Source organism: Corynebacterium sp. KPL2838 (genome assembly GCF_040225455.1).
Classification (GTDB): domain Bacteria; phylum Actinomycetota; class Actinomycetes; order Mycobacteriales; family Mycobacteriaceae; genus Corynebacterium; species Corynebacterium rhinophilum.
On record NZ_JBEHFT010000001.1, the window covers coordinates 57,672 to 173,014 of the forward strand.

Sequence of the window (115,343 nt, forward strand, 5' to 3'; positions counted from 1 at the left end):
CGTTCACGGACATGGTCATGGGGACACTAGCCGAGCTCTCCGGCAATCCCTATGTGGATGTCTATGCGGCTGATGTAAAGGAATCATTAAAGGCCGGCCACGGATACCCCGCCGGTGCGGAGATCAAAGGGAGGTAATTGCAATTCCTCAGGCCCGCTTAGCGTGGCCGGATACCGCAAAAGGAATTTCTATCATCGGCGTGGTGCTCCTACACATCACGCTGAAGGTGCCAGGAGCCGAACAAACGTGGCTCGCAACTCTCAATACCTTTCTCGACCCCCTGCGCCTTCCCCTGTTCTTTCTGGTCTCCGGCTACTTCTCTTTTAAAGTCTTTCGTTATAGTTTCGCGGAGTTATTTACCCGCCGGCTCTGGTTTTTCCTCATCCCATATTTGGTGTGGATGTCCGTAGAGCATATGACCAAACAACTGGAATACCAGTGGGTTTTCGGTGACTCTTCCATGGGTATGGCCGAAATGCTGGAAAATCTTTTCCTTGGCCATACGATGGCGTGGTTTATCCACGCGCTCATTTTGTTCAATTTATTTTTGTGGTGTGTGCGTGCTTTACCGGCGTGGGCAGGAATTGGCCTGAGCTTTACTCCCGTGCTTTTTATTGCGTGGCAGGAACAGTTTCAGTTTATTGGCAAGGCCATTATGTTCCTTCCCATCTTTGTAGGCGCCGCCTATCTTCGCGAGCCAATCACGCGTTTTGCCGCTGCGGCAGAAGAGATATTCCGCGGCTCGTGGAGCACGCGCAGTGCTGGAGCGTATGCTTCAGCCATCGGCGCTTATTGTGCAGGCCTGGCCCTGCGCCACGTGTGGGATGGCAACGATGCTGATGTTGCTTTTAACTGGCCCCTGCTGGGCGCGGACTTTTTAGGTTGGGGAGATGTCAACTTATTAGTGCGCCTCGTGGAACAGGCACTGGAGGTGCCGGCGGGCATTATCGGCGCCGTGCTCATTAGCCACATTCCGTGGATTGCAGAAGGCGTGAAGTTTGTCGGGCGGCACACGCTACCGATTTATTTGTCGCACCCTATTGGCTTGACCGTGGGCTACGGGTACTACATGGTGCATCACGATTATGTCGTGTCTTTGGCGGGCGAGTGGCCGCTGGAAAACACGTGGTTCTGGATCGGTATGTGCTTTATCTTTACAGCCATTTCTTCGCTGGCACTGTGGGCGCTGGGGAAGGTCCCTATCCTTGGCTGGACACTGGTTCCGCCGCGGATCGGTAGGCGCCGCCCCGCCGTAGAGCCAATGGTAGCGAACAAGCAACCAACAACACGGTAATGATGACGTAGTCATTGCCAACGATGTGCTGCCACCACGTCCAGTCCAGTTCTTGGTCTTCGGTATGCGGAACTTTCCAGTGGCCGCGGGCAAATAACGCCAGCCAAGTGAGTGCCGCTAGGATCCAGCGGCGGCTGGCAACCAAGTAGACGCCCGCTAATACCAACCAGGTGAAGTGGTGCGACCACGATACGGGGGAGCACAGCAGCGACACAGACGCCGCCAGCAACATAAGCACGACCTGATTGCCGTGGGAAAGGCGCTCCATGGCAAACCACACAATTGCAATGACGACGATAACGCCAATGAGCCACAGAGTTTCAGCGTTATCGGGGCTAAGGCGGGTAAACAAGCCGCGCAAGGACTGGTTGGCGCTATAGGCTAGGCCGCCGATGCGCTCGGAATCCCGCAAGGTGGAGGTCCAATACTCAATCGAGCTATGCGGATTGGCGGCGAAGGCTATGAGGCCAGCGGCTACGAAGGATCCCAGGGTGGTAAAGAAGGCCTTCCATTCGCGGCGGACGAAGAAGACGGCCAAAAAGACGGCGGGAGTGAGCTTGATAGCAATGGCGATGCCGGTCAGGATGCCACGGGCCTTTTTCACCCACAGCAAATCAATGACCACGAGTGCGGTCAGCAGGATATTGATCTGACCAAAACTAAAGGTCTGCGTAATCGGCTCGGCCAGCATGGCGGCAAAAAGCCCCCAAGCCGCCCATTCCTGGCAGTTGAGGGAGCGCAATACCAGCGCAATGCACACCCACAATGCGAGTACGGAGAGGACCGTGACTACCACGGCGGCAGCGGTGAGGGGGACCCACTGCAGCGGGGCGAAGAGCAGGGCCGCAAACGGTGGGTAGGTAAAAGGCAGGGAAAAGTTGCGGTCAGTGCCTACGAAATAGTCACGATCATAAAGATCACTGCCGAAACCTGCCCCGCCTTCGCGGTAAACATCGAGGTCAATGTGGTAAAAGGCACGAAGCTCGCCCGAGAATAACGCAGGAATATCGATAATCCACCACAGCGCCGCGAGCGCAGACAGGATTAGGGGGAGGGCGGTGGTCCACAGGGCTTTATTATCGGTTCTGCTCACCCGCAAAATTTTACAGTGACGCGATCGTGGGGCCAATTTCCCGCGCCCATCGCCGCAGCGCTAGGCTTGGGAAACGTGCGTTACTTCTATGACACCGAATTTATCGAGGATGGCAAGACCATTGAATTGGTCTCCATCGGCATCGTCGGTGAAAACGGAAGTGAATATTATGCCGTATCCACGGATTTTGACCCGTCTAAGGCCAATTCTTGGGTCAAGGAAAACGTGTTGGCTAAGCTGCCCAGCCCCCAGGATTCTGCATGGAAGCCGGCGCGCACCATCCGCACGGAAATCCTGGAGTTTCTCACACGCAGCTCTACGCCCATTGAATTATGGGCTTGGGTCGGCGCGTATGACCACGTGGTCTTGGCGCAGCTGTGGGGCGATATGGCGAGCTTGCCCAAGCGCCTGCCGCGCTATACCCGCGAGTTGAAGCAGCTGTGGGAGTTCGCCGGCCGCCCCAGCTTGCCGGCCGTGCCTAAGGGCAATCACGATGCGCTTGTCGATGCCCGCCATAACCTCGCCAAATTCCGCGCCTGCACCGAGGTCTTGCCCTTGTCCAAGGGGAATAGAATCAATTTCTAGCAGTTAACTACCAATCGACAGGCAGTAAATGGTTAAATGGAAGAGTGAGTTGGACAGTAGATATTCCGCAAAGTGTTCTGCCTGATCTTCCACCATTGCCAGAGGGCATTGAGGAGGTCTTCCAGGACGTCATCAAGCGTGACGCAAAGCAACAGCCTAGTTGGGATCCCACCCAAGCCGATAACGTGCGCAAGATTCTCGAGTCGGTGCCGCCCATCGTGGTTGCCCCGGAGATTGAGAAGCTGAAGCGGCAGCTTGCCGATGTCGCACTAGGAAACGCTTTCCTCCTGCAAGGCGGCGATTGCGCCGAGACCTTTGAATCTAATACCGAACCGCATATTCGCGGCAACGTCAAAACCTTACTGCAGATGGCCGTCGTTTTGACCTATGGTGCTTCCGTTCCAGTGGTGAAGCTGGGACGCATTGCTGGGCAGTATGCGAAGCCGCGTTCTTCGGATACGGACGCGAATGGCTTGTTGAATTACCGTGGGGACATTGTCAATGGCGTGGAACCCACCGATGAGGATCGCCGTCATGACCCGGCACGCATGATCCGCGCCTACGCTAACTCTTCCGCGGCCATGAACTTGGTACGCTCTTTGACCTCCTCCGGCACCGCTGACCTGTACCGCCTGCACGAATGGAACCGGGAGTTCGTCCGTAAATCGCGCGCCGGTGCCCGCTACCAGGATCTGGCCCGCGAGATTGAAAACGGCCTGAAATTCATGAATGCCTGCGGCGTGCAGGATTCCACCTTGCACTCGGCGGATATTTACTGTTCGCACGAGGCGCTGTTGAAGGATTACGAGCGTTCCATGCTGCGCTTGGGCCAAGATGATAATGGTGATACCAAGCTTTATGACCTGTCCGCGCACCAAGTGTGGATTGGTGAGCGCACGCGTGGTCTGGATGACTTCCACGTCAACTTCGCCGCCATGATCGGCAACCCGGTGGGCATTAAGCTCGGACCTGGCGCCACGCCTGAGCAGGCCGTGGAATATGCCGAAAAGTTGGATCCCAACCGCGAGCCCGGCCGCTTGACCATCATCTCCCGTATGGGGCACGACAAGGTCCGCAGCGTGTTGCCACCCATCATCAAGGCCGTCGAAGATTCCGGACATACCGTGGTGTGGCAGTCCGACCCCATGCACGGCAATACCTTTACCTCGTCCAACGGGTACAAGACCCGCCACTTTGACAAAATCGTCGACGAGGTGCAGGGCTTCTTCGAGGTACACCGCGATTTGGGCACCCACCCGGGTGGCGTGCACCTCGAGTTCACCGGCGAAGATGTCACGGAATGTCTCGGCGGCGCCGAGGACATCACCGACCTAGATCTGCCGGGCCGCTATGAATCCGCCGTCGATCCGCGCCTGAACACGCAACAGTCCCTCGAGCTTTCCTTCCTCATCGCAGAGATGCTGCGGAACTAGCTGCCACTAGACCCAGAGGGACGGGGTTCCTTCGTAATAGGAGGAGCCAAACCACCACCCGCTGATAGCGACCGCACCGGTTGCCACCACCACTGCGAGGAGAAAGACCAGCAGTGATGCAGGATGGCGATTGGTTAGCGGCCGCTCAGCGGGTTCTTCTTCTGCCACCTGCGCGGGGGATTGTGCAGGAGAATGCGCTTCCCCCACGCCCGCAGCGGGCGCTGGTGCGGGGACAGGCGCCGAGGCCGGTGCTGGGGCGGGTGGCAGTGGCGGCTCCGAGGAGACCGATGCCTTGGGTACATCGAGGCGCGTTTCAAAGTCCGGCTGCTGCGGATCCGGCTCGGGAGGAATAACCTCGGTGGGCCCGCCGTCCAAGTGCTCGGTGGCGCCCTGCGGGATGGTCCGCGTGGGCTCAAATACATCCGTGGCGCCGATGCCGGAATAGTCAGTGGGTGTTTGTGCGGTGCGCGCGGCAGCGGCGTTGCGGGGGACCGGGATGGTGACCGTGGGCAGATCCAATTCCCGGCAAATATCCTCGAGGGCATCCAAAAATTCCCCGGCATCGGCAAAGCGCTCGCGGGGATCGCGGGCAGTGGCGGTGGCCACGAGGGCATCGACAAGCTTGGGCACGTCCTCACCATGCGTGGATGGGGCGGGAACATCCGCATATAGGCGCGCGGTGGCGTGCGCGATCGGGGTATCCCCGGAGAAGGGCACGGTTCCAGTCAAGAGTTCAAATAGCACAATACCGGCGGAATACACGTCGGTGGCGGGTGTTATATCCTCGCCGGTGACCTGTTCCGGCGCCAAATATGAGACGGTGCCGACGATCATATTCGAGGTTGCCTGCGCATTCCTCGCACGGACTAAGCCAAAATCGCCCAATTTCACCCGGTGATGCGAGGTAATGAGCACGTTATCGGGTTTAATATCGCGGTGGATAAGCCCTGTAGAGTGCACCTCGGTCAAGCCTTGGAGCACGCTGCGCAGGGTCGATAATGCGGCAGGGACGGTCAGCGGGCCGCCTTCGGCAAGCAGCTCGCGCAAGGTGCCGCCATCGATAAGCTCCATGATGAGGTAAATGGGCTCGCCATCGGCGGAAAAATCATGAATGGCCACGAGGTTGGGGTGTTGCAACCGCGCCATCGCGCGGGCCTCGCGGGAAAAGCGCTTGATAAAAACCGGGTCATCGTCATAGCGCTCATCCATGACCTTTGCGGCCACTTGGCGGCCCAAACGCATATCCACGCAGCGATAGACGGTAGACATACCGCCGCGGGCGATGGGGCGATCGATGCGGTAACGGTCTTCCAACACGTCACCAATTTCCAACCTAGTCATACTCCCAGTATGGCCGATCCACTAGGCCGCGTTAAAGTAGGTGGCGTGACTAATGCAGAAAATTCCCTGAATTCCTTATTGGCCGGCGAAGAGCTGCTCAGCATGCAGCAGGTGGCAGACAAGCTAGGTCTTCCCATCACGCGCGCCTATGACCTGCTCCAGGACCGCAAATTCATTGTCTGGGACTCGCCCGAAGGCAAGCGTGTGCCGCTGGCATTCTTCAATGACAAGGGGAGCATCGCCAAGCATGTCACCGGCGTTATTACCGTGCTTACCGATGGCGGCTATGACGACGAGGAAATCCTGCGCCACCTATTTACCGCAGATGACTCCCTGCCTGGCCGGCCCATTGACGCCTTGCACGGGCACCTGGCGCGCGAGGTTATTCGGCGGGCTCAGGCGTCTGCTTTTTAGCCCTGCGTGTGGGCAGTTGAGGGCCTTTGTGCCCAATGCCATCGAACATCCACTGCGTTGCGGACCAGGACACAACGATGAGGCCGATGACCCAGAACCAGTTATAGAGCTGGTGGTTGCCGTCGCCGGAAAAGCTCAAGCTGATAAATAACGCTACGCCAGAGGTAAACTTCAGCAGCCACAGCGGCGGGCGGAAGGTGCCCATGAGCGTGAAGATGGAGGCGTAGTACCACGGCAGGGTCACCGAGTTGAAGACGAAGGCAACCTGGTAGGCCGCCGCGGTTCCCATAATGGCATCGCGGACAGTATGTCGGCTTAGCCACCACACGATGACTAAGCCGATGAGCATGCATACCATCGCGATCGTGCGCAGGACGCCCAAGATGGCGTTATAGGAGGCGTCCGGATCAAAAATGTGGACCGCGGGAACGATGATGTCTGCGGCCAATGTTGGGCCTGCCAAGGGGTTAATCACCTTGGAGTTGCCGCTGACCTGGGAAAGCCACCCCCATGAGGTGCCGGAGCCCCAAGTAATAAGCGCTACCGTGGCGATGATTTCCACGGCCGCGATGACCCCTGAGCAGAAGAAGGCTACCGCCGTGCGCACCACGGTAGAACCCTTAGGCGCGTAGCGGTGCACCATGAGCCAGACGATGAAGGGGGCAGCGAAGATCGCGGTAGCCTTCATTGCCACCGCCGTACCGACTAACAGCAACGCTGCGTGGAAGCGCTGGTGCAGCGCGGCCAATAGCCCTAAGGACACGAGGCCAACCATGAGGGATTCATTGTGCATGCCACCGATAAGGTGCAAGATGATGACCGGGTTGGCAACGCCAATCCACAGCGCGACCGCCGGATCCGCGCCGAGCTTTCGGGCGATGCGCGGCACCGTCCACGCAATGAGGACAAAGCCTGATAGTGAAAGCAGCTTATAGATGATGATCCCGGCGGTGACGTTATCGCCCACGACGGTGGTGACGATTTTGCCAATCCACAGGTGCAGTGGCCCGTACGGGGTGGTGGTATTGCGCCAATCTTGCGAGACCTCCAGCAGGAAGGGCCCGGGGTTGATGGCGGCGCCCTCGGTATATGGGTCGAACCCGTCGCGCACCATGGCGCCCTGCATGAGGTAGGAATACACGTCCCTGGAAGCCATGGGACCGGCGAAAAGAAGCGGGGTGACCCATGCGATAAGGATGCGCTGTAACTCGCGTACCCCTCCCTCCGGGCGCGGGTGCTTAAGCTGCCGGCGAATAATCATGCGCCCGGCAAGCACCCAGGCGGCGGCGAGGAGGAAAATGCCCACCCAATACAGCACCAACCCGAGGTTGCGCCCGTGACCATACGATAAGAAGCCGATATTGAGCGCTTCGAGCACGCCGCCGCGATTGCGGGTCGAGCCGCCAGAAAAAGACGAAAAAAGAAGTATGCACGAGGCCACGAGGCCCAGCGGGAGCGCGCGGGGGACTGGCAAGGAGTAGGTTTTGGCCACAGTGATACCTACTTTTGTCGCGTCGTCGCCTGAATGGCTAGGTGCTCTAGTGTTTCCGTAATCTGCGGATCCACATGTGCCGCACGCAGATGAGCCAACCCGGATTCCGTCAACGCGGTAATGCGGCGCTCAATCTCATCGGGGGCGCCGGAATCCGCAATGATTTGGGATAGGCGCAGCAAGTCCTGCGGATCGGAGGTGCGGCCGATGAATTTCCGCAGGGTAGCGGCGGCGCTGGGATCGCGTTCATCGGCGCGCTGTAGCGCTAGGGCGAGAAGCTCCGTGCGCTTGCCTTCCCGTAGATCGTCCCCAGCGGGCTTGCCGGTGATCGCAGGATCCCCAAAAACTCCCAGTTGGTCATCGCGCAGCTGATAAGCAATGCCGATATCGTGCCCATAGCCGCGGAAAGCCGAGATTAACTCTTCGCTCGCGCCCGCGATGGCAGCGCCCAAATGCAGGGGCCGCTCGATGGTATAGGCGGCGGTTTTATAGCGATTGACGGAATTGCTCAGCGCCACGGATTCGGAACCGGCTGCCTCGAGGGAAATATCGAGCAACTGGCCGCCCAAAACCTCGGTGCGCATTCCACGCCAAGGCTCGCGTGCACGTTGCAACGCCTGCGGGCTAAGCCCGGAATCCTGAAACATATCCTCGGCATAGACCAGCGCAAAATCACCCACCAAGATGGCGACCGACGTGCCAAAGAATTCCGGGTCCCCTAAGAAATCAGATTCCCGGTGGAGGCGCTCTGCTTCCCGATGCACCGTTGGTTTCCCACGCCGGGTATTCGACGCGTCAATGATGTCATCGTGGATAAGTGCGCAGGCCTGGATAAACTCCAGCGAGGACGCCGCGCGCAGCATGGCCTCAGGGGATTCCGAGCCGCGGCCTGCGGCGAGGTAACCCGCCCACGCATACATGGGGCGCACCCTTTTTCCGCCATCGAGGACGAATGATTCCAAGAAGCTCATGGCGGTACTGACCGGGGCGCCGATCTCTGCCACGTGATCCCGGCGCTGATCCAAGAAGATGGCCAGTTTTTCGCGCACCGCGCCGGGGATATCCGCAAGCTCAGGAATATTCGTCATAGTCACACCTCCACACGATACCGCCTAGAGCCGAGAAGAAATAACGCAGGTTTATAGCGGCAGGCTCACTCCCAAAATGGCGAAGGGCCGGGGATCCGCGGGGTAGCGATGGTGACGCACGACATCAAAGAAGCCCACAGACCGGTAGAGGCGAAACGCCCCGTTGGCTTCCTGTGGCGCCTCCGGCGTTGATAATAAAGCATATTGGGCAGGGATATTCCACAGCAGCCCTTCTAGTAGCTGCCTGCCTAAACCGTGTCCTTGAAAGGCCGGTAGCACGTGTACTTCGGCCACTTCAAAGTAATTGCGCAGCATGCGCCATTCGGACTCCGTTGGGCCGCCATTGCGGCGCAGGGCTCGGCGCAGCTCGGAATCCCACCAGCTATCCGGTGATCCCAAAAATCCATATGCCACGCCCACGACGCCGTTGTCATGCGTGGCGATAAGCGCTGTAAACCCAGGGCGCATGGAATCCGCCCGCCAATGGTCAACACTGCGCGAAAACGTGACCGGGTCATATCCCATGGCCTCGATGTAAATCTCCACGAGCTGAGGAGACAACATTGAGAACTCTTGCGGGGTTAAGCGGCGGATTTCGAAACTCACGGTATCTATCTCACCAGATACGTGCGGCTACCGGCGGACGAGGGTGGGGTGGGGTTATTCCATCGAACATTAAAAACTATCGAACAATGTTCGATATGCAGGGAGATATGGCTGGTAAAACTCTTGAGTAATTCGAACATGTGACCTAGAATAGAAACTAGATGTCCAGTCGGCTGCTTAAAGTCAACGGCAGTCGAACACGGTTAGTTATTGGCGCACTACAGGAGAAAAACAATGGCACAGATTATTTCGGCAACGCAGTCCCGCACTACCGGTCGCTTCACTGGCAAGCAGGGTGCGAAGCGGGCGCACTTTTTATTTCAAGCCCGCGAGCTTTTAGATCAGGCGAGAAGCTACGCGGCGGAGGGTCGCTTTGATCAGGCGTTAGAGGTGGCCTATCAGTCTGCATTGCGTACGGCTGGCGCGCGGGTAGCGGTATCGGTGGTCTCTCGTCGCCGGCGCCTGCCAACGAGCGCGTGGGATCGCTTGGCTCTAATCGGGGCCGAAGAAAAGCAGTGGGCGGAGGCTTTCAAGTCCTATTCTCGCACTCGCGCCCGGGTTGCATCTGGCCTGGATGCAACTCCGGATGAGGAGTATGTCTACGGATTAATGCAGCAGGCAGCGCAGTTTTTAGATGAGAGTGAAGCCGAGACGATTCTGGGCTCTTTTGCGGCATAACCGCGGCATAATCACTGCTGAGAGGAATAACTACCTTTTGGGGAACATACTGGTTACTCTGGACGTTAGTATTGGTAGAAGATATATCGGCCGAAGCCCAGTCCCTAGTTGGAGGAAAAGTGTCTCTTTCTGAACAGGAGCAACGCACGCTCCGTGAAATAGAGGAATCGTTATTAGCGGACGATCCTAAATTTGGCGCTTCTGTGTCTGAATCTACCTCGATCGGCGGTTCCGGCGGCGCTTTTACCCTGCGTGGGGTTGCGCTCATCGTGGTTGGTCTGTGCATGCTCGTCGGCGGCGTGGCCTTGGCGCAGCAAAACTTGTGGTTTATTGCGCTGTCCATCGCCGGATTCCTTGTCATGTTTGCCTCTGGTGTGTGGATGCTTCGTGGCGACCAGCCCGCTAGCACAGGAAAGAAAAAGTCCACTAATGGGCGGGCAAAGAAGGCAGCGTCATCCCGTAGTAATGGAGTAGGCAGCAAGCTGGAAGAAAACTTCCGTCGGCGCTTTGAGGAGAGCTAACCGCGAACTTTTCATTTCCCCAGTCACCATAAAGGGTGGCTGGGGATTTTTTATGGCTCACCAAAATTTCCCACTTTGCCCCACCTTCTTACCAAAACTGCGGTGCGGTGGGAGATTGTGGGGGCTGGAGGGGGAAATACCTGGGCTCTATGCAGGCAATGCGCTGTAAGTGGCGTATGGGGTGAAGTAATTTTGATGTTGTAGGTGGGATTAAAGGGGTGGATCTCCGGGGTTGTCAAGGTGGGGCGCGGGAAATCTGCCCACCGTAAAAACACCCTTTTAACTGCACATACGGTTTGAGTTATTAAGAATATAGCGATTTAAGTGGGGCATGTGGGGGAAAGTGGGGTAGAGTGGGGCGCAGCGGAGGAATGGGGTTGAAAAACTCTCTTCTGACGTGAGGGAATCCGGAGTTGTCGAGTGAGGAAGGTGGACGCCGGGATGTTTCTCGGAACCTACACTCCGAAACTTGATGACAAAGGGCGCTTAACGCTTCCTGCAAAATTTCGTGATGAACTCGCAGGTGGCCTGATGGTCACTAAGGGGCAAGACCATTCTTTGGCCGTGTACCCGCGCGAAGAGTTCGCCGAACGCGCACGGAAGGCTGCGGCGGTTTCTCGAACCAATCCGGAAGCACGCGCTTTCATTCGTAACTTGGCGGCAAGTGCGGACGAACAGCGGCCCGACGGGCATGGTCGCATCACCTTGTCCGCAGGTCACCGTGAGTACGCGGGCTTGTCCAAAGAGTGCGTGGTGGTTGGCTCGGTAGATTTCCTTGAAATTTGGGATGCAGCCGCGTGGGCTGAGTATCAATCGCAAACTGAAGATGCTTATTCGGCAGCAGATGCCGATGACGTACTTGCGGGCTTGCTGTAGAAGCCCGCATCTCGAGTGCGTGTAAGGACTCTGTCCGAGGCGGATGATTCTGGTGTACTTCCCCGATATCAGAAACCTGCCTCGGACAGGGCCCTATATGCACTCGTCGTGCTTTCCACGATAGGAAGTCCTGCACAGCGGAAATAAGAAAGGGGGACGCGGGGAGACATGGCTACAACTGACCTTAATTACGATGTGGCGGATAACCACGGCCATGTGCCGGTCATGCGCGAGCGCATGGCAGAGCTCCTGCGCCCCGGGGTAGAGGATGCGGGCTCGCAGGCTGTGCTTGTCGATGCCACCTTGGGCGCCGGCGGCCACAGCGAGTACTTCCTCCAGACCTTTCCGCAGGCGCGCGTTATCGGTGTGGATCGCGATGAGCAGGCATTGCGCAATGCTTCGGCCAGGCTAGAGCCCTTTGGCCCGCGTTTTTGCGCGGTTAATGCTCGCTTCGATGAGCTCGGCACCGCCATTGCCCAGGGTGAGGGCGATATCTTTGAAACTGCCCGCGCCCACGGTATTGCGGGAGCCCTCTTTGATTTGGGTGTTTCTTCCATGCAGCTGGATCAGGCAGAGCGCGGCTTTGCCTATAAGACGGATGCGCCGCTGGATATGCGGATGGATCCGAGCCATGGGCTTACCGCCGCTGACGTACTCAATACGTATTCGCACGGGGACTTGGCGCGGATTCTTAAGACCTATGGTGACGAGCGCTTCGCAGGCAAGATTGCCTCCGCCGTGCTCAAGGAGCGCGAGAAGGAACCTTTTAGCACCTCGGGCCGACTAGTTGAGCTTCTTTACTCGACCATTCCGGCGGCAACGCGCCGCACGGGTGGGCATCCCGCAAAGCGCACATTCCAAGCGCTGCGGGTAGAGGTAAACCGCGAGTTGGAGGCCATTGAAAATGTGCTTCCCGTTATTACAAATGCGCTTTCCATTGGGGCGCGCGCGGTCTTTATGAGCTACCAGTCCTTAGAAGACCGCCTCGTAAAAGCGGCATTCAAGGACCTTTCTACGTCCACCACGCCTGCCGGCTTGCCGATGGACCTGCCGGGTACCGCACCGGAATTCGCCACGGTTACCCGTGGGGCCGAAAAGGCATCTCAGGCGGAAGTAGAAGAAAATTCCCGCGCCGCGTCGGTGCGCGTGCGCGCCCTAGAACGGCTTGAAGGCACGCCAGAATTTTTACCCCCGGGAGGCAAGAAATGAGCACCATCCCACGCCGAAACCAGCACTTAACGGATAGCCGCGACAGAGAGGCCACTCGCAGCATGGGCGCCAGCCGAGACTTCACCACCGGAATCGATACGGGAGCGCCCACCGCAGTGCGCGAGCGCACCTCCACCAGGACCACTGGCAAAACGGTGCGCCGCGCGGCCCCCAGCCGTACCCGGGTGCCGCACCGCGGGCCGAACCGGCTTGGTTCGAAGCAGGTCGTCAGCTTCCGCGGCCGGCGGCTGCAACAGCAGACGAAGCAGAATAACGCTTTTGTCCGAGTTGCCGTCTTGGCCGTTACCTTGCTCATTGGCGGGGTAGTGCTGGCCATGTGGCTCTCGGGTTTGTCCACCTCGCAGACGTTTAAAATCCAGCAGCTGACGGTGCAGGAATCGCAGTTGGATAATCAGATTGAATCGCTGAATCGGGACGCCGAAAACTTGAGCTCCTCGGCTGATATTGCCCGCCGCGCGGATGAATTGGGCATGGCAGTGCCCAAGCAACCCGGCGTGACTGAGGTAGGCGGGGATGGAGAGATCATCGCCAAGCGCGAAGGCACCCCGGATACGGAAAAGCTTATCGATGTCAACGGTGAACCCATCCGCCCGGGCCAAGCCTCGAGCGATCCAAAGGATACGGAGGGGATGTCTGATTCTCTCAACGCCGTGCCGCGCGGACAGCAGCAACATGCCCGCGGCAACGATGCGGACGAGAACCGGGATGAGCACCGCGGCAGCGATGACGACGATAACCGCGATAACGCCAGCGATAGTCGCCCCAACCTTCCCGCCCGCGCGCCGTACACCAGCCAGGCCGATTAAACGGACAGAATAAGTGGTGAAATTCTCTGTGCTCGCGCGTGGTAGCGCGGGCACTGCCCATCTTGTAGGGCACAATCGATACACGCAAGAACCTGTGGCGGCGAAGGGAAGGTGACTGAGCACCGTGACTGCACCGAATAATGGTGGCAACCGTGGACACCGTCCGCGGCCGCGCCGCGCTGCTAGCTCTGTTGTGCCCCAAAAAGCGATCATGCGCCAGCGCCTGCGCATCATTTTGACCTGTGTTGTCGTCGCCACCGTCGCTTTGGGCGGCCGCCTTGCTTGGGTGCAATTGGTCTGGGGCCCAGACCTTGCGGCGAAGGCCGTTACCCAGCGCGAACGCGTCTACATCGACCCCGCCCGCAGGGGGGAGATCCTGGACCGGGATGGTCAGCGTTTGGCCTATACGATGAAGTCTCGTTCTTTGACTGTCTCTCCCACGCGCCTGCGCGATGAACTTAAAGAGCAGGCGAAGATGGAAGCCACGTCCGAGGGAAAACTCGAGGGCATGGATGAGAGCAAAAAAGATGAGTACCTCACCAAACAATTGGAGGAGAAGCTCAAGGAGATGGCTGAGGGTATCCCGAAGATGATTGAGGATTCGGGTGCCTCTGCCTCCAAGGTGGATGCGGACGATATTAAAAACAAGCTCAAAGCCGATACGCAGTACGAGGTTTTGGTCCGCAATGTGGATCCGGATGTTGCCGTAGAGATTTCCAATAAGTACCACGGTGTGGCAGCTGACCGGCAGGATATCCGCCAGTACCCGAATGGGGCGATTGCAGAAAACGTCGTGGGCAAGGTCTCGATGGATGGCCACGGTCAATTTGGCTTTGAGGCGGCCCGCGATACCGAGCTGACCGGCATCGATGGGCAGTCAACGGAGGATGTCTCCACCGATGGGCAGGTTATCCCCGGCACGCTGCGCGATGTCGTGGATGCCGTTGACGGCCGCGATGTCACTCTCACCCTCGATTTGGATCTGCAGACTTACGTCCAGCAAAAGCTGGAAAAGGCTAAGGCCAATTCGCAGGCGGAGGGTGCCGAGGCTGTAGTGCTTGATGCCGCGACGGGCCAAGTGCTCGCCATGGCTAATACCGATACGGTGGACCCGAATAAGAATATCGAAGACCAGCTCAAAGAGGGCAAAGACTTTGAGAACCGCAGCATCTCCCACCCCTATGAGCCGGGATCCGTTGCCAAGATAGTGACGGCGGCAGCCGCATTGCAGGAGGGTATCACTACTCCGGATGAGGTGCACCAGGTTCCGGGCTCCATCGACATGGCTGGCGTGACCGTCAACGATGCCTGGACTCACGGCACCGAGCCGTATACCACCACCGGCATCTTTGGTAAGTCCTCCAACGTGGGCACCTTGATGATCGCGGATAAGCTCGGGCCTGAGAAGTATGCGGAGTACCTGAAGAAGTTTGGCTTGGGCGCTAACACGGGCATTGAGCTGCCGAATGAATCCGCCGGCACGGTGCCAGACCAAGAGCAGTGGTCAGGCGGCACCTTTGCCAACTTGCCCATCGGCCAAGGTCAGGCGTGGACGACGCTGCAGATGGCTAGCGTGTACCAAGCGTTGGCCAATGGCGGCGAGCGCATCGAACCGCGCATCATCGACGAGATCAAAGACCCCGATGGCGAAACGGAAAAGCTGCCCGAGCCAAAGAAGACCCAGGTAGTAGACAAGGAAACCGCCAAAACTACGGTGGATATGTTCCGCGCCGTCTTCCAAGATGACGATGCCGGGGTGCAAAACGGTACGGCCGCTAATGCCCAATTGGATGGCTACCAGCTCTCCGGCAAGACCGGCACCGCGCAGAAGGTGGACCCGAATTCCGGGGCGTATTCTAATTCCGCGTACTGGATTACCTTCGCGGGCATTGCGCCTGCCGATGACCCACGTTTCGTCGTCGCAGTCATGCTCGATGAGCCCAAGTCCGGCGTGGAAGACAATGGTGGTGGCGGCCAGTCCGCGGCCCCAATCTTCCGGGATATTTCTTCCTGGCTGCTCAATCGCGACAATATTCCGACCTCGACACCAGCGCCGCGGATGACCCTGCGGGAACAATAGGAGCTTGAAATGTCTGTTTCCTTAGAAAAACTTGCGCAGCTTTCGCACGGACGCGTCATCGGTGATGGCACCGTTGAGGTCAGCGCGTGCGGATTGGATTCCACCAGCCTTCCCGAAGGCGCATTATTTGCCGCCCTTCCGGGCACGCGCGTGCACGGCGCGCAGTTCGTCGGGGATACCAAGGCGGGCGCGGTGCTTACCGATGCCCCCGGGCTCGACCACCTTCGCCAGGCTAACGAGACTCGGCCGATCATCGTGGTAGACGATATTCGCGCCGTCTTAGGCCCCATCGCGGCAGAAATCTATGGGCACCCCACTCGCGATCTCACGGTCTTGGGGATTACCGGCACGTCCGGCAAGACGACGACTAGTTACTTGTTGGAGGCTGGTCTCTTGCAGGCTGGCCACTCCGTAGGCCTTATCGGCACGACCGGCACTCGCATCAATCGCACGCCGGTGCCCACCTCCTTGACCACGCCGGAAGCCCCACGGCTGCAAGAGCTTTTCGCCCGCATGAAGGACGAGGGTGTTACCCACGTAGTCATGGAGGTTTCCTCCCACGCTTTGGAGCTCGGCCGCGTGCGCGGCACCAACTTTGCCGTGGCTGGGTTCAGCAACCTCAGCCAGGACCACCTGGATTTCCATCCCACGATGGAGGAGTACTTTTCGGCCAAGTCCCGGCTATTCCTAGGTGAGCAGGCCGCCGAGCGCGCGGTCATCTGCGTTGATGATGAGTGGGGTGAGCGCCTGCGGGGAATGGTAGAAGACGCGGATACCCCGAGTACGACGGTGGCAACGCGCGCAGGCGATGCCACGATCTCCGCCCAGCAGACGGCCACCGAGGCTACCGGTGCACAGGAGGTTGACCTCAAACTAGACGGCACCGATTTTTCCTTCCGGTTGCCATTGCCAGGTGAGTTCAATATCGCTAATGCCGCGCTTGCACTGGGAATGGCCACTGCCGTGGGCGAAGACCCGCAGGTCTTTTTGACCGGCGTGGAAAACGTCGCCGTTCCGGGGCGCATGGAAAGAATCGACCGCGGTCAGGACTTCGTGGCCGTAGTGGATTATGCCCACAAGCCCGCAGCCATTGCTGCAGTGCTCGATACCCTGCGCCTGCAATTGGAGGGCACCTCCGGGCGAGTGGGTGTCGTCGTCGGCGCCGGCGGTGACCGCGATAGCACCAAGCGCCCGATTATGGGAGAGGCTGCGGCCACCCGGGCGGATCTCACGGTGGTCACCGATGATAACCCGCGCACCGAAGACCCCGCCGCAATCCGCGCGGCGGTTATCCAGGGCGCCCGGGAGGCTGCGCCGGACGCCGATATCCGAGAGCAGGGCTCGCGCGCACGCGCCATTGATGAAGTCGTGGATTGGGCGCAGCCGGGCGATGCCATCATCGTCGTCGGCAAGGGCCACGAGGTAGGCCAGCTTGTGGGCGAGCGCACCCTGCACTTTGATGACCGAGAGGAAATGGCGCGCGCCATTGAGGAAAAGCTGGCGGGAACGGCGCATCGCGATACTCTTAGGGATACGAAGGAGTAGTAATGATTCCACTTTCTATTGGAGATATCGCCGCGATAACCGGCGGTAGCCTGGATAGCGTTGATGATCCCGATGAACGCGTGACCGGTTTCGTGGAGTTTGACTCGCGCAAGGTCACCAGCGGCAGCTTGTTCGTAGCCCTGCCGGGTGCCCGCGTCGATGGCCATGATTTTGCTGAAAAAGCCATAGAACAAGGAGCCGTGGCCGTGCTGGCCGCTCGGCCGGTGGGGGTACCGGCGGTCATCGTCAAGCCCCAAGGCCGCGTGACTGGTGATTCCGCGAATGCGGATATTTATGCCAATGATGAGGATGGATCAGCCGCGGCCGTGATCGGGGCATTATCCGATCTCGCACGCGAGGTGACCTCCCGCCTCGCCGCAGAGCAGGGCCTGGATATCGTCGGCGTTACCGGCTCCGCGGGCAAGACCTCTACCAAGGATTTGCTCGCTACGATCTTCCGCGCCGAGGGCGAAACCGTCGCCCCGCCCGGCTCTTTCAATAACGAGGTGGGCCTTCCCTATACCGCCCTGCGCTGCGATGAGCATACGCGTTTCCTCGTGGCGGAAATGTCTGCGCGCGGGATTGGCCATATTCGCCACTTGACCGAGATCACGGCCCCTACGGTGGGCGTGGTGCTCAACGTGGGCACTGCCCACCTGGGGGAGTTTGGTTCGCGCGAAAATATCGCTCAGGCCAAGGGCGAGCTCATTGAGGCCCTGCCCGCCGCAGCAGATGGCGGGGTAGCGGTGCTGAATGCGGACGATCCCTTCGTGGCTTCTATGGCACCGCGCACGCAGGCCAAGGTGGTATTTTATTCCGCCAATCGCCCGCAGGCCGCGGATGCGCAGTACTATGCCACAGACATTGAGCTTGACGATGTCGCCCGTCCGTCCTTTACCTTCCATGCCCCTGGCGTCGCGCCGATGGAGATTAAGCTGCAGGTCTTTGGAAAGCACCAGGTCTCCAACGCCCTGGCTGCGGCCGCAGCGGCCATCGAATCGGGCGTGGAACCCACGGTTGTCGCGCGTGCGCTCAGCGGACACCAGACGAGTTCGGCGCACCGTATGGACGTGCGCACCCGCCGCGATGGCGTCACCGTCATCGATGACTCCTATAATGCCAACCCGGATTCGATGCACGCGGCGATTGCCGCCTTGGCCTATACCTCCGCGGCCCGTCCCGATGCCCGCTCCATCGCGGTGCTCGGTGAGATGGGCGAGCTTGGAGGCGAAGCCGTCGAAGCCCACCGCATTCTTGGATCGGTGCTCTCGAAGTACCATGTGGATCACCTCGTCGCGGTAGGAGAAGGAGCCCATACCGTAGCCATGGCGGAGGCCGCGCACGCCCACGGCATCCAGACTGAACTTTGCCCCGATATTGAGGCCGCGACGGCGGCCGTGGACAATATCCTGCGGGTAGCCCCTGCTGGGGTGGAGGATTGGTTCGCGCGCATGGCCAAGGACGTCGTCCTCGTGAAATCCTCGAATGCCCAGCGCCTGTGGCGCGTGGCAGAACAGCTCAATCGCCGATAGTCCCTATCTCAAGGAGAAAGATCTCTAGCAATGACTCAGATCATTATCGCGGGCGTCGTTAGTTTCCTCGTCGCGATTTTTACCACCCCAGTTTTGGTTCGGTATTTTTCTGGCGTCGGAAAAGGCCAAGAAATCCGCGAAGACGGCCCGCAGCTCCACCTGCGTAAGCGGGGCACCCCGACGATGGGCGGACTGGCGATCCTGCTGGCCATCACCGTGGCCTACCTCATCGTGGGAATTTATGCCCGCGCGACAGGCAACGGTGGATTTAGCCCCTCGGGGTTATTGGTCTACTTCTTGACTATGGGACTCGGCGGACTGGGTTTTGCCGATGACTTCATCAAGCTGTTTAAAAAGCGCAACCTCGGCCTTAATAAAACAGCGAAGCTGGTAGGACAGCTGGCCATCGCGCTCATCTTCGGCATCCTCGCCCTACAATTCCCGGATGCCAATGGGCTGACCCCGGCCTCGACCAACCTGTCCTTCGTCCGCGATTTCGACACCTTCGATATCGCCGTCGGCGGCGCCGTTATTGGCACGATCATCTTCTTGGTCTTTTTGTACCTGCTCATCGCCGCGTGGTCGAATGCGGTCAACCTGACCGATGGCCTGGACGGCCTCGCCGCCGGTACCACTGCCATGGTGATGGGTGCCTATACGCTGATTAGCTTCTGGCAGTTCCGCAACTCGTGCTCGATTTCCCCGGCCGCCGGCTGCTACGAGGTCCGCGATCCTCTTGACCTCGCGGTTCTCGCGGCCGCGGGCCTAGGCGGTTGCCTCGGCTTCCTGTGGTGGAATGCCGCACCGGCGAAAATCTTCATGGGCGATACCGGTTCGCTCGCGCTCGGTGGCCTCGTCGCCGGCCTTTCTGTGACCACCCGCACCGAGCTGCTGATGATCATCATCGGCGCCATCTTCGTCATCGAGACGGTCTCCGTAGTCATCCAGATCGTGGTCTTCCGCACGACGGGCAAGCGCTTTTTCCGCATGGCGCCCATCCACCACCACTTTGAAAACGGCGGCTGGGCCGAAACCGCGGTTGTCACCCGTTTCTGGCTATTAAGCGCAATGGCCGCAATGGCGGGCATCTGCATCTTCTACGGCGATTGGCTCTCTGCAGTCAGCTTTGGAAACCTGCAATAAAGTTTTGACACTAGATACTTAAGGATTGAGGCACTCATCATGGCTGAGCTACCACCTTTTCTGCGCGGGCGCGTCCTCGTCGCAGGAGCCGGCGTCTCTGGCCGTGGGTGCGTGGCGATGCTCGCGCGCCTAGGCGTAGATACCACCGTTGCCGATTCCAACGCAGCGGCCCTAGCAGCCTTGGCGGAAGAGTTCGGCGTGGCGACGGTATCAACCGACGCCCCGGCACCGGGCGAGTATGACCTGGTGGTGACCTCGCCGGGATGGCGGCCCGATTCCGCCCTCTTAGATTCCTTCCAGGCCGCAGGTGTGGAGGTCATCGGCGATGTCGAGCTGGCCTACCGTCTCGATCGCGCTGAGATCTTCGGCCCACCTCGCACCTGGCTCGTTGTTACCGGCACGAATGGCAAGACCACTACCACGGGAATGCTGACCCAGATTATGCAGGCCGATACCGCCCGCAGCGGGTTGCGTGCCCAAGCCGTGGGCAATATTGGGGTCTCGCTTTTTGATGCCCTGACCGCCACCCCGCGGGTAGACGTGCTGTGCGCCGAGCTTTCGTCCTTCCAATTGCACTGGTCCAGCGAGCTGCGCCCCGATGTCGGCGTGCTGCTCAACGTGGCCGAAGACCACTTGGATTGGCACGGGTCCTTCGATGCCTATGCCCGCGCCAAGGTCAAGGCGCTGCACGGCACCCGCGCCGTGGTGGGCAAGGACGATGCCGCGGCGGGCAGCTACGCCGAAGGAATCGACGGCGTGTACGGCTTTACCGCCGGCGAACCGGTTACCGGTGAGGTAGGGGTGAGCGCCGGGCGCCTGGTCTCCAAGCTGGACGGCGAGGACGCCATAGATCTCGCCTCTGCCGAGGGAATCGAGCCGGCGGGCCTTGCAGGTGTCCTCGACGCGGCGGCGGCCGCGAGTGTGGCGCGGTTGGCGGGTGCCAGCCCCGCCGCCATCAAGGAAGGCCTGGCCGCCTACGCGGTGGCTGGTCACCGCGGCGCCGTGGTACACGAGTACGGCGGGATTTCCTTTATCGATAATTCCAAGGCCACCAACCCGCATGCGGCCGATGCTGCCCTAGAGGGATTCGATTCTGTTGTCTGGGTCGCCGGCGGGCAGCTTAAGGGAGCGGATGTGGATGAGCTCATCGCTACTCACGCCGCGCGGTTGAAGGCGGCGGTGCTGGTGGGCATCGACAAGAGCATTATCGCTAAAGCGCTGGCCCGCCGCGCCCCGCAAACCCCGGTTGAGCTCATCGAGGCTACCGACCCGGAGGCGGCGATGAACGCTGCAGTGCGCGCCGCCGCGCAACACGCCGAGGCGGGCGATACCGTCCTCTTGGCACCGGCTGCGGCATCGTTGGATATGTATACCGGAATGGCCCAACGCGGCGACCTTTTCGCCGCAGCGGCGCGGGATATCGCCCGCGCGCATTAGACCTTTTTAAAAATTAGGAGACTTCATGACGGCCACCTCCCCGCAGCGCCCCCGGGCAAAGAGCCTGCGCGAGCGCATTAGTGATGTGCGCGAACAAGCCCGCCAACAAGCCGGGCTGGATTATCAGCTGCTGCGCCTGATTATCTTCTCGCTCATTGGCATTGGCGTGGTTATGGTCTTTTCCTCGTCCATGGCTACGTCGCTGACAGAAGATGGTGGCGTGTGGAACCAGGCGCTGCGGCAAACCGCCATGGTCATCATTGGTTTGGGCGCATTCTGGCTCGGCCTGAAGGTTTCCCCGCATACGCTGCGCAAATTCATCCCGTGGCTTTTGGCCCTTTCTATTTTGCTGTTGATCGCGGTGCTCATCCCGGGCGTCGGTACGGGCCGCGAGGAGGTCGGCTCCCAGTCGTGGATTTATATCGGCCCGATTTCCCTGCAGCCTTCCGAGCTGGCGCGCATCACGGTAGGAATGTTCGGCGCCTCGGTCTTGGCGGATAAGGAACACCATTCCCTCAAGCTCTCGGACCCGTTCATGATGTACTCGCTCATCGCGGGCTTGATGTTCCTGCTCATTGTGGGACAGGGTGACTTGGGCATGGCCTTGTCCTTTGCCCTCGTGGTGGTTTTCACGCTCTTTTTCGCTGGTGTTAACCGCCGCGTGCCCATCATCATCGGCATTCTCTGTGCGCTGGGCTTGGTCGCCGTCTTCCTCATCGGCGGCTTCCGCTCCCACCGTTTCCACACCTATTTCGATGCACTTTTTGGCAATATTTCCGATACCCAGGGCACGGGCTTTCAGTCTTACCAGGGCTTTCTTTCGCTTGCCGATGGCGGCTTCTGGGGCGTCGGCCTCGGCCAATCCCGCGCCAAGTGGTTCTACCTGCCTGAAGCCAAGAACGACTTCATCTTCGCCATCGTGGGCGAAGAGCTCGGCCTGTGGGGCGGCGCGCTGGTGATCTTCCTCTTCGCCGCCTTGGGCTATGTGGGGCTGCGCACCGCCACCCGCGCGCAGAACCAGTACCAATCCCTGCTGGCCGCGACGCTGACCATCGGCGTGGTGACCCAGGCGTTTATCAATATTGCCTACGTCGTTGGCTTGTTGCCGGTGACCGGTATTCAGCTGCCGATGATTTCCGCGGGTGGTACGGCGGCAATTATCACGATTGGCTCGATGGGCATTTTGTGCAACGTCGCGCGCCACGAACCGATGCAGATTTCTGCCATGCAGAACTTTGGGCGCCCACTGTTTGATCGCCTCTTTTTCATTGGTGAGCCGCAGCCGCCGACGGCGAGGAAGCCGAAAAAGCGGGGCCGGCATGCTCAGCCGCAGGAGCCCCGTCCGCGGGTGCGCGACGAGCGCTACGGCCGGCCGGTGACCGGAAGTGGGCGGAGGTATCCGCGCGCCGAGCACCGCCCGAGGCGGTAGGCGCTGGTAGCCTTTAGGCTATGAATTCCACGCCATTTTCCGTCGTCCTTGCAGGTGGCGGCACTGCAGGACATATTGAGCCCGCACTTGCCGTCGGTGAAGCTTTACGCGAGCGTTACGGCGCTCGGATTACCGCATTAGGGACCGAAAAGGGGCTGGAAAGCGATATTATTCCCGCCCGCGGCGTGGACCTGCGCCTGATTACCCCCGTGCCGATTCCCCGCAAGGTGAGCACCAACCTGGCCAAGCTGCCTGTCAAGCTCGCACGCTCTGTCCGCCAGGCGCGGAAGGTCTTAAAGGATGTGGAGGCCGATGTCGTATTCGGTACTGGCGGTTACGTCTCTGGGCCCGCCTATATAGCGGCGAAGACCTTAGGCATTCCCTTTTACGTCCTCGAGACCAATGCCCTGGCGGGCATGGCCAATAAGCTGGGCGTCAAGCTCGGCGGCATTGGGCTCAACGCCCACGCCAATTCCGGCATGGAGGGCGAAGTCATCGGCATCCCGGTGCGCCCGAGCCTGGCCGCGGCCGCCGCGGATAAGGACGGGAATACCGCCGCGGATGCCCGCACGAAGTGGGATTTGGCGCAGCTGCCCACCATCCTCATTACCGGGGGCTCCCAGGGCGCAGCCAGCATCAACGGAGCTGTGGCGGGCGCAGCGGAGGACCTCACCAAGGACTTCCAGCTCCTGCACGCCTATGGCAAGAAAAACGAACCGCCCAAGCCGCACCCGAACTACGCCGCTCTGCCGTATATCGATGATATGGCCGGCGCGCTGGCTGCAGCGGACCTTGTGGTGTGCCGCTCGGGCGCGATGACGGTGGCTGAGGTTACCGCCGTGGGCCTTCCCGCAATCTACGTCCCGCTGCCGCACGGCAACGGCGAGCAAGCGTTGAACTCGCGCGAAATGGTAGAAGCCGGCGCTGCGGTGCAGATTCCCGATGCCGAGTTGGATCCCGAGCGCCTTATCGAAGAGGTCCGCGCCATCCTTGATAACCCAGAGCGCCTAGAATCCATGACGCGGGCCGCAGACCAGTCCACAGCGGGGGATGCGGCGCATATCATCGCTGATCGCATCGCTACCCGCGTGCAGGACGCAGAACTGCAGGCAGGAAAGAAGGATAAGTAAATGACCGATCCCGCACAGTACGATCTCAGCCGCGTCCACCTCATTGGCATCGGCGGCTCTGGGATGTCGGGTCTGGCCCGCATCCTCGCCGCACGCGGCGCCGTCGTTACCGGTTCCGATGTGAAGGACTCCACCGCAGTGGAGGTATTGCGTTCCATGGGCGCCAAGGTAGCCATCGGCCACGCTGCGGAAAACCTCAAGCTTTCCGGCGAGCTGCCCACCACCGTCGTCACCTCCTTCGCGGCGATTCCGCAGGATAACCCAGAGCTCGTCGCCGCGCGTGAAAATAATATTCCGCTCATCCGCCGCTCGGACCTGCTTGCCGCGCTGATGGAGGGGCACAGCCAGGTGCTGCTGGCGGGCACGCACGGCAAGACCTCAACAACCTCGATGGCCGTGAGCGCCATGCAGCACGCGGGGTTGGATCCCTCCTTTGCCATCGGCGGTCAGCTCAATCGCGCCGGCACCAATGCACACGGTGGCACCGGCGAGGCCTTTGTTGCCGAGGCTGATGAGTCCGATGCCTCGCTCTTGCGCTATAGCCCCGATATCGCCGTCATTACCAACGCGGAGCCGGACCACCTTGACTATTTCCCCTCCGCGGACGCCTATTTCAAGGTTTTTGCGGACTTCGCGGACTTGGTCACCCCGGAAACCGGTTACCTCGTTGTGTGCGCAGAGGACGAGCACGCCGCCGAGATCGGTGAGCAGGCGCTTAACCGCGGCATTAACGTCATCGGCTATGGCGGCGCGGAGACGGCGCGCACCACCTCCGTGCCGCTTGCCGCAACGTTGACCGCGGAGGAGACCACCGCCGCCGGCATGGCGTGCACGGTGCAACTTTCCCTGCCCGGCGTGGAGGAATCCGTGAGCTACCAGCTGCAGATCCCCGGCCACCACATGGTGCTCAACTCCATGGCGGCGCTTATCGCCGGCGTGCTTTCGGGCGGCGAGCCCAGCACCATCGCGGAGGGACTCGCGGATTTCAGCGGCGTGCGCCGCCGCTTTGAGTACCGGGGCAGCGTGGACTGGCAGGGCGGTAGCGTCCGCGTCTTCGACGATTATGCCCACCATCCCACCGAGGTTGCCGCGGTGCTGCGGGCCGCGCGCGCTAAGGTCGCGGCCGAAGGCAATGGGGGTCGCGTCATCGCCTGTTTCCAACCGCACCTGTACTCGCGCACCATGGAATTCGACGCCGAGTTTGCGCAGGCGCTTGCGTTTGCCGATGCCGCCGTTGTACTCGATATCTACGGCGCCCGCGAGCAACCCGTGGAAGGCATTACCTCGCGCATTATTACCAATAAGATGCCGGAAGAGATGGAGGTTATCTTCGAGCCAGACTTTTCCGCCGCGGCCAAGGACGTGGTCTCCATCGCACAGCCGGGCGATATCATCTTGACCATTGGCGCCGGTTCTATCACCCTCGTGGCCGCGGAAATCCTCGATGAATTGCGGGCGCACTAGTGCGGGTGTCGAAGAAACTCATTTTCGGCATCGTCGGTGGCCTGCTCGCCCTCGTGCTGCTGGTGGCCATCGCGGTGTGGGCGCTGCCCATCTTTAAGGTGAAAAATTTTGAGGTAGAAGGCGTGCACCAACTCGATGCCGCCCAGGTGCAGGAGGCCGCAGGCGTGCCCGAGGGCGAAAATCTCTTGCGGGTGGACGCGCACGCGGCCGCCAGTGGAGTCGCCGGCTTGGACTGGGCGGATTCGGTGACGGTCTCGCGTGACCTGCCATCGACCTTGACTATCTCCGTGCAGGAACACAAGCCCGTCGCCTTCGTGAAGCGAGACGACACTACTTTCCTCATCGATGACAAGGGGGAGGAGTTTACCTCCGCAGAGCCTCCCGAAGGTGCGGTGGAACTTGCCGGGGACATCGACAGTGGATCCTCCGAGACCCAAGACGCGGTGGCTGCCATTGCCGCGCTGTCTGATGACGTGCGCCACCAAGTCGCCACCCTCGAAGTCACCGATTCCTATTCCTTGCAGTTCACTACTAAGGATGATCGCCGCATTTTCTGGGGTGCCAGCGATAAAAATAACGATGATAAGGCTCGCGCCTTCGCCACCGTGCTGAAGATGGAGGGCCAAGAATGGAATATCTCTAACCCTGAACTGGTCACTACCCGCGGATAGGGTAGATACCTCGGTGGAGGTTGAGATAGACCCGAAAAATTCCCTGCCGCGCCGCGCCCCCAGCGTATGCGCTGCAGGGTCTTTTATTTTCTCTCTCGGGTGGTGTCAATGGTGCGGAAGTGGCGGACAAAACCGCAGGCCAACAACCCTAAAGTGGTACTTGAGAGTCTCGACACGCGTAAAATGAGCATGAAAATTACAGGTGTGTCGTTAAAGATGGAGGGGAACGCGATTCACTCTGGTGAAGCGCATACAATCCTCGTTTAATGCACGTGCAGACTTAAAGTAGCGAAAGGTGAGACCTGCTCACATGATCTCTTCCAACAACAATCTCGCGGATATCAAGGTCGTCGGCGTCGGCGGCGGCGGCGTCAACGCCGTGAACCGCATGATCGAAGAAGGCCTGAAGGGCGTCCAATTCGTCGCCATCAACACTGACTCCCAGGCGCTGATTTTCTCCGATGCCGATACCAAGCTCGACATCGGCCGCGAAGCCACCCGCGGATTGGGCGCAGGCGCCAACCCTGAGGTGGGCAAGACCTCTGCGGAAGACCACAAGTCCGAAATCGAGGACGCCCTGCAGGGCTCCGATATGGTATTCGTTACCGCCGGCGAGGGCGGCGGCACCGGTACGGGCGCCGCTCCCGTTGTGGCTTCCATTGCGAAGAAGATGGGCGCGCTGACCGTGGGCGTTGTCACCCGCCCCTTCAAGTTCGAGGGCGCGCGCCGTACCCGCCAGGCTATGGCCGGCATCGAGGAGCTGCGCGAGGTCTGCGATACCCTCATTGTCATCCCTAATGACCGCCTGATGCAGCTCGGTGGGGAAGAGCTTTCCATCGTGGAAGCCTTCCGCGCGGCCGATGAGGTCCTCCACAATGGTGTCCAGGGTATTACCAACCTGATCACCATCCCGGGCATGATCAACGTCGACTTTGCTGACGTTCGCTCCGTCATGTCTGATGCCGGCTCCGCGCTGATGGGCATCGGCTCCGCACGGGGCGATAACCGCGCTATGACCGCCGCCGAGCAGGCCATCAACTCGCCGCTATTGGAATCCACGATGGAAGGCGCCAAGGGCGTGCTGCTGTCCATCGCCGGCGGCTCCGACCTGGGCCTGCACGAGGTCAACTCCGCAGCCTCCATGGTCGAAGAGCGCGCGGATGAAGACGTTAACCTCATCTTCGGCACCATCATTGATGACACCTTGGGCGATGAAATCCGCATCACCATCATCGCCACCGGTTTCGATGCAGAGGCTAATGCCGCTCAGGCAGCATCTTCACAGCGCGCTCCCGAGCAGCGCAAGCCCGGTTCGCTCTTTGATAACCGCGACCGCGAGTCCGGCAACTCGGCCACCCCGGCGCCTGCTCAGCCCGCGGCCGATGACTACGCACCGCGCCACTCCTATGAGCCACGCGCCGGCCAGGGTGGCGTGGAGGATCGCCGCGCTGATGAGCGCCGCGTAGACGATCGTCGCTACGACGACCGCCGCGTGGAAGAACGCCGCCCCGAGGAGCGCCGCAGCGAGTCTAGCGGCCTGTTCACCAACTCCGATCGTTTCCGCGAGGAGCGTCGCGAAGACTACCGCCTGTCCCGGCCAAGCCAGCGCCGCGATGATGATGGCGACGACGATCTCGATGTGCCGTCCTTCATGCGCTAAGCGCAAACCGCTACGCTGGTGTGCATGCCAGTAAACGAGGAACATCGCACCAGCCGCCCCGTCCGCATGGTTTTTACCAGCCGTGCAGGCGGGGCGTCTGCATATCCATATGAGTCTTTTAATCTTGGCGGCCACGTCGGCGACGATCCCACCAACGTGGCGGCTAACCGCGAGCGCCTTTTGCGCGTTACCGGGCTCGAAAACATTGTGTGGATGGAACAGCTCCATACAAATACGGTCACCGTCATCGATGGCCCGCAAGAGTCCCCAGTGCCAGCAACGGATGCGATTGTGACCACGCAACGCCGGCTTGGCCTTGGCGTCCTCGTCGCGGATTGCACGCCCGTGCTGCTTGTCGATGTCCCCGCCGGCGTCATCGCCGCTGTGCACGCTGGCCGGCTCGGTGCCCGCAACGGCATCGTGGTCAATACCGTGCGCGAGATGCAGAAACTTGGCGCTCAGCCGGAACGAATCCAGGTGGTCATGGGACCCGCCGCATCCGGGAAAAACTACGAGGTGCCGGAAGAAATGGCCAACGATGTCGAACGGCGCCTTCCCGGCTCGAAATGTAAGACCGCGACAGGGACGTGGGGCATCGACGTACGCGCTGGCCTTATCCGCCAATTGATGGGCCTGGGCATTACCAATATCGATTCTGATCCGCGCTGCACCATTGAGGACACGGATTTCTTTTCTTATCGCCGCGAAGGAACCACTGGCCGCCAGGCCGGTGTGATTTGGTTGGAGGCTAATCATGAGTAACCGGAAACAAGAATTGGCAGATAATCTCGCCGCAACAAAAGAACACATTAGAGCCATTGCCGCCGAGCATGACCGCCCAGCACCGCAGTTATTGGCCGTGACCAAGTTTCACCCCGCAGAGGATATCGCCCTTCTAGCGGAGCTTGGGGTAGAGGATGTAGCGGAAAACCGCGAGCAAGAAGCCCGGGCAAAGGCGCAGGAGCTAGACCAGCTGTGTTTTCACATGATTGGCCAGATTCAAACCAAGAAGGCCAACCACGTCGCGCGGTGGGCCACTAGCGTGCATTCGGTAGATTCGGTGAAACTGGCCAATGCGCTGGACCGTGGTGTGGGCCTCGCGCACGAGCGCGGCGAGCGAGATACTAACCTTCCGGTATTTATTCAGGTCTCCGCGGATGGCGATACCTCCCGCGGGGGAGTAATCCGCGAGGAATTGGATGAGGTGATTGAGGCCGTTGAGGCGGCGGAGCACCTAGAATTCGCAGGACTCATGGTGGTTCCTCCCCTCGATGCCGATGCGAGGGAGGTGTTTACTACAGTGCGCGCAGACGTGGATCGCCTCTCCGAACGCCTTGGTCGGCAGCTCAAACTATCGGCTGGGATGAGCGCGGATATGGATGCGGCGATTGCTGCGGGCACCGATATTGTGCGTGTCGGAACCAGCATCATGGGAAAGCGCCCAGTAGGTTAAAAATATCGCAAAAGCGCATTTCACAGCGTAAATCACATGAGTCACATCATTCACATTTACGCGCTTGAACTTGAACAAATTTAGGTCAGAGGGAGACCCAAAAATGTCATTCATTGATAGGACGAAGAATTTCTTCGGGCTTGGTCCGATGGATTTCGAAGAAGACGACGCCTACTACAACGACGAGCCGCGTTACGCGGGCAACGGAGCGGCCACTTCTGCGGCCTACGCCCCGCGCCGCGCCCCGCAGGCTTATGAGCCAACCCCGGCGCCGGCGCCCGTCGAGGAAAAGTTCGTCCCGACTATCGTGGCAATCTCCCTGACCTCGTTCAACGATGCCGCCAAGGTGGGTGAGCCCTTCCGCGATGGCGATGCAGTGGTTTTTGAACTTACCGATGCCGAGCGCGGCACCGCTAAGCGCTTCATCGACTTCGCAGCGGGTCTCTGCTTTGGCCTAGAAGGCCGCATGCTCAACCTGTCGAAGGGGATGGATACCCAGCGCAAGGTATTCGCCGTCGTGCCGAAGTCCGCCGATATCGCCAAACCTGAATTGGAGCGCGCCGCCGGCCTGCGCTAGGAGCGCGGCCCAAGCACAACGACGCACACCCAATAACCCCCGTACGGAGCGCAATGCGCACGTGCGGGGGACTATTCGATAGGCTGAGTAATCGTGACTGAAATTGGAATTATTCTCATCTTTTTGGTGAGGGTTTATACATGGGTACTGATTGCCCGAATTATTATCGAGATGATCCAATCCTTCTCGCGGCAATTCAACCCCCCGCGCTGGTTCATGATCATCGCTGAACCTCTCTTCGCCATCACGGATCCACCAGTCAAAGCGCTGCGTCGGGTTATTCCTCCGCTGCAGATGGGCGGAATCGCGCTGGATGTTTCCGTCCTAGTGCTGTTTTTCATCCTGTCGTTCCTGACGCTTTTCCTGCAGGTTATTTTCTTGTAGGACAGCCCCGCATCACCCCGTAACCTGTGGTAGACATTGAGAGTCAGCGTTACGTCCATTATTGTGGACTTTCGGTTACAATAAAATGCGATAACCCGTATCATGAACTACATATAACTTTGTGGGGAAGGTTTAAATAAACTGGAACCGCAGCTCCTAAGGCCCTGGAACCTCCGGGGTTGTATCAACTCGAAGGGGAAGACAAGTCATGCCACTGTCACCAGCTGATGTACACAACGTCGCGTTCAGCAAGCCGCCGATTGGCAAGCGTGGCTACAACGAGGATGAGGTAGATCAGTTCCTCGACCTCGTTGAGGATGCCCTTGCCCAATTGCAGGATGAAAATGAAGACCTGCAGGCGCAGGTGAGCGATCTTAGCTCCGGGGCCAAGGCCGGCGGAGCAGGGGCTGGTGCCGCAGCCGCCGCAAACTCTGGTGCAGATGAAGCAGCTCTGCGCAAGGAGATTGAGGCTAAGCTGCGTGCTGAGTATGAAACCAAGTTGGCAGATTCCAAGTCCGAGGTTTCTCGCGCTAAGGAAGAAACCAAAAAGGCCCAGGAGCAGGTCAAGGCCGCCCAGGCTGAGGCCGCAAAGGCAAAGGAAAGCGGTGCCGATGCCCCAGCAGCTGGTGCCACCGCTGCCGCTAATACCGCCGAGCTCAAGGCGGCTCGCGACGAAGCTGCGAAGGCTAAGAAGGAAGCCGAGGAGGCTCGTGCAGAGGCTAAGCAGGCTAAGAAGGAGCTGGAGTCTTCCCAGCGCGAGAACGAGAGCCTGAAGAAGTCCGCGTCTGCCGCTGGCTCCTCGAACTCGGCTGTCTCCAGCGCCGCAGCGGCCGCTGCCGGTGCTGGAGCAGCACAGGGTGCCGACGGCCTGGCTACCCCGGATACGCACATGCAGGCAGCCCGCGTGCTGGGCTTGGCCCAGGAGATGGCGGATCGCCTGACCTCTGAGGCTCGCGCCGAGTCTGAATCCATGCTGTCTGAGGCCCGCACGGCTGCAGAAAAGCAGCTTTCCGATGCCGACTCTCGTTCCAAGGCACAACTTGCCGAGGCGCAGAAGAAGTACGACGCTCAGGTGCAGGATGCAGAAGCCCGCTCCAAGAAGCTGGTTTCTGAGGCAGAGTCGAAGGCTCAGCAGACCGAGTCCGATGCTTCCTCCCGTGCCGAGGCCCAGATTCGCCAGGCAGAGGAGAAAGCCGCATCGCTGCAGGCCGATGCCGAGAAGAAGCACACCGAAGTGATGAACACGGTCAAGCAGCAGCAGACCGCTTTGGAGGCACGCATTTCCGAGCTGCGCACCTTCGAGCGCGAGTACCGCACCCGCTTGAAGACCCTCCTCGAGTCCCAGCTGGAAGAGCTCGAGACCCGCGGAACCGCCGCACCAAACGGCGATGCCGGAAAGAACTAAGAAGCTGGTTGGCAGTAACTAAACCAAATTAGTTACCCGTAGCGCCCACACCTCTAGGGGAGTGGGCGCTATTGTGGTTTTATCCCCGCTATGATTGTTCCCATCGCTTCTTTTTAACCCCTGAGAGGAACTGCCATGCTCGTTGCCGCCCTCGTCCTCGCCCTCGTGGCCTTCGTGGCTTTGGTGACGTATGTCTTAAATACCGCCGATTGGGCGTTGTACCTCGTCTTCATCGCAGCGGGTTCTGGCATCGTTTTGTTTATCATCGACTGGGCGCGCAAGTACCGAACGGATAATAATGCCCTTGAAGAAGACTTGTCCCATGGATGGAAGCAGAACTAAGGCTCTTCACCGCTCACATCTGTCTTGGTCCGCTCACTTTCGGTGCGGCTTGGTTAATTCGATCAAAGTGAGCGGCCAGAAAGAATCTCCACGCAGTTACGGCATGCCAAAGTAGGCGCACGCCGGCGCCTCAACTGGCTGGGACCCGAGCCTCAGTAGCAATCGTGTCACCCACAACTTCTGCGGTTTATTGGATGACGGTTTCCTCCGATCCGGCGTCGAATTCCCAAACGAATCCTCAAACGGATCCTCAGGCGGACTCCCAGGCGGATCCCCAGCCGGGAATGCGCCACGAGCTTTCAGATGCTCCTGCCTAATCCGGAGGTTCCCACCGGATGGTCCCATTCCTGCGGACCAGGTGTCCGCGCAGTGGCGGGGCATTGGGATCATCGTCGTTGACCCCGTTGTGGTAGGCGCAGGCTGTGGATAAGTTACCTATGTTGGTCAATCCACCGTGCAACCACGGTTCCAAATGATGAATCTGGCATTCGTCCGCGGGCCTATTGCATCGCGGCCACGGGCAGATGGGATTCTCTGCGGCGGCCATAAGGCGTTGTTTCGCATTGGCAAAGCGCTCCGTGCGGTACAGATTGACCGCTCCCTCAAAGGGGCTAATGAGGGTAATGAGCCCGCGTTCCTTGAGGGCGCGCTCTAGGTACTCGGCGCCAGTAAGAGTTGCCCCGTTGGTCATCTGCAGCTGGATTTCTTCGCCATCGCCATTGATGATGCGCACGTAGTCATCCAGGTTGACCAAGACATTGGTCATCACCGTGGTCTTTACGGCGGATCCGCCGCCGAAAAAGGTCTGTTCCACCGCCTCCAGCGGCTCTTTTCCGCTCTCTTTTAGCGCGGCATGAAGGTCTGCAATGAGCGAGGAGCGCGCATCGATGGCCAGGGTCCACGGCGCGTTCTTGCGGCGAATGATGCGCACCCCAGGCTTAACCGTCTTCTTTTTCGCAGGTAGCTTGGATTTTGCCAGCTTTTCTAGGTCCGCCGTGCTGGCATTGGTGGTGCAGAGCTGCTCGCGGAGAAGCCAGGCATCGAAAAGCGTGGGCATCTTGCGGGCATACTTTTCGATGATGGACAACGCCACAATGGAATGACCGTTGCGGCGGGCGCCTTCCATAGCTCTCCGGCGCCGGCCGGTGAATTTTGTGTTGCCGCAATAAGCCTCTTTGAGCAGGATAAGCTCCCGCGCCGTATGCTCCGGGGCGCCGTGTGCCCGCAGATCGTCCTCAGACAGGCCAGCGCACCCGGCGACGATATCCATCCCCGGGGCCATAGCTGCTAAGTAATTCTCGAGCGCGGTCATGCTTCATAATCTATGGCCGCGCGCAACCGCGTACAACAGGAAAATTTCTACCTGTGGATAACTTTTGTGCACAGCGTTCCTGTGACGCTATACTGGCGGGCACATGCGATGATCCGGCTATCACCGGGGGAGCAATTCAGAAGAACGGCCAGAAGGCTCAGTAGAACTGAACGGGTGGGACCGTTATCTCCTTCACCGAAACGAAGCGGAGCTTTTAGCTCAAGCAGGGTGGTACCGCGAGCCACTGGCCCGTCCCTGCACCAAGTTAAAGTGTGAAGGAAGATAATGGTGAAAAAGATTTACCCCAAGGTCGATATGACCGGCGGCTCGAGCCGTTTCCCGGATATGGAAGAAGAAGTCCAGAAGTACTGGAAGCAGGACGATACGTTCCAGGCCTCTTTGGAAAAGACCAAGGACTGCCCCGAATACATCTTTTATGATGGCCCTCCCTTTGCCAATGGCCTGCCGCACTACGGCCACCTGTTGACCGGTTACGTTAAGGACATCGTGCCGCGCTACCGCACGATGGCCGGAAATTACGTCCCCCGCGTCTTTGGCTGGGATACCCACGGCCTGCCAGCGGAGCTGGAGGCGGAAAAGCAGCTCGGGATCACCGATAAAGCCCAGATCGAGGACATGGGTCTAGATAAGTTCAACGAGTACTGCGCTAAGTCGGTGCTGGAATACACCGATGAGTGGGAAGATTACGTCAACCGCCAGGCTCGCTGGGTGGACTTTGACAATGGCTACAAGACCATGGATATCAACTTCATGGAATCGGTCATGTGGGCGTTCAAGGAGCTGTATGACAAGGGCCTGATCTACAAGGGCTTCCGCGTGCTGCCTTACTCCTGGGCGGAGCATACTTCTTTGTCCAACCAGGAAACGCGCTTGGATGATTCCTACAAGATGCGCCAGGATCCCACCTTGACGGTGACCTTCCCGGTCGCAGGTGCTCGCGAGGGCACCGCGGCGGAAAAGACGCTGGCGGAAAACCCCGCGCTTGCCGATGCCTCCTTCCTCGCCTGGACCACCACCCCCTGGACCCTGCCGTCCAACGAGGCGCTGGCGGTCCACCCGGAGGTCACTTACGCACTATTTAAGGCCACCGACGGAGAATTCGCCGGCCGCACGTTCATCATGGCCGAAAACCTGCTGGGCACCCTGGAAAAGGAACTGGGTGAGGCCGAGGTACTGGGTACCTTTACCGGCGCACAGCTCGAGGGCTTTAAGTACGAGCCAATCTTCGGCTTCTTCCCAGACCTGCGCAATGCCTACCAGGTGCTGTTGGCAGACTACGTCACCACCGAAGACGGTACGGGTGTTGTCCACCAGTCGCCCGCCTTTGGTGAAGACGATATGAATACCACCAACGAGTACGACATCGAGTTGGTGGTCCCAGTGAATGAGGACGGCAAGTTCACCTCCCAGGTTCCGCCATACGAGGGGCAGCTGGTCTTCGATGCGAATAAGTCCATCATCAAGGACTTGAAGGCCGCTGGGCGAGTGGTGCGCCACGTCACCATCGAGCACTCCTACCCACATTCTTGGCGCTCGGGCGAGCCGCTTATCTACATGGCGCTGCCCGCATGGTTTGTAAAGGTCACCGAATTCCGCGACCGCATGGTGGAGCTCAACCACGACGAGATCGAGTGGCTGCCGGAGCACATCCGCGATGGCCAATTTGGCAAGTGGCTGGAAGGCGCCCGCGACTGGAATATCTCGCGTACCCGCTACTGGGGTGCGCCCATCCCGGTGTGGATGTCCGATAATGACGAGTACCCGCGCATGGACGTCTACGGCTCTTTGGATGAGCTGGAGAGGGACTTCGGCAAGCGCCCGGAGTCGCTGCACCGCCCGCACATCGATGAGCTGACCCGCCCCAACCCGGACGATCCCACCGGTAAGTCCACCATGCGCCGCGTGCCGGACGTGCTGGACTGCTGGTTCGAGTCTGGCTCCATGCCGTTTGCGCAAAAGCACTACCCGTTTGAAAACAAGGAGTGGTTTGAAACCCACTCGCCGGCGGACTTCATCGTGGAGTACTCCGGGCAAACCCGCGGCTGGTTCTACCTGCTGCACGTGCTGTCCACCGCGCTCTTTGATCGCCCGGCGTTCAAGAAGGTCGTGGCCCACGGCATCGTCTTGGGCAATGACGGGCTTAAGATGTCCAAGTCCAAGGGTAACTACCCGGACGTCAACGAGGTCTTTGACCGAGACGGTTCCGATGCCATGCGCTGGTTCCTGATGTCCTCGCCCATCCTGCGCGGCGGCAACCTCATCGTCACCGAGCAGGGCATCCGCGAGGGCGTGCGCCAGGCGCTGCTTCCCATCTGGAATGCGTACACCTTCCTGCAGCTCTACGCCGAGCAGGAAGCTAAGTTCGATACGAGCTCCACGCACGTGCTTGACCGCTACATCCTGGCTAAGACCCACGATCTTGTGGCCAATGTCGATGCTGCGCTGGCGGGGACCGATATCGCTACTGCCACCGAAGAGGTTCGCCTTTTCGCCGATGTGCTGACCAACTGGTACGTCCGCCGCTCCCGCGACCGCTTCTGGGGCGGCGAGGACGCCAACCCAGAGGCCTTCAACACCCTCTACACCGTGCTGGAGACCACTACGCGCGTGGTTGCCCCGCTGTTGCCGCACGTCGCCGAGGTCATCTACCGCGGCCTGACCGGTGAGCGCTCTGTGCACTTGGCGGACTTCCCGAAGGCCGAGGACTACCCCGCGGATGCGGACCTGGTGTCTGCCATGGACGCCACTCGCGCGGTGGCATCGGCTGCATCTTCGGTGCGCAAGGCCAATAAGCTGCGCAACCGTCTGCCACTGCCAAAGCTCACCGTGGCCTTCGCGGGCTCGCAGAGCCTGGCGGACTTCGCGGACATCATCCGCGACGAGGTCAACGTCAAAGAGGTTGAGCTTACTGATGATGTCGATTCCGTCGGCACCTTCCAGGTGGTCTGCAACGCCAAGGTTGCCGGCCCGCGCTTGGGTAAGGATGTCCAGCGCGCCATCAAGAATCTCAAGGCGGGCAACTACGAGCGCCGCGGCGATGAGGTCGTGGTAGACGGTGACATCGTCTTGAGTCCTGAGGAATATACCGAGCGTTTGCAGGCTGCGAACCTAGACTCCACGGCCCGCATCGAGGGCTTGGATGGCCTCGTCGTTCTGGATACCGAGGTCACCGAAGAGCTCGAGGCAGAAGGCTGGGCCGCCGATGTCATCCGCGGCCTGCAGGATGCCCGCAAGAACTCCGGCTTCGACGTATCTGACCGCATCTCCGTGGTCCTTTGCGTTGCCGAAGATAAGAAGGAGTGGGCGCAGCGTCATGCTGACACCATCGCAGGCGAAGTGCTGGCTACGGAGTTCTCCGTGGTCACCGAGCCGCTTGCCGATGCCCACGATATCCTCACCGGAGTCACCGCCACCGTAGCCAAGAACTAAGAGCGCACAAAGCTTAAACGTTAAGCGGCCCTGCCTGATGCTATCTACAGCGTCCGGCCGGGCCGCTTTGCGCTTATCAATCAGTGCGTCCAATATGCGCAAGAATGAAAATAAAACAAGAGATGGGGCTGTGCACTTTGTTTTTAGGGGGCTGGAGAAGCTGAAGTAATCGTGGTCTTAGTTTAGCGAGGACGCCATTGCCAACCTTGACAGCATGCATGAAAGCCGTGTTCATTAAGTGATCTCGCACACTTTTTCGGTTTGCCACTTTTGAGTGAAAAATCAATATGGTTTACTAATCCTGCGTTTAAAAACGTAAATAACACGATAGAGGTCGTGTTATCCCGCTTTCTGCGGTGTCCGCCTCCCATGCTTTGCATTCTTTGAAAGTAAATCGTGGTGTGTATAGGACCCGTAGCTTGTTGTACCCCTTGGAGGGCTCGTATGAAACTCAATAAGCGTGTTCTCGCTTCTGCAGCTATCTCTGCATCTCTCATGGCTACCGCTGTTACTCCAGTCGCCTGGGCTGCTGGTGAGCATCTTAACTGCGTACAGAACTTTCGGGCCGGCGTTGATGCTGATATCAATGCCAACGTTGCGCAACATTTGCGGCGTAGCTGTAATTTGAGCGTGGACCAGATCGTTCGGCTGAATGTTGAAGATATGAAACAGGTCGTTAGGGAGTTTAAGAAGGACGGTGCTCCTCTTTATTCCGAAGAAGAGTTGAACCGTCTGTCGCCTTCTTTCGTCGTCGCTTTAGCAAAGGATATCGACGTTTCTTCCGGTGATACCGGCAAGGGGCCCGCTGATGGCGAGCAGCAGTCCGGGCCTCCTCTTTCGGTGAACGAAGTCAAAGCAGGGGACAGGGAAGTTACTGGCTCGGTGTATTTGCTCCCGGGTCAGCAGAAGACAATTCAGGCACATTTTCCAAGCCGGATCGTTTCGACTAAAGTGCTAAAATCTGACGAAAAGCCTGGTGAAGGGGGCAAAACCGCTGAAGGTAAAGTTGTCACCTTTAAATTCGGTGTTCCTGAAGAAATTCAATTAAACGCCGGAGATGAAATAATGGTTACTCGGTTCCTTGCTGCCGCAGAAGAGGCCACTAACAAGGACTTACCCGTTAAAGTTATTGTTAAGCCTGCAGAAAGTGGTAAGTCTCCGGGCGATGGTGTCCCTGGCTCTGGAGGGGGCAGTTCTAATTTTGGCAATATCTTTGGCGGAATTGGTGGCTTTGCTAGTTTGGCTGCTGTGATGGCAGGGGTTGCTAAAATTTTCAACCAGAACTCAAGTCTCGGTCGTCTCTTGCAGCCACTCCGTGACCTTTTGTCGCAGTTTAATATCAAGTTCTAATCCCGTCTGGATTAGCGGATATACGGATGCTCGATGCCCTGACTAATGCTTCAGGCATTAAATAAAACCGGAGCACCTCTTTGCGGGGTGCTCCGGTTTCTATTTGACGAATAGGGTCAGGAAAGCGGGTTTTGATTGTTTAATTTAAATCTCGTGCTACCTGAACGGCCTTATGTTTTGCAGCGATTATGCGACCCAAGCTGAGTTTGATCCTGCATGTGTCGTAGGAGTCGAAGTAAAAGGTGTCGGCCTCTGTTGAGTAGTGCCCATCTCCTGCGATTGTTTTGTTGCACTAAAGGCGTGGTCATAAAGTGATCTCGCACACTTTTCCGATTGGCCACTTTTGGATGAAAAACCAATATGGTTTACTAATCCTGCGTTTAAAAACGTAAATAGCACGATAAAGATCGTGTTATCCCGCTTTCTGCGGTGTTCGCCCCATGCTTTACCTTCTTTGAAAGCGTAACGAGGCATACAGGACCCGTAGTTCGAAGTACCCCTTGGAAGGTTCGTATGAAACTCAATAAGCGTGTTCTCGCTTCTGCAGCTATCTCTGCATCTCTCATGGCTACCGCTGTTACCCCAGTTGCTTGGGCTGCTGGTGAGCATCTTAACTGCGCACAGAACTTCCGAGCCGGCGTCGATTTTGATGCTCGCATCAATGCCAACGTTGCGGAGCATCTGCAGCGTAACTGCAAGTTGAGTGTGGGGCAGATCACTGAGCTAAGTGTTGGCGAAATGACACAGACAGCTAAGGAGCTCCTGGGGAAGGATAACACTCCTCTTTATTCTGAAGAAGAGTTGAAGCGTTTGTCACATTCTGAGGTTGTCAGGGAAGCGCGGATCAATGGCGCTTCCGACGATGATGGCAAAGGGCCTGCTGAAGGCGGACAGCAGTCTGAGGCTCCTCTAATGGTGAATGATGTGAAGGCAGGGGACAGGGAAATCACTGGCTCGGTGTTTTTGCTCCCAGGTCAACAGAAGAGAGTTCAAATTAATTTCCCAAGCTTCAGGTCTTTAACTACGGACGTAAAGCTTGAGGAAAACTCTGTTGAGGAGGGTGGAGCCTCTAACGGTAAAGCTGTGACCTTTAAATTCGATGTTCCTGAAGAGATTAACTTAAAGGCAGGTGAAACACTACTCTTTAGTTTGCTCTATGATTCCTTGGCTCCAGACGATAGCAAGAGCAAATCCATACCAGTAGTTGTTAAGCCTGCGGATGTGTCTGAGGAAGAGCGTCCAGATTCTGGGGACTCTGAAGGCGAATTCCCGTTTGCTGTTACCGCGGAAGTAAATGACATCAAGGCAGGAGACAAAAAGGTTACCGGTAAGGTTCGTTTGTACCCAGGCCAAGAGGTGGAAATTGAGGCTTCTTTCCCCAGCGGAAAGATTCAGACAACTGTCGTCAAGCTAGAGAAAAAGTCTGCACAGAAGGGCCAAGTTCCTGAAGGTGAGTTTGTCTCGTTCGAAATCGATGTACCTGCGGACGTCAAGCTAATGGCAGGTGACAAGGTAACTGTTTCCCTAGTTCCTCACGTCACGGATCCGAAAACCGGTGAAAGCAACAGCGTAGAGCTCCTCGTGAAGGCTGCTGATAAAGGCAGTGAGTCGCAACCCGAGCAGGCCCCTGGTAACGGTAATGGCAAGGGCAAAGAGGGAGGCCGCGGTTCCACAAAGCCGGCACAGCCATCGGTTCCGGGCGCTGAAGGTACCCCTGGTGCTGGAGAAGGTAGCTCAAAGTTCGGCAAGGTCTTTGAAGTAATTCCTGGTTTGGCTGCTTTGGTTGAAGGTGTTGCCAAGTTCTTCAACAAGAACTCGGGCCTCGCTCGCCTGTTGCAATCACTGCGTAACTTCTTTTCACTGTTCAAGTTCTAATCTTGTTTGAACCAGCAGATGAGCGGATTAGTGCGAGCTTGATGCTCGGACTTGGCTACTGGCAGTGACTAAACCGGAGCCCTCCATGAGGAGGTGCTCCGGTTTCTGCGTTTTCTGGCCGAATGTTGCGGGTCTTGGCTTAGCGCACTGGGCCGGGAAGGTGGGCGCGCCAGCCGTGAATCGCGTTGATGAGGCAGCACATGGCGAGTAGGGAGCCGATGAGGAATAGTGCAGTGAAGCCTATGTAGGGCGCGAGCGCGCTAAAGGCCATGGGGATAAAGAAGCCGGTATAGGACACGGAATAGAACACGGCGGTAAGGCCGGCGAGGTCATCTTTTCCGGCGATACGCTGGACCTCGGAAAGACCGGCGACAAGTGCTAGGCCGTAGCCAGCGCCCATGACGGCGGCGCTGGTGATGCCGAGCGGGAGGGAAAGCGTGCGCGCGGCGATGGCGCCGAAAATGGTGCCGACGGTAATGACGGCCATGGCAACGGCGGAGGCTCGGGCGGAGCGGTGGGTGTCAATGACCTTGCCAAACATTTGGATGCCAACCCCGCAGCCCAGCGTAATGACGGTCATGAGGCCGGAAAAGGCGATGGGGGCATCGCCGGCGGAATCGGAAAGCAGCTGCGGCAAGAGGGCATAGGCCGCACCCGCGCAGCCAAATACCCAGGGCGCGACGGGAAGGACGATGCGGGAAAAGCGGCGGTGCGCAGCGGATGGAATGTGCAGCATGTGCAGCATATCGCGGATGCTTAAATCCAAGAATGTGTCTTTGACCGTCTCGCCGCGGGGTGGACGGGTTTCGGGGGTTTTCAATAGCCAGACCGCGGTGATGACGGTGAGCAGGATGTGCAGGACATAGGCCAGGTGGGTGGGCCACGGGCCCCATTGGGCCAGTACCGAGGCCAAGGCGGCGCCAATGAGGAATCCGACGGTAAGGCACATTGATGCCCGGCGCGGTCCTGCGGCGGGGTCACCGCCGGAGCGGGTGATGAGCTCGGAAATCCAGGTGGAACCGACCGCCATGACGATGCCCAGGGCGAGGCCGCACAGTACGCGGCCGGCAGCAATGATGAGGGGTTCTTCGGGAGCGATGGATAGCAGGAACGACCCGGCCAGGGAGAGCGGTGCCGCGGGCAGCATCGTGGGCCGGCGGCCGATGTAGTCCGAGAGCGGCCCGGAGATGAGCAGTGCGGGCACGATACCGATGACGTAGGCCGCCAAAAGGCCATTGACGGTGACCTGTGAGAAGTGGGATTGCTCGCGGTACATCACGAGCAGGGGAGTAAATTCATTGCCGCCCCAGGCAACGGCGACCATGCTGCCGGCGACGGGTAACCAATCGCGATTGGCGGTGTCTTGACTCATAGTTGATCCTTCGAATCCTTCAGGTGCGAGCGGAGTGCGGAGAGGTAGTCCGGCAGGTTGGCGGTGAGGAGGGCATCGGCAAGCGTGCGGTGCTGATCGACGAACGCGCGGGCCCGTTCCACATTGCGCCCGATGGCGGTGGCGGTAAAGCGCTGCTGACGCTCGCGCAGCTGGTGGCCCACGTTGGCCAGCAAGCTATTGCCGGCGCTATCCATGATGATTTGGTGGAATTGGGCATCTAGGCGCGTGTATTCGCGGAGATCCCCGGCATCCAGTGCGGCGTCTTGGGCCGCGATGTTTTCTTGCAGGCGCTTGGCGATGCCCCCGCGTTCTTCCTCGCCCAGCTCGCAGATCTTTTCGGCACTGTGGGCATCGACAAGCAGGCGCGCCTCATAGACCTCCCGGATTTCTTGGGGGCTAATCGGCACGATCAGCGCGCCGCGCTTGGGATAAAGCTGCAAAAAGCCCTCGAGCTCCAGGCGCAGGAAAGCCTCGTGGGCTGGGGTGCGGCTGACTCCTACCTCAGCTGCGAGTGCGGCTTCTGACAGCATCTGCGAGGAATCGATGGTGCCGTCGATGATCCTTTCTTTGACCAATTCATAAACCCGCTCCGCGGCAGGTTGCATGCTTGTATCGCCCATGCATACATCTTGCATACAAGTTAGTTTAAGCGTCAACCTATTCCCAATTCTGGGGTTGGCGTGACCTAGACTGGAAGGCATGCAGCGTTGGGTCCTACACATCGATATGGATGCGTTTTTTGCCTCCGTCGAGCAATTGACCCGACCGACTTTGCAAGGCCGGCCGGTGCTCGTCGGTGGGGTCGGCGGCCGCGGGGTCGTCGCCGGGGCATCCTATGAGGCGCGCGAATACGGTGCGCACTCGGCGATGCCGATGTATCGCGCCCAGCAATTGGTGGGCCTGCGCGCGGTGGTGGTAAGCCCGCGCCGGGCGGTCTATTTGGCGGCCTCGCGCCGGGTATTTGAGATCATCTCCCAGCACGTGGAGGTGATCGAGCAGCTATCCATCGATGAAGCTTTTATGGAGCCAGAGGCATTGGTGGGTGCGACGGCGGACGAGGTGCAACAGTGGGCGGATGGCCTGCGCGCGCTCATCCGCGAGGAAACGGGCCTGCCGTGTTCCATCGGCGCGGGCTCCGGCAAGCAATTTGCCAAGATCGGCTCCGGTGAAGCCAAGCCCGATGGCACCTATGTCATCCCAGCGGAAAAGCAGCTGGAGATGCTGCATCCGCTCGCGGTGGGAAAGCTGTGGGGTGTGGGGCCGGTCACGGAGGCCAAGCTCAAAGGCATCGGGGTGGAGACCATCGGCGCGCTGGCCGCCATGACCCAAAAGGAGGTGGAAATCTCCATCGGCAGCGTCGTCGGCGTGCAGCTGTGGCAGCTCGCGCAAGGCATCGACGATAGGGAAGTGGCACCGCGCGCGATATCCAAACAGATTTCCACGGAGCACACCTATCCCAAGGACCTGCTCACGGTTGCCGATGTCGATGCGGCAATTACCCGCGCGGCCGAGGGCGCACACCGCCGCCTGCTCAAGGATGGCCGCGGGGTGCGCACGGTGACGGTAAAGCTGCGGATGGCAGACTTCCATATCGAATCGCGCTCGACCACCCTGGCCTATGCCACCGATGACCTGGAGGTATTGACCGCAGCCGCCTTCAAGCTGGCGCGCTACCCGGATGAACTGGGCCCCATCCGCTTGGTGGGGGTGAGCTATTCCGGGCTGGAAGCCGCGCGCCAAGACGTGTTATTTCCAGAGCTCGACCGGGAAATCGTGCGGCCCGTGCTGCCGGATACCGATTATGAAACGGGCGTGAGCGATGACTCCCCGCCAGCGGCGCCGACCACCGTGGTGGTCGAAGACGATGTGGAGGATCAGTGGCACGCCACCCAGGACGTCTACCACCCGGAATTTGGCCACGGTTGGATCCAAGGCACCGGGCACGGGGTGGTCAGCGTGCGTTTTGAAACACGTGCGACCGGACCTGGCCGCACGAAATCCTTTGCCGCCAGCGACCCCGATTTGGTGCCAGCCGATCCGCTCGATTCCTTAGACTGGCACGACTGGCTGGAAACCCAAGATTAGATAGCAACATAGCGCTTGGGGTCAGGGTTTTGCCGGAATACCTCGGCGGGGTCCGTGCCGGTGGCCAGCGCCGCGGCCAACAAGATGCGCGCCTGGCTGGGGCGGAAGGCCCACGCGTTGATCGCGCCCAGGCTATGCAGGTTCGCCCCGCCGCCGTCGCCGCCATAGGACAACGCGGTTTCCCCATACGGGGTGCGGGTGGAAATGACGACGGGGAGGCCGTCGCGGAGGGCATCGGCAACCGCGCGGCCCATGTCCCCACTCATATTGCCCGCGCCCATGGCCTCAATGATGAGGCCGGCGGCGGAAGCGCGGGCGGTATCGACAAGCACGCGCCCCGCACCCGGGTAGGCAGGGATGATTTCTACCGGGTGCGGCGCCAAGGGGCGCGGCCGTAGCCGCGGGGTGGTATCCGGCACGCGCAGGGACTCGAAAGCGCGCAGGTCAGAGGTGTGCTGCTTGCGGGCCCCGCGCGCCGGGATGGTCATGCCGCCAAAGCAGATGAAGACGCCGGGCCGCCCACTGAGGGCGAGCTCACGCGCATCGCGGAGATTGCGCGGGCCATCCGGGTGCGGGTGATCGTAGGAGCGCTGCGCGCCGGTGAGCACGATGGGCGTATTGCTTGCGCAAAAAATTTCTAGCGCCATCGCCGTCTCTTCCATCGAATCAGTGCCATGGGTAATGATGACGCCGTCAATGTCTGCGCGGGCGGTCTGCTCGTTGACCACCGCAATGAGCTCATCGAGGTCTGCGAGCGTAATAGAAGAGGAATCAAGCTGGCGAAATTCCACCACTTCGGCGTCAATATCGGCCGCGAGCTGCGCGCCGGTGACGGTGGGAACGAGGGAACCATCCTGCATCGTGGTGCAGGCAATCGTGCCGCCGGTGGCGATGAGGGCGAGATGAGTCATGCATTCCATAATAAAAGAAGACGCGCCGAGGCGGCAGGCGCGAACCAGAACAGCTGGGGCAAATGTAAACTGATGGGAGTTTATATCCCAGACGTGAGGAGTGAGAAGTGAAATTCCGCAAATTTGGTGCCGCGTGCCTCGCATTGAGCGCGGCGGCCGCCCTGTCCGCCTGCTCTTCTGATGACGAGCAAGAAGATACCACCAAGAACAGCGAATCCAGCGAATCCGCGTCCGCTGACGGCGATTCCGCGGCCCCCGCGCTGCCGTCCGCCGCTGACTTGAACGCCATCCTGGCAAAGGCCACGGACCCGGCGGCATCGCAGGAAGAAAAGACCGCCACGGTAGAAGGCGGCGAATCCGCCCCAGAGATCTTTGACACCATGGCGCGCTCCAAGGAAGAATCCGGCGCGGAATTTGCGGTCGTGGATCCCGTCCTGCCCGGCTATGACCCGCAATCCGTGCTGACCACGGTGAATTTCACCACCGCCGATGGCCAGGAGCAGACCGCGGACCAGGTGGAATTCATTTATCAGGATGGCACCTGGAAGCTGTCGAAGACTTGGGCCTGCACGCTGATTCAAAACACGGTGCCGCCTGAGCAGGTTCCGGAGATGTGTGCCGATACCGGTGCGGGCGCGCTGCCTGCCGATGAAGGCGACGCTGCCCCTGCCCAGGGCGATGCCCCCGCAGCCGGCGCAGAGCAGGCGCCTGCCGAGGCCCCCGTAGAGGCCCCCGCCGAGTAAATCCTGTTACTCAGAAAACGCCAGCTCCGTCAGGCTTGATTGCACGACGCGCAGGTCTGAATCGGCGGTGCCGTAGGTTACCTTCGTATCGAAGGACACGTCACCGCCCACAGGGAGCGGTTTGGTCAGATCCACCGTGACGTTGCCCGAGGAATTGGTGGAAGAATCCAGCACGTCGAGTTCCTTATCCTCCAACTCCGTGCCCGCGGCCTGACCTTCGAAGGATAAAGCGCCCAGGGTGGGGCGTTGTTCCACCTCGACGGATAGCGTGACGCGGTCACCATCGATGGACTTGACCGTATAGCGTGTCGTTTGCAAGAGCGTGGATTCCCCCGTGACGCGCGAATCCACCGTCCACGTCGCGCCGGTGCCCACCTCTTCCTCTGGGAAGACGATGGGCAGCGCGGTCAGCTTCATGATGGCCTGTTCGACGGTGCCGCGCGCCTCATCGCTCGCGTCCTGCGGGGCGGCCAAGCGCAGGGAATTCATCTGGCCATTATCTTGACCGCGCCAGCCGAATTGGAACCCAGACGCAGAAGATATATCAGTATCGCCGGAGTATTCCGGATCCCCTGCGGTGACAAACGCGTTGCGCGAGGCCGGCAATTGATCCTCGACGTCCTCGGTGGCTTTATCTACGGACGCCGAAAGCGGCAGGGTAGTGGTCTCCTTATCCACATCGGCGGCCTGGAAATCGGCGGCGGCGGATTTATTCAGCAAGTCCTGCGAAAATCCCTCCGTGGCGCGGTACGTTACCTCCTGCGAGGAGTCGATGTCGTGATATTCCAGCAGTTTCTTCTCACCAGTTCCGGCATCTTCGACGGTCAGGCGAGGGGCATCGATAGTCAGGCCGACCGGCTGCTCCACTGCAGGGCCGGGGGTCTCATAAGAACAGGCGCTTAGCGCTACGGCGACGGCGGAAAGGGCTGTAAAAACTTTGACTCGAAACACGCTTACCAAAATACCGGACGCTCCGGATTACAATGATGTGGGTGAGCCAAAAACGAAGGAGTAAGACAGGTCTTATCGCCGCGGTGGTCATCGCCGTGGCGGTTGTGGATCAAGCCGTAAAACAACTCATGCTTACCGTCCTGACGGAGGGCGAGCCGCATTATGTCATCGGGGACTGGTTCAGGTTTAACCTGCTCTTTAACCCCGGCGCGGCGTTTTCCATCGGTGGCGAGGGATCGACCTGGCTGTTTACCACCATTCAATTGGCGTTCGTCTTAGGCGTTGCCATCGTCGCCCCGCGCATCCACAATACGGGCCAAGCGCTGGGGCTGGCGCTCATTGCCGGTGGGGCATTGGGCAATTTTGCAGACCGCATCTTCCGCGACCCAGGCTTTTGGGTCGGTCACGTCGTGGACTATATCTCGGTCGGCTCGTTCGCGGTCTTTAATATCGCAGATGCGGCGATTACCTGCGGCGTCGTCATCTTCATCGGCGCCATGCTAATTGCGGAACGGAGGGCGGAAAATGAATAGGCAATTGCGCAGTTTCCCCATTCCAGAAGGCTTGGAGGGCATGCGTGCCGATGCCGCGCTTGCCAAGCTCCTCGGCCTCTCCCGCTCGGCTACTGCCCAGCTGTGCGCCGAGGGCGGGGTCACCGTGGATTCGCAGGAGCTGGGTAAATCCGAGCGCCTGGCATCCGGCCAGGTGGTCTCGGTGCTGCTTCCGGAGCCGGAAAAGCCCCTGCTGCCGCGCGAGGAGCTGGTGGAGGGCATGGACGTTTTATATAGCGATGCCGATATCATCTGCGTGCACAAACCCGTGGGCGTCGCTGCGCACCCGAGCGTGGGCTGGGATGGGCCGACGGTCATCGGCGGGCTGCGCGCGGCAGGGTACAACGTGGCCTCGCTTGGCCCCACCGAGCGGCAGGGCATCGTCCACCGCCTGGACGTGGGCACATCCGGGGTCATGGTGGTGGCTTCCTCAGGGCGCGCCTACTCGGCGCTCAAGCAGGCATTTAAGTCCCGCACCGTGAAAAAGACCTATCACGCGGTGGTCCAGGGCCTGCCCGATCCGATCGAAGGCACCATCGATGCTCCCATCGGCAGGCACCCGAAATCGGGCTGGAAATTCGCCGTGCTGGATGATGGCAAAGCCGCGGTAACCCACTACCGCCTCATCGAGGCCTTTCGCGAGGCCAGCCTCATCGAGGTGCACTTGGAAACCGGCCGCACCCACCAGATCCGCGTCCACATGTCCGCCACCGGGCATCCCTGCGTCGGCGATCCCATGTACGGCTCGAACCCGCAGCTTTCCGCCCGCCTGGGCCTGGAGCGCCAGTGGCTGCATGCGGTGCAGCTAGGCTTTACCCACCCCGGCACCGGGAAGTGGTTCGAGGCCCGCGCGCCCTACCCCGATGACCTGCAGCATGCCCTGGAGCGACTGCAGGGATGAGGAAGTTTTATTGGCGGCGCCGCCTAGCGGCACTGGTGCTGGTGCTGGTGGCGGGCGTGGTGGCTCTGGTGCTTTTTGGCACGCTGGGCACGCAGGCATCCACGCGTGTGCAAGGCGACCAGCTGGGCCCGGACGGGGAATCGCGCGCGGAGTATATTGAGCGCGTTAATTCCATGGACATCGATCCGGATGCCGCCACGTATGCACTGGTCACCTTCGATACCGAGCTGCCCCCTGTCGCCGTCGCCGCCGCGCTGACTGATATTCCGCGCATGGACGCCATCCTGATGGGCTCGACCGCGCCTATCGCGGTGCCGGAGCCTGTTGCCGGCGAGGACCGCGCCGCGGTGATTAACCGCACCTTCGACCGCATCGGTGCCTCCTACGGCCAGCGCCCCAGCGCCGTCAGCGCCGCCGTGGTGTGGGGGACGGGCGCCCAGCTTGCCGATGTCGCCTCCCTTCCCGCCGTCGCTGCCGTCGAGCCCGCGCCTGCCGATGCCGCCTGGGGTAGTTTCGCCGTGCGCCCACCCAGCTAAATTTGCCATCCTGAACGCTTCGCCGCGCGGGGTGCGGGGTGCAGGCTTAGCATCGGGGCATGGAACACATTCGGGCATATATTGCGGCTTTAAACTCGGCGATGGATATCCTCGCCGAGGCCGCTGATATGCCCGCCTCCGAGCTGACCGCCGCCGGCATGCCGGATGCCGCCGCCGCGTCGATAGCCCACCTCTCTCAGATCTATTTCGGGCCGACCAGTTTCACGCGCCGCCAGCGTCGGGCGGTCGAGGGAGCGCGGCGCAATGGGCATTCGCTGCCGACGTTGGAGGTCATCGAAAAGCACGCCCGCCGCGCGCCCACCCAAGCCCGCGCCTGGGCCCTGCGCGCGGAGCTTACCCAGGTATCCGCCGATACCCAGGCGATGGACAAGCTCGCCCGCAAGAAGGTGCGCGCGCTGCGCCCGCCGCGCGAGCCTAAACCAGGGGTGAGGCTGCGCCGCCGCGCCGCGGGCAAACCATGGACGCTAACGATTACAGGTAGCTCCAGCCTCGTCGCGGAGCTGCATAACCAAGCAGGCACGCTTGCCGATGTCGCCGCCCTCTTCCACTCCGGCGCCTCCACCTCCACCGTGCGCACCAACGTGGTAATCCCGCTGGATAAGTTGAGCGCCATCGCGCAGGGCGATAAAGACGTCACGGTCACCATGACCAACGGAGCGCAAATTAGCGGCGCCGAGCTGGCCCAGCGCGCAATGGCGGAGGAAGGCTTTATCACTCTTCTCCACCCCGTGGAGGGGCCGGTGAACCTGTACCGCATGCGGCGCGGGGCAACGTGGAAGCAATTTATGATGGCCGCCGCCGAAAACCCCGTCTGCCCGGCGCGCGGGTGCCACCGCCCAGCCGATGAGTGCCAAGTCCACCACATTTATAGCTGGGCCGGCGGCGGGTGGACCAATGCCAAGAACCTCACCGTCGCGTGCCCGCATCACAACGGCCGCAATGACGACGACCGCGCCGCCCGTCCCCGCAATGGCCGCTTCGAACGCGTGCACAGCGGCGTGCGGTGGATTAAACCCTGGCAGCCGCCACCGCCGGACCTCGTCGATACCGGGCCCAGTTAGCTCACAACGTTGAGCCGGGCCCGGCGACTTTCCTGCCCGCGAATTCCTAAGCGCCGAGCTCATCCACAGCGCATTTCTGCGTGCCGTTTTTCGCGCTGCGCACTCCTGTGTGCAACGCCCCGTTGCCGCGCGCTTTTGCGCACCCCTCTTCCACACCGCTAACTTTTGCGTGCCGTTTTCTCGCGCCGTGCACTACTGCGCGCGGCTCACGCACCGTTTTTCGCGCCGCGAATTTCTGCGCGCGGGTTTACCTGCGCCGCGCACTCTTGCGCGGCGCGTTGTGGCGAACGCGGATGAGATCTGCAATGTAGATGCTGACTGCCACGCCGATGATGCTGAAGCCAATCCACCGGTGTGTGGAGAAGTGTTCTTGGGTGACAAAGAGTGCCCACAGCATCTGCATGATGGGGGTGAGGTATTGGAGCATGCCGATCGTCGACAAGCGCAGCGTCTGCGCGCCCTGGGCAAAGCACAATAGCGGCAGCGCGGTAATAAGGCCGGCACTGATTAAGAGCAGCATGTGTGGCGTGCCTTCCGTGACGAAGGTGCCGTGGCCTGCCTGTTCAATCCACACGATATAGGCAATGGCAACGGGGGAGACCACCAAAGACTCTGCCGCGACCGAGACCGCCGCCGATACCCGCACCTGTTTCTTGATGAGGCCGTAAATGCCAAACGATGCCGCCAACAACAGCGAGATATACGGCGCCTGTCCGGTAAAGAAGGTCAGATACAGCACCGCGATTGCCGCCACGGCGACTGCGGTCGCCTGCCATGGGCGCAGCTGCTCCTTTAAGAAGATCATGCCGAGTGCCACCGATACCAGAGGATTGATGAAATATCCTAAAGCGGCATCGGCTACGTGATCGGTATTAATCGCCAGCACATAGGTCCCCCAATTGACCGTGATGAATACGCCCCCGGCGGCAAGCCAGCCCCACGTGCGCTTGTCCAAGCGCACCAATTCGCGCCAGCCGCCGCTGCAGATTAAAAACGCCGTGACGATAACCGCGGTCCACAACACGCGATGGGCGAGGATTTCCAGCGGTGTCGCCGGTAGCAGGAGCGGGAAGAACGCGGGGAAGAACCCCCACATGATGTATGCGGCGAGCGTGTAGATCATCCCCGCATAATATCGTCATCTTGACCGCCCCGCTAAGATGACCGCATGGCCAAAAATTCCTCCTTCGTCCACCTGCATAACCATACCGAGTTCTCCATGCTGGACGGCATGGCCAAGGTCGATATGTTGGCTGATGAGGTGGTCAAGCAAAACATGCCCGCCGTAGGCATGACAGACCACGGCAATATGTACGGATCCGATGCCTTTTATAAGCGCATGACCAGCGCCGGGGTGAAACCCATCATCGGCATCGAGGCCTACATGGCCCCGGAATCGCGCTTTAATAAAAAGCGCGTGCTGTGGGGGACCCCGGATCAAAAGCGCGATGATGTCTCCGCCTCGGGCGCGTATTTGCACCAGACGATGATCGCGGAAAACGCGACCGGTCTGCGCAACCTGTTCACGCTGTCCTCGCTCGCCTCCTACGAAGGACAGCTGGGCAAGTGGCCGCGCATGGATGCAGAGCTCATTGCTGAGCATGCCGATGGCATCATCGCCACCACCGGCTGTCCATCGGGCGATGTGCAGACCCGCCTGCGCCTCGGTCAATTCAACGAGGCCCTCGAGGCCGCGGCCATGTGGCAAGACATCTATGGCAAGGACAACTTCTTCTTGGAGTTGATGGACCATGGGTTGGACATCGAAAAGCGCACGCGCGATGGGCTGCTCGAAATCGGCCGCAAGCTGGACCTGCCGCCGCTGGTAACCAATGACTGCCACTACGTGCTGGAATCCCAGGCGCCGGCGCACGAGGCCATGCTGTGCGTGCAGACCGGTAAGACGTTCATGGACCCAGACCGCTTCAAGTTCGGCGGTACCGGCTACTACATCAAGTCCGCCGCGCAGATGCGCGATACCTGGGACGACCTGATTCCGGATGGCTGCGATAACACCCTGTGGATTGCCGAGCGCGTGCAGGACTACAGCGAAGTGTGGGAGGAACACACCCACGACCGCATGCCCATTGCCGATGTCCCCGAGGGCCACACGCCCACCTCCTGGCTGACCCACGAGGTGATGGAGGGGCTGCAGCGGCGGTTCCCCGGGCGCGAGGTGCCGGAGGACTACATTGAGCGCGCCAAGTACGAGATCTCCGTGATTGAGATGAAGGGCTACCCCTCCTACTTCCTCATCGTGGCGGAGCTAATTAAGTACGCGCGTTCTGTAGGCATCCGCGTGGGGCCCGGCCGTGGTTCTGCGGCGGGCGCGCTCGTGGCCTACGCGCTGACCATTACCAATATTGATCCGCTGGAACACGACCTGCTCTTCGAGCGCTTTTTGAACCCCGAGCGCCCGTCCGCCCCCGATATCGATATCGACTTCGACGATCGCCGCCGCGGCGAGATGATTACCTACGCCGCCGAGCGCTGGGGAGAGGATAAGGTAGCCCAGGTCATTACCTTCGGCACGGTGAAAACCAAGCAGGCCATTAAGGACTCCGCCAAGGTGCACTTTGGCCAGCCCGGCTTCCAGATGGCCGACCGCATCAATGGTGCGCTGCCGCCGGCGATTATGGCGAAGGATATCCCGCTGCGGGGCATTACCGACCCCGACCACGAGCGCTATTCCGAGGCCGCCGAGGTCCGCCAGATGGTGGAAACCGACCCGGATGTGAAAAAGATTTATGACACCGCGCGCGGTTTGGAAGGCGTCGTCCGCCAGGCCGGCGTGCACGCCTGTGCGGTGATTATGGCCTCCGTGCGGTTGATGGACCACATCCCGATGTGGAAGCGGCCTGCCGATGGCGCCTATATCACCGGCTGGGATTACCCCGCCTGCGAGGCCATTGGCCTGCTGAAGATGGACTTTTTGGGCCTGCGCAACCTCACCGTTATTGGCGATGCCATCGAAAACATTAAGCGCAACCGCGGCGAAGAAGTGCAGCTCGAGCAGCTGCATGCCGATGACCCCAAGGTCTCCAAGGTCTATGACCTGCTCTCGCGCGGGGATACCTTGGGCGTGTTCCAGCTGGACTCCGGCGGTATGCAGGAGCTGCTCAAGCGCATGAAGCCTACCGGCTTCAAGGATATCGTGGCCTCCTTGGCCCTGTACCGCCCCGGCCCGATGGGCGTGAATGCCCACTGGGATTACGCCGACCGCAAGAACGGGCGCAAGGAAATCACCCCGATTCACCCTGAGCTCGAGGAGCCGCTGAAGGAAATCCTGGATGAGACGTATGGTCTTATCGTCTACCAGGAGCAGATCATGCGTATCTCGCAGAAGGTAGCGAACTACACCGCCGGCGAGGCAGACGGCTTCCGTAAGGCGATGGGTAAGAAAAAGCCCGAGGTCCTGGCCCAGCAATACGATAAATTCTGGGGCGGCATGCAAGAAAATGGGTACTCCAAATCCGCCATGGATGCGCTGTGGGGGACCATCGAGCCCTTCGCGTCGTACGCGTTTAACAAGTCTCACGCCGCGGGCTACGGGTTGGTCTCGTTCTGGACGGCCTACCTCAAGGCCTATTACGCACCGGAATACATGGCAGCGCTGTTGACCTCTGTGGGCGATAAGAAGGATAAGTCCGCCATCTACCTGTCGGATTGCCGCCACTTGGGCATTAACGTTTTGCCGCCCTCGGTCAATGAATCCGAAGAGGACTTCCAGGCTGTGGGCGAGGATATTCGCTTCGGCATGGGCGCTATCCGCAATGTGGGCTCGGAAGTCGTCGAATCTATCATTGCTTCGCGCAAGGCAAAGGGGGCGTTTACGTCCTTTAGTGATTACCTTGACAAGATCGATTTGGCAGCGTGTTCCAAACGCGTGACCGAGGCGCTGATTAAGGCCGGTGCCTTTGATGATTTCCAGCAGCCGCGCAAGGGCCTCATGCTGATTCACGAGGACGCCGTCGATGCCGTGCAGACCACCAAGAAGGCGGCGGATAAGGGGCAATTCGACCTCTTTGCCGGCTTTGGCGGTGGCGACGATGCCTCCTCGGAGGGCGCCTTTGCCATTGATGTGCCGGACGATTCATGGGATCGCAAGCACGAGTTGGCGCTAGAACGAGAGATGCTGGGGCTCTACGTCTCTGGCCACCCACTCGACGGGTTCGAAGAGGCCCTGGCTGCACAGACCAATACGCCGTTGACCAAGATCCTCAACGATGAGGTGCACAATGGGCAGGAACTCATCATCGGCGGCATCATTTCCGGTGTGGACCGCCGCTTTTCTAAGCGCGATGGTTCCCCGTGGGCGATTGTCACGGTAGAAGACCACAACGGCGCGCAGGTAGAGATCTTGGTCTTTAACAAGGTCTACTCGCTGGCAGCGCCGCATATTGTGGAAGACAACATCATCTTGGCGCGCGTCAACGTGAAGGTGCGCGATGAGCGCCGGTCGCTGTTTTGTTCCGATATTCGCGTTCCCGAGCTGGGGCCAGGCGGTGGCACGAGCCTGCCACTGCGCCTGACCATGCGTACAGACCAGTGCACGATGGAAAATATCGCCCGACTCAAGCAGGTCTTGGTTAAAAATCACGGTGAGTCCGATGTCTACCTTGAGCTTGTCGAGGGCGACCAATCCACCACCATGGTCCTCGGTGAGCACCTCCGCGTGGAACGATCCGGCAACCTCATGGGAGACCTGAAGGCCACGATGGGCGCAGGTATTTTGGGATAGAAACTCCTCCTGCACCTTTTACATACACTGTTACCGCAGTCCAGGGAAAGCAATATCGCTGCACCTGCGGTGACAGCAGAAAACGCCCGCTTCTGTTTCAGAAGTTGGCGTGCCGTCCATGGGTCGGATTTGTGAAAGCGCACAAGTTCCCGCGCGGTCACCGCTGGCAATGTAGTACAAGAAGAGCAGGCAGGCGGTGGCTGGGGAGCTGATCGCGCGCCCCAAATGCCACCGCTTTAATACCGAAATCTACGGAAGTAGCTGACGGACCGGTTCTGGAAGCATCTTATAGAATTGATCGGCTACCTGCGGCATGAAGTGTAGAACACCGCTCAACATGGCGCCGAGGGCAATGACGCCAGCGATGATTCCAACGCCCTTCGCGATGCTGCTGGAGCCGTCTCCCGGCAGCCATGCCCCGGGGGCATCGTCAGGAACGTCGCCGTCTTCATCGGAGGCGTTGTCGCCTTCGTCCTCGGAGCCGCCTACGAGATCGGCGACAGAGAAGACCGTGGTGGTCCCGGACACCTCGTTGCCGGCGATAAGGAGGGCATCGTCGGTAGGAGAGTCTTCCTTGCTAACGAATGCTAGCCCCTCGGGGCCCAAGTCGCCGGCCAACCTGGTGGCGGCGACATTGTCCTCGTTATAGTCCACGGCGAAATCGCGGTTATTGCTATAGGTGACGAACTCGGCATGAGCGGGGTCGGTGACGTCATGGACAAAGATGCCGCCCACGCGCTCCATACCGATGAAGGCATAGGTTCGGTCACCAACTGTTCCAATCGTCAGAGCTTCCGGTTCGGGGCCTTTATTATTGGAGCGATCGTCAAAGTCGGGATCCTCATTATCGGCATTGAAGTTAAGTCCCTCGATGTCCTTGGTGATTTCCTCGAAGTCGGAGCCGGAATCGAAGACGACGTTGCCCTCGGCATCGTAAATGCTAAAGGAGCGGGACCCGTAGGAATACAGGCCATCGAAGCAGCCCTTTTCCTCGTTCCATCCAGAGGCATTACTCAACTTTAGGTTGCCGGCGTATTTCTTGTCCTCGATGCCTTCTGGCAGGTCGACAGAATCACAGATCTGGCCCTCTTCAACAAGATCTTTCAGCTTGACCTCATCGGTATAGCCGCCCCATTCGCGGGCATCGCCCTCATTAGCGGTGGCGAAGTAGGTCTCGCCGTTGGTCTGGAAGGCGCCAATCGAATCCGGCATGGACAGGCCATGCACAGGGATCGTACGCAGCTTTGCCGCCCCGTCCTTATTGGAGGGATCAATGGGGACATCTGAGTGGTCCGCGATGTGGGCGGGCAACACCTTGTCTAAGGTGGCGGAGGCAATATCGACCACTGCGATAGCGTTATTTTCTTGCAAGGTGACATACGCCTTGCCATCGGCGGAGGAAATATACTCAGGCTCAGAGTCAAGCGAAGGCTTGTTGTGGTGGTTTTCTGGGCCGAAGACGCGAATGGACGGGTCAAGTTCTGCATCTGCGCCATCGAAGGCGCGGAAGTCGGCGGTGCGAACATCCGCAGCGGAGGGGGCTTGGACGCCGTCTGGCAGGGAAATGACGGACACGGTTCCTTCTGGGTCTTTTGTGTATTCGGTACCGTCGGAGTTGAGCTCATCGGAGGGCTCACCCTCATTCGCGGTCAAGGCATAGGCGCCGTCTTTGGTGATGTGCACGTTATCTGGCAGCGCGCCGAGCGGCACGCGGCTAAGCTCTTCGGCGGAAGTAACATCGAAAATCAAGGCTTCGCCGTTTTCGGTCTTGTCTGCCTGCTGCACGGCGGCGACGGCGAGGCCATCGGGACGCACCGCCACGGAGTTGATCTCCTTATCGCCGCCGGCGGAGACCTCAGCAACCTTATTAGGATTGGTGGGGTCGGAGGCGTCCAGTATATCCACCTTGCCCGATTGCGCATTCACCGTGAGAATACGCTGGGAGGCGGCGTGGTAGGCCACGATTTCCGCTGCTGATTTGCCCATCACCCCGGCTTCATACGAGCCGATGGGGCGCAGCATTGTCGGCGGAGTGTTCTACAACATTATCGACGATATGCGCGTTGGCAGCAGGGGTGCAGCTGAGCACAAGGCAGGCGGCCATGCCGATGGAGGTGCGCTTAAACATAGAGAGAGTCCTTTCTTGTGGAGCACTCCATTGTCTCGATCCCACGTAACCGTTTCGCTAAACCGGAATGAAATATAGGTGAATCAGTCGAGCACTAGGTAGGGCGGGTAGACTCTGCAATCATGACTGAATCGACCATCCACGCATCCGATATCCAGCAGGCGCAGGCACGCATCAGCTCCGAAATCGCGCCGACGCCGTTGCAGTATTGCCCCCGGCTTTCTGCGGAAACGGGCTGTGAGGTCTATTTAAAGCGCGAAGATCTCCAGGACGTGCGCTCGTATAAGATTCGCGGTGCGCTCAATAGCATCTCCAGTCTGTCGCAGCAGGAGCGGGAGCGGGGCATCGTGACGGCATCGGCTGGCAACCATGCACAAGGCGTGGCCTATGCCTGCCGCACCATGGGGATTCCGGGCAAGATTTTCGTCCCAGAGCCCACACCCATGCAAAAGCGCGACCGCATCCACGTGCACGGCGGAGACCAGGTGGAACTCGTAGTCGTGGGTGCCAACTTTGACGAGGCCGCGGCCGCCGCGCATGCCGATGCCGCCGAGCGCCACGCCACCTTCATCGAGCCCTTCGATGCCCGCGATACCATCATCGGCCAAGGCACTGTCGCGGCGGAAGTCTTGGCGCAGCTTTCGGCAAAGGGCGCCTCGGTCGACACCATCGTCGTGCCCGTCGGCGGCGGCGGGCTGATTTCTGGCATCACCTCCTATATGGCGGATATGGCACCGCACGCCAAGGTGGTAGGAGTGGAGCCAGAAGGGGCGGCATCGCTAAGAGCAGCCTTCCGCAACGGCGGGCCGGTGGCACTAGACAGCGTGGATCCGTTTGTCGATGGCGCGGCAGTCAAGCGCCTGGGCTCGCTGCCGTATAAGATTTTGGAGGCCAACCAAGAGCGCCTGCACTGGGACACGGTCTCTGAGGGGGCGGTGTGCACGGACCTGCTCAACCTGTACCAAAATGAGGGGATTATCGCCGAGCCCGCGGGTGCACTGTCCGTGGCTGGGCTGCAGCGGGTGCCGCTGGAGCCGGGTTCGACGGTGGTCTGCGTGATTTCTGGGGGCAATAATGACGTGTTGCGCTACGCCGAAATCATGGAGCGCTCGCTGGTGCACCGCGGCCTGAAGCACTACTTCTTGGTCAATTTCCCGCAGGAACCGGGCCAGCTGCGCCACTTCTTGTCTGAAATCCTGGGGCCCAGCGATGACATCACGCTCTTCGAGTACCTCAAGCGCAATAACCGCGAGACCGGTGCCGCGCTGGTGGGCATTCAGCTTAGCCGCGCCGAAGACTTAGCAGGGCTGAAGGAGCGGATGGCCGAGTCCAAGATTTCGGTGCAGCACCTGCAGCCGAATACCCCCGAGTACGATTTCTTGGTTGCCTAATGCGCGATTCGTATCGGCGTCCCACCGGCCAGGTGGAGCACGAAATTGAGATCAAACGCTCGCGATTTATCACCTTGATCGGCCGGGTGACGAATGAGGAAGAAGCACGGGCGTTTATCGATGCCGCCCGACAGCGCTTTCCCGATGCCCGCCACCACTGCTCCGCATATGTCTACCACGTCGACGATGCGAACCCCGTGGAGCGTTCCTCCGATGATGGCGAGCCTTCCGGGACGGCCGGAAAGCCCATGTTGGATGTGGTAAAGGGCTCTGGAATGCTTGATATTTGTGCGGTGGTCGTGCGCTACTTCGGCGGTATCAAGCTGGGCGCGGGCGGCCTCGTGCATGCCTATGGCGGGGCGGTTAGCGAGGCCATGGAGAAGGTCAAATCGGTCGCCCGGGCGCGCCGGGAGCTTTATACGGTCGAATGCCCGCACGCCACGGCCGGGCGTCTCGAAGCGGATTTGCGCGGGCGCGGAATCGATATCACCGATACCGAATACGGTGCCGCCGTGATTTTTACCGTCGCCGTGCGCCCGGGTGGACTCGATGATCTCCAGGCGATGCTCGCCGCGCTTTCCCAAGGCGAAATAAGCGCGCGTGAAGCGGGGTCTGCCTGGGTTGAGGTAGGATCTGAATCATGACTATGCAGCAGCGACCGAATAACCCCATTGCGCAGCGCAAGCAGCAGGTGCGCAAGCATTCCCGCAACGCCGTTATTCCCGTTGCCGGTGGTATCGGCGCAGGAGTCGTTTTAGGTGTGCTTTCTACTAATTTGACCGCTTGGATGGTGTTGGGCCTTATCATCGCCGTGGTTGGCGGCGGATATAACTGGTTGAAGGTCCGCAAAATCGTCAACGAGAACCACAATAATTATTAATGCCTTCCCCGCAGCCAGGCGGCCGCCCTGTCCGTATTGATGCCTGGGTATGGGCGGTGCGCATGTTCAAAACCCGCTCCGCAGCGGCCACTGCGGTGCGCGCCGGGCACGTGAAGATCAATGGTGAAGCGGTAAAACCTGCGCAACAAGTCGTGCCAGGCGATAGGGTGCGCGTATGGCGCAACCACCACGAGCACGATTTGGAGGTGCTGGCTACCGTTGCCAAGCGCGTGGGCGCGCCGGTGGCGCGCACCTGCTATACCGATCACGCGCCGCCGCCACCGCCCAAGGAATTCCAGCCCGCGGTGCCGGTGCGCCCTCGCGGCGCGGGCCGACCGACGAAGAAGGAACGCCGCGATATGGAAAAATTCCGAGGCGGATTCCGCTAAGAGTTAGCGCGCAGCGCCTTCAATCGCGCGTTCAGGCGGCGTCGGCGTCCGGCGCGGTCGCCGGATTCAGCGGTGGCCTCGATGTGCTGCTTGCCAAACTTATTGAGCAGCAGATCATCGATAAGGCGCACTTGGCCGGGCCGAAAGCGATAACGCATGGTGTCGTGGACGTGGGCAATGGCGTCATCGTCAAGCAGCTGCTCGAGCTGGTCCAAGGACCGGATATCGTTTTCCTCCAAGATTTCCGCGAGGAAGCGGTAGTGCTCCGAGCGTGAAAGCGGGAAGCGATTGCCCAAAATGATGGCCAGGACGCCAGGCAGGGTTTCCGGGGTAAGCTCCACGTCCGTATCCGCCTCCGTGCGCGGGGCTTTGAGCGCGGCGATCTCATCGAATTGCTGATCAGCCAATTCGATGAGGCCGGCGGCCAGTGTAAATAGGCGGTCCACCTCCGGCGAGGGCGGGGTAGGGCCTTGCTTATAGCGGATATCGTGCTCGAATTCCGCCCATGCGTGCTGCAGAACGGTGCGAATTTGTACCTCAAAGGTCCAGCCCACGAAATCGGCGAGCTCCTCCATGGCCGCCGCGCTATCGTCCGTCACGGTGAGCACCAGGTGGTGGGAGCCGTACCCAAAGCCGCCGGAAATGCGGGTCTCGGCCGCCTTATCCACAGAGCGCACGACCTTGAAGGACTCGCCCAGCACGTCTAGCGCATTGGGAATGGTGGTGGAGTGGTACAAGGTGACGCGCACGCCCATGACATCGTGGATATCGTCCCACGGGGTGGGGTAGATGAAATCGCCGCCCTCGCCCCGCTTCTTGGCCTTGCGCTTGAGTGAGGACCACGCCTTGACGCGGGTGGATACCCGGTCAAAGATGATGCCGGCGTCATTGAGCAGATCCTCGATGGCGGTGCGAAAATCCTCCGCCGCCGTGGGGTGGCTGCGGGTCCAGGCATGGTACTGATTGCTCAGCCGCGACATCCTGCTTTCCGCCATGGTGCTCCTCTCATAATTCGCGGGGAAATCCGTTAGACCATACTAGCGGGCGCGAATGTAAAACGGTGCGATGGCGGGGAAGTTGTTCGGCGGCGGTGTGGGCGAGGTCGCGGGCATATTCATCGGGTAGGTGGGCGAAGACAAAAACCGTCGCGGAATCCGGCACCAGGTAGGTCAAAGAATGCGAACGCATGAGGCGACGCATGTGTTTATCCAGCACGGTGAAGGTTTCTGGGTGCGCTAACCACGAAGAAATCGGGGCGCCGTGGGAGCGGACTTGCAGGCCGCCATAGGGCGCTGCGGCAGGCAGGGCGCAGTGGGCAGGGCGAGTCCAAAAGCGCAGGCCCTGCGAGTCGAGCGCGGCGCGCTGCAGATTCAGCGAGGCACAGTTCCACGCCTGGCGGGTCGAGACATCCAAGTCCGCGAGGCCGCGGTGGCTGAGCCGGCGAAAAGTGCGCTGCCCGGGAAAGACCAGCGCCATCGATAGGCTGGGGGAGAGCTGGATGGTGGCGAGGGAGTCGCAAAACCCGTCATCGGAAAGCCGCTGGTGCTTAATCCACGACCGCGCGAATAGCGCCGGCAGCAAATTAGTGGTGGTGGGGCGGGGTGCGTCGAGCGTAAGGGTCATGGCGATTTCTCCAGGGTCGTGAGTATCCGCCCTTATTGGACTGGAGAAATGGCCGGGTGGTTCCCTGCGGGTTTAAAAAGGCGGCTCGGCGTCGAGCTCCAGCTCGGAAAAGAGCTGGGCGCCGGTCCACATGGTGATGTCCTGGCCCTTTTCTTGCAGCTCTTCGGCGCGCTTTTCCTTGGAAGTCTTCTTCGCCCATTCGCCGACGACGAGCAGCGTGGTCTTTTTGGTGACGTTTTTGCCCACTTGCCCACCGCGCTTGGCGATGCCCTGCCACAGCAGCCCCTTATCGTATGGCTCGAAATCGCCGGTCAGGGTGACGTGCTGGCCGTAGAGCGCGCCTTGGGGATCGGCGTCGGGGTTGGGATCCGGAATGGTATCCGGGGTGGCAACGGCCTGCCACGGCGCCCGGTTGGGCGAAGCGGGTTTCTTGCTACTTCCCGCGGACCGGGTGGAATCGCGGAAATCGGTGCCGGCGCCCAGATCGTCGCCGGAGGTGGGCGCAGTATGCGCGCGCAGGACCGGCAGGATGGCCGAGGATCCGAGGCGGCCGAGGCGAAACTCGCGGCTGGTAAAGAGATCGGTGATGCTTCCGGTATGCCCGAAGCGTTGGGCCAGCCTGGTGATGATGGTGCCGGCTGCGCGGGCGTCCTCGGTGGCATCGTGGTGGGTAAAAGAGGCACCGCCAAGGTGGTTCACCACGGTGGGAAGCTTGTGGTTGGCCACCGAAATAACACCTTGCTTGGAAGCATCCCGGGACAAAGCGAGCGAGCAGGCCAGCGGGACGGTGGGGACATCGGCCCCGGCTGCCAGCAACCCGGAGCGCAGCGCGGATGAGTCGAATTGGACATTGTGCGCGACGATGACATCGCTGCCGATGAAGTCAAAGAGCTCTGCGGCCGCAGTAGCAAAGGGCATTGCTCCTTCGACATCGGCGGCGGTAATCCCGTGGATGGAGATATTGATTTCGGCAAAGTGCTCCAAACCTGGGGGCGGGGTGCACAGCCACGACTGGGACGCGGTTTCTTGGCCATCGCGGTAACGCACGGCGCCGATCTGGCAGATGGATCCCCAATTATCATTGGCGGTTTCTACATCTACCGCAACGAAATCAAGCCCTGGGTTTTCTTCGCTAGCGGTTGGGGTTGTAGCTGCTGCGGGTTCGGGAGCGGCTGCTGCTTCCGCCGGTGCGTCGCCCTTTTGTGCCGCCTCAATGGCGCGCGCCACGCGGTGGGGATCCTGGTGCGGCGCGAAGGCAATGCTGCCGGCACTGCCTAGGGACAGCGAACCAAAACCGGTGGCGGTGGGTTCGTGGACGCGCAGGTCATCGATGGCATCGAGCGCGATTTCTGCGGTGGCAGGCGCGCCCAAGCTGCGGGAGAGCAGGCTGCGGTGAAGCACGATTTTTTCCGCAGTGACATCGATGAATACGCCATGCGCGGGATACGACACGAAAATGGCCTTTCTTCTGAGGTGACAATCTAAAGAGGGCTGCTGCACAGAGATCGTACTCGCTTGTGCTGATGGGAAATCCGCCGCGGGGGTGAAGAGTTTTAATCCGCCCCGCTGTGCTGCAAACCGGCATTGATAATCTGCACGCCATGCACCAAATCGGCGCGGTAGTCGGCCGCGGTGGTCCCGCCGGTGGTTTCTAGCAGTTGGCGCTGAGATTGCTCGAGCAGCGTGGCGCCTAGGACGAGGTGAACTGCAGAAAGGGCAGCGGCCTTGCGAGCAGTATCATCGAAATCAGGGCAGGTGGCGGAGCTAAACTGCGCGACGAGGTGATCCCATGCCGGGGAATCAGGCTGGGAGAGCCCAGCTATGGCAACCTCCGCTCCATCGCGGCGGGCCAGGAGCAATTCGCGCAGGTGCAGGCTAATCTCTTCCAGCGTGGAGCCGGCGACGGGGGCGATAGTATCTTCGGCAAGAGCGGCAATGAGCGCCTGCTTATTGGCGATGTGCCAATACAATGCGCCTGGAGCAACGCCGAGGGAGGAAGCGACGCGGCGCATGGTGACATCGGCAAGCCCATAAGTATTCAATAGGGTCGTGGCGGCCTCGATGATGCTCTCGCGATGTAGTTGCACAGTGGAAATTGTACGTGTTTCAGCGCGGCAAGGAATAGCTCACAGGTACTTTTAAGACTGCAATAATGTCTCTTGCAAACTTGCATTGTTAGGATTGCGGGGACAACAGAACCCGTCGTGAGGCGGCTTCGCATTCGAAAGATTGATTCAGGAGCTCTCCCTTGTCCTTTTTGACCCCTGCAAAGAAGTCCCTTTTCGCGGTCGCTATGGTTGCCCCGCTTGCCTTAGCTGCATGTAGCTCGGACGATGAGGACGATTCGACGAAGACCACGTCGTCTTCGCCTGCTACCACGTCCTCTGAGACCTCCGCGAAGGAATCGGCGAAAAAGTCTGAGGACAAAGACGCCGATAAGGACAAGAAGGAAGAAAAGGACAAGAAAAAGGCCGCCGAGGACCCTAAGGAGAAGGGTGAAGAAGGCGGCAATGCGGGCGCCAACGCAAACCCCATTGAGAATGGGGACGATCCCTTCGCCAACGCCCAGGACATCAAGCCCATTGAAGGTGGGCACGAAGCAAGCGATGGCGATAAGCAGGCCATTGAGCAGTTGGTGCGCGGACAGCATGAGATTGACAATGTCAAGGACTACTTTGGCTACATGCCAGCACATGCCTGCAAGGCCGTGCGCGAAGGCGAGTCCGGGGATTTTCAGCAGTACCTCAACTACGTCGATAGCCTGCCCAACCAGTCCTTTGCGGAATACGCAAACTCCATGCGCCAGCAAAGCCAGGGCAATGCCAAGATTAACGAGTTTGCCAACCAGCTAGAGGCCATCCCTACCTCCACCAAGCTGGAATCGATCAATGACGTTGTGGTCAATGGCGATGATGCCTCCGCTACCGTGAGCGTGTCGAACCCGGAAGGTACCGATACCTCCACCGTTCGTTTCCGCCGCGAGGACGGTAACTGGACCTTCTGTAACTAAATTGTCTTTCCGCCAAGCTCGCTTGCCCCGCACTCTCGGTTTCGGTGCGGGGCTCCTGGCGTGTTCTCTGTTCGTTTTCGGCATCTGTGGCGCGTTTTGGGGGTTTATGCGCCCTACGATGACCGGGCATGCTGTTGACGGTGGCGGCTACGCCATTGAAGCGGTGGGCAACGCACAATTTGTCGCGTTTATGACCTTTGCACTCGTCACGGGTTTCTTGGGGCTGTGCCTCGGACTGGCCGCATTTTCCCAGCGCCGCGGGCGCGGTCTCTCGATGATGCTGTGGGTAGGGCTATGCGCGCTTACCGGTGCGGCTTCCTTCTACGTCTTTGGTGGCATCACCGCAACGCACCCGCCGGAGAACCCAGGGGACGTCGTGGAATTTGCGCCGAATTTTTCGCCGGCCGTGGCCTGGGCGGTAGCCCCATTTTTGGCCATGTTTTCCTACTGGTGTACCGCGTTTATTAGCTCCGACGCGGACTGGGAAGCTACCGGCAATGAGTCCGCTCAAGAGGCCAGTGCGCAACGTGAAGTAGTTACGCCCACTTAACCGGGGAGCTGCCACAGAATTCTCGCGCGATGTCATCGATTGCGTGCAGGATCGCATCGAGGCTGTGGCTTAAAACCCGCAGCAGTTGGCCTTGGTTAAGGCCCGCCCCGGTCAGGGTCGGCACATCGACATGGATATGGAGGCCGTCGTCGGTGGAGCGGCAGTAGGCCGTGGCGCTGTGGTTCGCTCGGTTCCAGTCATTGCAGATCAAAAACAAACGGGTGAAATCGTCCTCATCCGCATTCAGATCCCACCGGCCTGTGATGATGAGGCTTGGCCCAGAGTCGAGGGTAAAGGTGCAAGCGATGGAATTGACTAGGGCAAATAGGCAGATTTCCCCATCGCTATGGAAGCGGTCGATGCCTATTTGTGGCAGAGCGGCGGCAAGGAGATCCAAAGTGAACGCGGGCTGTGTAGCGGCATCGTCTGGAGCGAGCACAAGTTCTGGTTCTTGGGCCAGGGTGGGAAACTCGCGCGTCGCCACGCTGATGAGTACCTCTGCGCCGGTGAGTGCGGCGGGCACAAAAGCGGCCAATTGATCGTGCGTTGGTGCAGTTCCAGTACTGAAGTGGCTCTGCCCACTCAGCACTAGCGAACCTGCCTCGTCATAGTCCAGCACGGCGGTGGGGTAGAGGCAATCGGCATTCCACGCGGTGATAAATCGGGACAGCGCGGCGGCCTCGCCCAAGTCAACCGCGCCGCGCAGAGTGGTGTGCAGATGGATAACCACATCGTCGGCCTGCGATACAAATACCAGAGTGGACCCCTCCTGCCCATGGGAAATGATGAGTTCCCCAGTAGGTAGCGCCCAATAGGAATAATCAAGCTCGCGGACGATGGCGCGCAGGTGCCGCTCAAGACTGGTGGATTCAAATTCGATCATCATGCACCGCACACTCGCCTTCGCTGAAAGTTGATTTGAGTCTATCGCTCAAGAGGGTGTCCCCGCGGCGCTTTGGGCGATAGTATATTGGTTTGTCTACAGATATAGCCCACGGTGATCAACCAGAAAGTGAGCCAGGAATGCTTCGAACCATCGATCTCCGCGGTCAACAGCTCCGCCCCGCCACGCTGCGCCGCGTCCTTCCGCGCGGTGGCACCGATGTCAATTCCGTTATGGGCACCGTCGTGCCGATGGTGAATAAGGTGCGCGACGAAGGCGTCCAAGCGGCGTTGGATTATGGGGAGCAATTCGATGGGGTGCGCCCGTCGTCCCTGCGCGTGCCCCAGGCGGAACTGGAGCGGGCCGCCGAAGATCTTGATCCCCAGGTGCGCTCGGCCATCGAGGCCTCCATTGCGCGAGGGCGCCGCGTGCATGCTGACCAAAAGCCGGATCCGCACACGACGCAGCTGGCACCCGGCGCCACCGTGACAGAGGTATTCCGCCCCATCGAGCGCGTTGGCCTCTATGTTCCCGGCGGCAAGGCGGTCTACCCGTCTTCAGTCATCATGAATACCGTGCCAGCGCAAGAGGCCGGTGCCTCCAGCTTGGTGGTCGCCTCCCCGCCCCAAAAAGATCACGGAGGATTGCCACACCCTACGGTCTTGGCCACGTGCCACATGCTGGGCGTGGAGGAAGTCTGGGCCGTTGGTGGCGGCCAGGCGGTAGCGCTTTTGGCCTACGGCGATGCGGACGAAGACGTAGAGCCCGTGGACATGATTACCGGGCCGGGCAATATCTTTGTCGCGGCGGCGAAAAGGGCGGTGCGCGGGGTGGTCGGCACCGATGCGGAGGCTGGCCCGACCGAAATCGCCATCTTGGCGGATGAGACCGCGAACCCCGTCTACGTGGCCTACGATCTCATCTCCCAGGCAGAGCATGATCCGATGGCGGCAAGCGTGTTAATTACGGCATCGGAAAGCGTGGCCCAGCAGGTAAATCAGGAGGTTGAGCGCCGCTATACGGCAACGGAGAACTTCGCCCGCGCCGCCGAGGCTTTAACCGGCGAGCAATCCGGCATCGTGCTGGTGGATTCCGTGGACGCGGGCATCGCCGTGGCGAATGCTTATGCCGCCGAACACCTAGAAATCCACACCGCGGAGCCGCACGCGGTGGCAGAGCGCATCAACCACGCCGGCGCCATCTTCGTCGGGGCGTATTCCCCGGTGCCCTTGGGGGACTATTCGGCCGGTTCCAACCACGTGCTGCCTACCTCGGGCACGGCGCGGTTTTCGGCTGGGCTTTCTACCCACACCTTCCTCCGGCCGGTCAATCTCATCGATTATGACCGCGGCGCCCTGGAAGAAATCGCCCCCAACGTCATCGCCTTTGCTAATGCCGAGCGCCTTCCCGCCCATGGGGAGGCCATTCGAGCCCGATTCGAGGAGAAATAAATGGCCCAGCTACATGACCTACCGCTGCGTGAGGAATTGCGCGGCGAGACCGCTTACGGTGCCCCGCAGCTGCGGGTGGCCTACCAACTCAATACTAACGAGAATCCTTTCCCGCCTTCGCCCGCGCTTGTCGATGCCCTCGTGGACGAGGTCCGCCGCTGCGCCAGCTCGCTCAACCGCTACCCAGAGCGCGATGCGGTCGAACTGCGCACCGAGTTAGCGCGCTACGTTTCGCAGCAAACCGGAGTGGATGTCACCTACGAGCAGGTCTGGGCAGCCAACGGTTCCAATGAGATCCTGCAACAGCTTTTGCAGGCCTTCGGCGGACCCGGGCGCAGCGTGCTGGGATTTACGCCGTCATATTCCATGCACCCGATCCTTTCTGCTGGTACCCACGCGCGTTTTATCGAGTGCCCGCGCGATGAGAACTTCACCATCGACATGGACCGTGCCTTGGCGGCGGTGGCCGAGCACCAGCCCGACGTCATCTTTGTTACTACCCCAAATAACCCCACCGGCGGGGTAACCAGCCTGGAGGATATTGCCGCGCTTATCGATGCCGCCCCCGGCATCGTCATCGTCGACGAAGCCTACGCCGAGTTTTCTGACTCGCCGTCTGCGACGAGCCTGTTAGAAAAATACCCCACCAAGCTCGTGGTCTCGCGCACGATGTCGAAGGCCTTCGACTTTGCCGGCGGTCGCTTGGGGTATTTCGTGGCGGACCCGGCCTTTGTGGAGGCCATCATGCTGGTACGCCTGCCGTATCACCTGTCCGTCTTATCCCAGGCAGCGGCCACTGTGGCCCTGCGTCACAGCGCAGATACCCTCGCCACCGTGGCGACCATCGCCGCCGAACGCGACATGGTGGCAGGGCGCCTGCGCGAGATGGGCTATACCGTCATGCCGAGCGAATCGAATTTCCTTTTCTTTGGCAATTTTGCAGACCAACACCGCGTGTGGGAACAGTTCTTGGACGAAGAGGTGCTCATCCGCGATGTAGGGATCGACGGGTACTTGCGTGTGACCATCGGCCTGCCAGAAGAAAATGCGGCCTTTCTGGCTGCGGCGGAAAAACTAGCGACTACAGTAGGAGCGGATACTTCAAAGGAGTGAGATATGACAAACCGTGTGGGGCGTGCCCAAAGAGCAACATCGGAATCGGATATCACCGTTTCCATCGACCTAGACGGCACCGGGAAAAGCGATATTTCCACTGGGCTGCCGTTCTTTGACCATATGCTTACCGCATTTGCCACACACGGTCTATTTGATCTGCAGGTAAAGGCTACTGGTGACGTGGAGGTTGACGCCCACCACACCGTGGAAGATACCGCCATCGTGCTAGGCCAGGCCCTGCGGGAAGCCGTGGGGGACAAGGCCGGGATTCGCCGCTTCGGCTCCCAATTACTACCCATGGATGAAGCGCTGGTAGAGGCGGTAGTGGACTTTTCGGGCCGTGCATACTTCGTGATGAATGGCGAGCCGGAACACCTGCAGTGGCAGATCATCGGCGGGCACTATGCCACGGTGATTAACCGCCACTTCTTCGAATCCCTGGCCACGCACGCAGCCATTACCCTGCACGTCAACGTGCGCTACGGCCGCGATCCGCACCACTTGACCGAGGCGGAATACAAGGCTGTAGCCCGCGCGCTGCGCGCTGCCGTGGACCAAGATCCGCGCCAGACTGGCATCCCTTCGACGAAGGGAGCCCTGTAGCCCGTGCAGTTTATGATCCTCATCCTGTTTTTGGTGGCAGGCCTCTTGGTAGGAGGGGCTTGGTCCGCGTATCAGCAGGACTCGAAGTTTTTTACGGTCGTCGCCGCGCTTTTAGCCGTTATTACCGTGGCCGCGGCCATCGCCTGGATGGTTGGAGGCTTTAGTAAATGAGCGAGTCTCAAGAGACCAATATTTGGAAGGTGCCCGGCTATACGCCGACGATGGTAGCCATCGCAGCCGCCTTTGGCGCCTGGTCCATCCTGCTTCCCGTGGTGCCGCTGGCCGTCATTGATTCTGGCGGTTCCGCGACCTTGGCGGGTGGATCCACCGGTATCTTTATGGCCTTTACCGTAGCCACGCAGATCATGTCCCCGTGGCTTTTGCGCCGCTGGGGTTACCGGCGCGTGATGGCGCTATCCGCCTTTACCCTAGGCGTCCCGGCCTTTGGCCACCTGCTGGGCACCGACGCCTGGATCGTCTTGCTATTTTCCGCCATGCGCGGGGTGGGCTTCGGTGCCCTCACCGTGTCCGAATCCGCGCTGATTGCAGAGCTCTCCCCGGTGCGTCTGCTGGGCAAGGCCACCGGCATGATTGGTGTATTTACAGGCTTGGGGCAGATGATCTTCTTGCCGCTCGGCCTGTTCATGGCGGATTCGCTAGGGTACGCCTCTACCTATATCACCGCCGGTCTCATCGGCTTCTTGGGCTTTGCTATGTGCCTGCGCATTCCCAAGATCAAGGTCACCTTGGCCGAGGATAATGACGAGGAAGTCAATATCATCCGCGTTCCCACCTGGAAGCTGGTATTGGTCCCGGCCCTGGCCTTGACCACTTTCTCCATGAGCTACGGCGTCATTTCCTCTTTCTTGTCCCCCGCAATGCAGGAGCTCGATGCCGCAAAGGGCGCCAGCCTAGCCGGTGTCATGCTTTCCATCGTGGGCGGCGCGGCGATGATCTTCCGGTATTTCGCCGGCGTGGTCGCAGACCGCACGGGGGCCCCAGGTAGCTTGTACATTCCAAGCCAGATCATGGCGATCATCGGCGTCGGGACGATTTCCCTGACCCTGTTTATGGAAAGCTCCATCTGGTGGCTGGTGCTCGGCGCCGTTCTTTTTGGTGGCGCATTCGGTATCGCGCAAAACGAGGCCTTGCTATCCATGTTTGACCGGCTGCCCCGCGAGCGGGTTTCAGAGGCTTCGGCCATTTGGAATATTTTCTACGATAGTGGCACCGGCTTGGGTTCGACCCTGCTCGGTGCCATGGTGGCAGGCTACGGATACGACGGTGCTTTCGGAGCGGGGGTTGCGATCCTCATCGCCGGGTTGCTCTTGACCACGGCGGACTTCATCCTGGGCCGGACTCGCATCAGCGATACCAACGATATCCGCACCCGGTTGCGTCGAATGCGTAAGGTATAGCCCATGACAAAATCAGTGGTGTTATTGGACTACGGCGCGGGCAATATTCGCTCCGCCCAGCGTGCCCTCGAGCGCGTCGGGGCGGAGGTAACCGTCACGGCGGATCCTTATCAGGCCCTCGAGGCGGATGGTCTGCTGGTTCCCGGCGTGGGCGCGTTCGATGCCTGCATGAAAGGGCTTAGGGCAGTGAATGGGCCAAGGGTCATCGGCCAGCGCCTAGCAGGGGAGCGGCCGGTCATGGGCATTTGTGTGGGCATGCAGGTGCTTTTCGATGCCGGCGTCGAGCACGGCATCCACTCCACAGGCTGCGGCGAATGGCCAGGGACAGTCGAGCGCCTGCAGTCCGACGTTTTGCCGCATATGGGCTGGAATACCGTCGAGATGCCGGATGACAGCGCCATGTTTGCTGGACTTAATGCCGACGAGCGATTTTATTTCGTGCATACCTACGGCGTTCGCCGCTGGGAATTAGAAACCGTCATTACCCGCCCGCCGCTGGTGAGCTGGTCCACGCACGCCGGGGATTCTTTCGTGGCGGCGGTGGAAAATGGCGCTCTCTGGGCTACGCAATTCCACCCCGAAAAATCCGGAGATGCGGGCGCGCAGCTATTGGAAAACTGGATGCAGACTCTCTAGGTAGGATGAAACCATGACTTTTACGCTTTTGCCCGCAGTCGATGTCGCCGGCGGAAAAGCCGTGCGCTTGGATCAGGGAGAAGCCGGCACCGAAAAGGTCTACGGCGCCCCGCGGGACGCCGCACTCGAGTGGCAGCGCCAAGGCGCCCAGTGGCTGCACTTTGTTGACCTCGATGCTGCCTTTAATCGCGGTTCCAACCACGAGCAGATGGCGGGGATTACCCAAGAACTCGGCATTAATGTCGAGCTAACCGGCGGCATCCGCGATGATGCCGGGGTAGAGCGCGCGCTGGCCACTGGCGCGAACCGCATCAATATTGGCACCGCCGCCTTAGAAAACCCAGAGTGGATAGAAAAGATCCTGGGGCAGTATGGCGAGAAAGTTGCCGTGGACTTGGCGGTGCGCTTAGAAGATGGCGAGTGGCGCACAAAGGGCAATGGCTGGGTCTCAGATGGCGGGGATCTCTGGGAGGTACTCGAGCGCCTCGATGCCGCTGGGTGTCAACGCTTTGTGGTTACGGACGTGTCAAAGGACGGGACGCTGACTGGGCCCAATGTGGAATTACTGCGCGAGGTAGCTATGGCAACCGATGCCAAGGTGACCGCCTCCGGCGGCATTTCCTCCCTGGCAGATCTTAGCGAGCTGGCCCGGTATGAAAATGAGGGCATCGATTCGGCCATCATTGGCAAGGCGTTATATGAGGGAAACTTCAGCCTGAATGAGGCGCTAGCGGCGGTGGCAGAGGTAGAGCCGCTTCCCGCAGAGGTGCCCATCGATCCTTATGACCCCGAGGAAGAGTAAACAATGATGGATCCGCGCGAGTTGGTGGCCTTCGCGGAGGCGGCCGTTGACCAAGTCGAACCGATCTTTCGATCCGGCATCGGGGCGCCACCGGCCCACTTTAAGAGCCGGGGCGATTTCGCCACAGAGGTGGACTTGGCCATCGAAAAGCAGCTGCGCGAAATCTTGCAGCAGATGACCGGTATCCCGGTCTATGGGGAGGAATCCGGCGGAAGCATCCATGACACCGTGTGGGTGGTCGATCCAATCGATGGGACCGCAAATTATTCCGCGGGCAATCCCATGGCCGGCATCTTGGTTGCCTTAGTTCACGAAGGCCAGCCGGTTGCGGCCATCTCAGATTTTCCTCTTTTAGGCAGGCGCTTGGTTGCCAGCGATGGATCGCCGCTGCGCTCTGCGGGTGGACCATCCGGCGGATTCGGTGGAGGGGAGGAGTCCCCAGAATTCGATGATGCCCGTGGGCACGTGGGGTGTTTTTCCAACCTGCCCACCGCGGCATTCCACGAGCTGCGCGAAACCGGCTTGCGCCCACGCATCACGGGCTCAGTGGGGCTAGATAATGCCTTCGTTGCCCAGGGAGTTTTTGACGGTGCCGTCAATTTCTCGCCACACCCGTGGGATAACGCGGCGGGAGCGCTCCTTATCAAGGCAGCCGGAGGCATCGTCACGGATCCGGAGGGCAATCCGTGGACCGTGAAGTCGCGGGGTATGGTCTCTGGTACCCCGCAGGTGCACGAGACAATCCTGGAAATCCTATCTCACCACACAAATTAATCCCACCCCACCGACCTGTGAAGGAGTAAGCCCCGCATGGCCGTAGCCGTTCGCATAATCCCGTGCCTTGATGTGGATCAAGGCCGCGTAGTCAAGGGCGTGAATTTTGCTCACCTGCGCGATGCAGGAGACCCCGTGGAATTAGCCGCACGCTATGAAGAATTGGGCGCAGACGAACTGACTTTTCTTGATGTCTCCGCCTCCAAGCACGGCCGGTCCACCATGCTCGATGTGGTACGCCGCACCGCCGATCAAGTCTTTATCCCCCTCACCGTGGGTGGGGGAGTGCGCAGCGTTGACGATGTCCGCGAGCTCTTGCGCACTGGCGCGGATAAGGTATCGGTCAATACCGCCGCGATAGGCAATCCCGACCTGCTGCGCGAATTGGCGGAAGTCTTTGGCTCGCAGTGCATCGTCTTATCCGTGGACGCACGGCGCACCGACGCAGCGCACGCACCGTCGGGGTTTGAAGTCACGACGCACGGCGGGACGACATCGGCTGGCATCGATGCAGTGGAATGGGCTCGGACCGGCGCCGAGCTGGGCGTAGGGGAGCTCCTTTTAAACTCCATGGACGCTGATGGCACGAAGGCCGGATTCGACCTCGAACTTTTGCGCGTGGTGCGGGAAACAGTGAATATTCCCGTCATTGCCTCGGGCGGAGCGGGCGCGGCAGCGGATTTTCCGCCCGCCGTTGAAGCGGGTGCCGATGCCGTCCTGGCCGCCAGCATTTTCCACTTTGGGGAGGTAGAAATTGGCGAGGTCAAAAAGGCCCTGGCAGAGTCTGGCTACGAGGTGCGCCGATGAGCAATCCCGCAGACTATGAGCTAGACCCACAGATAGCTGCGCTGCTCAAGCGCAATGAGCAAGGGCTCGTGCCAGCCATTGCCCAGGCCGATTCCGGCGAAGTGCTGATGCTTGCCTGGATGGATGACCACGCGCTGGCCCACACGCTGGCCACACGCAAGGGCACGTACTTCTCGCGCTCGCGCGGCGAGTATTGGATTAAGGGCGAGACCTCAGGACATACGCAGGACGTACTCGGTGTGCGCCTTGATTGCGATGGCGATACCATCTTGCTGACCGTGCGCCAGCGCGGTGCCGCGTGCCACACCGGTGACCGGACCTGCTTCGATGCGACAGTTCTTTTAGGGGATGATTCCTAATGACGAGGCGACTTGGCCCACTCCTTATCGCGGTGGGCACGGCAGTGCTGTGGTATTCTTCCCGCAGCACCTGGGTAAAAGCGGTAAGCGAGGACGATAAATCAGGCTCAGCAACCAATGAGATCGTAGGGTCCGCCTGGTCCCTAGAGCTTATGGCCTTGACGCTGGTCCTCCTCGCCGGTGTACTCGCGGGCCTAGCGTTGCGCCGAACGGGGCGTCGCATCGTGGCCCTCGTGTGCGCCCTCGCCGCCGCAGGCGCCGCGTGGAGTCCTATTAGCCTGCTGACCAGCGGCGCCGATGCCGAGCGCGCGCAAAAAATATTGCAAGGCGCGTCCGCAAATGAAAACGCGGTGGATTCTGCCGCAATTTCTGATTGGGCGACCGTCATTTCCACGGAAATCACCAAGCTCGGCCCCATCGTCGCCATTATCGGGGCCGCACTGGCATTTTTCGGCGCCGTACTCTTGGCCCAGAACCCAGGCAAGGACAAGGTCAAGGCGTCGAGCAAATACGAAACCCCTGCCGCCCGCCAAGAAAAGCTGGCGGAAGATTTGGAGACCTCATCCGATTCCGGCCGTGTGATGTGGGACGCGCTCGATAGCGATATCGACCCGACTGATGTGAGCCGTAAATAGCCCCGTTCGCGCAGCACAATTTCCGGAAACGCCCCGAATAGCGTTAATCTAAGTGTGATTTTAATCGCGCTTGGAGGGAGGTGCTCATGCCCACACCCATTGCCGTCGATCACCTGGTCGCTGGGGTGTTAGAGGATGTCGCCGCGCGCGAAGCCCGCGTTTCTTTCCAAGATATAAAGGCGCGCTCACGGGACATGGAGCCTCCCCGCGATGCCCGCGCAGCCCTTTTAAAACCCGGTTGTTCAGTCATTACTGAACTTAAACGTGCCGTTCCTTATACCGGGGAAATCGCCCACGTGGGCTCGGCCGAGCAGATGGCCGAATGGGCTCGCACCTTTGAGAACTGCGGCGTGCATTTGATGGCCTGCCAGACGGATACGCGGCGTTTTAATGGATCGCTTGAGGATATGGCGGCCGCGCGCGCTGCCATCGATATCCCGATGATGGCGCGCGATCTCATCGTGGATCCGTACCAGATTCACGAGGCCCGCTGCTTTGGTGCCGATGCGATCCCGCTGCAGGTCGAGCTTTTAGAACAAGCTCGATTGGAAGCCCTCTTGGACCGCGCGGAATCGCTGGGGATGACCGCCATCGTGGAGGTGCGAACCTGCGGGGAGGTCAACCGCGCCATCAAGGCCGGCAGCAGTGTCATCGCGATCAATGCGTGGTCCCTTGCCTCGGATGAGATCAACCGAGAGGCCTTCAACGATATTGCCCCGGGGCTACCGGAATCGATCCTGCGCATCGCCGTGGGCGGGGTGAATAATGCCCGCAACCTTTTCCACTATGCCTCCCGCGGAGCGGATGCGGTACTGGTCGGCGAATCCGTCATGGCAGCCCAAGATCCCACCGCCTTGGCACGCTCTTTGGTGGCTGCGGGCCAGCACCCAGCCTGCCCCTCGCGTAAGAGTCCCTAGGAAAAATCACCCCAAACTAGCTCACGGGCACGCTGATAAGGCACACTATCTACGTGCATACTCAGAATCTTGCAAATATTCCCTCTCCGCCGCAGGGCGTGGTGTGGCATCTTGGCTCCATTCCAATCCATGCGTATGCGCTGTGCATCATCGCCGGCATCCTCGTGGGTATGTGGATGACGTTGAAGAGGTACACAGCCCGGGGCGGCAATCCCGATACCGTGTGGGATGCAACCATCGTCGTTATCCCCGCGGGCATCGTGGGCGGGCGGCTCTATCACGTCATCACGGATAACCAGAAGTACTTCTGCGATACCTGCAATCCCGTCGATGCCCTCAAGGTCACCAATGGTGGTCTCGGCATCTGGGGCGCGGTCGCCTTAAGCGCCGTAGCGCTGTGGGTAATGTTTCGGATTAAGAAGATCCCTCTGGCACCGTTTGCGGACGCGGTGGCGCCTGGCCTCATCCTTGCTCAGGGCATTGGCCGGTTGGGCAACTGGTTTAATCAGGAACTCTACGGCCGGCCGACCGACGTTCCGTGGGCGCTGGATATTTACTACCGCGTCGATGAAGCGGGGGAATACGCACCGGTTTCCGGGCACTCTACCGGTGAGGTAATCGCTTCAGTGCACCCAACGTTTTTGTATGAGCTCATCTGGAACGTGCTGGTGTGCTTGTTCCTGTTGTGGGCGCACAAAGCATGGAAGCTGGGCCGCGGACGGGTATTCGCCCTCTACGTCGTGGGCTACACGCTGGGCCGCTTTTTCATCGAAGGCATGCGATCTGACGAAGCCACCGAAATTTTTGGCGTCCGTGTGAACCTCATCGTCTCCGCCGTTGTCTTTATCGCCGGTCTCATCGTCTTCTTCTTGCTGGACAGGCAGCGCAAGGGCCCCGAAACCCCAGCAGAAGTCGACCCGCGTTACCACCGCGAGCAGGCCGAGAGCGCTGCGGAAGATGGCGTCGAAGAAGACGAGAAACGCGTGGGAACAGCGCGTGCTCAAGGCACCTCGGGTACAGCAAGCGGCCGCTAATGACCGGTTATGTGTGATCGTGTCCGATTGCCCTAGTTAAGGCGCCAAAAAATTGTGGCCTGTCGGCGCGCGAGGGAGTAGGTTGGAGGTTGTTCAATTTCCCCGATGGAATAGGCCAATAATGCTGGATAGAAGAACCAAAATTGTCTGTACTCTCGGCCCCGCGGTAGCTAGCGGGGACGGAATTTTGCGCCTTGTAGAAGACGGCATGAACGTCGCGCGCCTTAACATGTCGCACGGCGAGCATGCGGACCACGAAGCCAATTACAAGTGGGTCCGCGAAGCCACCGAAAAGACCGGCCGGAACGTAGGTATCTTGGCCGATCTCCAGGGCCCTAAGATTCGCCTCGGCCGCTTTAAGAACGGCGAAGAGCAATGGGATAACGGTGAAATCGTCCGCATCACTGTAGACGATGTAGAAGGCACCCACGACCGCGTATCCACCACCTACAAGGGCTTGGCACAAGATGCGAAGCCGGGCGACCGCTTGCTTATCGATGACGGCAAGGTCGCCGTCGTCTGCAAGGAAGTAGACGGCAATGACGTGGTGTGCGAGGTCACCGAGGGTGGCCCTGTATCCAATAACAAGGGCGTGTCCCTGCCCGGCATGAGCATTTCGGTGCCGGCATTGTCTGAGAAGGACATTGAGGACTTGCGCTTTGCCCTGCAACTCGGTGTGGACTACATTGCGCTGTCCTTCGTGCGTTCGCCTGCCGATGTCGACAAGGTCCACGAGATCATGGACGAGGAAGGCCGCCGCGTGCCGGTCATCGCCAAGCTGGAAAAGCCCGAGGCCGTCGATGCCCTCGAATCCATCATCTTGGCTTTCGACGCCGTGATGATTGCCCGTGGTGACTTGGGCGTCGAGGTTCCGCTGGAAGAGGTGCCACTCTTCCAGAAGCGAGCTATCCAGATTTCCCGCGAGAACGCGAAGCCGGTCATCGTGGCCACCCAGATGCTGGATTCCATGATTGAGAACTCCCGCCCGACCCGCGCGGAGGCTTCCGACGTGGCCAACGCTGTGCTCGACGGCGCCGACGCGGTGATGCTGTCCGGCGAGACCTCCGTGGGCGCGGATCCGCACAACGTCGTGCGGACCATGTCGCGCATCGTCAAGCGCTCCGAGACCGATGGCCAGGTCCCGCCGCTGGCGCACGTCCCGCGCACCAAGCGCGGCGTGATGTCCTATTCCGCCCGCGATATTGCAGAGCGCCTGAACGCCAAGGCCATCGTTGCCTTTACCTCTTCCGGCGATACCGCAAAGCGTGTTGCCCGCCTGCACTCTGACCTGCCACTGCTGGTATTCACCCCGAATGAAGATGTGCGCTCCCAGCTGGCGCTGACTTGGGGTGCAGAGACCTTCTTGAGCCCTGACGTCAAGTCCACGGATGAGATGATGGAGGCCATCGATAAGTACTTGCTGGACTTGGACGAGTACGACGAGAATGACTTGGTCGTCGTCGTTGCAGGTACCCCTCCGGGAATCTCCGGCAATACCAACATGATTCAGTGCCACATTTTGGGAGAAACTATCAAGGACTAGCGCACTGAAAAAGCCGCCGCGCCCCCAACTCCAGTGAAAAGGGGGACGCGGCGGATTTTTTATGTTGAGTTAAGCGCCCAGGTACGCCAGCACCGCTGCATGGGCGGCCTGGGTGGAGGCCTTGACCGTGGGCTCGTAATCCGGCAGGAAGTTGGCCTGGTGGTTGACCGGGGGATCGGCCAACTCGGCATCTGGGGTGCACCCTACGTGCCAAAAGACGTACGGCACGCCCCATGCCTGCGGGAGGTAACAGAAGTCTTCAGAAGCGGTCGAGGGCGAGGCGGTAACGGATGATTCTCCGAAGGTGGCCCTAAAGGCCTCGTTGATGGGCAAGTAGGCGGCGGCGTCGTTATCGGTGACCTCGCCGTGCGCGTAGTACTCGAAGGTGGGGTCTTTTTCGCAGCCGGAGGCCACGCACTCGGCTTTTACCATGCGCTCTAAGGAGGCATAGACTTTTTCTGCCAGGGCTGGATCATAGAAGCGGGTATTGAGCACGAGCTCGGCGGAATCCGGGATGATGTTGTTTTTATCGCCGGAATGCAGCTCGCCTACAGAGATGACGAAGAACTCGTGCGGGGCTACCTCGCGGCCGACGATGGCCTGGAGCCGAGTGACGATCATCGCCGCAATATAGGTTGGATCGATGGAATTATGCGGCATGGAGGCGTGGGCGGATTTGCCAAAGATGCGGATGCGCAGGGAATCGCAACCGGCCATGATGGGGCCGGCGGTATGGCGCACGGTGCCGGCGCGGCCGGGCATGATGTGTTGGCCCAGGCAGATATCGGGGCGGGGGATGCGCTCGGTGAGGTTATCGGCGATCATGTATTTCGCGCCCATGGATGATTCCTCCGCCGGCTGGAACAGGGCGAGGAAGGTGCCGGACCAAATGTCGCGGGAGGCATCGAGAAGCGCACAGGCACCGAGCAGGGCGGTGGTGTGCATGTCGTGCCCGCAGGCGTGCATGTAGTCATTGGTCGAGGAATACTCCACGCCGGTGGCTTCCTTGACCGGCAGGGCATCGAAATCGGCGCGCATGAGCGCGGTGGGTCCATCGCCGTTGCGGAAAATGGCAACCATGCCGTGCCCGCCGATGTTTTCTTCTACTTCGCAATCAAACGCCGCCAACTTTGCGCGGATGCGCGCCGCGGTGCGTGCCTCCTCGTGGGAGAGCTCGGGGTGGCGGTGCAGATCTTCGTAAAAATCCCGCTGCCACGCCAGGTCAGTATCCGCAGAGTGGACCACGGAAGCGATGTTTGTGGAATAAGACATAGTTTTCATCCCTTTGGTTAGGGTAGGGTCAGCTATATGCCGACTATTCAATTCGATGTATTGGTTCCAGATGAGCAAGCGGACCGCGTGGAGGAAATTTTCACCACTGCCACCGATAAGCTGGTAGCGGGCGGATCGCTTACCTCCGCCGAGGTTACTCGCCCAGCAGATCCCCAATTCCCTGAGGGCTTGGAGGAACAACTGCAGCAAAATTATCGCGATGAACATGAAGAGCGCGATTTAGAAGGCGCGCACGCCCATCGCTATAACATTGCGGTGGAGGGGGCGACCGGATCTGTGAACCAGTTGGCTATGGTGCTGTCGCGCTTGCTCACGCCGCACGCTGTATTGCCCAAGGACCACGTGCTGCTGGAGGATGAATTGGCACATGAGCGCCCGGCCATCTTTCCGTGGACGGTCGAGATTCGCCCTTAGCCCAGCTGCTTAACGATGTCCCGGGCAGCCCTAGCCAGCTGCTCCGGCATCCCACCTTCTTGGTCTAGCTCCGCGGTGAAGTGCTCGGTGTCCTGATTGATGGCCCCGGCAATGATGCCGACCGGGGTAGAGGACTCCGCCGCCAAGTCCGCGACGGTGCCAACGACCTTGCCGGTTAAGGATTGCTCATCAAAGGCGCCTTCCCCGGTGATGACGAGGTCTGCTTGAGAAATGGCATCAGCGAGGCCGAGGGCCTTCGCCACGTGGGCCCCGCCAGAAACGACGCGGGCGTGCTCATCGGTGCCCCATAGGGTGCGAGAAAGCCAGGTAAGCCCGATAGGAATGCCGCCTGCTGCACCGGTAAATTCCGTCTCTGGATCTGTACCGGTGACCTTGCACAATTGGAGGAGGGCACCTGCAAGCAGGGCAATCTGTTCGCCCTCTGCGCCTTTTTGCGGCCCGTACATGGTGGCTGCCTGCATAGCCTTAGCCCGGGTATCGGCCAAGAGCGTGAAATCAACCATGCCCGCTTTGATATTTAATTGCGCGGTATCGATGGAATCGAGCTGCACCAATGGGGCGCCGCCCTTGGGCAGGGCATAGCCGCGTGCGTCGTGGGCGGCGGCGCCGAGGGCCGCAAGGATGCCCATGCCGCCGTCGATGCTGGCCGTGCCGCCAAGGCCGAGCACGATGGAGGTGGCGCCGCGGGATTGGGCATCGGCAAGCAGCACGCCCGTGCCATAAGAATCCGCGTGGAGGGGATCGAGCGCGTCGCGGACCGCGGGCAGCCCAGTGGCTGCGGCGACATCGATGAAAGCCGTGTGCCCAGCGAGGAAATACTGCGCCTCGGTCAAGCGCCCCACCGCATCCGTTGTGGGCAGGGTAATGGTCTGGGTTTCCTGCCCGCCCGCCGCGGCGGCCTGGGCCAGCACTTGGGCGGTGCCTTCCCCGCCATCGGCCATCGGCAAGGTGGTGACAGTGGCGTTGGGGTAGTGCTGGCGGATTCCATTGGCGATTCCGGCTGCGGCTTCCGTGGCAGAAGCGGTACCTTTAAAAGAGTCAGGCGCGACAACAATATGCATGCCCGCGATTATAAAGCCCGCGACCCGCGCGGCGGCTTTTTGCTAGGAATCCGAACGTTCTACAGAAAATATTTAACTTTATTGTCGCAGGTAAAAGCGGGTAAGTGGGGGAGTGAGAAATAATTGTACTTGCATTATCGGTAGATTGATAGGAAACTAGTTCCTGCTAGTCAAACTCCACGAGAATGGGATTTATACACTATGTCTGTTGATAGCCAGATTTCTGAGTACTACGACAAGCTACTCAAGCGCAACGCCGGTGAACCGGAATTCCACCAGGCGGTGTCCGAGGTGCTGGATTCGCTCAAGATCGTCCTGGATAAGGACCCACACTACGCAGACTACGGTCTGGTTGAGCGCCTGTGCGAGCCGGAGCGCCAGCTCATCTTCCGCGTCCCATGGGTTGATGACAACGGCGAGGTGCAGGTCAACCGCGGTTTCCGTGTGCAGTTCAACTCCGCGCTCGGCCCGTACAAGGGTGGCCTGCGTTTCCACCCCTCGGTAAACCTGGGCATCATTAAGTTCTTGGGCTTTGAGCAGATCTTTAAGAACTCCCTGACCGGCCTGCCCATCGGTGGCGGCAAGGGTGGCTCCGACTTTGACCCGAAGGGCAAGTCTGAGCAGGAAGTTATGCGCTTTTGCCAGTCCTTTATGACCGAGCTGCACCGTCACATCGGCGAGTACCGCGACGTTCCTGCCGGCGACATCGGCGTCGGCGGCCGCGAAATCGGCTTCCTCTTCGGCCAGTTCCGCCGCCTGACCACCCAGCACGAGTCCGGCGTCCTGACCGGCAAGGGCCTGACCTGGGGCGGTTCCTTGGTACGTACCGAGGCGACCGGTTTCGGTGCCGTCTACATCACCGAAGAAATGATGAAGACCCACGGCGAGTCCTTCGACGGCGCCAAGGTCATCGTGTCTGGCTCCGGTAACGTTGCCATCTACGCCGCCGCAAAGGCGCAGGAATTGGGCGCTACCGTCGTAGCGATGTCTGACTCCTCCGGCTACATCTCCACCCCGAATGGCGTGGACGTTGATCTGCTTCGCGATGTCAAGGAAGTTCGCCGCGAGCGCATCTCCACCTACGCCAAGGAAGCTGGCAACGGCGTGGAGTTCCACGAAGGTGGCAACATCTGGGACGTCCAGGCAGACGTTGCACTGCCGTGTGCAACCCAGAACGAGCTCGACGGCGAATCCGCTAAGAAGCTCGTCGAGGGCGGCGTCCGCTACGTTGCAGAGGGCGCTAACATGCCGTCTACGCCGGATGCAGTACACGTATTCCAGGACTCCAAGATCAACTTCGCACCCGGCAAGGCTGCCAACGCCGGTGGTGTGGCAACCTCCGCGCTGGAGATGCAGCAGAATGCATCCCGCGACTCCTGGTCCTTCGAGTACACCGATGACCGCCTGCGCGGCATCATGAGCAACATCTTCAAAAACATCGACAACACGGCCAAGGAATACGACCGTGAAGGCGACTACGTGGCTGGCTCCAATATCGCTGGCTTCAAGAAGGTGGCTGACGCCATGCTGGCACAGGGCGTTATCTAAACTCCCTTAACCCACGCTCCCCATTTCTCCGCATCCGCGGGGAGGTGGGGAGTTTCTGCATTGGTATGGCATGTGCCGATCCCTGTTGGTGTCCGCTGCCCAACTGTGCCAGTGCCGCGGGTATGTGGAGGGAAAATGGGTTAATCGCACACGGGATACGAATCGAATTCGGAGAGCTTGAGCCCTCGCTGCACCGGCCTGAGGTTCCAAGGCGCGCCCTCCACACAATGCGGGGTGGCGCGTTGTAGAATTCCCAGCATGTACCGTGTCTTTGAATCCCTTGATGAATTAGTTCAGCATTTGGAGCAGGCGTCTGGCTTTCCCATGACCTCCAATTGCTTGGTCCCCCGCCATGAGATGCTGGCGCTTCTCGATGACCTGCGCAACGCGTTGCCCGTAGAAATCGACGATGCGCAGGACGTTTTAGACAAGCAAGACGAGATTATCCGCGGCGCCGAAGAGCGCGCAGATAACACCATTAATGAGGCGTCTGCGGAGGCCACTGACATGGTGAACCAGGCGCGCCAAGAGGCAGATACCACGGTCGCGCAGGCAGAAGAACATGCCCAACGGCTGGTGGCCGATGCCGAGGCGCGCGCCCAGGCCACGGTTGAGCAAGCCCGCGCAGATGCAGACCGCACCATTGCGCAGGCAAACGAGGAATACGAGCGCTCGGTGGCGGAGGGCCGCCAAGAACAAGAGCGTTTGGTTTCCGAATCTGAAGTCGTTCGCCGCGCCAACGAAGAAGCCAACCGGATCGTGGAAACCGCATACACCGAATCCAACCGGCTGCGCACGGAGTGCGATGACTTTGTAGATAGCAAGCTCAGCGAATTTGAAAGCTCCCTCAGCGGCCTCCTGCGCACCGTAAACTCTGATCGTTCCGCGCTGCGCGGTGGGGCCGGCGTGCGCTCTCGCGGCGGCGACTACCTGCCGTCCACAAACGCTGGCGCACCCCGCGGTGGTGCTACCGGTGGTACCGGTGCTGCACGCTATGGCGGCGACGACGGTTACGAGCGCCGTTATACCGAGCGCTAAAGGCTTAAATTACAAGGCACGACGCTTAAGAAAGTCCTGCTGCACGGGTGATTTGTTCAAATCGCGTCACCGTGTAGCAGGACTTATTGTGCCTGTGGGAGTCTAGACCGAGCTGCGCGAGGTGGAGTAGCGCGGCGTGGGGGATGATGAGGGGGCATCGGCAAGCGTGGCATCAGCAGCATTCGTAGCAGGGTGAGGGCGCTGGTTTTGGACTGCCACGAAGGCCACGATCCCCGCGCTGACCAGGCCGGGGAAGAGGAAGGTGACTAGGGCCGTGGTGAAGTAGGAGGTTAGCGAGGTCATCGAGCCGCTCATAAAGTCTTGGGGGAAGAATATCGCGCTAAGACTAATAACTGCGCCTGCGGTCAGGAACATGGCGCCGACGCTAAGCAGCGCGCAGGCAAGGGCTTCTCGCGAGAGCCAGGTGATGGTGGCGGCGCTGGCGGAAAATACGAGGGCGCCGGTAAGCACCGTGAGGTCGAGGCTGGAGGGGATGACCAAAATCGCGCCGGCAATCAGCCCCGCGCACATGCTGAGGATAAGGGCGGAGGACAGACGCAGGCCCTTGTCGCCGTAGATGCCAGAGTGGTCAGCCTTGGGCAGGCGGTGGAGGACTGCCCCAGAAATGACCAAGAAGGTGGCGGGAAGGCAGCACAACACTCCGAATCTAGGAGCGATGGCGCTCAAATCTCCTGAGGCCGCGGCCAAGTGGTAAGTCATGCTTTCAGGCTAAGGCCGCCGCGGCCTGCGGGAAAGGGAAAACCGGCAAGCCATAGCGCTTTATGCCCAAACCTTCAGTTTCTTGCCAGAAAAAGCGGCCGTGCCAGCAACTACGCGGAGTTTGCGAGGCAGGGTAGACTACCAACTGTTATGACATCTCCATTGAAGTTCGATGTGGGCGAATTATTAAACGCCCAAGGCGCTGACGCAATGCCGGAACAACGCACTCAGACGGGCCCTGCACCGGAAAGGATCGGCGTGGAAATGATCGCCATCCCCAAAGGCGAAGATCTCACCGTTGCCGCGACCCTGACCCCGCTGGGCTCAGGGGTGTTGGTTGATGCGGATATCTCCGGTGTTCTAACCGGCGAGTGTGCGCGCTGCTTAAAAGAGCTCCACCCGCAGCTGGATTTGCACGTGACCCAGGTCTTTGCCGCCGATGAGTCCTTTGTCAGCGGCGATGACGCCGATTCTGACGATGCCGGATCGGGCGATGAAATCCCCGAAATACAAGACGATGAGCTGGATCTACTCCAGGCGGTTATTGATGAAGCAGGCCTGAATCTTCCCTTCGCCCCCGTCTGCGAAGACGGCTGCGATATCCAGACCCCAGAGGGTGTGACCACCGGAATCTCCGGGGAAGAAGAGGAAGAGGAGAAGATAGACCCGCGCTGGGCAGGTCTGGAGAAATTCCTATGAGCCGCAAGAAGAAGCTAACCGGGCAAGAGGCGTGGGAAGCCACCTTTGCGGCGGTCGATCACACTCCGCTCTTGAAATCGCTCGGCGTTGCCCTGGAACCGGACAATCTGCGCTTGGCGCTCACACATCGTTCTTTTGCCAATGAAAACGGGCACCTGCCTAATAACGAGCGCCTTGAGTTCTTGGGCGATGCCGTCTTAGGGCTATCGGTGGCCGCGAAACTATACGTGACGTATCCATCGCGCCCCGAATCCGATATCTCTAAGATGCGTGCGTCCATTGTCTCGCGCTATGGGCTTTCCGATGTCGCGCGTGAAATCAACCTAGGCCCGCATATCCTACTGGGCAAGGGCGAACAGTCCACCGGTGGGCGCGATAAGGATTCCATCCTTGCGGATACCACTGAGGCGATTTTCGGCGCCATTTATCGCGAGCACGGCTTTGAAACCGCCCGCGATGTTATCCTGCGCCTCTTTGCGGAAAAGATCGATAATGCCTCCGTCAGCGGCCGCCACTTGGACTGGAAGACCACCTTGCAAGAGCTGTGTGCTGAGTTGAAAGCACCCATGCCGGTCTATTCGGCTACCGCCACCGGCCCAGAACACGATCAAACCTTCAGCGCGGTTGCCACCGTCGCTGGGCTGACCGTGGGAAATGGGCAGGGCCACAATAAGAAATTAGCGGAGCAGCAGGCCGCGCAAGAGGCATGCCAAACCCTGCGCGAAACCCCGTTGCTGGTGCAAGGGACCGCTCATAAAGAAGGCTAAATAATGCCAGAGTTGCCCGAAGTAGAATCGGTGCGCCGCGGGGTGGAAACCTACGTCGTGGGCCAAGAGATTACGGCGGTAGACATTGCGCACCCGCGGGCGAACCGCGGCCAAGATGCACCGCTCGCGGGTCTTGTAGTGGGCAAGGAAATCGCCGCGGTCGCCCGCCGTGGCAAATTCATGTGGCTGGAATTCGTGGGGGAAGACCCGATGGATAGCCACCGCGACGTGCTTTTTATTCACCTAGGCATGTCGGGGCAGCTGCGCATCGGCCACACCGACTCCCCGCACCGCCGCATCACGGTAGAGCTCAGCGATGGCACCGAGCTGCACTTCGTGGATCAGCGCACCTTTGGCTACTGGCTGTATGCGCCGTGGTCCAAGATTTCGCATATCGGCTTGGATCCATTGGAACCCGATTTTGATATCGCCAGCGCCGCGCGCCGCCTGCGGCAGAAGAAAACCGCGGCAAAAACGGCGCTATTGGATCAAACGCTGGTATCTGGCATTGGCAATATCTACGCAGATGAAGCGCTGTGGGCAGCACGCATTTCACCGCGCAAGAAGGCTTCTGCGCTGCGGCAGAAAGATGCCGTGGCGCTATTGAGCGCGGCGCAGACCGTGATGTCGGCCGCCCTCAAAGCGGGGGGAACCAGCTTTGATTCTTTGTACGTTAACGTCAATGGTGAATCTGGCTATTTCGCGCGCTCGCTTGCCGCCTATGGCCGCGCTGGCCAGCCATGTTCCCGCTGCGGCACGCTCATTGCGCGCTCCGTTATTGGGGGCCGCTCGAGCCATTATTGCCCCCATTGCCAATAGTGCTCTACCAATGAGGTTCACGTTGTAGACCTTCAGGCAGTAAATTAATCCGCATGGAATTTCTCGAAAATGTCGTCACGACATTTAACGATGGCGTGTGGACATACATCCTGCCCTGGCTGCTCATTGGAGCGGGCCTGTTATTCGGTGCGCGCACCGCAGTGGTGCAGATTCGCAAGGTACCCGATATGCTGCGCGCTGTGGTTGAGCGCCCCAAAACCGACGATGAGGATGAGGGCGCAGGAAGCGGGGGAATCTCCGCTTTTAAGGCATTTACCATCTCTGCTGCCTCGCGCGTGGGCACCGGCAACGTGGCCGGCGTCGCGGTGGCCATTTCGCTGGGTGGTCCTGGCGCCGTCTTCTGGATGTGGATCATCGCCCTCCTCGGCGGCGCTACCGCTTTTGTGGAATCCACCCTGGCACAACTGTGGAAAGTCCGCAATGGCGATACGTACCGCGGCGGGCCGGCCTACTACATGAAGCGCGGGCTGGGCTGGGGCCCGCTCGGCGTTCTTTTCTCTATCGCCATCGTCTTTACCTTCGGCTTGGTCTATAACTCCTTCCAGACTAACGCCATCGCTGAGGCTCTGGCCTTTTCCTTCGGCCGCGAAGACGATGCCACCTTTGGCTCCATCATTGGCATCATCATCGCGATTGCCGCGGGCCTCATCATTTTTGGCGGCGTAAAGCGCATTGCCAATATTACCCAGGTGGTCGTTCCGTTTATGGCCCTGGCGTACCTGCTCATCGGCGGCTTCGTGGTCATTACGAACTTTGACAAGGTCCCGGGCATGCTGGGCGATATCATCGGCCACGCGCTCGGCTTTAAGGAAATCGCGGGCGCGGGCATCGGTGCCGCGATGATGAAGGGCATCCAGCGCGGCCTGTTTTCCAATGAGGCCGGCGAGGGTTCTGCACCTAACGCAGCGGCGACCGCCACCGTCTCCCACCCGGTCAAGCAGGGCCTGGTGCAGACCTTAGGCGTGTACTTCGACACCATCGTGGTCTGTACCATTACCGCCTTCCTGATCCTGCTCGGCCCGGAGGTAGCCTACGGCGAAGATGCCGAGGGCGTATCACTGACGCAGGCGGCCTTGTCCGCCGAGGTTGGCCACTGGGGCATTCACTTCGTCAGCTTCATCTTGTTCTTCCTGGCCTTTTCTTCCATCCTGGGCAATTACTACTTGGCAGAGGCCAACCTGGAATATCTCACCACGAATAAGACGGTGCTCAATACCTTCCGTCTCGTGGTGCTGTTCTTCGTCTGGTTTGGTGCCGTCGGTTCCCTGCCATTGGTCTTTGCCCTGGCGGATACCGGTGCGGCGACGATGGTGATCCTGAATATCATCGCCATTGTTCCGCTATCCGGCGTGGCCATTCAATTGTTAAAGAACTTCAACGAGCAGCGCAGTAAGGGAGTCGATCCAGTCTTCCACCGCGATATGCTTCCGGATGTGCCCGGCGTGGAGTGCTGGGACGGCTCCGATCCCGTGACCCGCCGCAGCGATGCTGACCGCAAAATCTTGCGCGATCGCGGCGAGGCCGATCGCTATTAATATCGCTATTAATGAGGAAGGTGCAGTGACATGGAAAGAATGACCGCCTTTGTGCACGGCAACGTGCAAGGAGTGGGCTTTCGCTGGTGGACGCGATCGCGCGCCCTGGAACTAGGCCTTGCTGGGCATGCGACCAACCTGGCAGATGGCCGCGTGCAGGTTGTCGCTGAGGGCCCGCGCGCAGACTGCGAGAAGCTCTTGGAACTGTTGCAAGAGGAACCAAGCACCACCCGCCGTCCCGGCAGCGTCGATCTCGTGGTCGAGCAGTGGGCCGCTGCGAAGGGCGAAAGCGGCTTTGTCGAACGCTAATAGCCAACCCAATGCTTGCTGCAACTCCTGTCTTAAAGGCTTGCTACACTATCCCAAATGCACCTGAAATCGCTGACGCTCAAAGGCTTTAAGTCATTCGCGTCGGCGACGTCTCTCAAATTTGAGCCGGGCATCTGCGCTGTTGTCGGCCCGAACGGTTCCGGCAAATCCAACGTTGTCGATGCCCTTGCCTGGGTCATGGGAGAGGCCAGCGCGAAAACCCTGCGCGGCGGAAAGATGCAAGACGTCATCTTCGCCGGGGCAGGCGACCGCAAGCAATTGGGCAGGGCCGAGGTCACGCTCACCATCGATAATGCCGATGGTGCGCTGCCCATCGAGTACTCCGAGGTATCCGTTACCCGCCGTATGTTCCGCGATGGCGCGAGCGAATACGAAATCAACGGGGCAAAGGCCCGGTTGATGGATATCCAGGAGCTGCTTTCTGATTCCGGCATTGGCCGGGAGATGCACATCATCGTGGGGCAGGGCAAGCTTTCTGAAATCCTGGAGTCGCGCCCCGAGGATCGCCGTTCCTATATCGAGGAAGCCGCAGGCGTCCTCAAACACCGCCGCCGCAAAGAAAAGGCCCAGCGCAAGCTTACGGGCATGCAGGCCAATTTGGACCGCCTGCAGGATTTGACCGATGAGCTGGGAAAACAGCTAAAACCCCTGGCGCGGCAGGCAGAGGCCGCCCAGCGCGCGGCGACGGTGCAGGCGGATGTGCGCGATGCGCGCCTGCGCCTGGCCGGAGACCGCATCGTCGGCCTGCGGCAGAAGCTTTCCGCTGCCGAGCAGACCGCGACGGTCCTATCTACCCAAGTGGAAGAGACCACGGCGCAGCTCGAAGCGGCGACCGAGCACCAAATGGAGCTGGAAACCCAGCTGGAGGAGGTCAACCCGCAGGCAGAGGCTGCCCAAAAACTGTGGTTTGATCTCTCCACCCTGTCCGAGCGCATTGCGGCGACCCAGCGCATCGCAGAGGAGAGGGCGGATAATGCCGGGTCCCAGGTCGCCTATGCCGGCCAGAATCCGGATGATCTTGAGGCCAAGGCGACGCGCGCGGACGAGGAGCACGAGGAGCTCTTGGAAGCGGCAGAAGAAGCTGCGGAGCGGTTGGAAAGCATCCGGGAGGAAGTAGCGGAGCGTCGGCAAGCATTCGAGGCCGCAGAGCACGAACATATGGCGCAGGTGCGCGCTATTGCGGACCGCCGCGAGGGCGTCGTGCGCCTTTTTGCCGCCGAGGAAAAGGCCGCGGGGCAGGTGGCCAGCGCGGAAGAGGAATTGGCGCGGCAAGAAGAGGCCGTGGCCTCGCTGCAGCAACGCACTCAGAACGCGCAGGCAGAAGCCGCTGAGGTAGCGCAGAAGCTGGATAATTATGCTGCGGAGCGCCAGCCTTTGGAGGAAGCGCATACGCGGGCTGCCAGCGAGTCGGGCGCTGCCGATAAGCGCTTGGACCAGCTCCGCGATGCCCAGCGCGAGCGCGAGCGCAGTGTCTATACGCTGCAGTCCCGCATCGATACGCTATCCCAGACTATCCCTGAGCCGGTCGAGGTAGGTGAGGAATTCCAGCCATTGGCCGCATACATTTCTACGACCTACGAGTCAGCGGTTGCGGCCGCCTTGGGCACCTTCGCTGAAGCACAGGCGGGTCAGCTGACCGAAGGGTTGATTGCGGATTTGGAGAAGGGCCCGCGCTCGGCGCTGCTGGATGCGGCAGCGACCGCGCCTGCAAGCTCATGGCGCGTCGATGCCGATCTTCCGCCGCAGACCTCCTGGCTGCTGGATCACATAACGGTCCAACCTGCGGTTTCAACGGCATTGCACCGGCTGCTTGCCGATGTCGTCCTCGTCCCCGATATTGCCCACGGTCGGCGGCTCGTCTCCGATGATCCGCGCCTGCGTGCCGTGACTGCTTCCGGCGTCGTCATCGGCGAAGGGTGGGTCGAGGTCGGTACCGGATCCTCGTCTACCGTGGAGGTTTCCGCTCGCATCGCGGAGGCCGAAGAGGAGCTAGAGCAAGCCAATCAGGCCCTGGACGAGCTCTCCGGCACCCTGGAGGGAGCAAGGATTGCTGCCGAAGATGCCCGCGTGACGGCCGCGTCCGCGAAGGCAGCTTTGCGGGAGCACGATACCGAGGTTGATGCTTGGAAGCGCGATCACCACCGCTTGGAAAAGCAGTACGAGGCCAATAAAGCGGAGCTGGAAAAGTCCGCCCAGCGCGCCACCGAGATTGAGGTGCGGTTGCAGAAAGCCAACCAAGAGCTTGCCGATGCCCGCGATAGGCTCGCCCGCGTCGACGCCGACGATCAACCAGACGAGCCCTCGTCCGCAGATAGGGATGCCGCCTCGGCCGCGCTGGAAGAAGTAAAGTCCATGGAAATAGAGGCCCAAGTTGCCGCCCGCTCGGCGCAAGAGCGCGTGGGCCAAGTTGCCGGCAAGGCCGATAATCTGCGGCGCCAGGCCCAACACGAACGCCAAGCGAAGGCCCGCCATGAACAGGCGATGGCCCGCCGCAAGGCACAGGGCCAATTGGCCGCTACAGTGGCACGACACGCACAGGACTTGGCCGCGCGGGCGAACCAACTCTTAACCCGCGCCACCTCTGAGCGCGATGAGTTTTTGCACGAGCGCAACTCCTTAAATTCCCAATTGCAGCAGGCCAAGCAGGCGGTCTCGGCTGCACGCCAAAATAGCGACCGGCTAACCGCGCGGGCGCATGAAGCAGAACTGGCGCGCTCGCAGGCGCAGGTGCGCCTGGATGAAGCGGAGAAAAAGATTGGCGAACAGCTGGGCATCGCCATCGCTGACCTGCTGCGCGATTTCACCCCGGGCGAAGACTTTGACCGCAGCGCGGAAAAGTCGCGGCTGCAGCAGGCGGAAAAGGATCTGAATTCGCTGGGCAAGGTTAATCCCTTGGCCTTGGAAGAATTTAAGGCGCTGGAAGAGCGATACAGCTACCTGTCCACCCAGCTCGATGACGTCATCCAAGCCCGGAAGGATCTCGCCGGGGTGATTTCGGACGTGGATAAGCAGATCCTGCAGCTGTTTACCGATGCCTGGCGGGATGTGGAAGCAGAGTTTCCCAAGGTATTCAATACCCTCTTTCCGGGTGGAGAGGGCCGGTTGATCCTTACCGAGCCAGAAGACATGCTCACCACCGGCATCGAGGTAGAAGCCCGCCCGCCCGGTAAGAAGGTCAAGCGCCTGTCGCTGCTTTCCGGCGGTGAGAAATCCCTTACCGCACTGGCCATGCTCGTGGCTATCTTCCGCGCACGCCCCAGCCCGTTCTATGTCATGGATGAGGTCGAGGCAGCGCTTGATGATGTCAATCTGCGCCGGCTCATCGCCTTATTCGAGGAGTTGCGGAAGGATTCCCAGCTTATTGTCATCACGCACCAAAAACCCACCATGGATGTGGCCAACGTCCTTTATGGCGTGACCATGCGCGGTGATGGCATCACCCGGGTCATTTCCCAGCGCATGAATCCAGCCGGACTCGCGCCGGGAGCCGAGCAAGCAAGCCAGGATGCAACGCGGCTTGGAGTTGATGCGCCGCAATCAACGGAATAAAAGATTTCGCCTCCCTTATGTGCCGCAAGCCCGAAAGGCTGGCACTATAGAGGCATGAATTCTTTATGGTTATGGATCGGCATAGCAATCGTTGTCATTGTGCTGATTGTCGTCTTTATTGCAATTGGCAAAAAGCGCGGTGAATCCAAGAAGGTTTCTTTCGAGAAACCCAAGGAAGAAGAGCCAAAGCAGCTAACCCAAGAGCAAAAGTCCGGCAATTACCAGGCGAAGTCTGGCTTCAACTTTGCCCCAGCGGGCGCGAAAGAACCCGAGAAGGTAGCGCAGGAGAAGCCACAGCAGGCTAAGCAGGAGCAGCAGCCGGCGCCTTCGGAGAAAGTGGAGCCCACCGCCACCGATATCGCGAATGCCCAGCTCAACGGTGAAGAGCCGCCGGTGGCCAAGCGATCTGCACCGGCTAAGGATAAAGGCACTGCACCCGAAAAGGCAGCCAAGCAGGATAAGGACACAGGAAAAGACAACGGCGCTGGCGATGAAGCTAAGGCCGATTCCGAGTCTACTTCCACTCCGGAAGCCAAGTCCAAGCCTGCCGCGGATAAGACCGAAGATAAGGGTGCTGCCGGTACGGCCGCAGCTGGGGGAGTCGGCGCCGCTGCTGCTGCAGCCTCTGGTGACCGCCAGGAATCCGCCGCAGATGATGCAGATAAGGAACCTGCAGATCAGGCAGAGGATCAATCTGATAAGCCGGCTTCCGCGCAGGCTTCCACACCTGCTTCTGGTGAGAAGGAAGCAGAAGAAAAAGAAGCAAAGGGCAGCGAGCAATCCGCCCCAGCTGCTGCCGAGAAACCTGCGGCAGCGAGCGCAGGCGAACGCGGCGAGCCGGACCATGAAGAAAAAGCCCCAGAAGACGTTGTATCCGTCGAGGCCGCCGAGGTAGAAGATGAATCGCCAGTCTTTGACGCGGTGGTAGATGATAAAGACGCAGACCACATCGAAGAACGCGTCGATAACCACGAGGAAGCCGAAGAAGCCGCAGCTGCAGCCGATGCACAAACGGATGCGGCGGAAGCGGCCAAGGAACAAACGCCTGTACCAGATGGCGAGCCTGCCGCGGCGGGCCAGCCCACCGAGGACATTGCTCCGGCGGGAGGCCGCCTCGGCCGACTGCGCGGCCGCCTCTCTCGTTCCCAGAACGCCATCGGCCAAGGACTGATGGGGATCCTTTCCGCCGGTGATCTGGATGAAGACGCCTGGGAGGAAATCGAAGATACCCTCATCATGGCGGACCTTGGCACCAAGTCCACGATGAAGGTCACCGATTCTTTGCGTGACAAGATCGCTGAGCGTGGCGTGTCGAGCGAAGAAGAAGCACGTGCGATGCTGCGTGAATGCCTCATCGAGGCCTGCCACCCAGAAATGGATCGCTCCATTCGCGCGATGCCTAATGACGGCAAGCCGGCCATCGTGATGGTCGTGGGCGTTAACGGCACCGGTAAGACCACCACCACCGGTAAGCTCGCCCGCGTCCTCGTATCGATGGACCACAGCGTATTGCTGGGTGCGGCAGATACCTTCCGAGCCGCAGCAGCCGATCAGCTAGAAACGTGGGGGCGCCGCGTGGGCGCCGAAACCGTACGCGGCAAGGAAGGCGCAGACCCTGCCTCCGTGGCCTTTGATGCCGTGGCCACCGGTGTGGAGCAGCAGGTCGATGTCGTTTTGGTTGATACGGCCGGCCGCCTGCACACCTCGACCGACCTGATGGATCAGCTGGGCAAGGTCAAGCGCGTTGTAGAAAAGAAGACCGAGGTTGATGAGGTTCTCTTGGTCCTCGATGCCACGGTGGGCCAAAACGGTCTGGCACAGGCACGCATTTTCCGCGAGGTTGTGGATATTTCCGGCGTGGTGCTTACCAAGCTGGATGGCACGGCGAAGGGCGGCATCGTCTTCCAGGTGCAAGAAGAATTGGGTGTTCCAGTCAAGCTTGTGGGCTTGGGTGAGGGTGCCGATGATCTTGCACCATTCGAAGTCGAAGGATTCGTCGATGCCTTGTTAGGCGAGAAATAGGGACTCCTTCAACCGGCTTAGATAACTCCCCAGGACCCCGGCTGCTTACAAAAGCGAGAAAGCCGCGGGCGCTGGGGAGTTTTCTCTCGCCTATGTGCCGTGCATGTATGCCCCGCGAGCATGGGATGCCCTGAATTACTGTGATCTGGATTGGGTTGGTGAGCAATGGTAATCTGGTAGGGCTGTATTTAGTGATTTGGTGCGAAATTCGCACCAATCCAAGACCAAGGTTCGTGAGGCAAGTATTTCGTGACGCTACTTTTTGCTGTCCTCCTTGCGGCATTGGCAGTGATCTTGGCACCGGTGACCGTAAAGGTCATGGACCGACAGGCAGGCTATCCATTAGCTGGCCTTTTTCTCATTGCGGCGGTGCTCATTGCTAAGGATTTTTCTGCCATTGCAGCGGGAGAGGAACTCAGTTTCCAAGCCACCTGGGTACGCGATTTTATTGCACCGGGGGTTGACGTAAGTTTCGCTCTGCGTGGAGATGCATTGAGCATCTTCTTCGCCATGTTGGCTCTTGTCATTGGCGCTGTCGTGTTGACGTACTCGGCAGCCTATCTCCCTAAAAACGAGGGAAATACGAGCTTTTATACACTGATGACGGCATTCACGCTGTCCATCTTGTTACTGGTTCTGGCCAATGACGTTGTTGTCCTATTCCTCGCCTGGGAGCTTGTCTCCTTGGCATCTTTCATGCTCATCGCGCGTTCTGGCTCTGGGGGAGAGGCAGGTTCCCAGCGCACCTTAATTCTGACGTTTATCGGTGGCCTTACGCTATTGACGGCATTAGGCATTGCCGCAGTGACCACTGGTTCGACCACCATTTCTGAGATCCTCGCATCCTCGGTATGGGATGAACGACCAGGTGTGACCGCAAGCGTTGCCGTGCTAATCGCGGCTTCTGCCTTTACCAAGTCCGCTCAATTCCCATTCCACTTCTGGCTGCCAGAAGCCATGGCCGCCGCTACGCCAGTCTCGGCGTTCCTGCATGCCGCGGCCGTGGTCAAGGCGGGCATCTACTTGCTCATTCGCTTCTCCACGATCTTTTACGACGTCGCGGTGTGGAACTGGGTGCTCATCGTCGTCGGTATGGGTACGGCGGTTATGTCCGCGGTATTTGCGGTGCAAAAGACGGACCTGAAGAAGCTGACCGCTTATTCCACCGTGTCCCACTTGGGTTGGATCGTCGCCACTATCGGTGTGGGCACCCCGTTCGCTATCGGTGCGGCACTGGTACACACCTTGGCACACGCGCTCTTCAAGTCCTCGCTGTTCATGCTCATCGGCGTCATTGACCATGAAGCAGGTTCGCGCGATATCCGCCGCCTTGGCCCGCTGTGGAATAAGATGCCGTGGACGTTTGGCTCTGTAGTCATCGGCGCCGCATCCATGGCTGCGGTACCTCCGCTGCTGGGCTTTGTGTCCAAGGAAGGCATGCTCACTGCCTTTGAGGATGCCCCCATTGGCGGCGCAGGCCAAGCAATCTTGCTTGCCGTGGCAGGAATCGGTGCCTTCTTTACCTTCACCTACTCAGCAAAGATCGTCTTCGGCGCATTCTTCGATGGGCCACGGTCCATGGACGATGTCCACGAAGCCCCAGTTTCCCTGTGGCTTCCTGCAGCGCTACCGGGCTTTATGTCCCTGCCGCTCGTCTTCGTCCTGGGCATTTTCGATGAGCCTTTGGAGCATGCCGTTGGCGCCGTGGGCATGGAAACGCATGCTCACCTTGCGGTATGGCATGGAATCAACGTGCCATTTATCATTTCGATCCTCGTGCTGGTAGCCGGAATTGCGGCCATCTTTGTCCGCAAGAAGATGTGGCCGGCTTTCGAGGGACGCAACTTCATGCCGCGCAGCGGCAACGAGCTCCTGCAAAGCCTGCAAGATGGCTGCGCCAAGCTCGGCCAGGTATTGGGCAAAATGTCCGATTCCCACAATCCGTCTCGCCACATTTTGCCGATTGTCATCGTGGTTATTGTTCTTGCTGGTACTACGTTGTTCGGCGAGGGAGTCGACGGCGTACCGCTGCAACCGCGCGTCGATGGGCTAGACAACCCGTGGGACCTGCTGCCATTGGGCATTATTGCGTTGTCCGTATTCGGGCTGGTGCGCACCAAGAACCGCCTTACCGGCGCCGTCATGATCGGCATTGCGGGTACAGGCGTTACCTTGCAGATGTTCCTCTTGGGCGCACCGGATGTGGCACTTACCCAGTTCATGGTGGAAGCACTGTCTGTGGTCGTCATGATGATGGTGCTGCGTTACCTGCCAGAGACCTTCCAGCCGGTTACGGATAAATCTCGCAGGGTGGGCTCCATCGGCATCGCCGTATTGGCCGGTGTTGCGGCCTTCCTCGGAGTCTGGGGCCTGATGGGTCGGCACGAACGCTCGGACCTGGCGCTGTGGTACCTCGACAAGGCACCGGATATCACGGGTGGCGATAACGTCGTGGCCACCATCATCGTGGAATTCCGTGCACTCGATACCTTGGGCGAGCTGTCCGTGCTGGGCATGGCCGCCGTCGTTATTGCAGCCATTACCACCACGCTGCCGCGCTTCCCGTTCAGCTCGGGCACGCGCCCGGCACCATTCGGTCAGTCGCAGCTGAACTCCGTACCGTTGCGTAAGGGAATCAATATTGTCATTCCTTTGCTCATCATCATGTCCGTCATCGTGTTCTTCCGCGGACACAATGCTTCCGGCGGCGGATTCCCCGCTGCGCTCATCATGGGTGCGGCCATTGGTCTGACCTATCTGTCCCGCGGCTCCGATGAGATTGTCTTCGGACGCATGACCCCAGTGCACCTCACCGGCATTGGCATCATTACGGCGCTGTTGGCAGGCTTTATCGGTTACTGGCACGACGGACTTGGCAATGGTGGTTTCCTCACTGCCTTGCACGGTGAGGCCTTTGGCCAGCACTGGACGACATCCCTCATCTTCGACCTCGGTATTTACTTGGCGGTGTTGGGCATGCTCACGATGGCCATCAACGCCTTGGGCGGCTACCTCAGGCCTGGTACCGAGCGGGACTTCCTGCCATGGATCCACGATGATGACTCGGCTCTGCCGGCGACGCCGCGCATTGCCGTTGAGGATGCGGACGATCCGTACCCAGAACCAATCAACCCGTCGACGGATCCGCTTGCTTTGCTCAGCCCTAAAGAGGCAAAGACAAAGACAAAGCAACGTCGCCGTTCTAACGCCAACCGAGGAGGGGAGAAGTAATGATTCTCGCGTTAACTATCGCCATCCTCATCGGTGGCGCCGTCTACCTCATTCAACAACGCGGCTTGGTTCGCATTGTGTTGGGCATGATGGCATTCGGTCACGGTGCCAACCTGACCTTGTTGGCCACTGGCGTGTACTCCTACCGAGGTGAAGCCTTTCCCTCGGAAGTACCCCATGACCAGATGGCCGATCCGCTACCGCAGGCATTCGTTCTGACGGCCGTTGTTATCTCCATGGCAACCTCCACCATCCTGTTGACCATGGCTGCAATGGGCAAAAATGATGACACCGATGTAGTGGAGCCCGTTGATGACAACACCATCGATCACGCATTTTCTACCTTGGGCCGCGATGCCCAGAACCGTGCGATTTTGGAAGAGTCCGCAAACGAGCTCGATCGCATTGGCCGGGTAGACCACGACACCCCCGTGGCTGAGCGCGGGGTAAATAGGAAGAAGGAGGATGACAAATAATGGCTGATGTTGTAGCCCAACTTCTTCCGCTTTTCCCGGCAATTCCGCTTATTGCCGCGGCTCTTGCCCTGTTAGCACCGTGGCGCGCTGTCCGCGATGCAATCATGCTCATCATCCCCGGAATCGGTGCCCTGGCCGGCCTGGGACTGTTGATCTACACCATGAACAATGGGGTAGTGGCGCATACCGTGGGCCTCTACGTAGGCAATGTGGGTATTCCTTTGGTAGCGGATGCCTTCTCCGCGCTAATGATTATCACCACGATGATCGTGGCCTTTGGCGCTAACTGGTTCGCCATCGTGGGCGGGGAGACTAAATCCCGTTACTATCCCTCGCTCACCCTGATCCTTATCACCGGTGTGTGCGGTGCGCTGCTGACCGCTGATCTCTTTAACTTCTTCGTGTTTATTGAGGTCATGCTGCTGCCGTCCTACGGCCTTATCACTATGTCGGGCACGTGGTCGCGCCTGGCAGCAGGACGCGCGTTCGTCCTCGTCAACCTTTTCGCCTCCACGCTGCTGGTAGTTGGTGTCGGTTATATCTATTCCGTCACCGGCTCGGTTAACTTGGCTGCCTTGCAGGGAGCCGCCGCTGGCAATGGTCCGGTTACCGTCGCTGCGGGAATTATTCTCATTGCGATTACCGCCAAGGCCGGCGTGTTCCCAGTGCAGTCCTGGCTGCCGCGTACCTACCCGGGTACCTCGGCCGCGGTGATGGGGCTCTTCTCCGGCCTGCACACGAAGGTCGCCGTCTACATGCTCTACCGGCTGTACGTGCAGCTTTTCGATCTAGACCAGCGGTGGAACGTGCTCATCATCGTCCTCATGCTGATCTCGATGATGATCGGTGCCTTTGGTGGCCTGACCGAAAAGACCATTCGCCGCGTGCTGGGTTACCAGATGCTCAACGGTATGCCGTTCATCTTGGTGATGCTGGCCTTTACCTCGGAAGATCCGAGCCGCGCCTTGGCTGCCGGTATCATGTACACGATTCACCACATGGTGACCGTTGGCTCGTTGATCCTTGCCTCCGGTGCTATTGAAGAGACTTACGGCACGGGTGACTTAACCAAGCTATCCGGCCTCGCACGCCGCGATACCATCATCGCCTGGATTTTTGCCGCCGGTGCCTTCTCCGTTGTAGGCTTCCCGCCATTTTCCGGCATGTGGGGCAAGCTCATGATCGTATTCGAGGTTGCCCGCACTGGCGGTGCTTGGGCTTGGATTGCAATTGCCGCCATCATCGTCGCCTCCTTCGCAGCATTCTTGGCGATGTTGCGCGTCTGGCGCGAAGCCTTCTGGGGGCAGGATTTGCCCTCGGACAAGGTTCCAGATGAGCTCATCATCCGTAAGAAATTGATGGCGCCTTCTGCAGCGCTCATCCTGGTTTCGCTGGGCATGTTTATTTTCTCCGGCGTAGTTATTGAGGCGGTGGAAACCGCAGCCGAGCAGTTGCTGGACACGACGGCTTATACTGACACCATCTTGGGCGATGACTCAGCCGCACTACCTAATATCGATGACATTCAGGAGGGCCGATAAATGCATGCTGTAGCTTATGCACTCTGGCTCATCAAGGAGATTTTCGTTGCTGGGTTCACCCTGGCGATGTCAGCATTTAAGCCCGATAACGAGTACCACCCGGTGATCATCCGGTATCCACTGCGCGTTACTAGCGCCTGGGAGATCTTCTGGTTTACTTCGTCCATCACCGCCACTCCCGGCACGTTGTCTTTGGGACTTCGCGAACCACCGCGGAAGGGTCTGCCTCGTATCGTGCTGGTACAAGCGGTACAGGGCTCTGATCCTGCGTCGATTGTGGCTGATTTGGCCGATATGGAAGAGCACGTGGCCCCGCGCGTTAAGAGCATCGACTATGGCGTTCCTGGGCAAGGGGATACGACGGAGCTCGATGAGGCTTTCTACGAATTCCCGCTGGATACCCTTGGGCGTTATATGCGTTCACCGGATCTCGCGCGGGCGGAGGATACTCCGCTCTCGGAGAGTCAGGCGGACGTTGAAAAGCCCAAGCACCTCGCCCGGAAAATGCAACGCAGGAAGGAGACCGACCGATGATTGATTTTGCAACATTGTCCCCATTCGGTTGGGTTGTACTAGTGTGCGTGTTCATCATGGGCGGTGCCGCATGGGGCGGGGTGTTATTGGCGCTGCGCACCCGCGATGAGCTCACCCGCGCGGTGATGTCAGACATCGTCTTTTACGGCATGATTTGCATGTACCTTGGCTGGTCAATGATCAACAATGCCCCCTTGGCCTATGACATTGCCCTCATTGGCGCCATCGCAGCCGGTATTTTGCCGACCTTGTCTATGGCCCGCATTATTTCGAAAGGGCGGCGGTAAGCCATGGCTGTATACGAGATTATTGCTTCGGTCCTGCTCATTGTGGCCACCATCCTCGTGGTGGCAACCGTGGTTTCCTTGTGGCGCGCACCGGATGCCCTGACCCGAGCCAACCTGATGGGCCCGACCGTGGGGTTGGCTGTGCCGCTTATCATCGTCGCCAAGCTTGTGGTGGATTTTGGTCAGGATGGCTTTTCGCTTGGCCTTCTTATCAAGGGGCTCCTCGCGTGCTTTGGCGTCTGGATTATCGGCTCGGTGGGATCGTTTTATCTGGGGCGTTCCATCTATGGCGTTGCGGTTACTGACGTCAAACACGCTAAACACAATAATGAGAAAATTCAGACCGTCTACGCTGATGAAGACGAAATCTAGGGTTATCTTTCCCTAATCAGTAGCGCGGGTTCGTACCTTCTCCACGGAGGGGGTGCGGCCCGCGTTTCTTATCGGCTGCCGCAGTGCTTACCGCAGCCGATCAAGCCGTAACCTACCGATTGCCACCGTAATTCGGGCACATTCGGAAGTTGGGCGGGGTTAGACTAGAACGCAGCATATCCGCGCCATGCTTGGCCGCCGAATTAGACTTTTCCGTAGGAGGATTAAATGAAATTAATTACCGCCATTGTTAAACCGTTTACCTTGCCGGATATCCGGGAGGCATTAAAACAACAAGATGTGCATGGGCTTACCGTGACCGAAAGCCAGGGCTTTGGGCAGCAGAGCGGGCACAGCGAGGTTTACCGCGGCGCGGAGTACGCCACGGACTTTGTACCCAAGGTGAAGTTGGAAGTTTTGACCGCTGATGACCATGTGGAAGACCTTATTGACGCCATTGTGGATGCCGCTTATACCGGCAAGATTGGCGATGGCAAGATTTGGATTACCCCTGTAGAAGACGTCATCCGCATCCGCACCGGGGAGCGCGGCGAGACCGCCCTCTAAGCAACAATGGTGGCAGCATCCGCTCTTCGCAGCGAAGCCTACGCCGCGGCGGTGCGCGTACTCCAGGATTTGGACCTACCGCCGCACACGGCGCTAGCTGCAACTGGCTCTTTGGCCAGGCAGGAGATGACTCCCTATTCCGATATTGATGTCATCTTGATCGTCTCGCAGGACCACGAGCCGGATCCCAGCCTGGTAGAGGATTTGTGGTACCCGGTGTGGGATGCCAAATATCGGTTGGACTTCGCCTTGCGCACCCCACAGGAGTGCGCTGAAATTGCCCTGCAGGACGCCTCGGCTGGCTTCGCGCAGTTGGATCTGACCTACATCGCAGGCGAGAAGGTGCTTGTCGATGACGCCCGTCAGCGCCTCCTAAGCGCATGGCGGCGGCAACTACAGCGGGGCTTTGATAGCTTTGTCGATATTGCCATTGCGCGGTGGAACCGTTCTGGCGCCGTTGCCACCATGACCAACCCAGACCTGAAGAACGGGCGTGGGGGTTTGCGCGATATTCAGCTCTTGCGCGCTTTAGCTCTAGGAAATCTGTGTGATCTGCCCGCGCTGGAGGAAGAGCGGCGGCTGTTACTCGATGCACGAACCCTTTTGCACGTAAAGGCTCGCCGACACCGCGATATTTTGGACCCGGATTTTGCTGCCGATATTGCTGATGAATTGGGGTTTAGCAGCCGCTATGAGCTAACGGCAGCGTTGGTTACTGCGGCAACCGCTATCGACGATGCGGTAGAGCGTAGCTTGGCCACAGCAAGGGGCGTTTTGGGCAGTCGCGGCGCTGGTCCGGCACAGGGCCGGGATCGCGTGCGGCGGCCCCTCGACGTGGATGTCGTAGCGGACGGGGCAGTTATCTCTCTGGCCCGCACGCCTAATTATGCAGATCCATGGCTGCTGACCCGCGTTGGGGCGGCCGCGGCCCGGACGGGTTATTCCGTTTCGGCAAAGACGTGGCGGGCATTGCAGGAGCTGCCGCCCCCACCGGAGCGGTGGTCACGGGCGGCCGTGGATGACTTTTTCGCTATTTTATCTTCGCCGTCCAATACCCCACGGGTGATTGCGGAGTTGGATCGCTATGGGCTGTGGGAGCGTTTAGTCCCCGAATGGGGCCATGTGCGCGGATTATTGCCCAGGGAACGCAGCCACATGCATTCCGTGGATTATCACTTGGTTGCCACCGTGACGCGCTGCGCCGAGGTGCGCACATCGGTGGCCCGCCCAGATCTCCTCCTCTTGGCTGCGTTGTATCACGATTTGGGAAAGGGCCATGACCGCCCGCACGAGCAAGTAGGAGCAGAGATGGCGGCGCGGCAGGCCGCGCGCATGCGGTTTAACCTTGCAGATATCTCCCGCGTGCAAACCGTGGTGGCAGAGCATACGAGCCTGGCGCGATTGGCGGCGACGATGGATCCGCGCTCGGATGCCGCGCGCGATGCCCTATTAAACGCCTGCCATTATGACCAATTGACCATTTCGCTGCTTGCGACCTTATCCAAGGCGGATGCCTTATCGACGGGCCCTGGCGTGTGGTCTGCTCGCACCGCACAGGCGCAGGCCCTTATCGTCGCTCGCGCTTTAGAAGCGAATAAGCCTCGCATAGTCACCCGCCCTTTAGTTCGCGTTCCGCAGGACGAGCATGGAGTAGGGCTTGCGGTTGATTGGCAGGAGGAAGTGGTCACAGTGACCTGGTCCGGCGCCAATAAGGCAGAGTTTAAGCGCATTTTTGCGTTGATATCTGCCCTGGGGTGGACCATCGTGCGGGCCAATTTCGTGCGCGGTGATGCTGGTGACTATCAGGCGGAATTTGTCATCCGCACCGTGCAAAAGACGCTGAGAGAGGCCGCGGAACCGGACCGGTTTATCCAGTCCTATAATTCGCGGACATATACCGAGCTTCCTGAGATCGCAGGTGAGCCCACGACGGCGGCGTTTAACGTGGGCGGAATCTTAGAGATTCGCACCGTGGAGAGGATAGGCGCGTTGGGCTATCTGGTGGAGGCTTTGCCGGAGTTTATGTGGCTGCGCCATGAGATCCTGGGTGCCACGATGATTGTGCACGTTTTCTTTGGCGCTTCGGTTTCTCGCGCCCAGGTGGTGGGGAATGTGACCAGGGCCCTGGCTAGGGACTAAGATTGAATAATTGAACTTTAGATCGATCTAATTTAAGGGAGCGCATCCGTAGTGTTTGACTCACTATCAGACCGCCTACAGTCAGCCCTGGCGGGCCTGCGCGGCAAGGGCAAATTAACTGAGGCGGATATCAACGCCACGACTCGTGAGATTCGTTTGGCCTTGCTGGAAGCTGACGTTTCTCTAACGGTGGTGCGCGGGTTTATCAAGCGCATCAAGGAACGCGCCCGCGGCGCGGAAGTATCTGAGGCGCTCAACCCCGCCCAACAGGTGGTCAAGATCGTCAATGAGGAGCTCATTGAGATCCTAGGCGGAGAAACCCGCCGGTTGAACTTGGCCAAGAATCCACCGACCGTCATCATGCTGGCCGGTCTGCAGGGTGCTGGTAAAACCACCTTGGCCGGTAAATTGGCCAAGCACCTCACGAAGCAGGGGCACACCCCGATGCTCGTGGCCTGTGACTTGCAGCGCCCAGGAGCCGTGCAGCAGCTGCAGATCGTCGGCGAGCGCGCGGAAGTCCCGACCTTCGCTCCAGACCCAGGTACCTCCCTGGATTCCAATGACCACGAGATGGGTACCTCGCACGGGGACCCGGTGGACGTCGCCAAGCGCGGTATTGCTGAGGCAAAGCAAAAGCAGCACGATGTGGTCATCATCGATACTGCCGGCCGCTTGGGTATTGATGAAACCCTGATGACGCAGGCGCGCAATATCCGCGATGCCGTCAATCCGAATGAAGTCCTGTTCGTCATCGACTCCATGATTGGTCAGGACGCCGTGCAAACGGCGGAGGCCTTCCGCGATGGCGTGGACTTTACCGGTGTGGTTCTCACGAAGCTGGATGGTGACGCCCGCGGTGGTGCAGCGCTGTCCATTCGTGAGGTGACCGGTAAGCCGATTTTGTATGCGTCCACCGGTGAGAAGCTCGATGATTTTGATGTCTTCCACCCAGAGCGCATGTCTAGCCGCATTCTGGGCATGGGTGACCTGCTCTCCCTGATTGAGCAGGCGGAAGCCACCCTGGATCACCAGAAGGCCGAAGAAGCAGCCTCTAAGCTTGGCTCCGGCGAGCTCACGCTGAATGACTTCTTGGACCAGATGCTGATGATCCGCAAGATGGGTCCAATTGGCAACCTGCTGAAGATGATGCCTGGCGGCAAGCAGATGAATGAAATGGCCGCCATGGTGGATGAAAAGCAGCTGGATCGCATCCAGGCCATCATCCGCGGTATGACCCCAGAAGAGCGCGAGAACCCGAAGATCTTGAACGCGTCGCGCCGCAAGCGCATTGCCAATGGTTCCGGTGTGAGCGTTTCTGAGGTCAACCAGCTCATTGAGCGCTTCAACCAGGCCAAGAAGATGATGTCCAAGATGGCCGGCCAATTTGGCATGGGCGGTGGCGGACGTTCTGCCACCAAGAAAAAGCCCAAGGGCCGCAAGGGCAAAAACGGCAAGCGCAAGAAGGGCAAGGGCGGCGGTGGCAACCGCGGCCCCAAGATGCCGGGTGGTATGCCAGGAATGGGCGGTGGTATGCCGTCGATGGAAGAGCTACAGCAGCTGCAGCAGCAAATGGGCGGTGCCGGCGGTGCCGGTGGCCTTGGCGGTGGAAAGATCCCCGGCATGCCCAAGATGCCCAAGGGCATGGAGAATATCGACCTCGATAACCTCAACTTTGGCAAGGGCAAAAAGTAGCCGCGCAGAGACATAAATAGAAGGTGGCCCATGACCTCTCAGGTCATGGGCCACCTTTGTGCGTGCCGTCGCGGGGGAGCGTCTACACCGGATCGTTTTCTGGGGCAGTGGGGTACGGCACTGGGTTGGCGCGCCGCGTGCCACCGGTGGTGGGGGCAGCAGGCGATTCCTCTAGTGCTGCCTCCGCCTCTTCGGGAGAGATTTCTGGCGCCTCTTGCTGGACCTTTTCACCGTTCAAGAAGGGCGTGAGGGCTTCTCGGATCATCGGCATTGCGGAATCCGCAAAGGCGTTGGTGATGTGGTGCATATCGCGGTAGACCATGGTGTTACCGATGATGACCGGGCAATCACCATTAGCGTCGCAGAACCACGGCGCGGTATCGAGGGACAGCATGTTCTCGTACTGCGAAAGGACTACCGCACCTGGATCATACGGTTGGTAGACCTGCTCAAAGCGCATGCCGCAGCCTACAGCGTCTTCGTTGGCAACGTAGCACTCATCGAATTCGCGCGGCTCCCCGTCCTCATCGAATCCCCACGGGTTATCGCGGAAACCCAGGAAGGGGATATTGCGCTTGGATAGCTCTTCCCAAAAGGTTTGGTAACCGGCGGGGACAGCATCGGGGCCATGCCCGAATTCGTTTTGCGGGCGGGTGGTATTGGAGATAACCAACTCTGGCTGGGCTTCGGCAATGCGGTCCATGACCAGTTCACCCCACTCGGCGCATTCGGGGCTGACCGTGACGTCATCGCCAAGCTCGATGGGGCAACCTTGGCGCAAGAGGGGAACCAGCTTGAAACCCATCTCTCGGCCGAGGCGGTCGAGGGCAGACGAGTATTGCTCCGCGTGGGATCCTCCCACCAAATAGACTTCCTTTTCGGCAGTAGTGTCGCCGAAAATGCAGGGGGTCTTGCCGTCCCTGCGCGTTTCAAAGAAGAAATCAGCGGGCTGGCTATCGGGCACGAAGCACCAGTTTGCAGCAACCGGCGGCTGGATTCCTCTAGCCACGATGGGATCAGGTTTGATCTCTACGCCGTCCGGCGGGGTGATGTCATTAATGAACGTGGTGGCGCCGGGATATTGCTGGGGATCGAGTATCTCTGCGTCAGCGATATTTAGGGTGCGCAGCCACAGGGGCTGAATGAGCAGCAGCGCCGCGGCACAGCTGGCGACCACGGCACCGCCAATGGCTCGTCCCGCCCCAGCTCGGGTGGACAGGCTGGAGACGGCCTTGTGGGCTGGAAGATCCTCTGCTAAGGGTCGCTTGCGGTGCTGGCGCAGGGGACGCTCGATGAAGCGATGCGTGATATCTGCAAGCAGCAGGGAGATGGCAATAATAATGATGCCCAGCCACCACGACGGGGTCTGCTGGCCCAAGTACGAGGTGGACAAAATAAGCAGCGGCCAGTGCCATAGATACAGTGGATAGGCGACATCGCCTAGCCAGCGCGCCTTTTTAGAGGCCATGGCCTTGGAGATCTTGCCGCCACCGCCCAAGATGATGAGCACGGCACCGCCCAAAGGCAAAAGCGAGAGCGGTCCTGGGTAGGCGGTGGTCTCTGCGATGATGGCACCAGTAAAGACCAGCATGAAAAGGCCAAGGCCAGTAAACAGATCATAAAAACGCGCAGGAATCTTCCATGCAGAACCGTAGATGGCTAGAACCGCACCAAGGGTCAACTCCCAGGCGCGCGACCACGTGGAGTAGTAGTTTTCTGGAGTTCCGTGTAGCCCATGGCGCGAGGCATAGGCAAAGGAAATGATGGTCACCACGATGAGGATGGGGCCGGCGATTTGGTTGACCGTGGGGAAGCGGCTTGTGCGCAGTGAAGATTGCTGCGGGCGCCATTTCATTATCGCAGCCAGGATGAGGGCAAAGGCAATGCCCATCAGGTAGAACTGGCCCTGCACGGACATCGACCACATATGCTGCAGCGGGGAAGTATCGGCGGCGGCCGCAGTGTAGTCAGCGTGTTGGCGCGCCAGCTCCCAGTTCTGGTAGTACAGCATGGTTGCCGTAATTTGCTGGGTAAATTCAGTGCGCATGAGCTGCGGCGTGAAAAGGCGCACGAAGATATACGTCACACCGATGACCAAAACAAGGCTTGGTACCAAGCGGCGCAACGTGCGCCAGATTGGCCACCATGGGTTCAATGACGCGTTGGGCTTGCCGGCATAGCGCAGCTGTGAGCCTAAAAAGAAGTAACCGGAAAGCAGTAAAAAGACATCCACGCCGCCGGAGACACGACCGACAAAGACGTGGTAGATAACTACGAGGCCAATTGCGATACCGCGCAGACCATCGAGGTCATAGCGGTATCGAAAGTTGCGTGGAGAATCATTTGTCATAAAACGTCATTTCGTGCGCTTGCTCATGGGGAAACAAGCGTGGCGTACTTCTAAGCCTTCTGGGTCAAAGGTTTACGTTCGGCTAATAAGGGTACTCTTTAATGGTCTCGGAGGCATAACGAGGCAAGGTAGAATGCGGGAGACGCGGAGATTTTAAAATACTGCCTGCACACGCTAAAATGGTTCGGGTTATCGCAGTGGTGTGAACTGCTGACGATAATGAGACGTTTCATTCTGCGTAACACCGTTCCCGTCTACGGTCGGCCGGTACGTCACGCGCAGATAAAATCCAAGGGTTGAACCGGCGTGCTAAAAAGCGCGTGTCTGAACTGCCCAGTGACTAGAAAAGGAGCCATCATGGCTGTCAAAATTAAACTGCAGCGCGTAGGTAAGATCCGCGCCGCTGAATACCGCGTAGTTATCGCTGATGCTCGTACCCGCCGCAGCGGCAAGGTCATCGAGAACATTGGCATCTACCACCCGAAGGAAGAGCCTTCCCTCATCAAGATCGACTCCGAGCGCGCACAGCACTGGCTGTCCGTTGGTGCACAGCCTACCGAGCCTGTTTTGGCACTACTGAAGGTCACCGGTGACTGGCAGAAGCACAAGGGCCTGCCGGGCGCAGAAGGCACCTTGAAGGTTGCCGAAGAGAAGAAGTCCAAGCTGGACCTCTTCAACGAGGCACTGGCTGAGGCTAATAACGGCCCAACCATCGAGGCTATCACTGAAAAGAAGAAGGCCAAGGAAGAAGCAAAGAAGAAGAAGGAAGCTGAAGAGGCTGCTGCAGCTGAGACTGCCGCTGCTGCTGCCGGCGAGGCAGACGCTGAAGCAGAAGCTTCTGAGGAGTCCGCAGAGTAATCTGCTCGGTCTCTAGCGCCCTTTACTGATTAGGGCGCTGTGCATAAGCTTCATCCCCCACCTGTCATCGTTGCATTTATGCGCGATAACGAGTGGGGGATTTTGCGCGCTCGGCCAGCGCGCGGCCGACACTGAGGCTAGTGGCTAGCGCTATTCAGAGCGTGGCCGCAATTCGGGGTAATTGGCGTATACATCGCCTGGATCTTTAAAATCCATCCCGCGCAAGCTGCCTGCGACGACGGGTTTGAATAGCTGATAGATTTCCTCCCGTGGCAGTTTAGACAGGGGCCCGTCAATGGCAAGTACGGTAAACCCGTGGACGGCGGACCAAGACAGCAAGCTATTGTGTAGGAAATACTCTTTATTGGGCGTTTGGCCTTGGGCTTGGGCGTGACGGGCCAAGAGATCGAAGTAGCGCTGAATCAGATTCAGGTGCTCGCTTTTTGGATCATCGGGAGTTGAGGGGTCTACGCCGAGCATAAAGCGAAGCGCCTTCCACTCCAACATGCAACGGAAGAAGTTCGTTTCATCCAAGGCAAATTCGAGGTAGGCATACCCAACCTGCACGAGGTGATCGGGGAAGGCGAGGACGCCAGCTTTATCGGTGGTGTGGTGAAGGCGGCGCACGAGCTCGTCGGTGGCTAGTTCGGCTACCTTATCGTGCAGTTCTTCCTGATCCTTAAAGTGCCGGTAGGCCGAGGTGGGGGACACTCCTGCCGCGCGGGTGACGGCGCGGATGGTAATAGCCTCTGGGCCTTTTTCCTTTCCTAATTGCACGGCGATCCGTAGCAGCTCGTCGTGGAGGTTTCCGTGGTGGTAAGGCTTGTTATGAGACTGCGATGTATCCAAAATCTGTCCTAACGGTGTGTGTATTCCAATTAGCCTGTAAGCATCGTTAAAAGCATTAGTGCCGGTTGCCCGTCTGACTGTTCTGTCGGAGAGTCCGAGTTCACATCCGGTAGGGGTGCGGCAACGCTATGCACTATATAGGCGGGTAAGTGCACAATGTTACCTGGGGCTAGTGTGACCGTGTTCTCCCCACAAGTGAAATTCACTTCGCCGCGTATCGCCTGCACGGTGATCGGATGGGCGGCTTTGTGATCTGGCAGGGATTGACCAGGGGCAAAACTGAAAAGGATCAGGTTTGCGCGCTCACCGTTTAAGACTCGCTTAACCCCAGGGCGCTCGCGTTCAGGATCGGTGGGAGGCGCCAAAGCCACCAGATCAAGGTCGGTCAAGGGGGAGTTCGGTGCCTCCTGATGCACACTGCGAGGATCGGAGGACGGGTGGGAAGAGTCGTTCATGCTTCAAGCGTAATGCCTAAGAGCGAGATTGTGGGGAGCGCGGCAGGAAATAAGAGCAGCTGGGTGTATGCGGTAAACTCTGCGCCATGGAATTGATGATTGGGCGCGTCATTAAGTCGCATGGGATCAAGGGAGAAGTGGTGGTAGAGCCCACCACCGATGAGCCTGAGGTGCGCTTTGCGGTAGGAGAAACACTGCGGGGAAGGCAGGGTCGCAAGGAGCACGAGTTGAATATCTCTGCGGTGCGCAGCCACAAGGGCAGGCTTTTGGTGACGTGCAAGGAAATTGCCAATCGCACGCAGGCGGAAAGCCTGCGCGGCACCCAATTTTTCGCTGCCCCATTAGAGGATGACGACGAGGGCTTTTATGACCACGAGCTCGAAGGCCTGCGCGTTATCCACGAGGGGGAAGACATCGGCTCTGTGACCTCCGTCGTGCACGGGCCTAGCCAAGACCTCTTAGAGGTTGAGCTAGCTTCGGGCAGCTCCGCCTTGGTGCCCTTTGTCCATGCAATCGTCCCCGAAGTGGACTTGGAAGCCGGCACGTGCATCATCCAACCCCCAGAAGGGTTGTTGGATCTATGAGGCTTGATGTAGTGACCATCTTTCCGGAATACCTACAGCCGCTGCGCCATGCCCTTTTAGGCAAGGCAATCGAGCAGGGCCGTCTCGAGGTGGGCGTGCACGATCTGCGGCAGTGGGCCACGGATGCGCATAAATCGGTCGATGACTCCCCCTTTGGCGGCGGCCCAGGAATGGTCATGAAACCTGAGGTATGGGGCCCTGCGCTTGACGATGTCGCACTCGGGGCCACCGCCCCCACCCTCGATTCCTCCCTGCCGCACCTCAACCGCCCACGACACGATGAATTAGAAGGCGTCGAAGCTCAAGCGTATGGCGCCGATGCGGCACACGACGAGCGAGAGAGCGACAGTGAAGATGGCGCCCTCCCGCTGCTTCTGGTTCCTACCCCGGCTGGGGCGCCGTTTACCCAAGCGGATGCGCGGTCGTGGTCCACCGAGGAACATATTGTTTTTGCCTGTGGGCGTTACGAGGGCATCGACCAGCGCGTGGTTGAAGATGCAAAGAAGCGCTACCGCGTTCGGGAAGTATCCATCGGGGATTATGTGCTCATTGGTGGGGAGGTCGCCGTATTGGTGATCGCAGAAGCCGTAGTCCGCCTTATCCCCGGGGTATTGGGTAATAAGCGCTCGCATGAAGAGGATTCCTTTTCAGATGGCCTATTGGAAGGCCCGAGCTATACCAAACCGCGCGAGTGGCGCGGGCTTGCGGTGCCGGAGGTTTTGACTTCTGGAAATCATGGTCTGGTAGATCGGTGGCGCAGGGAACAAGCGTTGGAGCGCACGTGGCAGCGCCGCCCGGAGTTATTGGATCAGGTGGAATTGAGTAAGGCGGATAAGGCATTTGTAGCGCAATTGAGCGAGCGTGAACCGAAAGGCAAGGCACAGTAGTGCGGGTGAGCGTGGATCTTTCTGTGCTGATGAGCCAGGAAGAATGGGAAGAAAGCCTGGCTGGTATGCCGGAGAAACTGCGCGATGCTGGTTTTGTGCCGGTAAATATTTTTGCCACCGTAGTTTCCCCGTCGCCGCCGAAAGCTAGCCCATTGGCCCTGGAATATGAATTCAGCAATGGAACCGCAGCGGAGGGCACGCCGCTGTGGCGGGTCATCGTCAATGGCGATACCACAGCAGCCCTGCCCTCCGTCGCGCCGATGGTTGCTGAGTGCTTACCGCCCACCGCGGCGTGGTTGGGAAGTACAGAAATCGGGCATACCGAATTCGCGTGGTCGGCCGAGCCGGTGTGGAGCGCAGAATCCAGCGAAGAAAATTAAGAAAAATTCCCTGGAAAACTTGTATCGGTGCTGGGTAGTGCTACTGTAAGTGCAGCACACACTCGCTTTTTTACTTGCTCTCCAAGGACTCTCTCGCATGACTTCTCCCAATGGAAATGATTTTGGCGGATACAACCAACAGTCGCAGTACAACCAGTACCCCGCGTATTCTCAGCCGCAACAGAGCCGCGGGAATGGGGCCATGATTGCGGCGATCATTTTGGGAGTTGTGGCGCTATTGGCCGTTGCTGCTGCCGCATTCTTTTTCGTGCAAGGAAATGGCGATAAGTCCAGCGCCACCGCGCAGGAAAGCCAATTCCAACAAAAGGCGGACTCCACAAGCGTTGATGACAAGGACGACGAGAAGTCGTCGGGTAGTGAAGCTACCGTGACCAAGACTGAGCAGGCACCTGCGCCCGCCCCAGCACAGGCACCTGTAAGTAGCGGCAATGGGCACTCGTGGGGCGACTACACGAGCTATTACGCTGCCACCAGTAAAACGTCAGAGGCATTTGCAAAAAATGTCTACAACACCTTTATGAATAACTGGGTGTCCGGTGGCGGAACGGATGTCACCTTGAGCGTCTATTCACCGACTACCGGTGGTACCTATACGATGTATTGCTCCGGGAACTCCTCGCGGGTAAGCTGCACCGGCGGCGATAGGGCCCGGGTAGTCATCCACTAAATTGGGGCGTGTTTCATTCCTCTTCTTCCTGCTTTCAGCGTGCGGGAAGAAGAGGATTTTTATGTGTCCCGCACTGGCCGTCTGGGGCGGCGGAAAACGCATGCGGTAAATTGGGTGGGTCCCATACCAAGCTTTGAAATGGAAGTGTGAGGAACCTACGTGAATATTGCGGCCACCATCGCGGCGGAGATTGGCGCTCAAGAAACCCAGGTTTCGACGGCGCTAAGGCTTCTGGCGGAGGGAAATACGGTGCCTTTCATTGCGCGCTATCGCAAGGAGGTCACGGGTGGTTTGGATGACGCGCAACTGCGCACCATCGAAGAGCGGGCCACCTACCTGCGCGAGCTGGAAGAGCGTAAAGAGACGATCCTTGCCGCCATTGAAGAGCAGGGCAAGCTTAGCGATGACCTGCGTAGCCAGATCCTCGCCTGCGATACCAAAGCGCGGCTTGAGGATTTGTATCTGCCGTATAAGAAGCGGCGCAAGACAAAGGCGGATATCGCGCGGGAAGCCGGCTTGGAAGAGCTGACCGACACATTGATTGCGCAGCTGCAGGCCCAGCCGGAGGAACTGGCACAGGGTTTTATTACGGAAGGTTTCGCGGATACCAAGAAGGCGCTAGAGGGGGCGCGCTCCATTCTTATCGATCGCTTCGCGCTCGATGCAGACTTGGTAGGCAGTGTGCGCGAGCGCATGTTTAACCAGGGTGCCATGCAGGCGCAGGTGGTGGAAGGAAAGGAAGCCGAGGGGGCGAAGTTCAAGGATTACTTCGACTTCAACGAACCTTTTTCTTCGCTTCCTTCCCACCGCATTCTGGCACTCCTGCGCGGGGAGAACGAGGGAGTGCTGCAGTTGCACCTCGATGCCGGTGACGACGCCGACTACGAGAACCTCATCGCGGATCGGTTCGAGTTGGAACGCAGCTCCGCGTGGTTGGATAACGCCGTGCACTGGGGATGGCGCACCAAGCTGTATGTTTCTTCCAGTCTAGATGTGCGCATGCGCTTGAAAGAAGTAGCAGAAGAAGACGCGCTCAAGGTCTTTGCCACGAACCTGCGCGATGTGCTGCTTGCCGCCCCCGCGGGCCAGCGCGCCACCATCGGCCTTGACCCGGGCTACCGCAACGGCACCAAATGCGCCGTGGTGGATAAAACGGGCAAGGTGCTCGATACCACCATCGTCTATCCCCATCAGCCGCAAAACCAGTGGTCGCAGGCGGTACAGACCCTGTCCACACTGTGCGCGCGGCACTCGGTTGACCTTATGGCCATCGGCAATGGCACTGCCTCCAGGGAAACAGAAAAGCTCGCGCACGAGATTGCTGACCTGCTCAAACAGGCTGGGGGTCAGCGGCCGACGCCCGTCGTGGTTTCCGAATCCGGCGCATCGGTCTACTCCGCATCGCAGCTGGCGGCGGAGGAATTCCCCGATATGGATGTCTCGCTGCGCGGGGCGGTCTCTATTGCCCGGCGCCTGCAGGATCCGCTGGCAGAGCTGGTGAAAATCGATCCTAAGGCCATCGGAGTGGGCCAGTATCAGCACGATGTGAACCAGTCGTCGCTGGCCCGGACGTTGGATGGCGTGGTAGAAAGCGCCGTCAATGGCGTCGGCGTCGACCTCAATACGGCCTCGGCGCCGCTATTGGAGCGCGTGGCGGGTGTTAACCCCACCATCGCCGCCAATATCGTGGCCTACCGCAATGACAATGGCTCTTTTGCTACCCGCAAGGAGCTGAAGAAGGTGCCGCGCTTAGGCCCGAAGGCCTTTGAACAATCCGCCGGCTTCCTGCGCATTAATGGGGGAGCGGACCCGCTCGATGCGTCGGCGGTTCACCCCGAGGCCTATCCCATCGTGACAAGGATTGCGGAGCAGACGGGGCTGGGCATCGGCGAGCTCATTGGCAATAACCGGGTGCTGGACAAGCTGGATCCCGCCGATTTTGCGGACGAGACCTTCGGTATCCCTACCGTGAGCGATATCATCGCCGAGCTAGATAAGCCCGGCCGCGATCCGCGCCCTGAGTTTAAGACCGCCACCTTTAAAGAAGGCGTGCATAAGGTCTCTGACCTTACCCCAGGCATGGTGCTGGAGGGCACGGTCACCAACGTCGCGGCCTTCGGCGCGTTTGTGGATATCGGCGTGCACCAAGACGGACTCGTCCATGTCTCTGCAATGAGCCATCAGTTTGTTTCTGATCCCCATGAAGTCGTGCGCTCTGGCCAGGTGGTCAAGGTCAAGGTGATGGAGGTTGACGTTGATCGCCAGCGCATCGGCCTGTCGCTGCGGCTGGATGATGAACCAGGCCAGCCTGCGCCGAAGCGTCGCGGCGGCGATTCGCCGCGCGGATCCGGCAAACGCGGCGGTCAAAAACCCTCGCGCGCAGCGGGGAAGAAGGGGGGCCGCAACTCCGATCGTGGAGGCTCCCGCGGGCGCCCGGCAGCCAAGGGGACCATGGCCGATGCCCTGAAGAAAGCCGGCTTCTAACTTCTCTGTGCAGTGGCCTACCGGCACCGCAGGGTGGGCCGCTGCCTGAGGCCGCGGTGGGGAAAATATCCCCGCCAACCGCGCATGCGCCGAAAAATATGACCGCCACTTCGCAGTCGATGCGGACTCCCGCGGCCATTAATGGTAAGTTTGGCAAAACTAAGTAAATGGCGTCCTTCTTTTCCTGTTTCAACGAGGCACTGCTGAGTAGAGCGGGGCAAGGGGGACGCTGAACTACTGCCATAAGGAGACAACTATGAGTCGTGCGGCCGATAGCGGTCAAGGTGCCGGGGACACCGCAGAGATGCCTTCGATAAGCGGCGAGGACCCCAAGGGCCGGGGAGTGCTGGGCTGGCACCGCCTCTTGGATTGGCGCCCGCGCAGCGCTTTGTCGCGGGTGCTTATCGTATTCCTCCTCGTTGCTCCCATCATCGTGGCCGGAACCATGATGTGGGCTATGTGGGATCCATCCAAGTACATGCGCAATATTGATCTTGCCGTGGTCAATGAAGATGCGGGCGTGGATAAGCAGGGCAGGCACACCAACTATGGCGACCAGGTGGTCAAGGGCTTGCTGGATACCGATTACCTCAACTTCTCTGAGGTCAATAAGAACGACGGCGATGAGGGCCTGGTCAAGGGCAAGTACTTGATGGTGGTGACGATCCCGAAGAACTTTTCCGAACAAGCCGTCACCATTATCAGCGAAAAGCCCGAAAAGCCTGAGATAAACTTCGCTACCAATGACTACTACGGCACGAATGGCTCAGTGATTTCCTCCAGCCTTATTCCGCAGGTGCAAACCAGCGTGGAAAACGCCATTTCCAAAAAGTACGCTGACCAGGTCATCGAAGGGCTTACTAAGTTGAGTGACGGCCTGAACAATGCCGCGGACGGCGCGGGGCGACTCGATGAGGGCGTCGGCAAGCTGCAAGAGGGCGGCGGGCGCGTGATTGACGGAATTAACAAGCTCGACAACGGTGCGGGCATGCTCAATAACGGCACGGCCGAGCTCCTCAACGGAACGACGCGGCTCAATGATGGCGTCGGCCAGTTGAATGATGGTGCGGGTCGGCTGAGCGATGGCGCCGCGCGCCTCGATGACGGTGCCACCCGGCTTGCCGATGGCTCCGATAAGCTCCTTGCCGGCACCGGCCGCCTCGCCGATGGTGCGGGCCAAATCGATGCCGGTGTCAATCAGCTCACGGGCATGCTCATCCCCGTGCTGAAACAAGCCCAAGCCGTGGTGCCTGGTCTTACCCAGCTGGTAGACATTCTGCGCGGGCTCGGCATGACACAACAAGCAGACCAGCTTTATTCGCTCGTATCCAAGCTTGATCCCGCATCGAGTGGGAATATGGTGGGGCAGCTGGAAAAACTTTCCGCAGGTACCGGCCAGCTGCACTACAACCTGTCCGATCCGCAATCGGAATATCTGGGCGGTCTTACCACGCTGAACGGCGGGGCACACCGCCTGTCTGATGGCATCAAGGAACTGCGCGGCGGAGTCGGGAAGCTTAGTGACGGTACCTCGCAGCTGCAGGACGGCGCGTCCCGCCTGCAGGATGGCGCATCTCGCCTCCACGATGGCACGGGCGTGCTTAAGGAGGGCACCGGCCGGCTGGCAGAAGGCGGAGCTGAGCTGAAGGGCGGCATGGATCGCCTCAAGGAAGGCTCTGGCGAGCTATCTACAAAGCTTGCCGAAGGCGCCGCCAAGGCACCTACCATTTCCCGCCCAGAGGATTCCGCGCAAAATATAGCGGTTCCCATTAACTTCACCGCATCCAATGTCCACCCCGTGCAGACGGTGGTCAACCCAGCGGACCCGACCGAAAAGAATATTACCGGCGGCGCCTCCATGCTCTTCGTGCCCGTATTCGGCTTCCTCGTCATGCTGCTCTTGGCGATGACGCTGCCGTACTACATGGCGCGCCGGGGAGCCCGCGCCACCAGCCCGGCCCGCAGCGTATTTGGTGCCTTTGCCGCGTTGACCGGCCTGAACTTCCTCATACTGGCGTTTATGGCCCTGATGTCTTCCACCCTGGGGTGGCAGCCGGCAAGCTGGTCCATGATCGCGCTCGTGCTCGCCGCGATTTCCGCCGTGGGTGCGGCGACCTACCAGTTCTTCCTGATTACCTTCGGGCGCAAGATCGGTTCGATCTTTGCCGCCGGCGCGTTTGCCCTGGGCGTGATGGTCTTTGGCGGTGTCTGGCCGGTCCTGGCGATTCCGCGCGCGCTCAGCCTGCTGCACCCTTTCCATCCGATGTCTTACGCCAAGGACGCGTTCACCCGCGCTACCGACGGCATTCATGATGGCACGTTCTGGAGCAGCATCATTATCCTCTTTAGCATCACGGTGGGTGCCGTGGTGGCGTCGTACCTGGTCTTCCGGGCGCGATACCTGGGCACGGCAAAGATCCTCGATGAGCACCATTGCCGTTTCCGCGCGCCCATGCCCGCCTAGGGTGCGCCCCGGCCCGTTCGCCCCAGGTAGGGTAGTAAATCTGCGAAGTGGAGGAATTTGGAATTGGCCGGTTCCTATGGAAAGATAATCCATCGTTCTATGTAACGGGCACGAACCGGTCAGGCTTAA

107 protein-coding genes (1 of these 107 only partly in view) are annotated in these 115,343 nt (G+C 59.7%); 83 read left to right on the top strand and 24 right to left on the bottom strand.

The window, feature by feature from the left end; all coding sequences use genetic code 11:
• A protein-coding gene (locus tag ABRP98_RS00265; protein WP_284769499.1) for a lysophospholipid acyltransferase family protein crosses the window boundary here: on the top strand, positions 1–137 show its end. 604 nt of this gene lie to the left of the window's left edge; the window shows 137 of its 741 coding nt (coding positions 605–741); its start codon lies beyond the left edge, outside the window; the stop codon is at positions 135–137.
• A gap of 62 nt (positions 138–199) precedes the next feature.
• Entirely contained in the window at positions 200–1,294 is a 1,095-nt protein-coding gene (locus ABRP98_RS00270; protein ID WP_349856979.1) for an acyltransferase family protein, read from the top strand.
• Here ABRP98_RS00270 and ABRP98_RS00275 read toward each other — a convergent pair.
• A complete protein-coding gene (locus ABRP98_RS00275; protein WP_284769501.1) occupies positions 1,200–2,387 on the bottom strand; it encodes a glycosyltransferase 87 family protein in 1,188 nt (395 codons plus the stop codon). The two genes, ABRP98_RS00270 and ABRP98_RS00275, sit on opposite strands and share 95 nt — an antisense overlap.
• A gap of 75 nt (positions 2,388–2,462) precedes the next feature.
• Here ABRP98_RS00275 and ABRP98_RS00280 point away from each other — a divergent pair, with 75 nt between their 5' ends.
• Together ABRP98_RS00280 and ABRP98_RS00285 are read left to right on the top strand one after the other, a co-directional pair.
• Positions 2,463–2,972 carry a polyadenylate-specific 3'-exoribonuclease AS gene (locus ABRP98_RS00280; protein ID WP_284784644.1) on the top strand — a complete coding sequence of 170 codons (510 nt, stop codon included), beginning with the start codon at positions 2,463–2,465 and terminating at the stop codon, positions 2,970–2,972.
• 44 nt (positions 2,973–3,016) lie between these two features.
• Positions 3,017–4,405: a class II 3-deoxy-7-phosphoheptulonate synthase gene (locus ABRP98_RS00285; protein ID WP_284769502.1), complete on the top strand. Its 1,389-nt coding sequence runs from the start codon at positions 3,017–3,019 to the stop codon at positions 4,403–4,405.
• 6 nt (positions 4,406–4,411) lie between these two features.
• Here ABRP98_RS00285 and ABRP98_RS00290 read toward each other — a convergent pair whose 3' ends face one another.
• Positions 4,412–5,746: a serine/threonine-protein kinase gene (locus ABRP98_RS00290; protein WP_349856980.1), complete on the bottom strand. Its 1,335-nt coding sequence runs from the start codon at positions 5,744–5,746 to the stop codon at positions 4,412–4,414.
• Positions 5,747–5,755: 9 nt separating this feature from the next.
• Between ABRP98_RS00290 and ABRP98_RS00295 the strand changes: the two genes are divergently transcribed.
• Positions 5,756–6,160: an Rv2175c family DNA-binding protein gene (locus tag ABRP98_RS00295; protein ID WP_005278391.1), complete on the top strand. Its 405-nt coding sequence runs from the start codon at positions 5,756–5,758 to the stop codon at positions 6,158–6,160.
• Here ABRP98_RS00295 and ABRP98_RS00300 read toward each other — a convergent pair.
• The 3 genes from ABRP98_RS00300 to ABRP98_RS00310 are packed head-to-tail and all read right to left on the bottom strand — an operon-like array spanning position 6,129 to position 9,346.
• Entirely contained in the window at positions 6,129–7,652 is a 1,524-nt protein-coding gene (locus ABRP98_RS00300) for an alpha-(1->6)-mannopyranosyltransferase A (protein ID WP_349856981.1), read from the bottom strand. The two genes, ABRP98_RS00295 and ABRP98_RS00300, sit on opposite strands and share 32 nt — an antisense overlap.
• Before the next feature lie 8 nt (positions 7,653–7,660).
• Positions 7,661–8,740 (bottom strand): polyprenyl synthetase family protein, encoded by a 1,080-nt coding sequence (locus tag ABRP98_RS00305; RefSeq protein WP_284819310.1) that lies wholly within the window; start codon positions 8,738–8,740, stop codon positions 7,661–7,663.
• A 51-nt stretch (positions 8,741–8,791) separates the two neighbouring features.
• Positions 8,792–9,346 (bottom strand): GNAT family N-acetyltransferase, encoded by a 555-nt coding sequence (locus ABRP98_RS00310; protein ID WP_284783553.1) that lies wholly within the window; start codon positions 9,344–9,346, stop codon positions 8,792–8,794.
• A gap of 234 nt (positions 9,347–9,580) precedes the next feature.
• Here ABRP98_RS00310 and ABRP98_RS00315 point away from each other — a divergent pair, with 234 nt between their 5' ends.
• From ABRP98_RS00315 to ABRP98_RS00420, 22 genes are all read left to right on the top strand, one after another.
• Positions 9,581–10,024 carry an SAV_6107 family HEPN domain-containing protein gene (locus tag ABRP98_RS00315; protein WP_284783552.1) on the top strand — a complete coding sequence of 148 codons (444 nt, stop codon included), beginning with the start codon at positions 9,581–9,583 and terminating at the stop codon, positions 10,022–10,024.
• Between the two features lie 119 nt (positions 10,025–10,143).
• On the top strand, positions 10,144–10,545 hold the full coding sequence (locus ABRP98_RS00320; RefSeq protein WP_284769508.1) for a DUF3040 domain-containing protein: 402 nt from the start codon (positions 10,144–10,146) through the stop codon (positions 10,543–10,545).
• A gap of 441 nt (positions 10,546–10,986) precedes the next feature.
• Positions 10,987–11,421, top strand: a complete 435-nt coding sequence (mraZ, locus tag ABRP98_RS00325; protein WP_034654127.1) for a division/cell wall cluster transcriptional repressor MraZ — start codon at positions 10,987–10,989, stop codon at positions 11,419–11,421.
• 168 nt (positions 11,422–11,589) lie between these two features.
• Positions 11,590–12,630, top strand: a complete 1,041-nt coding sequence (rsmH, locus tag ABRP98_RS00330) for a 16S rRNA (cytosine(1402)-N(4))-methyltransferase RsmH (protein WP_349856982.1) — start codon at positions 11,590–11,592, stop codon at positions 12,628–12,630.
• Positions 12,627–13,457, top strand: coding sequence for a cell division protein FtsL (ftsL, locus tag ABRP98_RS00335; protein ID WP_349856983.1), 831 nt, complete (start codon positions 12,627–12,629; stop codon positions 13,455–13,457). The genes rsmH and ftsL overlap by 4 nt, the downstream gene beginning before the upstream one ends.
• 211 nt (positions 13,458–13,668) lie before the next feature.
• Entirely contained in the window at positions 13,669–15,537 is a 1,869-nt protein-coding gene (locus ABRP98_RS00340; protein WP_349857057.1) for a peptidoglycan D,D-transpeptidase FtsI family protein, read from the top strand.
• A gap of 9 nt (positions 15,538–15,546) precedes the next feature.
• Positions 15,547–17,082, top strand: a complete 1,536-nt coding sequence (locus ABRP98_RS00345; RefSeq protein WP_349856984.1) for a UDP-N-acetylmuramoyl-L-alanyl-D-glutamate--2,6-diaminopimelate ligase — start codon at positions 15,547–15,549, stop codon at positions 17,080–17,082.
• Positions 17,083–17,084: 2 nt separating this feature from the next.
• Positions 17,085–18,614 carry a UDP-N-acetylmuramoyl-tripeptide--D-alanyl-D-alanine ligase gene (locus tag ABRP98_RS00350; protein WP_349856985.1) on the top strand — a complete coding sequence of 510 codons (1,530 nt, stop codon included), beginning with the start codon at positions 17,085–17,087 and terminating at the stop codon, positions 18,612–18,614.
• Between the two features lie 30 nt (positions 18,615–18,644).
• Positions 18,645–19,757, top strand: coding sequence for a phospho-N-acetylmuramoyl-pentapeptide-transferase (gene mraY, locus ABRP98_RS00355; RefSeq protein ID WP_005278411.1), 1,113 nt, complete (start codon positions 18,645–18,647; stop codon positions 19,755–19,757).
• Positions 19,758–19,796: 39 nt separating this feature from the next.
• Positions 19,797–21,194: a UDP-N-acetylmuramoyl-L-alanine--D-glutamate ligase gene (gene murD / locus ABRP98_RS00360; RefSeq protein ID WP_349856986.1), complete on the top strand. Its 1,398-nt coding sequence runs from the start codon at positions 19,797–19,799 to the stop codon at positions 21,192–21,194.
• A gap of 25 nt (positions 21,195–21,219) precedes the next feature.
• Positions 21,220–22,623 carry an FtsW/RodA/SpoVE family cell cycle protein gene (locus ABRP98_RS00365; RefSeq protein WP_349838865.1) on the top strand — a complete coding sequence of 468 codons (1,404 nt, stop codon included), beginning with the start codon at positions 21,220–21,222 and terminating at the stop codon, positions 22,621–22,623.
• 20 nt (positions 22,624–22,643) lie between these two features.
• Positions 22,644–23,753, top strand: coding sequence for an undecaprenyldiphospho-muramoylpentapeptide beta-N-acetylglucosaminyltransferase (gene murG, locus ABRP98_RS00370; protein ID WP_349856987.1), 1,110 nt, complete (start codon positions 22,644–22,646; stop codon positions 23,751–23,753).
• On the top strand, positions 23,754–25,217 hold the full coding sequence (murC, locus tag ABRP98_RS00375) for a UDP-N-acetylmuramate--L-alanine ligase (protein WP_349856988.1): 1,464 nt from the start codon (positions 23,754–23,756) through the stop codon (positions 25,215–25,217).
• Positions 25,217–25,888 (top strand): cell division protein FtsQ/DivIB, encoded by a 672-nt coding sequence (locus tag ABRP98_RS00380; RefSeq protein ID WP_349856989.1) that lies wholly within the window; start codon positions 25,217–25,219, stop codon positions 25,886–25,888. The genes murC and ABRP98_RS00380 overlap by 1 nt, the downstream gene beginning before the upstream one ends.
• 310 nt (positions 25,889–26,198) lie before the next feature.
• On the top strand, positions 26,199–27,548 hold the full coding sequence (gene ftsZ / locus ABRP98_RS00385) for a cell division protein FtsZ (protein WP_284769518.1): 1,350 nt from the start codon (positions 26,199–26,201) through the stop codon (positions 27,546–27,548).
• Positions 27,549–27,572: 24 nt separating this feature from the next.
• Complete coding sequence (gene pgeF, locus ABRP98_RS00390; RefSeq protein ID WP_284769519.1) at positions 27,573–28,310, top strand: peptidoglycan editing factor PgeF; 738 nt, start codon at positions 27,573–27,575, stop codon at positions 28,308–28,310.
• A complete protein-coding gene (locus ABRP98_RS00395; protein WP_349856990.1) occupies positions 28,303–29,001 on the top strand; it encodes a YggS family pyridoxal phosphate-dependent enzyme in 699 nt (232 codons plus the stop codon). The genes pgeF and ABRP98_RS00395 overlap by 8 nt, the downstream gene beginning before the upstream one ends.
• 103 nt (positions 29,002–29,104) lie before the next feature.
• Positions 29,105–29,578 (top strand): cell division protein SepF, encoded by a 474-nt coding sequence (locus ABRP98_RS00400; RefSeq protein WP_239269925.1) that lies wholly within the window; start codon positions 29,105–29,107, stop codon positions 29,576–29,578.
• A 93-nt stretch (positions 29,579–29,671) separates the two neighbouring features.
• Positions 29,672–29,962 (top strand): YggT family protein, encoded by a 291-nt coding sequence (locus tag ABRP98_RS00405; protein ID WP_005278444.1) that lies wholly within the window; start codon positions 29,672–29,674, stop codon positions 29,960–29,962.
• Positions 29,963–30,170: 208 nt separating this feature from the next.
• Complete coding sequence (locus ABRP98_RS00410; RefSeq protein ID WP_349856991.1) at positions 30,171–31,367, top strand: DivIVA domain-containing protein; 1,197 nt, start codon at positions 30,171–30,173, stop codon at positions 31,365–31,367.
• Positions 31,368–31,502: 135 nt separating this feature from the next.
• Positions 31,503–31,709: a zinc-binding dehydrogenase gene (locus ABRP98_RS00415; RefSeq protein ID WP_284769522.1), complete on the top strand. Its 207-nt coding sequence runs from the start codon at positions 31,503–31,505 to the stop codon at positions 31,707–31,709.
• 164 nt (positions 31,710–31,873) lie between these two features.
• Positions 31,874–32,026, top strand: a complete 153-nt coding sequence (locus ABRP98_RS00420) for a hypothetical protein (RefSeq protein WP_284784521.1) — start codon at positions 31,874–31,876, stop codon at positions 32,024–32,026.
• Here ABRP98_RS00420 and ABRP98_RS00425 read toward each other — a convergent pair.
• Complete coding sequence (locus tag ABRP98_RS00425) at positions 32,023–33,021, bottom strand: HNH endonuclease signature motif containing protein (protein ID WP_349856992.1); 999 nt, start codon at positions 33,019–33,021, stop codon at positions 32,023–32,025. The two genes, ABRP98_RS00420 and ABRP98_RS00425, sit on opposite strands and share 4 nt — an antisense overlap.
• Positions 33,022–33,306: 285 nt before the next feature.
• On the opposite strand from ABRP98_RS00425, the gene ileS reads away from it, so the two are divergent.
• The 3 genes from ileS to ABRP98_RS00440 all read left to right on the top strand — a co-directional run bounded on the left by ileS (position 33,307) and on the right by ABRP98_RS00440 (position 39,696).
• Complete coding sequence (ileS, locus tag ABRP98_RS00430) at positions 33,307–36,471, top strand: isoleucine--tRNA ligase (protein ID WP_349856993.1); 3,165 nt, start codon at positions 33,307–33,309, stop codon at positions 36,469–36,471.
• 444 nt (positions 36,472–36,915) lie between these two features.
• A complete protein-coding gene (locus tag ABRP98_RS00435) occupies positions 36,916–37,821 on the top strand; it encodes a hypothetical protein (protein ID WP_349856994.1) in 906 nt (301 codons plus the stop codon).
• 513 nt (positions 37,822–38,334) lie between these two features.
• The gene (locus tag ABRP98_RS00440; protein ID WP_349856995.1) at positions 38,335–39,696 is read left to right on the top strand and encodes a hypothetical protein; all 1,362 of its coding nucleotides are present in this window, start codon (positions 38,335–38,337) and stop codon (positions 39,694–39,696) included.
• A 139-nt stretch (positions 39,697–39,835) separates the two neighbouring features.
• Here the strand turns inward: ABRP98_RS00440 and ABRP98_RS00445 are convergent, their stop codons facing one another.
• Together ABRP98_RS00445 and ABRP98_RS00450 are read right to left on the bottom strand one after the other, a co-directional pair.
• The gene (locus ABRP98_RS00445) at positions 39,836–41,068 is read right to left on the bottom strand and encodes an MFS transporter (protein ID WP_349856996.1); all 1,233 of its coding nucleotides are present in this window, start codon (positions 41,066–41,068) and stop codon (positions 39,836–39,838) included.
• Positions 41,065–41,724, bottom strand: coding sequence for a GntR family transcriptional regulator (locus tag ABRP98_RS00450; protein WP_349856997.1), 660 nt, complete (start codon positions 41,722–41,724; stop codon positions 41,065–41,067). The genes ABRP98_RS00445 and ABRP98_RS00450 overlap by 4 nt, the downstream gene beginning before the upstream one ends.
• A 64-nt stretch (positions 41,725–41,788) precedes the next feature.
• Here ABRP98_RS00450 and ABRP98_RS00455 point away from each other — a divergent pair, with 64 nt between their 5' ends.
• Positions 41,789–43,174, top strand: coding sequence for a DNA polymerase IV (locus tag ABRP98_RS00455; RefSeq protein ID WP_349856998.1), 1,386 nt, complete (start codon positions 41,789–41,791; stop codon positions 43,172–43,174).
• Here ABRP98_RS00455 and ABRP98_RS00460 read toward each other — a convergent pair.
• Positions 43,171–44,085 carry an asparaginase gene (locus ABRP98_RS00460; protein ID WP_349856999.1) on the bottom strand — a complete coding sequence of 305 codons (915 nt, stop codon included), beginning with the start codon at positions 44,083–44,085 and terminating at the stop codon, positions 43,171–43,173. The two genes, ABRP98_RS00455 and ABRP98_RS00460, sit on opposite strands and share 4 nt — an antisense overlap.
• A 107-nt stretch (positions 44,086–44,192) precedes the next feature.
• Here ABRP98_RS00460 and ABRP98_RS00465 point away from each other — a divergent pair, with 107 nt between their 5' ends.
• Positions 44,193–44,828: a WKL family lipoprotein gene (locus ABRP98_RS00465; RefSeq protein ID WP_284769530.1), complete on the top strand. Its 636-nt coding sequence runs from the start codon at positions 44,193–44,195 to the stop codon at positions 44,826–44,828.
• A 6-nt stretch (positions 44,829–44,834) separates the two neighbouring features.
• Here ABRP98_RS00465 and ABRP98_RS00470 read toward each other — a convergent pair whose 3' ends face one another.
• Positions 44,835–45,779, bottom strand: coding sequence for a hypothetical protein (locus tag ABRP98_RS00470; RefSeq protein ID WP_284849991.1), 945 nt, complete (start codon positions 45,777–45,779; stop codon positions 44,835–44,837).
• Between the two features lie 32 nt (positions 45,780–45,811).
• Between ABRP98_RS00470 and lspA the strand changes: the two genes are divergently transcribed.
• Genes lspA through ABRP98_RS00490 form a run of 4 tightly spaced genes read left to right on the top strand, consistent with a single transcriptional unit; the run spans position 45,812 to position 48,849 of the window.
• Positions 45,812–46,312, top strand: coding sequence for a signal peptidase II (gene lspA / locus ABRP98_RS00475; RefSeq protein ID WP_349857000.1), 501 nt, complete (start codon positions 45,812–45,814; stop codon positions 46,310–46,312).
• A complete protein-coding gene (locus tag ABRP98_RS00480) occupies positions 46,305–47,231 on the top strand; it encodes an RluA family pseudouridine synthase (RefSeq protein ID WP_284769533.1) in 927 nt (308 codons plus the stop codon). The genes lspA and ABRP98_RS00480 overlap by 8 nt, the downstream gene beginning before the upstream one ends.
• Positions 47,228–47,767 carry a hypothetical protein gene (locus ABRP98_RS00485; protein ID WP_284795990.1) on the top strand — a complete coding sequence of 180 codons (540 nt, stop codon included), beginning with the start codon at positions 47,228–47,230 and terminating at the stop codon, positions 47,765–47,767. The genes ABRP98_RS00480 and ABRP98_RS00485 overlap by 4 nt, the downstream gene beginning before the upstream one ends.
• 59 nt (positions 47,768–47,826) lie before the next feature.
• The gene (locus ABRP98_RS00490; RefSeq protein ID WP_349857001.1) at positions 47,827–48,849 is read left to right on the top strand and encodes an HNH endonuclease signature motif containing protein; all 1,023 of its coding nucleotides are present in this window, start codon (positions 47,827–47,829) and stop codon (positions 48,847–48,849) included.
• A 247-nt stretch (positions 48,850–49,096) separates the two neighbouring features.
• On the opposite strand, the gene rarD is transcribed toward ABRP98_RS00490, so the two are convergent.
• A complete protein-coding gene (gene rarD, locus ABRP98_RS00495) occupies positions 49,097–49,972 on the bottom strand; it encodes an EamA family transporter RarD (protein ID WP_349857002.1) in 876 nt (291 codons plus the stop codon).
• A gap of 45 nt (positions 49,973–50,017) precedes the next feature.
• Between rarD and dnaE the strand changes: the two genes are divergently transcribed.
• Positions 50,018–53,590: a DNA polymerase III subunit alpha gene (gene dnaE / locus ABRP98_RS00500; RefSeq protein WP_349857003.1), complete on the top strand. Its 3,573-nt coding sequence runs from the start codon at positions 50,018–50,020 to the stop codon at positions 53,588–53,590.
• A 249-nt stretch (positions 53,591–53,839) separates the two neighbouring features.
• On the opposite strand, the gene ABRP98_RS00505 is transcribed toward dnaE, so the two are convergent.
• Positions 53,840–55,612 carry a choice-of-anchor I family protein gene (locus tag ABRP98_RS00505; RefSeq protein WP_349857004.1) on the bottom strand — a complete coding sequence of 591 codons (1,773 nt, stop codon included), beginning with the start codon at positions 55,610–55,612 and terminating at the stop codon, positions 53,840–53,842.
• Entirely contained in the window at positions 55,587–55,718 is a 132-nt protein-coding gene (locus ABRP98_RS00510; RefSeq protein ID WP_349857005.1) for a hypothetical protein, read from the bottom strand. The genes ABRP98_RS00505 and ABRP98_RS00510 overlap by 26 nt, the downstream gene beginning before the upstream one ends.
• A gap of 122 nt (positions 55,719–55,840) precedes the next feature.
• Between ABRP98_RS00510 and ilvA the strand changes: the two genes are divergently transcribed.
• The 4 genes from ilvA to ABRP98_RS00530 are packed head-to-tail and all read left to right on the top strand — an operon-like array spanning position 55,841 to position 58,378.
• Positions 55,841–57,109 carry a threonine ammonia-lyase IlvA gene (ilvA, locus tag ABRP98_RS00515; RefSeq protein WP_349838327.1) on the top strand — a complete coding sequence of 423 codons (1,269 nt, stop codon included), beginning with the start codon at positions 55,841–55,843 and terminating at the stop codon, positions 57,107–57,109.
• On the top strand, positions 57,109–57,753 hold the full coding sequence (locus ABRP98_RS00520) for a YigZ family protein (protein WP_349857006.1): 645 nt from the start codon (positions 57,109–57,111) through the stop codon (positions 57,751–57,753). The genes ilvA and ABRP98_RS00520 overlap by 1 nt, the downstream gene beginning before the upstream one ends.
• The gene (locus ABRP98_RS00525) at positions 57,750–57,989 is read left to right on the top strand and encodes a hypothetical protein (RefSeq protein ID WP_349857007.1); all 240 of its coding nucleotides are present in this window, start codon (positions 57,750–57,752) and stop codon (positions 57,987–57,989) included. The genes ABRP98_RS00520 and ABRP98_RS00525 overlap by 4 nt, the downstream gene beginning before the upstream one ends.
• A complete protein-coding gene (locus ABRP98_RS00530; protein WP_349857008.1) occupies positions 57,989–58,378 on the top strand; it encodes an RNA-binding S4 domain-containing protein in 390 nt (129 codons plus the stop codon). The genes ABRP98_RS00525 and ABRP98_RS00530 overlap by 1 nt, the downstream gene beginning before the upstream one ends.
• Here the strand turns inward: ABRP98_RS00530 and ABRP98_RS00535 are convergent.
• From ABRP98_RS00535 to ABRP98_RS00550, 4 genes are all read right to left on the bottom strand, one after another.
• Positions 58,375–59,373, bottom strand: coding sequence for a GTP pyrophosphokinase (locus tag ABRP98_RS00535; RefSeq protein ID WP_023017266.1), 999 nt, complete (start codon positions 59,371–59,373; stop codon positions 58,375–58,377). The genes ABRP98_RS00530 and ABRP98_RS00535 overlap by 4 nt on opposite strands.
• A gap of 10 nt (positions 59,374–59,383) precedes the next feature.
• Complete coding sequence (locus tag ABRP98_RS00540; protein WP_284784499.1) at positions 59,384–60,001, bottom strand: hypothetical protein; 618 nt, start codon at positions 59,999–60,001, stop codon at positions 59,384–59,386.
• Between the two features lie 72 nt (positions 60,002–60,073).
• Positions 60,074–61,453: an exonuclease domain-containing protein gene (locus ABRP98_RS00545; RefSeq protein ID WP_284853313.1), complete on the bottom strand. Its 1,380-nt coding sequence runs from the start codon at positions 61,451–61,453 to the stop codon at positions 60,074–60,076.
• A gap of 101 nt (positions 61,454–61,554) precedes the next feature.
• Positions 61,555–62,088 carry a TetR family transcriptional regulator gene (locus ABRP98_RS00550; protein ID WP_284795996.1) on the bottom strand — a complete coding sequence of 178 codons (534 nt, stop codon included), beginning with the start codon at positions 62,086–62,088 and terminating at the stop codon, positions 61,555–61,557.
• A 161-nt stretch (positions 62,089–62,249) separates the two neighbouring features.
• Between ABRP98_RS00550 and ABRP98_RS00555 the strand changes: the two genes are divergently transcribed.
• Both ABRP98_RS00555 and ABRP98_RS00560 read left to right on the top strand, forming a co-directional pair.
• On the top strand, positions 62,250–63,011 hold the full coding sequence (locus ABRP98_RS00555) for a hypothetical protein (protein WP_284769547.1): 762 nt from the start codon (positions 62,250–62,252) through the stop codon (positions 63,009–63,011).
• 118 nt (positions 63,012–63,129) lie between these two features.
• Positions 63,130–63,561, top strand: a complete 432-nt coding sequence (locus tag ABRP98_RS00560) for a hypothetical protein (protein WP_349857009.1) — start codon at positions 63,130–63,132, stop codon at positions 63,559–63,561.
• On the opposite strand, the gene ABRP98_RS00565 is transcribed toward ABRP98_RS00560, so the two are convergent.
• Complete coding sequence (locus tag ABRP98_RS00565) at positions 63,548–64,447, bottom strand: YbjN domain-containing protein (RefSeq protein ID WP_349857010.1); 900 nt, start codon at positions 64,445–64,447, stop codon at positions 63,548–63,550. The two genes, ABRP98_RS00560 and ABRP98_RS00565, sit on opposite strands and share 14 nt — an antisense overlap.
• 137 nt (positions 64,448–64,584) lie before the next feature.
• On the opposite strand from ABRP98_RS00565, the gene hisD reads away from it, so the two are divergent.
• The 14 genes from hisD (at position 64,585) to pyk (ending at position 76,539) form a co-directional block, all read left to right on the top strand.
• Positions 64,585–65,895 carry a histidinol dehydrogenase gene (gene hisD / locus ABRP98_RS00570; RefSeq protein ID WP_349857011.1) on the top strand — a complete coding sequence of 437 codons (1,311 nt, stop codon included), beginning with the start codon at positions 64,585–64,587 and terminating at the stop codon, positions 65,893–65,895.
• A complete protein-coding gene (locus tag ABRP98_RS00575) occupies positions 65,896–67,008 on the top strand; it encodes a histidinol-phosphate transaminase (RefSeq protein ID WP_349857012.1) in 1,113 nt (370 codons plus the stop codon).
• A 3-nt stretch (positions 67,009–67,011) separates the two neighbouring features.
• Positions 67,012–67,614 carry an imidazoleglycerol-phosphate dehydratase HisB gene (gene hisB, locus ABRP98_RS00580; protein ID WP_284782204.1) on the top strand — a complete coding sequence of 201 codons (603 nt, stop codon included), beginning with the start codon at positions 67,012–67,014 and terminating at the stop codon, positions 67,612–67,614.
• Positions 67,615–67,626: 12 nt separating this feature from the next.
• Positions 67,627–67,785 (top strand): CG2302 family histidine operon protein, encoded by a 159-nt coding sequence (locus ABRP98_RS00585; protein WP_034659193.1) that lies wholly within the window; start codon positions 67,627–67,629, stop codon positions 67,783–67,785.
• Positions 67,782–69,032 (top strand): MFS transporter, encoded by a 1,251-nt coding sequence (locus ABRP98_RS00590; protein ID WP_349857013.1) that lies wholly within the window; start codon positions 67,782–67,784, stop codon positions 69,030–69,032. Before ABRP98_RS00585 ends, ABRP98_RS00590 begins: the two co-directional genes overlap by 4 nt.
• Before the next feature lie 3 nt (positions 69,033–69,035).
• Positions 69,036–69,668 carry an imidazole glycerol phosphate synthase subunit HisH gene (gene hisH / locus ABRP98_RS00595; RefSeq protein ID WP_284849997.1) on the top strand — a complete coding sequence of 211 codons (633 nt, stop codon included), beginning with the start codon at positions 69,036–69,038 and terminating at the stop codon, positions 69,666–69,668.
• Positions 69,669–69,681: 13 nt separating this feature from the next.
• Positions 69,682–70,470, top strand: coding sequence for a bifunctional 1-(5-phosphoribosyl)-5-((5-phosphoribosylamino)methylideneamino)imidazole-4-carboxamide isomerase/phosphoribosylanthranilate isomerase PriA (gene priA, locus ABRP98_RS00600; RefSeq protein WP_284782200.1), 789 nt, complete (start codon positions 69,682–69,684; stop codon positions 70,468–70,470).
• 3 nt (positions 70,471–70,473) lie between these two features.
• Positions 70,474–71,244, top strand: coding sequence for an inositol monophosphatase family protein (locus ABRP98_RS00605; RefSeq protein ID WP_284769555.1), 771 nt, complete (start codon positions 70,474–70,476; stop codon positions 71,242–71,244).
• 36 nt (positions 71,245–71,280) lie between these two features.
• Positions 71,281–72,051: an imidazole glycerol phosphate synthase subunit HisF gene (gene hisF / locus ABRP98_RS00610; RefSeq protein ID WP_349857014.1), complete on the top strand. Its 771-nt coding sequence runs from the start codon at positions 71,281–71,283 to the stop codon at positions 72,049–72,051.
• Positions 72,048–72,410 (top strand): phosphoribosyl-AMP cyclohydrolase, encoded by a 363-nt coding sequence (hisI, locus tag ABRP98_RS00615; protein ID WP_284769557.1) that lies wholly within the window; start codon positions 72,048–72,050, stop codon positions 72,408–72,410. Before hisF ends, hisI begins: the two co-directional genes overlap by 4 nt.
• On the top strand, positions 72,410–73,045 hold the full coding sequence (locus ABRP98_RS00620) for a TIGR02234 family membrane protein (protein ID WP_349857015.1): 636 nt from the start codon (positions 72,410–72,412) through the stop codon (positions 73,043–73,045). The genes hisI and ABRP98_RS00620 overlap by 1 nt, the downstream gene beginning before the upstream one ends.
• Before the next feature lie 86 nt (positions 73,046–73,131).
• The gene (locus ABRP98_RS00625) at positions 73,132–73,962 is read left to right on the top strand and encodes an indole-3-glycerol phosphate synthase TrpC (RefSeq protein ID WP_349838337.1); all 831 of its coding nucleotides are present in this window, start codon (positions 73,132–73,134) and stop codon (positions 73,960–73,962) included.
• Between the two features lie 53 nt (positions 73,963–74,015).
• Complete coding sequence (lgt, locus tag ABRP98_RS00630) at positions 74,016–74,996, top strand: prolipoprotein diacylglyceryl transferase (RefSeq protein ID WP_349857016.1); 981 nt, start codon at positions 74,016–74,018, stop codon at positions 74,994–74,996.
• 124 nt (positions 74,997–75,120) lie between these two features.
• A complete protein-coding gene (pyk, locus tag ABRP98_RS00635; RefSeq protein WP_284782259.1) occupies positions 75,121–76,539 on the top strand; it encodes a pyruvate kinase in 1,419 nt (472 codons plus the stop codon).
• Between the two features lie 69 nt (positions 76,540–76,608).
• On the opposite strand, the gene ABRP98_RS00640 is transcribed toward pyk, so the two are convergent.
• Positions 76,609–77,811, bottom strand: a complete 1,203-nt coding sequence (locus tag ABRP98_RS00640) for an amidohydrolase (RefSeq protein WP_349857017.1) — start codon at positions 77,809–77,811, stop codon at positions 76,609–76,611.
• Positions 77,812–77,847: 36 nt separating this feature from the next.
• On the opposite strand from ABRP98_RS00640, the gene ABRP98_RS00645 reads away from it, so the two are divergent.
• Positions 77,848–78,246: a hypothetical protein gene (locus ABRP98_RS00645; RefSeq protein WP_239269987.1), complete on the top strand. Its 399-nt coding sequence runs from the start codon at positions 77,848–77,850 to the stop codon at positions 78,244–78,246.
• Here ABRP98_RS00645 and ABRP98_RS00650 read toward each other — a convergent pair.
• Positions 78,243–79,328, bottom strand: coding sequence for a glycerate kinase (locus ABRP98_RS00650; RefSeq protein ID WP_349857018.1), 1,086 nt, complete (start codon positions 79,326–79,328; stop codon positions 78,243–78,245). The genes ABRP98_RS00645 and ABRP98_RS00650 overlap by 4 nt on opposite strands.
• A gap of 201 nt (positions 79,329–79,529) precedes the next feature.
• Between ABRP98_RS00650 and gdhA the strand changes: the two genes are divergently transcribed.
• Entirely contained in the window at positions 79,530–80,876 is a 1,347-nt protein-coding gene (gdhA, locus tag ABRP98_RS00655) for an NADP-specific glutamate dehydrogenase (RefSeq protein ID WP_349857019.1), read from the top strand.
• Between the two features lie 258 nt (positions 80,877–81,134).
• Positions 81,135–81,914: an SPFH domain-containing protein gene (locus tag ABRP98_RS00660; protein WP_349857020.1), complete on the top strand. Its 780-nt coding sequence runs from the start codon at positions 81,135–81,137 to the stop codon at positions 81,912–81,914.
• 102 nt (positions 81,915–82,016) lie between these two features.
• Here ABRP98_RS00660 and ABRP98_RS00665 read toward each other — a convergent pair whose 3' ends face one another.
• Positions 82,017–82,634, bottom strand: a complete 618-nt coding sequence (locus ABRP98_RS00665) for a hypothetical protein (RefSeq protein ID WP_349857021.1) — start codon at positions 82,632–82,634, stop codon at positions 82,017–82,019.
• Positions 82,635–82,784: 150 nt separating this feature from the next.
• On the opposite strand from ABRP98_RS00665, the gene ABRP98_RS00670 reads away from it, so the two are divergent.
• The 16 genes from ABRP98_RS00670 (at position 82,785) to ffh (ending at position 103,215) form a co-directional block, all read left to right on the top strand.
• Positions 82,785–83,333 (top strand): YceD family protein, encoded by a 549-nt coding sequence (locus ABRP98_RS00670; protein WP_349857022.1) that lies wholly within the window; start codon positions 82,785–82,787, stop codon positions 83,331–83,333.
• Entirely contained in the window at positions 83,330–84,100 is a 771-nt protein-coding gene (gene rnc, locus ABRP98_RS00675; protein WP_349857023.1) for a ribonuclease III, read from the top strand. The genes ABRP98_RS00670 and rnc overlap by 4 nt, the downstream gene beginning before the upstream one ends.
• 3 nt (positions 84,101–84,103) lie before the next feature.
• On the top strand, positions 84,104–84,919 hold the full coding sequence (gene mutM, locus ABRP98_RS00680; RefSeq protein ID WP_349857024.1) for a bifunctional DNA-formamidopyrimidine glycosylase/DNA-(apurinic or apyrimidinic site) lyase: 816 nt from the start codon (positions 84,104–84,106) through the stop codon (positions 84,917–84,919).
• Positions 84,920–84,972: 53 nt separating this feature from the next.
• The gene (locus tag ABRP98_RS00685; RefSeq protein WP_349857025.1) at positions 84,973–86,475 is read left to right on the top strand and encodes an alanine/glycine:cation symporter family protein; all 1,503 of its coding nucleotides are present in this window, start codon (positions 84,973–84,975) and stop codon (positions 86,473–86,475) included.
• 30 nt (positions 86,476–86,505) lie between these two features.
• Entirely contained in the window at positions 86,506–86,784 is a 279-nt protein-coding gene (locus ABRP98_RS00690) for an acylphosphatase (RefSeq protein ID WP_349857026.1), read from the top strand.
• Positions 86,785–86,841: 57 nt separating this feature from the next.
• Positions 86,842–90,354, top strand: coding sequence for a chromosome segregation protein SMC (smc, locus tag ABRP98_RS00695; RefSeq protein WP_349857027.1), 3,513 nt, complete (start codon positions 86,842–86,844; stop codon positions 90,352–90,354).
• Positions 90,355–90,408: 54 nt separating this feature from the next.
• Positions 90,409–92,376, top strand: a complete 1,968-nt coding sequence (gene ftsY / locus ABRP98_RS00700) for a signal recognition particle-docking protein FtsY (protein ID WP_349857028.1) — start codon at positions 90,409–90,411, stop codon at positions 92,374–92,376.
• Between the two features lie 249 nt (positions 92,377–92,625).
• Entirely contained in the window at positions 92,626–95,607 is a 2,982-nt protein-coding gene (locus ABRP98_RS00705; RefSeq protein ID WP_349857029.1) for a DUF4040 family protein, read from the top strand.
• Complete coding sequence (locus ABRP98_RS00710) at positions 95,607–96,083, top strand: sodium:proton antiporter (RefSeq protein ID WP_349857030.1); 477 nt, start codon at positions 95,607–95,609, stop codon at positions 96,081–96,083. Before ABRP98_RS00705 ends, ABRP98_RS00710 begins: the two co-directional genes overlap by 1 nt.
• The gene (locus tag ABRP98_RS00715) at positions 96,083–97,624 is read left to right on the top strand and encodes a monovalent cation/H+ antiporter subunit D family protein (protein WP_284851975.1); all 1,542 of its coding nucleotides are present in this window, start codon (positions 96,083–96,085) and stop codon (positions 97,622–97,624) included. The genes ABRP98_RS00710 and ABRP98_RS00715 overlap by 1 nt, the downstream gene beginning before the upstream one ends.
• Entirely contained in the window at positions 97,625–98,158 is a 534-nt protein-coding gene (locus ABRP98_RS00720) for a monovalent cation/H+ antiporter subunit E (RefSeq protein WP_349857031.1), read from the top strand. It abuts the gene before it with no gap.
• A complete protein-coding gene (locus ABRP98_RS00725) occupies positions 98,155–98,445 on the top strand; it encodes a cation:proton antiporter (protein ID WP_284851977.1) in 291 nt (96 codons plus the stop codon). Before ABRP98_RS00720 ends, ABRP98_RS00725 begins: the two co-directional genes overlap by 4 nt.
• A 3-nt stretch (positions 98,446–98,448) precedes the next feature.
• Complete coding sequence (locus tag ABRP98_RS00730) at positions 98,449–98,817, top strand: Na+/H+ antiporter subunit G (protein WP_349857032.1); 369 nt, start codon at positions 98,449–98,451, stop codon at positions 98,815–98,817.
• 228 nt (positions 98,818–99,045) lie between these two features.
• Positions 99,046–99,384, top strand: a complete 339-nt coding sequence (locus ABRP98_RS00735; protein ID WP_284851978.1) for a P-II family nitrogen regulator — start codon at positions 99,046–99,048, stop codon at positions 99,382–99,384.
• Positions 99,385–99,390: 6 nt separating this feature from the next.
• Positions 99,391–101,523: a [protein-PII] uridylyltransferase gene (locus ABRP98_RS00740; protein ID WP_349857033.1), complete on the top strand. Its 2,133-nt coding sequence runs from the start codon at positions 99,391–99,393 to the stop codon at positions 101,521–101,523.
• A gap of 51 nt (positions 101,524–101,574) precedes the next feature.
• On the top strand, positions 101,575–103,215 hold the full coding sequence (gene ffh / locus ABRP98_RS00745) for a signal recognition particle protein (protein WP_284851454.1): 1,641 nt from the start codon (positions 101,575–101,577) through the stop codon (positions 103,213–103,215).
• Between the two features lie 82 nt (positions 103,216–103,297).
• Here the strand turns inward: ffh and ABRP98_RS00750 are convergent, their stop codons facing one another.
• Complete coding sequence (locus tag ABRP98_RS00750; RefSeq protein ID WP_349857034.1) at positions 103,298–105,565, bottom strand: acyltransferase family protein; 2,268 nt, start codon at positions 105,563–105,565, stop codon at positions 103,298–103,300.
• A 357-nt stretch (positions 105,566–105,922) separates the two neighbouring features.
• Here ABRP98_RS00750 and rpsP point away from each other — a divergent pair, with 357 nt between their 5' ends.
• Positions 105,923–106,423, top strand: a complete 501-nt coding sequence (gene rpsP, locus ABRP98_RS00755; RefSeq protein ID WP_349857035.1) for a 30S ribosomal protein S16 — start codon at positions 105,923–105,925, stop codon at positions 106,421–106,423.
• A 150-nt stretch (positions 106,424–106,573) separates the two neighbouring features.
• Here rpsP and ABRP98_RS00760 read toward each other — a convergent pair whose 3' ends face one another.
• Positions 106,574–107,272 (bottom strand): TetR/AcrR family transcriptional regulator, encoded by a 699-nt coding sequence (locus ABRP98_RS00760; RefSeq protein ID WP_349857036.1) that lies wholly within the window; start codon positions 107,270–107,272, stop codon positions 106,574–106,576.
• A 29-nt stretch (positions 107,273–107,301) separates the two neighbouring features.
• On the bottom strand, positions 107,302–107,727 hold the full coding sequence (locus ABRP98_RS00765; protein ID WP_349857037.1) for a cupin domain-containing protein: 426 nt from the start codon (positions 107,725–107,727) through the stop codon (positions 107,302–107,304).
• Between the two features lie 86 nt (positions 107,728–107,813).
• On the opposite strand from ABRP98_RS00765, the gene rimM reads away from it, so the two are divergent.
• The 6 genes from rimM (at position 107,814) to ABRP98_RS00795 (ending at position 115,214) form a co-directional block, all read left to right on the top strand.
• Complete coding sequence (rimM, locus tag ABRP98_RS00770; RefSeq protein ID WP_349857038.1) at positions 107,814–108,311, top strand: ribosome maturation factor RimM; 498 nt, start codon at positions 107,814–107,816, stop codon at positions 108,309–108,311.
• Entirely contained in the window at positions 108,308–109,198 is an 891-nt protein-coding gene (gene trmD, locus ABRP98_RS00775) for a tRNA (guanosine(37)-N1)-methyltransferase TrmD (RefSeq protein ID WP_349857039.1), read from the top strand. The genes rimM and trmD overlap by 4 nt, the downstream gene beginning before the upstream one ends.
• Positions 109,199–109,203: 5 nt before the next feature.
• Positions 109,204–109,578 carry a hypothetical protein gene (locus ABRP98_RS00780; RefSeq protein WP_349857040.1) on the top strand — a complete coding sequence of 125 codons (375 nt, stop codon included), beginning with the start codon at positions 109,204–109,206 and terminating at the stop codon, positions 109,576–109,578.
• A 97-nt stretch (positions 109,579–109,675) separates the two neighbouring features.
• A complete protein-coding gene (locus tag ABRP98_RS00785) occupies positions 109,676–110,266 on the top strand; it encodes a hypothetical protein (protein ID WP_349857041.1) in 591 nt (196 codons plus the stop codon).
• A 159-nt stretch (positions 110,267–110,425) separates the two neighbouring features.
• On the top strand, positions 110,426–112,750 hold the full coding sequence (locus ABRP98_RS00790; protein ID WP_349857042.1) for a Tex family protein: 2,325 nt from the start codon (positions 110,426–110,428) through the stop codon (positions 112,748–112,750).
• Between the two features lie 256 nt (positions 112,751–113,006).
• Positions 113,007–115,214 carry a YhgE/Pip family protein gene (locus tag ABRP98_RS00795; protein ID WP_349857043.1) on the top strand — a complete coding sequence of 736 codons (2,208 nt, stop codon included), beginning with the start codon at positions 113,007–113,009 and terminating at the stop codon, positions 115,212–115,214.
• Positions 115,215–115,343: the final 129 nt, after the last annotated feature.

Coding starts and splice junctions, on each gene's coding strand:
- ABRP98_RS00290 (WP_349856980.1), bottom strand. CDS start 5,746: ATGACTAGGTTGGAAATTGGTGACGTGTTGGAAGACCGTTACCGCATC.
- ABRP98_RS00295 (WP_005278391.1), top strand. CDS start 5,756: ATGGCCGATCCACTAGGCCGCGTTAAAGTAGGTGGCGTGACTAATGCA.
- ABRP98_RS00305 (WP_284819310.1), bottom strand. CDS start 8,740: ATGACGAATATTCCTGAGCTTGCGGATATCCCCGGCGCGGTGCGCGAA.
- ABRP98_RS00315 (WP_284783552.1), top strand. CDS start 9,581: ATGGCACAGATTATTTCGGCAACGCAGTCCCGCACTACCGGTCGCTTC.
- mraZ (WP_034654127.1), top strand. CDS start 10,987: ATGTTTCTCGGAACCTACACTCCGAAACTTGATGACAAAGGGCGCTTA.
- rsmH (WP_349856982.1), top strand. CDS start 11,590: ATGGCTACAACTGACCTTAATTACGATGTGGCGGATAACCACGGCCAT.
- ftsL (WP_349856983.1), top strand. CDS start 12,627: ATGAGCACCATCCCACGCCGAAACCAGCACTTAACGGATAGCCGCGAC.
- ABRP98_RS00340 (WP_349857057.1), top strand. CDS start 13,669: ATGCGCCAGCGCCTGCGCATCATTTTGACCTGTGTTGTCGTCGCCACC.
- ABRP98_RS00345 (WP_349856984.1), top strand. CDS start 15,547: ATGTCTGTTTCCTTAGAAAAACTTGCGCAGCTTTCGCACGGACGCGTC.
- ABRP98_RS00350 (WP_349856985.1), top strand. CDS start 17,085: ATGATTCCACTTTCTATTGGAGATATCGCCGCGATAACCGGCGGTAGC.
- mraY (WP_005278411.1), top strand. CDS start 18,645: ATGACTCAGATCATTATCGCGGGCGTCGTTAGTTTCCTCGTCGCGATT.
- murD (WP_349856986.1), top strand. CDS start 19,797: ATGGCTGAGCTACCACCTTTTCTGCGCGGGCGCGTCCTCGTCGCAGGA.
- ABRP98_RS00365 (WP_349838865.1), top strand. CDS start 21,220: ATGACGGCCACCTCCCCGCAGCGCCCCCGGGCAAAGAGCCTGCGCGAG.
- murG (WP_349856987.1), top strand. CDS start 22,644: ATGAATTCCACGCCATTTTCCGTCGTCCTTGCAGGTGGCGGCACTGCA.
- murC (WP_349856988.1), top strand. CDS start 23,754: ATGACCGATCCCGCACAGTACGATCTCAGCCGCGTCCACCTCATTGGC.
- ftsZ (WP_284769518.1), top strand. CDS start 26,199: ATGATCTCTTCCAACAACAATCTCGCGGATATCAAGGTCGTCGGCGTC.
- pgeF (WP_284769519.1), top strand. CDS start 27,573: ATGCCAGTAAACGAGGAACATCGCACCAGCCGCCCCGTCCGCATGGTT.
- ABRP98_RS00395 (WP_349856990.1), top strand. CDS start 28,303: ATGAGTAACCGGAAACAAGAATTGGCAGATAATCTCGCCGCAACAAAA.
- ABRP98_RS00400 (WP_239269925.1), top strand. CDS start 29,105: ATGTCATTCATTGATAGGACGAAGAATTTCTTCGGGCTTGGTCCGATG.
- ABRP98_RS00410 (WP_349856991.1), top strand. CDS start 30,171: ATGCCACTGTCACCAGCTGATGTACACAACGTCGCGTTCAGCAAGCCG.
- ABRP98_RS00415 (WP_284769522.1), top strand. CDS start 31,503: ATGCTCGTTGCCGCCCTCGTCCTCGCCCTCGTGGCCTTCGTGGCTTTG.
- ABRP98_RS00425 (WP_349856992.1), bottom strand. CDS start 33,021: ATGACCGCGCTCGAGAATTACTTAGCAGCTATGGCCCCGGGGATGGAT.
- ileS (WP_349856993.1), top strand. CDS start 33,307: ATGGTGAAAAAGATTTACCCCAAGGTCGATATGACCGGCGGCTCGAGC.
- ABRP98_RS00435 (WP_349856994.1), top strand. CDS start 36,916: ATGAAACTCAATAAGCGTGTTCTCGCTTCTGCAGCTATCTCTGCATCT.
- ABRP98_RS00440 (WP_349856995.1), top strand. CDS start 38,335: ATGAAACTCAATAAGCGTGTTCTCGCTTCTGCAGCTATCTCTGCATCT.
- ABRP98_RS00445 (WP_349856996.1), bottom strand. CDS start 41,068: ATGAGTCAAGACACCGCCAATCGCGATTGGTTACCCGTCGCCGGCAGC.
- ABRP98_RS00450 (WP_349856997.1), bottom strand. CDS start 41,724: ATGCAAGATGTATGCATGGGCGATACAAGCATGCAACCTGCCGCGGAG.
- ABRP98_RS00455 (WP_349856998.1), top strand. CDS start 41,789: ATGCAGCGTTGGGTCCTACACATCGATATGGATGCGTTTTTTGCCTCC.
- ABRP98_RS00460 (WP_349856999.1), bottom strand. CDS start 44,085: ATGACTCATCTCGCCCTCATCGCCACCGGCGGCACGATTGCCTGCACC.
- lspA (WP_349857000.1), top strand. CDS start 45,812: ATGATGTGGGTGAGCCAAAAACGAAGGAGTAAGACAGGTCTTATCGCC.
- ABRP98_RS00480 (WP_284769533.1), top strand. CDS start 46,305: ATGAATAGGCAATTGCGCAGTTTCCCCATTCCAGAAGGCTTGGAGGGC.
- ABRP98_RS00485 (WP_284795990.1), top strand. CDS start 47,228: ATGAGGAAGTTTTATTGGCGGCGCCGCCTAGCGGCACTGGTGCTGGTG.
- ABRP98_RS00490 (WP_349857001.1), top strand. CDS start 47,827: ATGGAACACATTCGGGCATATATTGCGGCTTTAAACTCGGCGATGGAT.
- rarD (WP_349857002.1), bottom strand. CDS start 49,972: ATGATCTACACGCTCGCCGCATACATCATGTGGGGGTTCTTCCCCGCG.
- dnaE (WP_349857003.1), top strand. CDS start 50,018: ATGGCCAAAAATTCCTCCTTCGTCCACCTGCATAACCATACCGAGTTC.
- ABRP98_RS00505 (WP_349857004.1), bottom strand. CDS start 55,612: ATGCTGCGCCCCATCGGCTCGTATGAAGCCGGGGTGATGGGCAAATCA.
- ABRP98_RS00510 (WP_349857005.1), bottom strand. CDS start 55,718: ATGTTTAAGCGCACCTCCATCGGCATGGCCGCCTGCCTTGTGCTCAGC.
- ilvA (WP_349838327.1), top strand. CDS start 55,841: ATGACTGAATCGACCATCCACGCATCCGATATCCAGCAGGCGCAGGCA.
- ABRP98_RS00520 (WP_349857006.1), top strand. CDS start 57,109: ATGCGCGATTCGTATCGGCGTCCCACCGGCCAGGTGGAGCACGAAATT.
- ABRP98_RS00525 (WP_349857007.1), top strand. CDS start 57,750: ATGACTATGCAGCAGCGACCGAATAACCCCATTGCGCAGCGCAAGCAG.
- ABRP98_RS00530 (WP_349857008.1), top strand. CDS start 57,989: ATGCCTTCCCCGCAGCCAGGCGGCCGCCCTGTCCGTATTGATGCCTGG.
- ABRP98_RS00535 (WP_023017266.1), bottom strand. CDS start 59,373: ATGGCGGAAAGCAGGATGTCGCGGCTGAGCAATCAGTACCATGCCTGG.
- ABRP98_RS00540 (WP_284784499.1), bottom strand. CDS start 60,001: ATGACCCTTACGCTCGACGCACCCCGCCCCACCACCACTAATTTGCTG.
- ABRP98_RS00560 (WP_349857009.1), top strand. CDS start 63,130: ATGACCGGGCATGCTGTTGACGGTGGCGGCTACGCCATTGAAGCGGTG.
- ABRP98_RS00565 (WP_349857010.1), bottom strand. CDS start 64,447: ATGATGATCGAATTTGAATCCACCAGTCTTGAGCGGCACCTGCGCGCC.
- hisD (WP_349857011.1), top strand. CDS start 64,585: ATGCTTCGAACCATCGATCTCCGCGGTCAACAGCTCCGCCCCGCCACG.
- ABRP98_RS00575 (WP_349857012.1), top strand. CDS start 65,896: ATGGCCCAGCTACATGACCTACCGCTGCGTGAGGAATTGCGCGGCGAG.
- hisB (WP_284782204.1), top strand. CDS start 67,012: ATGACAAACCGTGTGGGGCGTGCCCAAAGAGCAACATCGGAATCGGAT.
- ABRP98_RS00585 (WP_034659193.1), top strand. CDS start 67,627: ATGATCCTCATCCTGTTTTTGGTGGCAGGCCTCTTGGTAGGAGGGGCT.
- ABRP98_RS00590 (WP_349857013.1), top strand. CDS start 67,782: ATGAGCGAGTCTCAAGAGACCAATATTTGGAAGGTGCCCGGCTATACG.
- hisH (WP_284849997.1), top strand. CDS start 69,036: ATGACAAAATCAGTGGTGTTATTGGACTACGGCGCGGGCAATATTCGC.
- priA (WP_284782200.1), top strand. CDS start 69,682: ATGACTTTTACGCTTTTGCCCGCAGTCGATGTCGCCGGCGGAAAAGCC.
- ABRP98_RS00605 (WP_284769555.1), top strand. CDS start 70,474: ATGATGGATCCGCGCGAGTTGGTGGCCTTCGCGGAGGCGGCCGTTGAC.
- hisF (WP_349857014.1), top strand. CDS start 71,281: ATGGCCGTAGCCGTTCGCATAATCCCGTGCCTTGATGTGGATCAAGGC.
- hisI (WP_284769557.1), top strand. CDS start 72,048: ATGAGCAATCCCGCAGACTATGAGCTAGACCCACAGATAGCTGCGCTG.
- ABRP98_RS00620 (WP_349857015.1), top strand. CDS start 72,410: ATGACGAGGCGACTTGGCCCACTCCTTATCGCGGTGGGCACGGCAGTG.
- ABRP98_RS00625 (WP_349838337.1), top strand. CDS start 73,132: ATGCCCACACCCATTGCCGTCGATCACCTGGTCGCTGGGGTGTTAGAG.
- ABRP98_RS00640 (WP_349857017.1), bottom strand. CDS start 77,811: ATGTCTTATTCCACAAACATCGCTTCCGTGGTCCACTCTGCGGATACT.
- ABRP98_RS00645 (WP_239269987.1), top strand. CDS start 77,848: ATGCCGACTATTCAATTCGATGTATTGGTTCCAGATGAGCAAGCGGAC.
- ABRP98_RS00650 (WP_349857018.1), bottom strand. CDS start 79,328: ATGCATATTGTTGTCGCGCCTGACTCTTTTAAAGGTACCGCTTCTGCC.
- gdhA (WP_349857019.1), top strand. CDS start 79,530: ATGTCTGTTGATAGCCAGATTTCTGAGTACTACGACAAGCTACTCAAG.
- ABRP98_RS00660 (WP_349857020.1), top strand. CDS start 81,135: ATGTACCGTGTCTTTGAATCCCTTGATGAATTAGTTCAGCATTTGGAG.
- ABRP98_RS00665 (WP_349857021.1), bottom strand. CDS start 82,634: ATGACTTACCACTTGGCCGCGGCCTCAGGAGATTTGAGCGCCATCGCT.
- ABRP98_RS00670 (WP_349857022.1), top strand. CDS start 82,785: ATGACATCTCCATTGAAGTTCGATGTGGGCGAATTATTAAACGCCCAA.
- rnc (WP_349857023.1), top strand. CDS start 83,330: ATGAGCCGCAAGAAGAAGCTAACCGGGCAAGAGGCGTGGGAAGCCACC.
- mutM (WP_349857024.1), top strand. CDS start 84,104: ATGCCAGAGTTGCCCGAAGTAGAATCGGTGCGCCGCGGGGTGGAAACC.
- ABRP98_RS00685 (WP_349857025.1), top strand. CDS start 84,973: ATGGAATTTCTCGAAAATGTCGTCACGACATTTAACGATGGCGTGTGG.
- ABRP98_RS00690 (WP_349857026.1), top strand. CDS start 86,506: ATGGAAAGAATGACCGCCTTTGTGCACGGCAACGTGCAAGGAGTGGGC.
- smc (WP_349857027.1), top strand. CDS start 86,842: ATGCACCTGAAATCGCTGACGCTCAAAGGCTTTAAGTCATTCGCGTCG.
- ftsY (WP_349857028.1), top strand. CDS start 90,409: ATGAATTCTTTATGGTTATGGATCGGCATAGCAATCGTTGTCATTGTG.
- ABRP98_RS00710 (WP_349857030.1), top strand. CDS start 95,607: ATGATTCTCGCGTTAACTATCGCCATCCTCATCGGTGGCGCCGTCTAC.
- ABRP98_RS00715 (WP_284851975.1), top strand. CDS start 96,083: ATGGCTGATGTTGTAGCCCAACTTCTTCCGCTTTTCCCGGCAATTCCG.
- ABRP98_RS00720 (WP_349857031.1), top strand. CDS start 97,625: ATGCATGCTGTAGCTTATGCACTCTGGCTCATCAAGGAGATTTTCGTT.
- ABRP98_RS00725 (WP_284851977.1), top strand. CDS start 98,155: ATGATTGATTTTGCAACATTGTCCCCATTCGGTTGGGTTGTACTAGTG.
- ABRP98_RS00730 (WP_349857032.1), top strand. CDS start 98,449: ATGGCTGTATACGAGATTATTGCTTCGGTCCTGCTCATTGTGGCCACC.
- ABRP98_RS00735 (WP_284851978.1), top strand. CDS start 99,046: ATGAAATTAATTACCGCCATTGTTAAACCGTTTACCTTGCCGGATATC.
- ABRP98_RS00740 (WP_349857033.1), top strand. CDS start 99,391: ATGGTGGCAGCATCCGCTCTTCGCAGCGAAGCCTACGCCGCGGCGGTG.
- ABRP98_RS00750 (WP_349857034.1), bottom strand. CDS start 105,565: ATGACAAATGATTCTCCACGCAACTTTCGATACCGCTATGACCTCGAT.
- rpsP (WP_349857035.1), top strand. CDS start 105,923: ATGGCTGTCAAAATTAAACTGCAGCGCGTAGGTAAGATCCGCGCCGCT.
- ABRP98_RS00765 (WP_349857037.1), bottom strand. CDS start 107,727: ATGAACGACTCTTCCCACCCGTCCTCCGATCCTCGCAGTGTGCATCAG.
- rimM (WP_349857038.1), top strand. CDS start 107,814: ATGGAATTGATGATTGGGCGCGTCATTAAGTCGCATGGGATCAAGGGA.
- trmD (WP_349857039.1), top strand. CDS start 108,308: ATGAGGCTTGATGTAGTGACCATCTTTCCGGAATACCTACAGCCGCTG.
- ABRP98_RS00785 (WP_349857041.1), top strand. CDS start 109,676: ATGACTTCTCCCAATGGAAATGATTTTGGCGGATACAACCAACAGTCG.
- ABRP98_RS00795 (WP_349857043.1), top strand. CDS start 113,007: ATGAGTCGTGCGGCCGATAGCGGTCAAGGTGCCGGGGACACCGCAGAG.